Source organism: Mesorhizobium sp. Root552 (assembly GCF_001427285.1).
Taxonomy (GTDB): domain Bacteria; phylum Pseudomonadota; class Alphaproteobacteria; order Rhizobiales; family Rhizobiaceae; genus Mesorhizobium.
The window spans coordinates 26,759-141,136 of sequence record NZ_LMFV01000061.1 but is presented as its reverse complement, the minus strand read 5'-3'; the positions used below and the strand labels follow the sequence as shown (position 1 = coordinate 141,136).

The window sequence follows — 114,378 nt, the reverse complement described above, 5'->3', positions numbered from 1 at the left end:
AGCGGTTGTTGAAGGACGGATGGCACGGCGTCGTCTATCCGTCCTTCATGTCGCCGGGCGGCACCTGCGTTGCGCTATGGCGCTGGAACGGCAAGGACGGCCCGCGCCTCGATGTCATCGATCCCGATCACAGGCTGCCGAAGTCGCCCGCTTCGTGGGTCTAGGAGCACGCAACCGATTATTTGTGAAAACAATCGGTTGGCTCTATCCGGTGAATCGGTTTCGCACGCCGTTTCCGGTCAGACCTGCGTGCCGCCGACCGTCATCTGGTTCATGCGCAGGTGCGGCTGTCCGACGCCGACGGGCACGCCCTGGCCTGCCTTGCCGCACATGCCGATGCCTGTGTCGAGCTTCATGTCGTTGCCGACCATCGTCACACGGTGCATGGCGTCCGGCCCGTTGCCGATCAGCATGGCGCCCTTGATCGGCTGGGTCACCTTGCCGTCCTCGATCAGGTAGGCCTCGGTGCAGCCGAACACGAACTTGCCGGAGGTGATGTCGACCTGGCCGCCGCCGAAGGAGACGGCGTAGACGCCCTTCTTCACCGAGGCGATGATCTCGTCTGGCTCCATGTCGCCGGCGGTCATGTAGGTGTTGGTCATGCGCGGCATCGGCTGGTGCGCATAGCTTTCGCGCCGCCCGTTGCCGGTGGCGGCCATGCCCATCAGGCGGGCGTTGAGCCGGTCCTGCATGTAGCCGACCAGCTTGCCGTCCTCGATCAGAACGTTGCGGGCCGAAGGCGTGCCTTCATCGTCCACGGTGAGCGAGCCGCGCCGCTCGGCAATGGTACCGTCATCGACCACGGTTACGCCCTTGGCCGCGACCTGCTGGCCCATCAGCCCGGCGAAGGCGGAGGTCTTCTTGCGGTTGAAGTCGCCTTCCAGTCCGTGGCCGACCGCTTCGTGCAGCATGACGCCCGGCCAGCCGCTGGACAAAACAATGTCGAAGGTGCCGGCAGGGGCGGGGATGGCCTCAAGGTTTACCAGCGCCTGTCGCAACGCTTCCCCGGCAGCCTGCTTCCAGCTGTCCTCGATCAGGAACTCGCCGAAGCCCTTGCGGCCGCCCATACCGAAGGAACCGCTTTCCTGGCGGTCGCCATCGCCGACAACGACGGCGACGTTGATCCTGACCAGCGGGCGGATGTCGCGCACCGTCTGGCCGTCGCCGCGCAGGATTTCGACATGCTGCCAGGACGATGCCAGCGAGGCGGTGACCTGGCGCACACGCGGGTCTTGCGCGCGCAGCCATGCGTCGATTTCCTGCAGAAGCTTGGACTTGGCTTCGAACGACGGCGAGGGGATCGGGTTCTCGTCGCTGTAGAGATGGCGGTTGGTGCGCTGGGGGGCCGCAGCCAGCGTTCCCGAATAGCCGCCCTTCACCGCCGAGACGGCATCCGAGGCGCGCAAGAGCGCCGTCTCGGACAATTCGCTGGAATGGGCATAGCCGGTCGCTTCGCCGGCCACGGCGCGCAGCCCAAAACCCTGATCGGTGTTGAAGTTCGCCGTTTTCAGCCGGCCATTGTCGAACATCAGGGCTTCGCTCTCGCTGTATTCGAGATAAAGCTCGCCGTCGTCGGCACCTTGCAGCGTGTCGGCGACGATCTTCTTGATGCGGTCGTCGGAAATATCGAACTGGCTGATGAGGCTGGTCATGACGCGGCTACCTTCGAGGCAAATCTTTGCACCCGATGTAGGCGCGCAAGGGCCGCTCGGCAATCACCTTGCATAAAACGACGGTCAGGGCAGGGCGGCGAAGCCGTCTGCAAAACCCTTGAGATCGACTGGAATGCCGATGCCTTCTTCCGGCGTCTGGAAGATGATGAAGGTGGCCGCGGTGCCCGTTTTCAGCGTGTCGAGCAACGATTTTTCGAGGATGACCTCGGCATAGCAGCCGTCCTGGAAACAGCGCACGAAATAGGCGCGGCCGATATCCTTGCCGTCTACGTTGAGACCGAGGCCGTTCGGGAGCAGGACGCCTAGCGGCGCCAGGACGCGCAGGATTTCCGCCTTGTTGTCGGCGGTGCGCAAGACGACGACCGACAGCCCCATTTCGGGGCGATCCTCGGCGACGACGTTCTGCATCATCACGCATTGTTCGGCGCTGGCACCCGCAGGCGTGTCGCAGATGATCGACCACGCACCGTGGGTGGACTTAACGCTGCCGCTCGGCTGTGCGGCAAGGCTTGAGCCGGCGCACAACAAGGCGGCGAGAAAAATGACCTTTGCCAAGGTTCTCGAAACCCAAGAGTTCATGACGGCTCCACTACGAATCACGGCACTTTAAGCTGCGCCGAAGCCAAGGAAAAGGACGCCAGCGCGTTCAATTGCTTTTGACTGCGGCGATAATGGGGTTTTTCAAGTGAAATTTGCCTGCCGACCCGCCGCTCAGGCCCGCGGGCTTCATTTTGCCATGGTGGTTCCTGCCCGCGACCCGATCCGGTTGCGCGCAAAAATGCCGCATGATTGGCGGACCTCCTTCCTTGCGGTAGAACAAAGAGTATGGTTTGAACCAGCAACGGAGTGTCCGGGATTCCCGTCCCGGCGCGCATTGGATATTCTCGCAGCCGCGCTGCGAGGCAGGGGAGATGATAAGGGCGATGAGAAAGATCGTTGCAGGGGGCTTGAGCGCTTTCGCTACTTTGCTTGCCGGGGCATCCGCCCAGGCGGCGCAGCCGGCGGAATGGGAAATGCGGTTCCAGCCTGCCGCGACCGACATCATGCACCAGATAACGTGGTTCGAGGAATACACGCTCTGGTTCATTATCCCGATCACTCTGCTGGTCCTGTTCCTTCTGGCCTATTGCATCGTGAAGTTCCGCGCGAGCGTGAACCCGAACCCTTCGCGCACCAGCCACAACACGCTGATCGAGGTGATCTGGACCGTCGGCCCGGTCCTGATCCTGCTGTTCATCGCCGTTCCTTCGTTCCAGCTGCTTACCAACCAGTATACCCCGCCTGAAGAAGCGAAGCTGACGATCAAGGCTACCGCCAACCAGTGGAACTGGGACTACGAGTACCAGACCGAAGATCCGCTTTCGTTCAACTCGGCCATTCTGGCCGACGCGGACCGGGCTGGTCTCGGCAAGGAAGACAGGGTCGTCTACCCGCGCCTGCTCGCTGTCGACAACGAGATGGTGGTGCCTGCCAACACGATGGTCCGCGTTCTCGTAACCGCCGCAGATGTCATCCATGCATTCGCGATGCCGTCTTTCGGCATCAAGACCGACGCCGTTCCCGGCCGCATCAACGAGGTTTGGTTCAAGGTCGAGAAGGAAGGCTTCTACTACGGCCAGTGCTCCGAACTGTGCGGCAAGGACCATGCCTTCATGCCGATCGCCATTCGCGTCGTGTCCGAGGACCAGTACAACACCTGGCTCGCGGCCGCGAAGAGCGACCTGCCCGGCGCGAACAAGGCGTTGACCGCCGAAATCACTGCCGAGCGGAACGTGGCGGCAGCCGGAAACTAATTCGTCACAGGCCTAAGGCTTACAAACCCAGGGATTCAAGGCAACGGAACCGAACATGGCACACGCTGCAGCACATGACGATCATCATCACACGCCTCGCGGTTGGGTTCGCTGGGTCTACTCCACCAACCACAAGGACATCGGCACGCTCTACCTGATCTTCGCGATCATCGCGGGCATCATCGGCGGCTTCATGTCCGTGATGATGCGCTGGGAACTTGCTGAGCCCGGAATCCAGATATTCCACGGCCTTGCCTCGATGGTGTACGGCGTCGATGGCGATGCTGCCCTTGATGCCGGCAAGCACATGTTCAACGTGTTCACCACCATGCATGCGCTGATCATGATCTTCTTCATGGTCATGCCCGCGCTTATCGGCGGTTTCGCCAACTGGATGGTGCCGATCATGATCGGCGCGCCGGACATGGCTTTCCCGCGCATGAACAACATCTCGTTCTGGCTGCTCCCGCCGGCTCTCTTCCTGCTCCTGACCTCGTTCTTCGTGCCGAGTGCGCCAGGCGCCTACGGCATCGGCGGCGGCTGGACGATGTATCCGCCGTTCTCGACAACGGGCCAGCCTGGCCCGGCCATGGATCTGGCGATCCTTTCGCTCCACATCGCGGGCGCTTCGTCCATCCTCGGCGCGATCAACTTCATCACCACCATCTTCAACATGCGCGCTCCCGGCATGACGCTGCACAAGATGCCGCTGTTTGCCTGGTCTGTGCTGATCACCGCCTTCCTGCTCCTGCTGTCGCTCCCGGTTCTGGCCGGCGGCATCACGATGCTTCTCACCGACCGCAATTTCGGCACCACGTTCTTCACGCCGGACGGCGGTGGCGACCCGATCCTGTTCCAGCACCTGTTCTGGTTCTTCGGCCATCCGGAAGTCTACATCCTGATCCTGCCGGGTTTCGGCATTGTCAGCCACATCGTGTCGACCTTCTCGCGCAAGCCGGTGTTCGGTTATCTCGGCATGGCTTACGCCATGGTTGCGATCGGCGCCGTCGGCTTCGTCGTGTGGGCGCACCACATGTTCACCTCGGGCATTTCGCTTGATGCGCAGCGCTACTTCACCTTCGCCACCATGGTCATCGCGGTGCCGACCGGCGTGAAGATCTTCTCGTGGATTGCCACGATGTGGGGTGGCTCGATCTCGATGCGCACGCCGATGCTGTGGGCCATCGGGTTCATCTTCCTGTTCACCATCGGTGGTGTCACCGGCGTGCAGCTTGCCAATGCGGGCCTCGACCGTTCGATGCACGACACCTACTACGTGGTTGCGCACTTCCACTACGTGCTGTCGCTGGGCGCGGTGTTCGCGATCTTCGCGGCTTGGTACTACTGGTTCCCGAAGATGACCGGCTACATGTATTCGCCGTTCATTGCGCGCGCCCATTTCTGGATCACCTTCATCGGCGTCAACATCATCTTCTTCCCGCAGCACTTCCTTGGCCTGTCGGGCATGCCGCGCCGCTATATCGACTATCCGGATGCGTTTGCCGGCTGGAACATGGTTTCTTCCTACGGTTCCTACCTCTCGGCATTCGGCGTGCTGGTCTTCCTCGTGGGTGTGTTCGAGGCGTTCTCCAAGAAGCGGATCGCCGGCGCCAATCCGTGGGGCGAAGGTGCGACGACGCTGGAGTGGCAACTGCCTTCGCCGCCGCCCTACCACCAGTGGGAACAGCTTCCCCGCATCAAGTAAGGCGGGTTATCGAGATCGAAATCGCCGGCGGTCGCCGGCGGTTTTGGCCAAACGGAATGATTGGACTTTTGAGTACGAATGGCCCTGGTTGAAGAAACACATATGGAGGAGACGGCCTTCCGCATGTCGGAAGCGACGGCCGGCGACTTCTTTGCACTCTTGAAGCCGAGGGTCATGTCCCTGGTGGTGTTCACCGCCTTCGTGGGCCTTGCTTCGGCGCCTGTGGCGATCAATCCGTTCATCGCCATGATCGCTATTCTTGCCATAGCCATCGGTGCGGGCGCCTCGGGTGCGCTCAACATGTGGTATGACGCCGATATCGATGCCGTCATGACCCGCACCGCCACCCGGCCGGTGCCGTCGGGCAGGGTCACGCCCGGCGAGGCGCTGAGTTTCGGCCTTGTCCTGTCGGCGCTCTCCGTGATGACGCTCGGCGTGCTGGTCAACTGGCTCTCCGCATCGCTGCTGGCCTTCACCATTTTCTTCTACGCCGTCATCTACACGATGTGGCTGAAGCGCTGGACCCCGCAGAACATCGTCATCGGCGGCGCGGCCGGCGCTTTCCCGCCCATGATCGGCTGGGCTGCTGCGACGGGTTCGATCAGTCTCGAAAGCGTGATCCTGTTCCTGATCATCTTCCTGTGGACGCCGCCGCACTTCTGGGCGCTCGCCCTGTTCAAATCCGACGACTACCAGCGCGCCGGCGTCCCGATGATGCCGAACGTCGCTGGCGAGGCATCGACACGCCGGCAGATATTCGCTTATGCGCTGGTGCTGGCGCCGATAGGCGTGTTGCCCTGGGGCCTTGGCTATACGACTGCAGTCTACGGTATCGTCGCGTTGCTGCTCGGAGCAGGCTTCGTCTGGTATTCCTGGAAGGTGCTGCGCATGGGTGACGCCGACCGCACAATGAAGCCAGCCAAGGCGTTGTTCGGTTATTCGCTTCTCTATCTGTTCGCGATCTTTGCCGTCTATCTCGGTGATCGTCTCGTTGAACACGCCTTGAACCTTGGCGGAGTGTGACGGCGATGGGTGAGATCGAGTACGTAGCCCTTACCGAACGCCAGAAGAAGGCCCGGCGCAACCGTTCCATTGCGATCGGACTGGCACTGGCCGCGCTTGTCGTTATTTTCTACGTTGCGACCATTGCGAAGTTTGGTCCCGCCATCCTCAACCGGCCAATGTGAGGAAGCGATGAGCGTCGAACCGAACATGGACAGGGCAAAACAAAACAACAATCGCGTTGTCGCTGCTGTTTGCGTTGCATTTTTTGGCGGCATGGTCGGAATGGCCTATGCGGCTGTGCCGCTCTATTCGCTGTTCTGTCAGGTAACGGGTTACGGCGGCACCACGCAGCGCACGACGCAGTATGCCGACCGGATTCTGGACCGGGACATCACCATCCGTTTCGACGCCAACACGGCCGGCATCCCGTGGAAGTTCGAGCCTGTGGCGCGGTCCGTCACGATCAAGATCGGTGAGACGACGCAGGCGCACTACACCGCGACAAATCTGTCGGACAAGCCGGTGACCGGCCGTGCGACGTTCAACGTGACGCCAGATCTTGCCGGAGCCTATTTCAACAAGGTTGAATGCTTCTGCTTCACCGATACGACGCTGAAGCCCGGCGAGACGCTGGATATGCCGGTGGTCTTCTATGTCGATCCCGACATTGTCGATTTGCCGGAAATGAAGGATGTAAAGACGATCACGCTGTCTTATACGATGTTCCCCACTGAGGGAGACAAGCCGGTGGCCTCGGCACCGGTCGAGGACGACGGCAAGACAGTTTCGAATACCGAAGGGAAACTCGGGGGCTGACATGGCAGACGCGCACGCTAAACCGCAACACGACTACCACATCATCGATCCCAGTCCGTGGCCGTTCATCGGTTCGGTCGGCGCGCTGGTGATGGCGATTGGTGGCGTGGGCTGGATGCAGTACCTCAAGGGTAACGAGTTCCACCTGTTCGGTGTGAACATGGCGACCCCGTGGATATTCTTCATAGGCCTGCTGATCGTTCTCTACACGATGTTCTCCTGGTGGTCGGATACCATCAAGGAAGCACATGAGGGCCACCACACGCGCGTGGTGTCGCTGCACCTGCGCTACGGCATGATCATGTTCATCGCCTCCGAGGTGATGTTCTTCGTTGCGTGGTTCTGGGCTTTCTTCGACGCCAGCCTGTTCCCCAACGAGGTGCACCAGTATGCCCGCACCGAGTTCACCGGTGGCGTGTGGCCGCCGAAGGGCATCGAAGTCCTCGACCCCTTCCACCTGCCGCTCTACAACACCATCATCCTGCTGCTTTCCGGCACGACGGTGACCTGGGCGCACCATGCGCTGATCCATGGCGACCGCAAGGGCCTCATCAACGGCCTCGCCCTGACAGTCGGTCTCGGCGTCCTGTTCAGCTTCGTGCAGGCATACGAGTACATGCACGCTCCGTTTGCGTTCAAGGAATCCATCTACGGCGCGACCTTCTTCATGGCCACCGGCTTCCATGGTTTCCACGTCCTGATCGGCACGATCTTCCTGATCGTCTGCCTGATCCGCGCGGTCCGTGGCGACTTCACGCCCAAGCAGCATTTCGGTTTCGAAGCCGCCGCCTGGTACTGGCACTTCGTTGACGTGGTCTGGCTGTTCCTATTTGCCTCGATCTATGTCTGGGCATCTTCGGGAGCGACTATCGCAGCCGGCCACTGATCCGGATTTCGATTGTAAAATGAGGCGGCTGCGGCAACGTGGCCGCCTTATCTTTTGGGCCTGCTTGCTGGTAGAATGGCATCCATGAATGAGGACAAGGCCATCTGGCCGCCCGTCGATCCGATCCAGGCCGGTCTTGCCGGCAGGTGCCCGCGCTGCGGTGAAGGGCGGCTGTTTTCCGGCTTTCTTTCGGTGGGCACGGGTTGCGGCAATTGCGGACTGGACTATTCATATGCGGACGCTGGCGACGGTCCCGCGGTGTTCGTCATTCTCATCATCGGTTTTGTTGTGGTCGGATTGGCGCTGTGGGTGGAAGTATCCTACAGTCCGCCACTGTGGCTGCACTTCAGTCTCTGGGTGCCGCTGCTTATTGTCCTGTGCCTGACTGCCCTCAGATTGATCAAGGGCGTGCTCCTGACGCTGCAATACCGCAACAAGGCTGCTGAAGGCAGGCTGGACAAAAGCCAATGACAAGTCAGCCAGTATCGGTTGGCGCACCTTCGCGCCGCCGCACCATTGCCGCGCTCGTGCTGGGCTTGGCCGGCATCGCCATCCTTCTTGCGCTGGGAACCTGGCAGGTGCAGCGCCTGCACTGGAAGGAAGCCATTCTTCAGACCATCGACCAGCGGATGCACGCCCCGGCGCAGCCCCTGGCGGATGTCGAGAGGAAGTTCGCCGCGGATGGCGACGTTGACTATGTCCCGGTCACGGTGACCGGAACCTTCCTGCATGAGGCTGAACGCCACTTCTTCACCACTTGGCAGGGCCAATCGGGCTTCGATGTCTTTACGCCCCTGAAGCTGGGCGATGGCCGTTTTGTTTTCATCAATCGCGGTTTCGTTCCTTACGACATGAAAGACCCGGCCAAGCGTCCCGAGGGCCAGATGGCGGGCGCTGTGACCGTGACCGGTCTTGCCCGGAACCCGCTTGCGGCGAAGCCGTCGGGAATGTTGCCGGACAACGATCCGGCGAAGAATATCTTCTATTGGAAAGACCGCGACGCCATGGCTGCGAGCGCCGGCCTTCCGGCAGACTATCAACTGGTGCCGATCTTCATCGATGCCGATGCGACACCCAACCCCGGCCATCTGCCGATGGGCGGCGTCACTCTCATCGACCTGCCCAACAACCATCTGCAATATGCCATCACCTGGTATGGCCTCGCGGCAGCGCTTGCTGGCGTCCTGCTCTTTTCGCTGCGACGGCCGAAACAGGTGGAGTGAAACCCACCGACCTTGACAGGGCAGGCATGCACGCCCCATGTCGGGCCTCACACATGATGTGGAATTCATGCAGCACACGAGACTGGCCGAGACCGACGTGACCGAGACCAAGCCACTGTTGACGATAAGGCTTTGCCAGCCGCGCGGGTTTTGCGCTGGCGTCGATCGGGCGATTCAGATCGTGGTGCTTGCCCTGAAGAAATACGGCGCGCCCGTCTATGTGCGCCACGAGATCGTGCACAACCGCTACGTGGTCGAAGGGCTTCAGAACCTCGGCGCGGTCTTCATCGAAGAGCTTTCCGAAATCCCCGACGAGCATCATCATTGCCCTGTGGTGTTCTCCGCCCATGGTGTGCCGAAGTCTGTTCCGGCCGATGCGGTGGCGCGAAACCTGTTTTATCTCGACGCCACCTGTCCTCTGGTTTCGAAGGTCCACAAGCAGGCCATGCGCCACCAGCGCCTCGGCCGCCATGTGCTTTTGATCGGCCATGCCGGACATCCGGAAGTGATCGGCACGATGGGCCAGTTGCCGGACGGGGCGGTTACCCTGGTCGAAACGGCGGACGACGCGCGAAGTTTCGAGCCGGCTGATCCCGACGCGCTTGGTTTCGTCACGCAGACCACGTTGTCGGTCGAGGACACGGCTCATGTTATCGAGGCGTTGCAGGAGCGTTTTCCCGCTTTGCAGGCGCCTGCGGCGGAATCGATCTGCTACGCCACCACGAACCGGCAGGAGGCGGTGAAAGAGACGGCTTCGGGTGCCGATCTTTATCTTGTGGTTGGTGCTCCCAATTCGTCCAACTCGCGTCGCCTGGTCGAGGTCGCGGAACGGGCCGGCGCGCGCATGTCGCTTCTGGTCCAGCGCGCGACGGATATTCCGTGGCAAGAGATCGAAGGCATTTCTACGATCGGGCTTTCAGCCGGTGCTTCGGCTCCGGAGATCATCGTCGATGAGATTATCGATGCGTTTCGCGCGCGTTTCGAGGTATCCGTCGAACTCGCGGTAACGGCAACGGAGACGGAGGATTTCCCGGTGATGCGCGTTCTGCGCGATGTCGAATTGACCAAGGCCGACATGGCTTTCGTCAACGGGACACGCTAGCCGATGGCGGTCTATACCGACATTTCCGAAGTCGAACTGACGGCGTTCATCGCCAAATACGACATCGGCGAATTGCTGTCTTACAAGGGTATTGCCGAGGGCGTCGAGAACTCGAACTTCCTGCTGCACGCCACCAGCGCGGCATACATCCTGACGCTCTATGAGAAGCGTGTGAACCGGGACGACCTGCCGTTCTTCCTTGGGCTGATGCAGCATCTTTCCGACAAGGGCATTCGCTGCCCATTGCCGGTCAAGCGCAGCGACGGCGAAATCATCGGGGAACTGGCCGAGCGCCCGGCGGCTATCGTGACCTTCCTTGAAGGCATGTGGATGCGTCGGCCAAACGTCGAGCACTGCCGCGAGGTGGGAGCCGCCCTTGCCGCGATGCATCTGGCCGGCCGGGATTTCCCACTCCGGCGCAAGAACGGTCTTACCATCGACGGCTGGCGGCCCTTGTGGGAAAAGGCGCGCGACCGCGCCGATGAAGTCGAACCCGGCCTGGCCACGGAAGTCGAGGCCGATCTCGCCGAATTCGAGACCAACTGGCCGTCCAGCCTGCCGGTCGGCGTCATCCATGCCGATCTTTTCCCGGATAACGTCTTCTTTCTCGGCAAGCGGCTATCGGGGTTGATCGATTTCTATTTCGCCTGCACCGACCTGTTGGCGTATGACGTCGCCGTCTGCCTCAACGCGTGGTGTTTTGAAAAGGACAATTCCTTCAATCTCACCAAGGGCATGGCTTTGCTCGGAGGATATACGGCTGTTCGGCCATTGTCGCAGGAAGAGGCCGCAGCACTGCCGATGCTGGCTCGAGGTTCAGCGCTGCGTTTCATGCTGACAAGGTTGTACGACTGGCTGAACACGCCGGAAGGCAGCCTCGTGGTGAAGAAGGACCCGTTGGAATATCTGCGCCGCATGCGGTTCCATCGCCATGTCGCTTCGGCGGCCGAATACGGGCTGAGGGCGTCGTGAAGAACGTCGAGATTTTCACTGATGGAGCATGCTCCGGAAATCCGGGACCTGGCGGATGGGGTGCGATCCTGCGCTTCAACGGCGCTACCCGTGAACTGTCGGGTGGCGAGCAACTGACCACCAACAACCGCATGGAATTGATGGCGGCGATCTCGGCGTTGAATGCGTTGAAGGAGCCTTGCACCGTCGATCTTCATACGGATTCCAGCTACGTCAAGGATGGCATTTCAAGCTGGATAGAAGGCTGGAAGCGGCGGGGCTGGAAGACAGCCGATAACAAGCCGGTCAAGAATGTCGAACTTTGGCAGGCGCTGGATGAAGCCCGCAGGCGCCACAAGGTCACTTGGCACTGGGTGAAGGGCCACGCCGGCCACCCGGAGAACGAACGCGCGGACGAACTCGCCCGGGCCGGCATGGCGCCCTTCAAGAAGGGGCCGATGAAACCTGCGGCCACGCCGACACCGAGCGGCAAGGCAACCGCTTCGACGTCCAGGAAACCGAAACGCTCGTCACAGAGCTATTGATCTGACCGCAGCAAAACGGGTCCAATTCTTCAGAGCTGTTCGAGAATCCGGGCTGCGCCCGATTCCACCGCCTGACCGGGCGTTCCCTCGAGGTTGATCGTCGTGACCCGTTCGTCATCGACGATCATCGAAAACCGCTTCGAGCGCAGACCCATGCCGCCGCCAGACATGTCGGCATCGAGGCCGAGTGACTTTATGAACTGGGCATTTCCGTCGGCAAGATAAAGGATCTTGCCTTCGCCGCCAGTGAAGCGGGCCCACGCACCCATGACATGATGGTCGTTGACTGCAACAACGGCGATTGTGTCCGCGCCGCGCGCGAGGATGGCATCGTGGTTCTCGAGATAACCGGGAAGATGGTTGTTGCTGCAAGTTGGCGTGAACGCGCCGGGGACGCCGAAAAGCACGACTTTCTTGCCGGCGAAGATGTCCGCTGTCGTCAGGCTTTTTGCGCCGTCCTCAGTCATAGTCTTGAAGGTTGCTTCGGGCAGCTTGTCGCCAACGGAAATCGTCATTGCAGTCCTCGCTTGTCAGGAAATTCAGAGGGGGGCGGTTCGGCGCCTTAGAAATTGAGTGTTCTAATCCAGATATGAAACGCTGTAGCCCGTTGGTTACAGGGCAGCAATCGTCAAATCTATCATGGGTAGGGCAGCACGCCGGAGACCGAAGCGCCGTCATCCGTCAGCGTGTAGAACAGTCCTTCGCCTACCGGGGCTTCAGACGGCCTGTCGAGGATCGTCACGGAAAACACCGTCTTGCCGGATTTCACGCTTTTGACCGGCGTACCGAACATGTAGCCCTGTTCGCCAGCAACGAAGAAGTCTGTTTCTTTACCGTCGCCCGGAGTTTTGGCCTCGACAACCAATGTTTCCCGATCACCCGGCAACACATCGATGCCGAAATCGGCCTGAGCCGGCGCCGGCAGCGCAGCTTGCGCCGCCATGACGACTGCGGCGTCCGCCTGACTATCGGGGTCGGTGTCCGGATCGACGGTAAATTTGGCCTGAACTGGAATGCAGATCGTTTCGCAGATGCCAAGCAGAACATCGGCCTCGATCTTCACCGGTTCACTGGGAGAGGAAACTTTGAATACGACGGGCAAGGTGACGGGGTAGTCGTAGCCTGCCCACTTGCTGTAGCCGTCGTCGTGGCGTTGTGGAGCAGGATAGGCCAGTACGGCCGTCGAGATATTACTGCTGCGCCCGACGCCGATCTGCGGAGGGACACCGCTGTCGCCGGGGTCGCGCCAATAGGTTTTCCAACCTGGCTTGAGCGCGATCTCCAGTGCGCCTTGCAGCTTGCCTTGTGCATCCGGCTTGCCGGTTGTGACAAGACGCACCTTGCCGCCCTCGCTGTCGTGCCAGTCGGATGAAGAGGCGGTTGCAGGCGAGGCGGCAACCCCAAGGGCAAAGATGGCGGACGCCAGTAGGACAAAGCTTCGCATGGCCGTTGAATTGAGCATTGCGGGACGTTGAGGCAACCGATTTTCGCACGTGAGGCGTATCATTTTTGCGTTACCCAGCGCACGCGGAGGCGGTCCAAATAGTTCTCGCGCAATGTCGGCGCACCTTTCACAGGGGAGGGAAACGCGCTACCCTTGCGTCATGGATTTGTTGCGCAACAAAGGCAAGCCCGCAGGCGGCGGCTTTCTCGATGACCAGTTCCTCATTGCCATGCCCGGCATGAAGGACAACCGTTTCGCGCGGTCGGTCATCTATGTGTGTGCGCACAGCGATGAAGGCGCAATGGGGCTGATTATCAACCAGACCCAGCAGATGCTTTTTCCGGACCTTCTCGTCCAGCTTGGCATCATGGACGAGCAGGAGGCCATCCGTTTGCCGCCGCCCGCCCGCGACTTCATTGTCCGCAATGGCGGGCCGGTCGATCGTAGCCGTGGGTTTGTGCTGCATTCCGGCGACTACCGCGTCGAATCTTCCCTGAATGTGTCCGACGAGGTTTGCCTGACGGCCACTGTGGACATCCTTCGGGCCATTTCGACCGGACGAGGGCCGCGGCGTGCCCTGATGGCGCTCGGCTATTCGGGCTGGGGTGCTGGTCAGTTGGAAAGCGAAATCGCCCAGAATGGCTGGTTGACCTGCCCGGCGACGCCCGAACTACTGTTCGATCCCGATATCGAGAGCAAATACGACCGTATCCTTGCTGCGATAGGCATCGACATCGCGCATTTGAGCTCGGCCGCCGGCCACGCCTGAGTCGCTATCTTTCAGCGTCAGGATTTGCAGGGCGCCTTAAGCCCGCTCGAGCGGGTACTGTTCCTTCAGCATCTTCAAAACCTGGTCGCCCGCGACAGGTGCGCCGAACATGAAGCTCTGGACGTATTCGCAGCCGATCTGGCGCAGCTCCAGCGCATCGCTTTGATCGGAAATGCCTTCCGCCACCACTGACAGGCCCAGTTCATGCGCCATGTTGACCATCGATTTGATGAGCATGGCGCGCTTCGGCGTCGTGTCGTCTACGAAACTCTTGTCGATCTTGATGGTGTCGAAGGGGAAGCGCGTGAGATAGGAGAGCGACGAATAGCCGGTGCCGAAATCGTCCAGCGACAAGCCGATGCCAAGACGCTTCAGCTTGTTGAGGATGTGGGCGGCCTGTTCGGGATTGTCCATCACCAGCGATTCGGTGAGCTCAAGTCGGAAGCAGCGAGCCTTGAGGTTGGCTCGGGCAATGACCGAGCGCACGTCGCTGACCAGATCGCGGCGGATCAACTGGCGGCTGGACAGGTTGACCGAAACCGACAGCGGCGCATCGCTGATCTGCTTTTGCCATGATGCGAGGTCTTCGGCTGCACGCTGCATGGCAAACAGGCCAAGCTGGACGATCAGGCCGCAATTTTCGGCGACCGGAATGAAGTCGCCCGGCGGGATCATGCCGCGCCTTGGGTGGTCCCAGCGCAATAGTGCCTCGAAACCGGCAATGCTGTTGTCTTCCAATCGCACGATGGGCTGGTAGGCAAGGGTAAATTCACGCCGTTCGATGGCACGCCTGAGATCGGACTCGAATTGCAGCTTGTCGGTGCCGACTGTGCGGAAGGCGGGCCGGAACGGCTCGATCCGGTCGCCGCCGAAGCGTTTTGCCTGATGAAGCGCAAGCTCGGCGTCCTTGACCATGTCTTCCGCAGCGGTTTGCTCGGAAGTCCAGGTGATGAGGCCCATCGAGGCAGTGAGCACGATTTCGCGCTTGGCGAAGGTGATAGGGGCGCTGATGGCCTGCTTGATCGCTTCGGCCACCGCTGCGATGCGCGCCGGGTCCTGTTCCGACAACAGCATGAGGGCGAATTGGTCACCGGCGAAGCGCGATAGCGAATCCTTCGGCTTGAGCAGGCGATGCAAGCGCCGTGCGATGGTAAGCAGGATGGTGTCGCCGGCCGAAATGCCAAGCCCGTCATTGACCTGCTTGAAGCGGTCGATATCGATGACAAACACCGTTGGCCGGACCTTTTCCTCGGTTCGCGCGATCGAGATCACCGCTTCCAGCCGGTTCATGAACAATTCGCGATTGGGCAAGCCTGTAAGGTTGTCGTGCACGGCATCGTGCAGCAGGCGCTCCTCGGCCTTCTTCTGCTCGGTCACATCGACCATGGTGCCGACGCAGCGGATCACTTCGCCGTCGGATCCGATAACGGGGCGGGCGCGCAGCGCAAACCAGTGGTAGTGGCCGTCGGCACCGCGCAGGCGGAAGCTTTGGGAGACGCGGCCGCGGCGGTGCTCAAGCACGATATCCAACGTGGTGCGGAACGTGTCGCGGTCGTCCGCGTGCAGGACAGGCAGCCAGTTGCGGGCAGGGCCGCCAAGGCTATTGGGCGCGAGCCCAAGCTGCAGGCTGACATCGGGGCGGGTGACGACGCGGTCGCGCAGCACGTCCCAGTCCCACACGATGTCGCCCGAACCGATGACCGCCAGCGCCTGCCGCTCGATGTCGGAGAAAAGCCCCTGATGCAGCGCGCCGCCGGCGAACGCATGCTGCATGACGGTGAAGCCGATGAGCAGGATGATGAGGATCAGGCCGCCGCCCAGTGCCGGTTGCACGATATCGTTGTCGAGCAGGCCATTGACCGCCATCCATGAGCCGGTCAGCCATAGCAGAACCATGACCCAGCTTGGCACCAGCATGATGGCGCGGTCGTAGCCGCGTATGCCGAGCATGATGATGAGGCCGATGCCTGTCAGTGCCGTTGCTGCGAAGGACAGCCGCGCAATGCCGGCTGCCACCGCGGGATCGATGATGGCGATGCCGGCGATAAGCGCCAGACCCAGCACCCATACCAACGCGCCGTAGCTGAAATGGCCGTGCCAGCGGTTGAGATTGAGATAGGCGAACAGGAACACAACAAAGGTCGCGGCGAGCCCGACCTCCGTGCCTGCTCGCCATAGTTGCTCGTTGCCGGGCGACATCTCGATGATCTTGCTGAGGAAACCGAAATCAACGCAGATATAGGCAAGCACTGCCCAGGAAAGGGCCGCCGTTGCCGGAAACATCGAGGTTCCTTTGACCACGAACAGGATGGTCAGGAACAGCGCCAGAAGGCCGGCGATACCGATGACGATGCCGCGATAGAGCGTGTAGGAATTGACGGAATCCTTGTAAGCCTCCGGCTCCCACAGATAGACCTGCGGCAGTTTCGGCGAGGCGAGATCGGCGACGAAGGTGACAACCGCACCAGGGTTCAGCGTGACCCGGAACACGTCGGCGTCGGGGCTCACCTGCCGGTCGAGGGCAAAGCCCTCGCTGGGCGTAATGGCGGCAATACGCGTCGAGCCGAGATCGGGCCAGAACAGGCCGGAATTGACGAGCCGGAAATGCGGCGCGACGATGAGGCGGTCGATCTGCTGGTCGGTGGTATTGGCCAGCGCGAACACCGCCCAATCGCCGGTGGAGCGCTTGTCATTGCTCTCAACTTCGATGCGACGCACGATGCCGTCGGGACCGGGAGCGGTCGAAACCTGGAAATTTTCACCCTGGTTGCGATAAATCTCAACCGCGCCGGAAAGGTCCAGGGCCACGTCGTCGCGCGCGATCTTGATCGGCTCGATCGCATATGACGAGCTGACCGAGCAAATGGTGACCAGAGCTGCAAGAATGAAGGCGAGCAGCGACCTGATTCGCGGAAATGTCGTCAAAAATCAGTCCTTTGTTCGCGCACCCGAATGATCGTCCACGATCCGGGCGTATAGATAATGGTCCTGCCAGGAACCATTGATCCTGAGATAGGATCGTAACAGTCCTTCGCGCTGGAATCCGGCTTTTTCAAGCACGCGGATCGAGCGGGCGTTGTCGGGAATACAGGCCGCTTCAACCCGGTGCAACTTTAGCGTATCGAAAGCGAACCGCACCAGCACATTTACCGAATCCGTCATCAGGCCGCGCCCGGCATAACGCTCGCCCATCCAGTAGCCGAGATGGGCGCTTTGGCAGACGCCATGACGAATATTGCCCAGTGTAATGCCGCCGGCCAGCTTGCCGCTGGTCTTTTCCACAATGAACAGAGCGATGGCCATGCCCTGGGCATAATCCTCGCGGTAGCGGCCGATCCTGTGACGCCACGCGGTGCGGTCCAACTCGTCCGGCGTCCAGCGCGGTTCCCAGCGCTCGAGAAAGGCGCGGCTTTCTCCGCGCAATGCAGCCCATTCCCGATAGTCGCTAGCCAGTGGAAAGCGCAGGATTACTTTCTCGCCTTTCAGCGCCGGCAGGTCGCGGCGGAAGAAAGGAAGCGCGAACACAATGGGCTATACGGCAACACGCCGTGCTGGAGCGCCGGCGTTGGGAAGCACGTCGAGGATCGCCTCGTAGGGCGCAAGCGTTCCAACTGGGCCGACTGCGGTCAGCGTCGGCTTGGTGGAAAATAGCCGTGCCGACAGATCGGTAAGCCTGCCGACAGTCAGCGCCGCAAGGCGCTCCATCAGCTCTTCCTTCGGAATGGGCCTGCCGAACAGCAGAAGCTGGCGCGCAATCTGCGAAGCGCGGCTTGCCGGGCTTTCCGCCGACATGATGAGGCCGGCCCGATACTGTGCCCGCGCACGGTCCAGTTCTTCCTGGAAGATTTCTTCTCCGGCCTTCTGCAATTCGTTGGCGATGACCGGCACCAGTTCGCCGATATTGCTTTGGCCGGTCGCGGCATGCACGCCGAAAATGCCGGTGTCGGAAAAACCCCAGTGGAAGGCATAGACGGAATAGCACAAGCCGCGCTTCTCACGCACTTCCTGGAACAGTCGCGACGACATGCCTCCGCCCAGGATCATCGACAGCACCTGCGAGGCGTAGAAGTCGCGCACATGATAGGCGCGGCCTTCGAAGCCCAGCACGATCTGCGCGTCCATAAGGTCGCGGTCTTCGCGAAAGTCGCCGCCCACATATTGCGCATATTGCGGCGTGACGCTTTCCGCATGCGGGCGGAACCCGCCGAGCTTGTCTTCGACCTGGCGCACGAAATCGTCGTGCTTGATGTCTCCAGCGGCGACCACGACCATGCGGTCAGCGCCATACTGGCGTTCCATGAAGTCGTGCAATTGCCTGGATGTAAAGGATTGCACCGTTTCCGGCGTGCCGAGGATGGAGCGGCCGAGGGTCTGGTGACGGAAAGCCGTTTCGGTGAAGCGGTCGAAGACGATATCGTCCGGGGTGTCGTGGGCAGCGCCTATTTCCTGCAGGATGACGTGCTGCTCGCGTGAAAGCTCATCCGGATCGAAAGTGGAATCCTGCAGGATGTCAGAAAGTATATCCACCGCCAGCGGAACATCGTCCGAAAGCACTCTTGCATAGAAGGAGGTGGTTTCGACGCTGGTCGCCGCGTTGATCTCGCCGCCGACATTCTCGATGTCGGAAGCGATCTGGAAGGCGCTTCGCTTGCTGGTGCCCTTGAACGCCATGTGTTCAAGCAGGTGAGCCATTCCATGCTCGTCGTCGCGTTCGTTGCGGGCCCCGGATTTGACCCAGGCGCCTAAAGCGACGGATTCGATGCTTGGAAGGGTTTCGGTGGCGACTGTCAGGCCGTTCGACAGACGGCTTACCTCAACACCCATATAACGAAAACTCCCTAGACCACCGCCCTAGCGTGGCGGCTTATGTAATCTTCCAACATTTTCTTGTCGGAGGGAAGCACTGTGTATTTCTCTTCCGAAGTCGTCAATCCGGCAAGCCAGGACGGCAATTGGGGCGAGACGCCGCACGCGGCTTCGACAGCGGCCGGAAACTTGGCCGGATGAGCTGTTCCCAGAACAATCGTTGGCGCGTTGCCGTCCTTGCTGTTTGCCGCCACACGCACGGCCGTCGCCGTATGTGGATCAAGCAGATAGTTGCTGGTCTCAAGCGTCCAGCGGATGGTTTCGGCCGTCTGTGTCATGGTGGCGCGGCCGGCATCGAAATCGGCACGGATGCCGGCGAGTTGACCTGCCTCGATGGTGAAAGCGCCGGATTGCCTGAGGCTCGCCATGTAGCCTCTGACGGCCGAGGCGTTGCGTCCGGATGCTTCGAACAGCAGCCGCTCGAAATTGGACGATACCTGGATATCCATCGACGGCGAGGTCGTGGCGACGACGCCCTGCATGCGGTACTCGCCCGTTGCAAGCGTACGCGCCAGAATGTCGTTGTCGTTGGTGGCGATCTGGAGCCGCTCGATCGGCAGGCCCATTTTCTTGGCGGCGTAGCCGGCGAAGATATCGCCGAAATTGCCGGTGGGAACCGTGAAGGAAACGGGACGATCCGGCGCGCCGAGCGACAGCGCCGAGGAGAAGAAATAGACGATCTGCGCCATGATCCGCGCCCAGTTGATCGAGTTGACCCCGGACAGCGAGACCCGGTCGCGGAAACCGTGATCGTTGAAAAGGTCCTTCACCAGACCCTGGCAGTCGTCGAAATTGCCTTCAATGGCGAGCGCGTGGACGTTGGCGGCCTTGGATGTCGTCATCTGCCGCTGTTGAACCGGCGAGACGCGGCCATTGGGAAACAGGATGAAGATGTCGGTGCGGTCGCGCCCGGCAAAGGCGTCGATTGCCGCTCCACCTGTGTCGCCCGATGTGGCGCCGACGATGGTTGCGCGTTGGCCGCGTTCGGCAAGGACATGGTCCATCAAGCGGGCAAGCAGTTGCATCGCCACGTCCTTGAAGGCGAGCGTCGGGCCGTGGAACAGTTCCAGCACGAAGGTGTTTGGCGCGATCTGTACCAGTGGGCAGACGGCCTGATGCCGGAAGGTAGCATAGGCTTCGCGCACCAGACGCTCGAATACCGGCTGGGCGACTTCACCGCCAAGGAAAGGCGTCAGAACACGGATTGCAAGCTCGGGATAGGAGAGCCCGCGCATGGCGCGGATATCCGCAGGCGAGAACTGCGGCCAATCTGCCGGAACGTAAAGACCGCCGTCGCGGGCGAGACCCGCCAGGACCGCATCCGAAAAGCCGAGTTGAGGTGCTTCTCCGCGGGTGCTCACATAATGCATCATTCGGACTTCCGTTGTTTCGGTCGTGTGGATTTGTTGCTTTCGTCAGTCGCATTTTCGCCGCCGGGTTGCTATAGGACACCAGCGTTACGAGAGGGAAGTGCAGTTCATGGCAGTTAGTGTGTCGGGTCGTCGCTTTTTTACCGGGTTGGCGTTGTTTGGCTTTATGTTTGCCGTCGCCGGATGCCAATCAGGCGGCAGCGGGCTGTTTGGCATGGGCGACAAGCAAGTTCCGGCACAACCGGACCCTCAGGCTGAAGCCAAGGTGCTGGCCAGCGAACTGAGGTCCTATTGCCCGAATGTGACCCTTCGCGAAGGCACTGCCTTTTTCAACAACTACGCCAGTGGCGGCCAGGACGATCAGTCCAAGCTGATCTATCAGGCGGCGATCGACAATGTGACCCGTGACTGCACCTCCAACAATGGCATGTTGACCATGAATGTCGCGGCGGCTGGCCGCGTTGTGCCGGGACCGCTCGCAAAGGCAGGAACCGTCACGATGCCGATCCGCGTTGCTGTAACATTGGGCGATCAGGTCCTCTATTCCCAGCTTCACCAGTATAAGGTGCAGGTTGCCGATACCTCGACGGCAACCCAGTTTGTCTTCAACGATCCCAACGTCAGCGTGCCTGCCCCCTCGGCGAAGAATTACCAGGTGTTCGTTGGCTATGACGAGGGCCCGCCAAAGGCTGCTGCCAAGCCGGCCAGGGTGGCGAAGAAGGTGGTGAAGAAACCGACACCTGCTGCTGCTGCTGCTGCTGCTCAGCAACCCCCCGCTTCGCAAACCTCGATATCGGATATCCCGCGCTAGGCCGCGCTGTCGCCGGTGTAACGGCGCGTTTCGCGCCGTGCGCCGGCATCCGCCAATCGGACGGGGAGCGGGGTTAAGCGTCTTCCGACCATTCAGACAGGGCAGCAAGCACGCTTTTCAGTTCGCTCCAGCGGCGAATGACGGTTTCCGCTCCGGCTTCGGTCAAGGCGTCGGCGTGGCCCGGATAGCTGTGCGAGGCGCCGGTGAAGCCGATGACGCGCATTCCGGCAGCGCGAGCGCCGGCAACCCCGTGCACGGAATCCTCAATGACGAAAGTGCGGGTCGGATCGGCGCCGAGCGCTGTGGCCGCGTGGAGGAAAACGTCCGGCGCAGGCTTGGTCTTGCCGCCCGGCGTATCCAACGCGGAAAAGATGCGACCTTCAAATAGCGGCAACAGCCGTGTCTTGTTCAGCATGAACTCAATGCGATCGGCGCGCGAATTGGAGCAGATGCAGCGTTTGGCCGTTACTTGAGCGACCGCTTCGTGCACGCCTTCGATGGCGCGGACGTCCTGGCGCAGACGGCGGTCGACCAGTTCTTCAGCCTTGTCGATCAGCGAAGCTTGCAAGGGAATGCCGGCCCGTTGCTCGATGCTGAGCAGGATGTCCTTGAAGGTCAGCCCGGCGTAGGTTTCCGAAAGTTCCTCGGCGGATATCTCGAAACCCGCCTCAGTCAGCAATTCGGCTTCGACACGCGCGGCGAGGATTTCGGAATCGACGAGCACGCCGTCACAATCAAAAATAACGAGGTCGGGCTGGTTCATATCGATCCGGCAAAGCTTGGGAAGGGGAGGCCCGGTAGTGCCCGAGCGGGGCGGGGCATACACCAAAGGGCGGCCATTCGCAAATCACGCACCCACTTCACCGAATATTTACGCTGATCGGTAACCATAACAGCGGGTAAACAGTAACGTGTCTTGGGTGTCAAAATGTCAGCAGTCCGTCGTCTCGACGAACTTTCGCATGCTCCTCAAAAATCCGAGTGGCTGGATACGATACTCAAGGGCGACTGCGTGGCGGCGCTTGACCGGCTGCCTGAAAAATCGATCGACGTCATCTTCGCCGATCCGCCCTACAACCTCCAGCTCGATGGCGATCTCCATCGTCCCGACCAGTCCAAGGTCGATGCAGTGGACGACGACTGGGACCAGTTCGACAGCTTCGAGGCATACGATGCGTTCACCCGGGCCTGGCTGCTTGCGGCGCGGCGCGTGTTGAAGCCGAGCGGGACCATCTGGGTCATCGGCTCATATCACAACATCTTTCGGGTCGGCGCCAAGATGCAGGACCTCGGCTTCTGGATTTTGAACGACGTCGTCTGGCGTAAGACCAACCCGATGCCGAATTTCCGTGGTCGCCGGTTCCAGAACGCGCACGAGACCATGATCTGGGCTTCACGCGACCAGAAGGCGAAGGGCTACACCTTCAACTACGAAGCGATGAAGGCCGCCAATGACGATGTGCAGATGCGGTCGGACTGGCTGTTCCCGATCTGCACCGGCAACGAACGCCTGAAAAACGACAACGGCGACAAGCTGCATCCGACGCAGAAGCCGGAAGCGCTTTTGGCCCGCATCATGATGGCGTCAACCAAGCCGGGTGACGTGGTGCTCGACCCGTTCTTCGGCTCGGGCACGACGGGAGCAGTCGCCAAGCGCCTCGGCCGCCATTTCGTCGGTATCGAGCGTGAGCAGGCTTACATCGATGCCGCCAATGAACGCATCGCGTCGGTAAAGCCGTTGGAAAGCGCTGACCTGACCGTGCTTTCGGGCAAGCGGGCCGAGCCGCGCGTTGCCTTTGTCAGCCTGCTCGACACCGGCCTGATGACGCCAGGAGCGACGCTCTATGACGCCAAGCGCCGCTTTGCGGCCAAGGTGCGCGCCGACGGTACGCTTGCGATCGGCGACAATGCCGGTTCGATCCACAAGGTCGGTGCACAGGTGCAGGGCCTGGATGCCTGCAACGGCTGGACCTTCTGGCACTATGAGCGCGCCGGCGGTCTCACGCCAATCGACGAGTTGCGCCGCATCGCCCGGCTCGGCATGGAGCGGGCAGGGGCGTAAATCGGAGCGAGCCAGATTGATTCAGCGGATGAAGCCGCTGAATCAGATTCCGAACTTTTGCAGCGAACAGATTCAATTCAAAGCGCAATATTCATTCGGTTGAGATCGGCCTCCAGCATTGCCGCGTCTGTGAACAGCACCGCCTGCCAGCCGGCGGCTTTGGCGCCGTCGACGTTCTTCTGGCTGTCGTCGATGAACAGTGCATGCGCCGGCTCGATGCCGAAGCTTGCTACGTGATGGTCGTAGATGCCGCGCTCCGGCTTGATCATGCCGATCTCGCCCGACACGGTAACGCCGCGCGGTCTTTCAAGAAACGGGAACCGGCCGCGCGCTTCTGAAAACGTGTCTGCCGCCCAGTTGGTCAAAAGCGTCACGTCATGGCCGGCATCAAGTAGCCGGTCGAGCAGGACGACGCTGTCGTCATACGCGTAGGGCACCATCTCGTGCCAGTGACGGCGGAAGTTGCGGATGTTTTCGGCATGGTCCGGATGTTCGGCGATCAAAAGCGCCTCGGCATCCTCCCACTTTCGCCCGCGATCCTGCTCGATGTTCCATGCGCTGGTGCAGACATTGTCGAAGAACCATTGCCGCTCGGCGGGGTCGGGAATGAGCCGGCTGAATGGAATGTCGGGATCGTAGTGGACAAGCACCTTGCCGATGTCGAAAACGATGTGGCGGATTTCCATTCTGTCAATGTCTCCCGCTTGTGGGCCTCTGCTTTCGGGTCGCGCCGGGAATGGCCGCCTCGATGGCCTTTTTCATGACGGTCGGCAGCGCCTCGCCGGAAATTTCCGCCGGCCGCGACCAGAAACAACCGCTCGGCGTATCGCCATCGGCTTCGGCCCGATAGACGTCAAGTTCCAGCGCGAAATGGGTGAAGACGTGCGATATGCTGCCCGCGCGCTGCCAGGCGGCGGTAAATGGCGCGGCCTGTGGCGACGTCTCCCCGTCAACCCGCGCTGTCCATCCGGTAGTGGGTACTTCGCTCATGCCGCCGAGCAGGCCTTTCTCCGGCCGCTTGCGCAACAGGATCGCCCCGTCTTTCCTGACCGCAACGAAGGCTGCGCCCCTGCGCATGGGTTTGGCCGGCTTGGCCATGCGAACGGGGTAATATTCAGGATCTCCGGCGCGGATGGCGCTGCAATTCTCGCGTAGCGGGCAAAGCATGCATTTCGGCTTGCGCGGTGTGCAGATGGTTGCGCCGAGGTCCATCATAGCCTGCGCGAAATCGCCGGGGCGCTCAGCCGGCACCATGCGCTCTACATGCGACCGGATTTCGCCTTTGGCCTGCGGCAGTGGCGTTGCGATGGAGAACAGGCGGGTGACAACGCGCTCGACATTGCCGTCAACGACGGCGGCGGGACGATTGAAGGCGATGGCGGCAATGGCTGCTGCGGTATAGGGGCCGACGCCGGGCAGGGCTCGCAAACCCTCCTCGCTGTCCGGGAATTGGCCGCCATGGCTGGCGATCAAGGTGGCGCAAGCCTTGAGATTGCGGGCTCGTGAATAATAGCCGAGCCCGGCCCAGGCTTTCATGACATCGTCGGTATCCGACGCAGCCAGAGCGGAAATCGTCGGCCATTTGGCGGTGAAGGCGGCGAAGTAGGATTTGACGGCTTCGACGGTGGTTTGTTGAAGCATCACCTCTGAAAGCCAGATGCGATAGGGATCGGGTTTTTTGCCGCTTGCAAGGTCGCCCGGCGCCACGCGCCACGGCAATTCGCGGTGGTGGGCGTCGTACCAGGCGAGCAGTCGGGCGGACAGGTCGTCGCCATTCTCTGACGCAGGCTTGCGGCTTGGGTTATGCGGTGCCATTTATCGAGCGTTGGCTTCCGTGCTGAACGTCTTTGAAAATCGTCGCTGGAGAACGCACATGGCAGGGAAACGGCCTTCGGGCAATCCCGTACCGGTCAGCGACCTGGCAACCGATATCCTCGATCCGGTGCTGCGCAAGCGCGCGGGCATTTCCATCGGTCTTGTCCAGTCCTGGGAAGAAATCGTGGGGGCGAGGTTGGCCGCCACCTCGCGGCCGGAAAAGATCCAGTGGCCGCGCCGCATGCACGAGGACGATCCGTTCGAGCCGGCGACGCTAGTCATCGCATGCGAAGGCATGGCCGCGCTCCATCTGCAGCACCAGACCGGTGAAATCATCGGCAAGGCCAACGCCTTCCTGGGTTTCATGGCAATTGGTCGCATCAAAATCGTCCAGAAACCGTTGACTTCCACAAAGCGGCGCGAGATGCCGACGCTGCGACCCCTGTCGGACCCCGAGAAAAGCCGGTTGGCCAAGACCGTCGAGCGTATTGAGGATGACGGACTTCGCGCTTCTCTTGAGAAGCTTGGCGCGACGGTTTTGGGCCGCAAGAAGTGAATGCTCGCGTTTTCGTGATCGAAGGTGGGGGATTTGTCGATTGGATTGGGGATGGCAATGCCTTAATTCGCGCCAACTCTCGCTTTTCCGTGCCTTTGCGTTGCAAAATCCAACCAAAATCAGGTGATTCGTATGATCCGTGCCTTGTCTCGCAGAACCGTACTAACCTCGCTGGCCGCCGTGCCGGCAGCCGTGCTGCTTTCAGCTTGCAGCGATTCCGGCGAGGAGGCCAAGGCGACGGACGCCAAGCCGGCCGCTTCGACTGATGCAATGGCGCCTTCCGCACCTGCCGCGCCCGCAACCGCTGCACCGGCATCGTCGGGCGATGTGGATATGGCCGAACTGCTGAAGCCTGGGGCGCTGCCCGAAAAGGCCCTTGGCAAGGAAGATGCCAAGGTTACCATCGTCGAATACGCTTCGATGACCTGCCCGCATTGTGCGCATTTTGCCGAGACCACTTTTCCGGAACTGAAGACGAAGTACATCGACAGCGGCAAGGTCCGCTTCATTTTCCGGGAGTTCCCGTTCGATCCGCGCGCCGAGGCCGGCTTCATGCTGGCGCGCTGCGCAGGCGACAATTATTTCCCGATGATCGAAGTGCTGTTCAAGCAGCAGCAGACCTGGGCTGCGGCGGAAAACGTCAAGGACGCGATGTTCCAGCTTTCCAAGCTTGCTGGTTTTACACAGGAGAGCTTCAACGCCTGCTTGACGGACCAAGCCCTTCTTGAACAAGTGAGAGCCGTCCAGAAGCGGGGTGCAGACGAATTCAAGGTCGACTCGACACCGACCTTCTTTATCAACGGGAAAACCTACAAAGGCGCGCTGTCGATTGAGGAAATGTCGGCAATCATCGACCCTCTTGTCTAAGGTTTCGGCAACGCCGGAGCGGCTCCGCTTCGGCGTTCGTTCCGGCATGAGGCGCGCATGAAGTTTTCGCGCCTGCGTCTTCTTGGCTTCAAGTCTTTCGTCGAGCCCGGTGAATTCGTCATCGAGCGGGGCCTGACCGGCATTGTTGGGCCGAATGGCTGCGGCAAGTCGAACCTTGTCGAGGCGCTGCGCTGGGTAATGGGCGAAAGCTCATACAAGAACATGCGCGCTTCCGGCATGGACGATGTGATTTTTTCGGGCTCGAACACACGTCCGGCCCGCAACACCGCAGAAGTCACGCTGTTCCTCGACAATGCCGACCGTACCGCGCCCGCCGCCTTCAACGATGCCGACGAGTTGCAGGTGTCGCGCCGCATCGAGCGCGAAGCGGGATCGGTCTATCGCATCAACGGCAAGGAGGCGCGCGCCAAGGACGTGCAACTCCTGTTCGCCGACCAGTCGACGGGCGCGCGCTCGCCCTCGATGGTCGGGCAGGGTCGTATCGGCGAACTGATCCAGGCCAAGCCACAGGCCCGCCGTGCGCTTCTTGAGGAGGCAGCCGGCATTTCCGGCCTTCACACCCGCCGCCACGAGGCGGAGTTGCGGCTCAAGGCAGCCGAACAGAACCTTGAACGGCTGGATGACGTAGTCGGCGAGCTTGAAGGCCAGATCGAAAACCTCAAGCGGCAAGCGCGCCAGGCGTCCCGGTTCAAGAACCTTTCGGCGGATATTCGCAAGGCCGAGGCTACACTGCTGCATCTTCGCTGGACCGTTGCCAAGATACAGGAAGGCGAGGCGCGCTCTGCGCTTGCCGTTGCGACCTCTCTGGTTGGCGAGCGAGCCGCCACGCAGATGAATGCCGCCAAGGATCAGGCTGTCGGCGCGCACAAGCTTCCGGAACTGCGCGAGGCGGAGGCCGCCGCCGCCGCAGTGTTCCAGCGGCTTTCCATCGCCAAGTCGCAGATCGAGGAAGAAGCGGGGCGCATTCGCTCGCGCCAGTCCGAGCTTGACCGCAGGCTGGAACAGCTCGATGCAGACATCGTGCGTGAGGAGCGCATGGTGCGCGACAATGCCGATGTCCTGGAACGTCTGACGGAAGAAGAAGCCGGGCTGAATTCGGAAAACGCTAATGCCGCCGAGCGTGAAGCGGTGACGCGGTCGGCATTCGAACAGGCTGCGGCTACGCTCGCTGCGAGCGAGGCCAATCTTGCGGCATTGACCGCAGAGCGTGCGGATGCCGCGGCATCGCGCAACCAGGTCGAACGGACTCTGCGCGAAACTGGCGAGCGCCGAGACCGCTTTGCCCGCCAGCTTGCAGAGATGGATCGCGAGCTGTCCGAGATCGGTGCCCGCATCTCCGGTTTGGCAGATCCGGCGGAAAAACGGGAACTGGTGGAGCAGGCGGCTGGCTTGCTCGAAGAGGCTGAGGCTGCGGTCGAGGCCGCCGAACAGGCGGTGACGGAGGCCCGGGAAGCTGAAGGTCGGGCGCGCGGCCCGTTGCAGGATGCCAAGGCGGAACTGGCACGCATCGAGACCGAAGCGCGCACCTTGGCAAAGATACTCAATGCGGCGAGCGGCGACCTGTTTCCGGCGGTGCTTGAGCAACTGAATGTCGAGCGCGGCTTCGAGACGGCGCTGGGTGCTGCCCTTGGCGAGGACCTGGACGTGCCCTTGGAGCGCAGCGCGCCGGTGCATTGGGGCGGGAGCGAACCGCAAGCCGGTGATCCTGCGCTTCCCACAGGCGTGCGAAGTCTTGCAAGCGTGGTGCGCGCGCCGCAGCAGTTGGCGCGCAGGTTGGCGCAGGTCGGTATCGTCGAAGCGGCTGATGGTGCCCGGCTGCAGTCATTGCTCGCCCCCGGCCAGCGTCTTGTCAGTCGCGAGGGAGCGCTGTGGCGCTGGGACGGCCTGACCGCCAGCGCGGACGCTCCGACTGCTGCGGCATTGCGCCTTGCACAGAAGAACCGGCTCGCCGAACTGGACGCCGAGGCAGTGGCCGCTACTCGTATCGTGCGGGCGGCGGAAGAGACGCTTGCCCGGGCGGAGGCGGCAATCCGCCAGAGCACAGAGTCCGAGCGTTCGACAAGGCAGGCCTTGCGCGAAGCCCAGCAGGGGCTGGACGGCGCGAAGACCGCGCTCGCTACGGCCGAAAAGGCGGCAGGCGAACTCTCCAGTCGGCGCGAGGCGCTCGCAGATGCGCGCTCACGCGTCATGGAGGAGCACGAAGCTGCTGCTGCTTTGCTCGCAGAATCGGAAGCTCTGCTGCGTGACGCGCCTGACCTGGGCGATCTCCAATTGCGGCTGGAGCAGGCCGCATCGCATGTCTCGGGTGACAGGGCAGCACTTGCCGACGCCCGCGCTGTGCACGACGGACTTAGCCGCGAAGCCGAGGCCCGCACCCGTCGGCTACAGGCCATTGAAGGCGAGCGCCGCAACTGGTTGATGCGGGCAGAAAATGCATCCGCTCAGATCGCGGCTCTCGGTGAACGCAAGGCCGAGGCGATGGAGGAGCGCGAGAAACTGGCCGATGCTCCAGACGAGCTTGACGCGCGCCGCCGGTCTTTGCTCACCCAATTGTCCGAAGCCGAGGCGCTGCGGATGGCGGCGAGCGACCGCTTGCAGGATGCGGAGAACAAGCAGGCCGAACTCGACAAGGCAGCGACCGCTGCGATCCAGGGGTTGGCCGAAGCGCGCGAGGCCCGCGCCCGCGCCGAGGAGCGCCTGACGGCTGCCGACGACCGCCGGCAAGAGGTCGAGGCGCGTATCCAGGAGGCGCTGAACACACCGCCGCATCTGGTCATCAAGCACACCGGCCTGGAAGCCGACAGTCCGATGCCGGATATGGGTGAAATCGAGCGAACGCTGGAGCGGCTCAAGATCGAGCGCGAACGGCTGGGCGCTGTCAATCTTCGCGCCGAAGAAGAGCAGAAGGAACTGTCCGAGCGCCTCGAAGCAATTGTATCCGAACGCGAAGACATCATCGAAGCGATCCGCAAACTGAGGCAGGCCATCCAGAGCCTGAACCGCGAGGGCCGCGAGCGCCTGCTTGCCGCTTTCGAGCTCGTCAACGGCCATTTCCAGAGGCTGTTTTCGCATCTCTTCGGCGGTGGCACCGCCGAATTGCAACTGATCGAATCCGAAGATCCGCTTGAGGCGGGTCTGGAAATCCTCGCCCGACCGCCGGGCAAGAAGCCGCAGACTATGACGCTGCTTTCGGGTGGCGAGCAGGCGTTGACGGCGATGTCGCTGATCTTTGCGGTGTTCCTGACCAATCCGGCGCCGATCTGCGTGCTCGATGAAGTCGATGCACCGCTCGACGATCACAATGTCGAACGCTTCTGCAACCTGATGGATGAGATGTCCGCGTCTACTGAAACGCGCTTTGTGGTCATCACCCACAACCCCATCACCATGGCGCGCATGGACCGCCTGTTTGGCGTGACCATGGCCGAGCAAGGCGTCAGCCAGCTTGTTTCGGTCGACCTGCAAGCTGCCGAGGCAATGCGCGAGGCAAGCTGACCTTCCTAGCGGAGCGATGTTACGATGGGCCGCCCTGCCACTCTGTTGCCGCAAAAATGATCGATGCATCAGGTCGAGAGGGGATTGATTCCCGCAATTTGGCGACGGCGATCAGCCATCGGTCATGTCGATGCTGAAGATTGAATTCTAACCTAATGGCATTTCCCGGTTCGTTTCTCGCAGAACGGGAACCCGTCGCGAATAGTCTTTATTGATGCGAGCGCGTTGCAGCGATAGAAGTGCAACGAAGGAGTTCGGGAATCAGATGGTGCTAGGTGACGCCCTCAACGGGACCCGGCTCTGGCGGCTCGGTGGCTCACTGCTTGACGTACTATCGGCTGCAGCGGCGCTCTTCCTGGCTTACTTCACGGTCTTCGGCAGCAGGCTTTTCTACACGGTGCCTGAGCTTGAAGAGAAGACCTTTGCGTTCTCCGGGATTTTCCTGCTGTTTTTCTGGCTGTTCTCAATGCAGCGGGGCTCGTGGCGCTATGTCTCGATCCCCGACATCTTCACGATCCTCAAGGTAAGCCTGGCATCGGTCGCAGCTTATACGGTAGCCGCGTTCCTCACGTCGCGCGGGATGAATGTACCCCGCTCGGTGCCCGTGCTTACCTTCGTCTATCTGGTCATAGGACTGTCCTTGACGCGCCTCAGCTATCGCCTGGCGATGGAGCACTCCCTGTTTTCGCTACGCGGTTCGGAGGCATCGCCGCTAGTGAACGTCCACGACGTTCTGTTGTACGGCCTGACCGACAACGCGGAAAGTTTTATCCGGGCGAACCGGCGCGGAGCCGCGAGCGAGTTCAACATTGTCGGTATCGTTGACGACAAGGTGCTCAACCAAGCGCGCACCGTGCAGGGCGTGAAAGTGCTTGGCGATTTCACCCAGTTCGAAGCGATCGTGATGCGCCTGAAGAAAAAGGGGATCGTGGTTTCGGAGCTGATCGACACCGAAATGCAGCCCGACCGTCAGCATCTCGCCGAGGTGGTGGAAAAATGCGGGCGTATGCGCATCAAGGCCTCCCGCATTCCCGACTTCAGGGGAACCTCCCTTCTGACCAGCCAATCGATTCTCCAGCCTAAAACCATCGATCTCGGCGATCTCCTTGGCCGCCCCGAAATCACCGCCGATCTTGAGGGCGTGGCGCGCATGGTCAGCGGCAGGATTGTCCTTGTTACTGGCGCTGGCGGTTCGATCGGCTCGGAGCTATGCCGCCAGATAGCGGAATATCGTCCGGATATGCTGATCCTGACCGATAGTTCCGAATTCCATCTCTACAAGCTGGATATGGAAATTCGCGAGAACTATCCGAAGCTGAATGTGGTGACTGCTTTGGTGAACGTCCGCGACCGCGGCCGGGTTGCGAACGTCTTTGCGCGCTTCCATCCCAAGCTGGTCTTTCACGCGGCCGCGTTGAAGCATGTTCCAATGGTCGAAAACAACGCGGTCGAGGGCATCAAGACCAATCTGCTCGGCACGCGCAACGTGGCCGATGCAGCCGTGCGTCATGGCGTTGAGCATTTCGTCATGATCTCGACCGACAAGGCGGTGAACCCGACCAATGTGATGGGCGCAACCAAGCGCGCGGCCGAGGCCTATTGTCAGGCCCTGGACGTCACGTCGCAGTCAACCCTGTTCACGACCGTACGGTTTGGCAACGTCCTTGGCTCGAATGGCTCTGTCGTGCCACGCTTCCAGAAGCAGATCATGGCTGGTGGCCCGGTCACGGTAACTCACCCCGAGATCGTACGGTTTTTCATGACGATCCCGGAAGCCGTCTGCCTGGTGCTCAACGCCTCTGCCGCACATATCGGCAGCAGGCGAGGGGATATCATGGTTCTGGACATGGGAAAGCCGGTGAAGATCATCGATCTGGCAGAACGAATGATCCAGTTGGCCGGTTTCCGGCCGCACTCCGATATCGAGATCGTCTTTACCGGTCTTCGCCCGGGCGAAAAGCTCTACGAAGAGCTTTTCGACCCCTCGGAGGTCAACCAGAAAGACCCGGATGTACCCTATTTCGTGGCCTCGCCGCGTGTCATCGACAAGGATGTCCTGCATAAGACGCTGGCAATGCTGGAAGGCGTAATTGCCAACGAGGACCAGGTCCGCGCTGTCGAGCTGCTCAACCATATCGTGCCGGAATATACGCCTGTCGGTCCGGCAATCGCGTCTGCCAGTGTCGGTATCGAAATAGAAGGCAAGGGGGCCAAGAAGCCTCCGTCCCACCGCAAGCCTGTCGCATGAGGGAGTTCAGGCGACCGGCTTAAACAAACAACCTGCTGACTGTGAACAGCTTCTGTGCGGACAGGGCTAACACCGTTTACCGTTCGGCCCGCGCCACCTATCCGCATCATCCAAAAAGGAGCTGTACCCCATGAGGGTTCTTGTTACCGGCAACGCTGGCTTCATCGGTTTCCATGTCGCACGAAGACTCATCGAGCGAGGAGACGATGTTGTCGGCTTTGATGTGGTCAACGACTACTACGACCCAAAACTGAAGGAATCGCGCCTCGCGCTTCTGGAAGAGGCAGCCGGAAATCAGGGCGGCAGCTACGGTTTCGTTCGTGCCAATCTTGCCGACCGCGCAGCGGTCGAGAAGTGCTTTGCCGACAACAAATTCGATCGGGTTATCAATCTGGCCGCGCAGGCCGGCGTTCGCTACAGCCTGGAAAATCCGCATTCCTATGTTGAGAGCAACATCATTGCCTTCACCAACATTCTAGAGGCCTGCCGGCATACCGGCGTTGGGCACCTTACATATGCGTCGACGTCGAGCGTCTATGGTGCGAATACGAAGATGCCATTCAACGAGCACGGCGTTGCAGATCATCCGTTGCAGTTTTATGCGGCGACCAAGCGCGCCAACGAGTTGATGGCGCACAGCTACTCGAACCTGTTCAACCTGCCGACGACCGGATTGCGCTTCTTCACCGTCTACGGACCGTGGGGCCGACCGGATATGGCGCTGTTCCTGTTCACGAAAGCCATCCTGGAAGGCAAGCCGATCTCTGTTTTCAACAATGGCAATCACACGCGCGATTTCACCTATGTCGACGACATTGCAGAAGGCGTCATTCGGGCCAGCGATGCTGTGGCCCAGCCGAACCCCGACTGGGATGGCGACAATCCTGACCCGGCAACAAGCCGGGCACCGTTTCGCATCTACAACATAGGCAACAACAACCCCGTCCGGCTGAGCGAATACATCTCCGCACTGGAGGAGGCGCTGGGCCGCAAGGCAGAGAGGAAACTTCTGCCATTGCAGCCCGGCGACGTGCCTGACACCTTCGCAGATGTCAGCGATCTCGTCTCGCAACTGGGCTACAAGCCATCAACGCCGGTAGCCGTGGGAGTTCGCCGTTTTGTCGATTGGTATCTCGACTTCTATGGCAAGCCTCAGGCCTGACGAACCACCAAGCTTATGACGGCCACGTCATTGGCGGCAGTTCTGCAATAAGAGCATCCGGATCGTGCGTGATCCTTCCCTCTGCCGCCTTCTGCACGGAAAGCCAAACGTTGTCGCGCCAAGCGATGAAGGCCATTGCCTCGGCCCGCCATTTCGGTATGGCGGAGCCGGAATATGAGGCGAGGGTCGAACTGTCCTGGTAGCCGTGCCATCGGGCTTCCTTGTCCAGATGATCCTGAACGGCATAATGCAGGCGCGCAGTTGCTTCCTTACGTGCCTGCTCGGTTTTCATATCTGCGGTCACCATCCGCGACCAGTCGATCTGAGCCATGGATCACGCCTCCATCATGTCTTGCGGAAGTTTCAGTTCGCCGTCGGGCGGGTTGTCGAGGGGCGCCGGAAAAGCGGTCGCTTCGCTCGGGTTTGAGCCATGCGGCAAAAGCAAGGTGAGATGGAGTGCGCCGTCAACGCGCTGCACGTTGCCTACCATCCACGAATTGCCGATTGCGAAGGCCGGCAGGGAGGCTCCTTCGGGTAAAGCCGAAAGGTCGATCCTGTCGCCATTGATGACGAGAACCTCACCGCTCTTGATTACTGAGAGCGTTTCGTCGCACCGTACTGGACACAAGGAAATTTGCATTAGAACCACCTCCCGAATGCAACCGCGTGGAGCCGAAGCCCAAGGGACGGGGCTGATGTTGTTGATGCAAAGGACAGTTTCGCCTGGGTGGCGGTGACAGGATTATCGCCGTTGTAAGTGATGAAGACGCGTCGGGAGTCAAAAGTCGCCCTGCTCACACCGGAACTCATGGTGGGAATTGCGACAAACGCGGCGGGAAAGGTCCACACATATTGACCGGCTTCGTCGTTGGAAAAAAGCGCGCCGGAGGCGGTGGCCATAGTCGGGTTGATGGAGCCGGCTTGACTGCAGATCTGCGTCCCGTCAGCCCACCTTATATATGCGCCATTGGAATTTAAGCCGCTCTCGATCAGCGCGCCTGTCGGTAGGCCGGCGGCCTGCGAAACAGCACCAACGATCGGTTGCATAACCGCCGAACTGGATCCCGAAAAGCGTACGAACGCACCGCTCGCGCCCGTCAGGCTGCTCAGTGCTGCAAACGCAGGCGTCTGTGGGAACGACGCCTTGCCGCTGGTGCGGTCGATACGAAGCGCCTCTTTCCAGTTCGCGCCGTCCGGCGAGACCTTGATAGCAAGATCGTCGTCGCCAGCCAGACCGACTTCTGCACGGCCTGACCAGCCAGATTGCATGAGCAGCGATAGAACTCCCGACGGTTCTTCCTTGTTCATCGTATAGCGCAGATTGCCGTCGCCTCCTTCGCCTGCATATCGCGCCGACCACAGCGCCTTGTTGAGTTTGGCTGCGAAGGGATTGGCCTCGTCGGCGGTCGTGCCGATTCCGATCAATTCCAGATCCTGCAACGCTGGCAATGCTTCACCGAGTTGATGCCATTGACCGTCGCCGCGGTAGACGAACCTTTCCTCGTCCTCGACCCAGGCGATCCAGCCTGTTCCGGGCAGAATACGGCGCCATCCACCATCAATACGTGCGGCGATTGCGCCATCCCAACCTTGCCAGTCACCCGTTGCGCCGTCCGCCACGATGTAGCGCTCGCCGTCCTGTTCTGCCCCAGAGGGTTCGGTCAGGTCGCGGTCGTAAACCGAAAGCTGGACTACAGCGTCGAGCGTCAATAACGCTTCATTGTGGGTGACATGCTTCTGGGCTTGAGAAGGCATGATGTATGGCAGGTCGAGGTTGGTTGTTTTCTCCATTGGCCGATGCACTCCGTTCCGATTAACGGAATTATGATTTCGGTTGCGGATGTGTGGATAAAGCCGCGGCAAAGCCGTAGTTTGTGGATTATTTCGATCAACCCAGAGCGGATGCCTGTTCCCGAAACTCCTGCCGTCAGCTCGGCTTCTATAGATACTTCCAGATAGAGCAGGGCGGTTCATCCAATGATGTTGTCGCCACTGCCATGCGATACTGGCTAGCTGGCTACTCGCAAATCGACGGGACTCGTACGAAAAGGGGACTTGCGATACCTGCCTCTCCTCGGGCAAGCGTCGAACTGGATGGAGTATACAGTGTTAGTTGAAAAAACCCCTTTGGATGGATTGCTGGTGCTGACGCCGCGGCGGTTTGCCGATGAACGCGGCTTCTTCAGCGAGAGCTGGAACCGGCGGGCTTTGCGTGAACATGGGGTAGAACTGCCCGAATTCGTTCAGGACAACCATTCCTTGTCCAATCGCGCGGGTACGCTGCGCGGGCTTCACTTTCAGTCCCCTCCGCACGCGCAAGGCAAGTTGGTGCGCTGCGGACGCGGCAGCCTGTTCGACGTGGCCGTAGACATCAGGCGAGGCAGCAGCACCTTCGGACATTGGTTCGGCGCGGAGCTGAGCTTCGACAATGGCCGGCAGCTATGGATCCCAGCGGGGTTCCTTCATGGTTTTGTCACGCGCGAGGACAATACCGAAGTCGTCTACAAGTGCACGGATCACTATGCGCCGGAATGTGATGGTACGGTGCTTTGGAACAGCGCGGCTATCGATTGGGGACTATCAAGCCCGCCGGTGCTGTCGCAAAAGGATATGGCAGCTCAACCTCTATCCGCGTTTGAGAGCCCGTTTGAAGTGGGGAAAAGCCAATGAAGCTTCTGGTGACGGGCGGAGCGGGGTTTATCGGTTCTGCGGTGGTGAGGCTCGCGATCGCCCGCGGCCATGATGTGGTCAATCTGGATGCTCTCACCTATGCCGCATGCCTCGACAACGTGGCCAGTGTTGCCGGCAATCCAGCTTACTCCTTCGAGCATGCCGACATTCGTAACAGGCCGGCGCTGGATCGCATTTTCACTGCCCACAAGCCGGATGCGGTTTTGCACCTCGCGGCGGAAAGCCATGTTGACCGCTCGATTGACGGGCCAATCACCTTTATCGAGACCAACGTTACCGGCACCTGCACCTTGCTGGAAGCCGCAAGGGGCTATTGGCACGAGGCGGGGCGGCCGGAAAGCTTCCGTTTCCACCATGTATCGACCGACGAAGTCTATGGCAGCCTCGGCGCCGACGGCGAGTTTACGGAAGACACGCCCTATTCGCCGAACTCGCCTTACTCTGCATCTAAGGCAGCAAGCGACCACTTGGTTCGAGCCTGGGGAGAGACCTACGGCCTTCCGGTGCTATTGACCAACTGCTCGAACAACTACGGTCCCTACCACTTCCCGGAAAAGCTTATACCGGTCGTTATCCTGAACGCGCTGGCGGGAAAGTCGATCCCGGTCTACGGCAAGGGCGAGAACGTGCGGGACTGGCTTTATGTCGAGGATCACGCAGATGCATTGCTGACGGTCCTGTCGAAAGGTTTGCCGGGTCGCAGCTACAATATCGGCGGCGAGAACGAGGCGCGAAACATCGATATTGTGACCGCCATATGTGCCCTGCTTGACGCGAAGCGTCCAAAGGCTGTGCCTTATGCCAACCAGATCACCTTCGTCACCGACAGGCCCGGACATGATGCACGCTACGCTATCGATCCGCAGCGCATTCGTTCCGAGCTTGGCTGGCGCCCTTCGGTGACGCTCGAGGAAGGGCTTGCGCGAACCGTGGATTGGTATCTGGACAATGAGCCATGGTGGCGTGCGCTCCAGAACCGGTCTGGCGTTGGCGCGCGGCTGGGATTGCGCGCGTGAAGTTGCTGGTATTCGGCCGCAGCGGCCAGGTCGCACAGGAACTGCGGCGCCAGCGTCCCGATGGTTGGGAAATGGTGTGCCTCGGGCGTAGCGAGGCTGACCTCGGCGATCCGGGCGGCTGTGCGGCAATGATAGGCCAAAGTGGCGCCGATGCAGTCATCAACGCTGCTGCCTTCACCGCAGTGGATCGCGCCGAAGCCGAGGAAGATTTGGCGCGGACTATCAACGCAGATGCGCCGGCGGCGATGGCGCGTGCGGCGGCCGAAAAGCAGATACCGTTCCTGCATATCTCGACCGACTACGTGTTCGACGGAAGCGGCTCCGAGCCACGCAAGCCGGGTGAGAAGACGAACCCGCTCAACGCGTATGGGCGCACCAAACTGGCAGGCGAAAACGGCGTTGTCGCAGCCGGCGGCTCATCTGCGATCCTGCGGACCTCATGGGTATTTTCCGCTCATGGCGGCAATTTCGTGAAGACGATGCTGCGTCTTGGCGCACAGCGTGATGCCCTTGATGTAGTCGCCGACCAGATTGGAGGGCCGACGCCTGCTGCAGATATTGCCGCGACGCTTTTGACAATGGCGCAAGCTATGGCACTGGGATTCGGGAAGAACGGCACGTTTCATTTCGCGGGCTCGCCCGATGTCTCCTGGGCCGACTTTGCACGCGAGATTTTCCGGCAGTCAAAGCTGCATTGCCAAGTGCGCGACATTCCGACCTCGGCCTATCCGACACCTGCGCACAGGCCTGCCAACTCAAGACTGGACTGTACTTCTTTGAAAGAAACTTTCGGGATAGAACGACCGGACTGGCGCGCCGGGCTTGCCCATGTGTTGCGGGAAGTGGAGAAAGCTGCATGAGCTTCAAGGGTATCGTTTTGGCGGGTGGTACAGGCTCAAGGCTATGGCCGCTGACAATCGGCGTCTCGAAACAGCTTTTGCCCATCTACGACAAGCCGTTGATCTATTACCCGTTGTCGGTGCTGATGCTGGCGGGTATTCGCGATGTCCTCATCATCACCACGCCGGAAGACGGCCCGGCGTTCCGCCGCCTGCTCGGGGATGGCAGCCAGTTCGGCGCTCGCATCGAATATGCCGTGCAACCACGGCCCGAGGGGTTGGCGCAGGCGTTTGTTATCGGCGCGGAATTTCTCGCTGGCGATCCTGCTTGCCTGGTTCTGGGCGACAACGTGTTCTACGGACATGGCCTGACGGAAAAGCTGCGTGCCGCCTCGCTTCGCCCGCAAGGCGCCACGATCTTCGGTTACCAAGTCAAGGATCCTGCCCGCTTCGGTGTGGTGGAGTTCGACGCGGAGGGAAAAGTGCTCTCCGTGGAGGAAAAGCCGAAGCTGCCGAAAAGCCGCTACGCCATAACCGGGCTTTATTTCTTTGACAAGGATGTGGTCGATATCGCCCGCGATGTGCGCCCCTCTGCTAGAGGCGAACTGGAGATCACCAGCGTGATAGAAGCCTATCTTGAACGTGGCGACCTTCAGGTGGAACTACTTGGTCGTGGCTTTGCGTGGCTGGACAGCGGTACACATGAAAGCATGCTCGAGGCCGGGCATTTCGTGCAGACAATCGAGATGCGGCAGGGCCACAAGATTGCCTGCCTGGAAGAAATCGGCTTTGCCAATGGCTGGCTGAGCGTGGAACAGCTTACCGAACGTGCGCGTATGATGGAGAAGAACGAGTACGGGCAATATTTGCTTGGAATCGTTGCTCAGGATATGCCGGGGCATGAGTGAAGCCTCTTGTTTTGGCGATGAAGCCGGAAACGCCGAGCGCAACATATCTGGCTGCCCGCACGAGGATATGAAAGCGGCCTGCGCGCATCATCGCGTGATCTTGGAAATTGCGGCGCGGTGAAAGATTTCCGTCGTTTTCTTGCAAGACCCTTCTTACGCAATGTCGTGACCATGGCGGGCGGAGCGGCCGGCGCGCAGGCGATCACAATGGTGTTCGCCCCTATTGTTACCCGCCTTTATGGGCCCGAGGCATTTGGGGTGCAGGGGATGTTCCTTTCACTCGTCTCAATTCTCGCTACTGTTGCAGCACTTGCCTACCCTATAGCGATTGTCCTGCCATCCAACGCATCCGAGGCGCGTGCGTTGATGCGGCTATCGATGCTCGTCAGTGTGCTGATCGCAACCGGCTTGACGTTTGTTCTAATGGGACTCTCCGGGCCGATCGTCGAAGTCCTGCATTATCAGGCTATAGAGCCCTTTCTTTTCGTCCTGCCATTGGTCGTGGTGCTGTCAGCGTGGTTGCAGGTTACGGAACAATGGTTGATCCGGCAGGAGCGCTTTTCTGCTCTGGCATGCGTTTCGATCATTCAGTCCCTGGTGGTTAACGTAGCGCGGGCTGGGTTGGGCTTGGTAAGCGCCACCGCGTCCATGCTCGTCGCGGTTACGACCCTAGGCTTTGCGCTGAACGTGGGAATGAATACTGCTGCAGGACGCAAGGTTGATTCGAGCGACCGCCAAGGTCCAGTCGAAAAAGTTTCACTGGCGCGAATGGCGGTCGAGCATCGCGATTTCCCATTTTATCGCGCGCCTGAGATGTTGCTGGGAGCTGTATCGGCAAGCCTGCCGATCCTAGTCCTTGCAGGTGCCTTCGGGCCGGCAACGGCTGGTTTCTACGCGCTCGCCAGGTCAGTTCTATACCTACCTGTCTCTTTGGTAGGTAACAGCGTCGCACAAGTATTCTATCCGCGCTTCAATCGGCAAATGCAGGCTGGAGCCCCGTTGTTGCCTTTGTTTCTACAAGCGATTGGAGCTCTTGCACTTATCGGCTTGCCGATCTTCACCGCAATGGCAGTTCTGGGACCTTGGGCGTTCTCTTTGGCATTCGGCGGTGAATGGGTGCAGGCTGGCCACTATGCACGATGGTTAAGCTTGTGGCTTTTCTTCATGCTCGTGAACAGGCCATGTATCGGGGTGACGTCCGTGCTTGGCATGCAACGGTCGTTTCTCGTTCAGGGCGTACTGGCGCTCGCTCTTCGCTTCGCCGGGCTATGGATTGGTTGGCGTATTTTCGCCAACGATTTATGGGCAGTTGCGCTGTTCAGTGCCGGTGGAGTAATCGCCGCCGTGCTGCTGGTCGGTTTGGTCGCGTACAGGATTTCCCGGATGGAAAACTCCAGGGCAGGAGCGTAATCCGTAGTTATGGACGTCAAACATAAGAAACGTGTCGCCATCTTTGTGCCCTCACTTCGAGGTGGCGGTGCAGAGCGGGTCATGGTGACGCTTGCCAACGGCTTTGCCGAGCGTGGATTGGCCGTAGATCTGGTTCTGGCTAGGGCCGAAGGACCATATCTCGATGATGTTGGCGCAGGCGTGCGGATCGTTGATCTTAAGTCTCCACGTGTCCTGTTCAGCCTCCCCAGGCTGGTAGGATATCTACGTCGGGAAAAGCCCGAAGCAATGCTCTCGGCGTTAAGTCACGCAAACCTGATCGCTATTGTGGCGCGCTGCATTGCCAGAGTACCGATGCGGCTGGTCGTGAGTGAACGTGGCGTGCCATTATCGGCGGAGGCTAGCTCGGGGAAAAACAAGTTCGTCAATAAAGGTATGAAGGCGCTCTACTCGCACGCAGATAATATTATTGCCGTATCGAACGATGTAAAAAGAATATTAGTAGAAAACTTCAATATAGATGAAATAAAAATAGAAGTTATAAATAATCCTATAAATATATCTGCAATAAGAGAGATGTCAGAATACAGACCTAAGCATTCTTTTTTATCGAGAGAACTCAAAAAAATAGTTGCAGTAGGTAGATTGGAAGAGATCAAAGGTTACGATATATTACTTAGAGCGATTGGGATAATCGGAAAGGAATCAGGGTATCGACTCCTGATATTGGGGGAAGGTTCACAAAAAGCGAGTTTGCAGGACTTAGCCAAATCGCTTGATATCCACGATGTTGTCGATTTCATTGGTTTTCAGAAAAATCCTTTTGGTTGGATGTCTGCTTCGGATGTCTATGTCCTTTCGTCGCGGTCCGACGCGATGCCGAATGCCATGCTTCAAGCGTTGGCCTGCGGTATGCGAGTAGTAAGTACGGATTGCCCTGGTGGGCCCGCCGAAATACTGGACGACGGCCGTTGGGGGCGTCTGGTGCCGGTTAATGATGCAGCAGCACTGGCGAAGGCAATACAAGAAGCTAGAAACGATCCAAACCCACCGAATGTTAAAGTTAGGGCTGCGGACTTCGATGTGGACACTATCACCAAGTCGTACCTCGTTTCGATGGGCGTTGTGTTATGACAATAACCATCGCTATTTTATCACTATTATACATAATATCAATGAGAAGAAGGTTCGATTTCTATTCTATATCAATAATATCAAGTGTCATATATTTTCTTCCATCAATGTTCGGTTACGTATGGTATAGGGTGCCGAATTCCGGAAATAGATATGACGACGTATTTGTTGCGATCGAATATGAAGTAAAATTTGCCCATTTTATTGTACTTTCATTTCTATTAATATCTATGATTTTATATGATAAAATCAGAAGTAGTAATTATGACAAATTTCAACTTAAGGAAAAGAGATATTCAATATTTGTTTTCATTTTAGTTTCTATATTTATTTATTCAAATTTTTTAATAAATAATTTTGACGCTGCGATGGGAGGGGAAAAGTCGAATTTCAGTAGGTGGTATTCTTTGGTTGCAATTTCAATACCGTTTTGTATGACTCTATGTATCGCTACAAGGCGGTATTTATATTTGTTACTATTTTCAACAATTGTAGCTTTTGAGATGTATATAGGAAATCGAGAAGCGATTGTTTTTTCGGCGATATCTATTCTGACGGTAATGTTATGGACAAGGGGGAAGAATAGGCTATTCTGGTATTATCGATATATAATGTTTGGATTTTTCCTAGCAGCTTCCGCATTGTTATACAAAAACGTATCCGCCGCTATTCGTAGTGGGGATTGGGAATTGGCCGTAAGCCGCTTAGGTAGTTGGGAATATTATGGTGAAACACTATCGAAATCGGAGCCGTTTGTGACTCAATCCATATTGCATTATGCAATAACCTTGGATTGGAGCTACGATGGTTCGTTCGTAAAGCCGCTCGTTGCAAGCCTTGTCCCATTGGGTGACATTGTTGTCGGTAACGTCGAGACCATATCCGGATATATAAACGGCTCTCTATTTGAAGATGTTGGATACGGTGTTGCTTCCAATGTGTGGGCAGAAGCGTATATATACGGCGGATGGCCTATGTTTTTTGTGTATGCGATGGTATATTCAAGCATACCAGCATTGTTAAACAGATTGATGGAAAAGTCAAAATACTATCACCAGTCAGTATTCTTGTCAATTTTGGGAGCGATACTGCTATTTTATATTCACAGAAGTGGTCTTGATAATGCTGTAAATATGGCTAAACGGTTATTCCTATTTTATTTCTTATGCACATTTTTATCTCTGTTGATCGACGCCTTGGCGGCGTCACTGAAGGGTTCAGTGCAATATGATCGTTTGCCACCTCATAACCGGATTGGCTGACGGTGGCGCTGAAGCGGTCCTGTACCGGTTGTGCACCTATCCGCAGCCGGAACACCGTCACATCGTCTTTGCGCTTGGACCGGAGGACAAGTATGCGCCAATGCTTCGAGAGGCTGGCGTCGAGACACATTGTTTAGGGCTGGCGCGAGGCCGCCTTACGCCGGGTGCTATCGTTCGGTTGTATAGGTTGCTGCGCCGGTACAAACCGGATGTCGTTCAAACCTGGATGTATCACACCAATCTCGTGGGCGGTTTGGCGGCAAGGTTGGCCGGATGTAGCAACGTGGTTTGGGGACTGCACCACACTACTCTTGTCCCTGGCACCAACGGGAAAAGTACACGAATCGTGAACCGGCTATGCGCTTGGCTTTCTGTGAGCATACCCTCCCATATCGTTGCTTGTGCTGATAGCGCGCGCCGGGTTCATGAAGGGTACGGCTATGAAGCATCGAAATTTGTAGTGGTGCCCAATGGCTACGAAACCGGGAAGTTTTTGCCGGATGCCAATGCCGGCGCTGTCGTCCTTCAGGAACTCGGAATCGATCAGGATGCACCAGTCATCGGTCTCGTTGGACGGTGGCACCCGGACAAGGATCATCCGACCCTTCTTGCCGCCTTTGCGCGCGTCGTGGAGCGCTTTTCTGGCGCACGCCTTGTTCTTGCTGGAACAGGCTGCACACCGGACAATTCCGCGCTTGTTGCCTTAATAAGGGATCATGGGCTTGAGGGCGCTGCTCATCTGCTCGGGCGACGTAACGATATTCCTGCGGTCATGAATGCGCTCGACATTCATGTGCTCTCTTCCAGAAGCGAGGCATTTCCCAATGTGGTTGCCGAGGCGATGGCCTGCGGCACTCCCTGCGTTGTCACAGACGTCGGCGACGCCTCGCTGATCGTGGGCGATACCGGTTGGGTAGTACCGCCGCGCAATCCCGAGCAACTCGCCGGAGCGATCGTGGAGGCACTGCGCGAGCGGTCTGATGTCGAAAAATGGAAAGCCCGCAGCCATGCGGCGAGGCAGAGGATATTGAGCGAGTTTTCGCTGGAAAAAATGGTCGAGCGTTACCACCGGGTATGGGCATTGAGGTCCGCTTGATCCGGTTGATAACCCGGTTGCCGTGAAGGCCTATTCTGGCAGTAATCCCATCCGCCTTAGCATCGGGTCATAGACAAATCGGGAATCATATTTTTCACAGGCGATCCTGCGACTGGCTGCACCCATTTCTTCGACAAGGCGCGGTCGGTCTATGAAGCGTTGCATGGCCTCTGCAAGCGGCTCCACCGTCCGAGGCGGCACGAGAAACCCGTTAGTTCCTTCCATGACCGGTTCGCGGCATCCGGGTGCATCGGTGCTGACAATGGGGCGCCCTGTTGCCATGGCCTCCAGAACGCTCCGCGGCGTTCCCTCCCTGTAGGACGGCAGCACATAGACCGAGCAAGCCGCAAGAGCGGGTCTGACATCGTCCAGCCAAGGAGTATGGGTTATCCAATTCCAGCTCCTGACTTCGTCAATCGGAACTGCGGTCGGATTGGTGTCTGCCGGGCCGACCAGTGCGAACTCCACCTGCGGGTGTCGGGATTTGACGATTCGTGCCGCCTGGGCAAACTCCCTGAGCCCCTTGTCGGCAAGAAGCCGCGACACCATCAGGAATCGTGGCCTGCCGCCGGACGTTTCGGGCAAAGGCATTTCGGCGAATTGCTCGATATCGATGCCGGAACCCGCCAGGATATCGACCCGGGTGGAGCGGCCAAGTGCACCAAGCTTGCGGAGATCGCTGATGTCGTCAGGATTCTGGAAATAGACGGTATCAGCAAATTTGAAAGCCGTGCGATAGAGGCCAACCGCAACGCCGCGGACAAGTCGTGCGCGCCTTGACGGCACGTTGTCGATAAAAACGGACCCGAGCCCGGTCACCATCGGCATGATGCGCCCAACGCCCGCCAACCGCGCGCCGAATGTCCCGAATACAACCGGCTTGATCGTGTAGGGAATAAATACGTTTGCGCGCTCCTGGCGAACCAGGGCCCTGACCCTCCGGACATATTTCAGCTCATCAAGCGGGTTCATTACCGCATGGCGGTCCACGGGAACGTCGTGAACGGGAACGCCCGCATCCGCCAGCAGCTCCAGATGCTCCTGCGAGAATTGGGCCATCGGTGCTCCGACTGCAACGTGGCCGCCGAGTGCCCGGATTTTTCGGATCAGCGGCATACGCAGAGTAACGATGGAATGGGCGAAGCTGCCGAGCACGAATACGCGGCATTGGCGTTGACCGCCGCTCGGTGGCTGAATGGAATCTATCATGGGACCAGCAGTTACGAGGCCTTCGGTTAACATTTGTGATGGAAGCGAAGAAAGGGTTTTCGTTGCGCCGGGGGTGGAATGGGCTAGAAAACGGTCACATTTTCGGCGACTGGAGCTTTGACTGTGGGAATTTTGGACGACATTCGTATCGGCGTCATTGGATTGGGGTATGTGGGCCTGCCTCTGGCTGTACTACTTGCCAAGCGCTTTCCGGTCACAGGCTTCGACATAAGCAGCAAGCGTATCGCCGAGTTGCGTGGCGCGCACGACCGCACCCTGGAGGTTACTGAAAGCGAGTTGCGCAGTACGAAGATTGCCTTCACTGATTCTCTTGAGGACCTGCGGGCCTGCAATTTCTACATTGTCACGGTTCCCACTCCCATAGATGCCGCCAAGCGACCCGATCTGCGCTTGCTGAAGGCGGCCTGCGCCACGGTCGGCAAGGTGATTTCGGCCGGTGACACGGTTGTATTCGAATCGACTGTCTATCCCGGCGTAACGGAGGAGGAATGCGTTCCTGTCATCGAACACGTGTCGGGATTGCGGTTCAATACCGACTTCTTCGCCGGATATAGCCCTGAACGCGTAAACCCTGGCGACAAGCTCCACACCATCGACAAGATCGTCAAGGTAACGTCCGGCTCCACGCAAGACGCCGCCGACAAGATCAATGCCGTCTATGCTGCAGTCGTCACCGCCGGCACTTACCGGGCGCCCTCTATCCGTGTTGCCGAGGCTGCCAAGGTCATCGAGAATACACAGCGGGACGTGAACATCGCGCTCGTCAACGAACTGGCAACATTGTTCCAGAAGCTGGGCATCGACACCATGAGCGTTCTGGAAGCGGCCGGTACGAAATGGAATTTCCTTCCGTTCCGCCCCGGCCTTGTCGGCGGCCACTGCATTGGTGTCGATCCATACTATCTTACCCACAAGGCGCAGGAGGTCGGCCATCATCCCGAGATCATCATGGCTGGACGCCGCATCAACGACCTGATGGGTGAATTGGTCGCGGCAAGGTTCGTAAGGTCCCTTATTTCGAAAGGTATCGATGCCTCGCGCGCCCGCGTCCTGGTGTTGGGAATAACCTTCAAGGAAAATTGCCCCGATACGCGCAACACAAAGGTGGTCGATGTCGTCCGTGAACTGGCGGATTACGGGATGGACGTTTCCATCCATGATCCATGGGCGGACGGGGAAGAGGTCGAGAAGGAATATGGCCTGCGCCTAAGCGAGAAGCCCACTGCTCGAAGTTATGACGGCGTGATCGTAGCTGTCTCGCATGACGAATTCCGCAAACTCGGTGCCGACGGCATTCGCGATTATGTCAAGCCGAACGGTGTGCTTTTCGATGTAAAGGGAATGCTGTCGATAACGGACAGCGACTTGCGACTGTAGCGAAATCACTTCGCATCCGCCGAACTTGAAGCGGTTACTGGCGCTCTGCGACCCTGTCGCCTCGGCCTCCGCCCTTCGCGGTTGCCAGGACTATTTTCAGATCCAGCAACAGCGACTGCAGAGCCATGTAGCGGGCGTCCCAACGGGCTAACCTTTGTGGGTCGCTCATGTCGATGTCGTTGACTTGTGCGAGCCCGGAAATACCGGGCTTTAAAGACAATACGCCCCTTTGGTGGCGCGCCTTCACGAGTTCAGTCTGGACGGGCAAGCAGGGGCGTGGACCGACGAGGCTTATCTCATTGCGCAAGATGTTCCAGATTTGGGGAAGCTCATCCAGTTTAGCCTTACGTAAGGTGTGGCCGAGTGATGTCACCGCAGTAGCCGATACTTGATTGGTTGCTGCCTGCACCGTCCCGACATACATCGTGCGAAACTTGTAACATGTGAAAATCGCACCGTTACGGCCGACCCGTTTCTGGGCGAAGATTCCTGGGCCTGGTGACTGAAGGCGTATCAGCACCCAGATCAGCACAAGCCCCCACCAGAAAAAGACAATGACGGCCAACGCGAAACTTACATCGATGATTCGGCGGATACCCCGATAGACGAGGTTGCCGTTCTGGCCATCCGAGAGGATGAGTTCGTCTTTATCCTCAATGAACTGGTCCTTCAGAAGGTAGTTTGCCAATCGCGACACGTGCACCACGGGTTTCATGGCTGCAAGGGTCTCGAACGCCATACCTGCCAAAGGTTTTGGAAGCTTGTTGAGAATGGATAGTTTTCCGCTCCAGCTATCTCCATAAATCGCGGGCAGAAAGACGGTAGTTGTTCTGATGCCCTTTACGTCAGCAAGACGCGACAAGGCTTCGCGCTTGCTCATCGCATAAGGAGAACGATCGCGCGGGTTCAGCGCGTGAATCGATGAAACGTTTACAAAGCGGGAGACGCCCGCTCTTTGCGCCGTGTAGGCCACCTCAAGGAATTGCCGAACATTAACGTCATGGAATGTTTCAGAAGGGACGTCCTGGTTGTTGTTGACTACGGCGAGATGAACCAACAGATCGAAACCAGCAGCTTTTTGTTCGAGCTCGTCGTACCCGCAGGCTGCAAGGTGAGGAAAATATTGAGAAATCCGTTTTGAATCTCTGCCGACCAGAAGGAGCTCTGTACCTGCTGTGTCGAGAAGAGGAACCAGGCTCCTGCCGACAAACCCCGTTGCGCCCGTAATGGCGATCTTCATCCAACTATTTCCTCAAGCACGTCTTGCCGGCAACAAACCGTCGGTCGGTCAGGTGCAGGACCTAATACATAACTTCGATAGCAGAACGGGAGAACGAAGTGATCTTCCGTCAGCCTAGCTTCGATTTTGGCGGAACAGCACAATCAACGACCCTAGCAGCAATCCAAGAAACAGCGAACCGGCCGCGAAGATGCTCATCATTGGCGAAACCTTCTCAGCGCTGGCGCCTATGACGCTATAGTCGGCAAGTGGGGCCGTTGCCGGATCGCTCAGGGGCGACTCGTCCAGAAGTTGGGTCAGGCGCTCGCTATTGGTGTCGTTTTGCAACAGGTAAATCTGACGCTCAAGGTCACGGAGCTCGGTGATAAACGGGTCATCGTCACCGCGTTTGTTAAGTAGGCTGATCTGTTCCTCCAGAGCAGTGCTGCCTTGGAGATACATCGGCTGGTCGCCAGCTATCACCTGAGTGGATGTGCCGGGCGATGTCTGGCCGGGCACACTCAAGGACTGAATTGTGACCGGATCCTTGATACCAAGCGTTTCCGCGATTTTCGCCTGTTCGCCAAAAACTGCAATCTGATCCTTGCGGGCTTTTTCCTGCTGGTTCCTCCGGGCTTCGATCTCAACGCGCAGTTTAGTGATGGCATCCGTGCGTATTTTTGTGCCGGCGGCAATCTTGCTGATCGTGGCCGCTCGAATTTTCTTCGCCACCTCCAGCCTTGCGTTTTCAAGGCTCCATGCAACGAACCGGTTGAGCGCCTCCCTGTCGCTCCCCCGCGCACGCATCTCGAAGCTGGGCTTTCTGTCCGTTGGCGGCGTAAACTTCACGCTGCGCGCGAAGGCGAGGGCTGAGGCATCGGTTGTATCTTTTTGACCTTCGCCTCTCGCCACGCCGCTTTCCTGCGCTGCGCGAATAAGATGCCCGGGTGATTGCAGGTAGGTCGTGAATTCCTGAAAAAGGTTGTCGCGGGTATAGGGGAATGCCGAACTGAGGGACGGCTCTTCTTCCCCTTCCGTGGCTTGCGACGAGGGCAGGGCGCTCCTGGCCATCAGATCGATATATCCGGCATAGTCGCTTTGCGTGATCGGATAGATCACCGTTTCGGACTGGTAGACATTCGGAGAGGCATAGTACGCCGCAATCCCGATCAAGGCCGCAAGGCACGTGGTTGCGACTATTGTAAGTTTGCCCTGCCAAAGCCTTGAAAATACGTCACGTAGGTCGATTTCGTTGCCTACTGCGTTATCCAAACCTGCCCTCCCATGAAATCATGCGATATTTGAGTGCGCGCCCACGAAAGCGATGCGCCGAATCCCAACTTCAACTCTGGCGTAACCTAATGCGGCTCGCCGTACTCATGAGGCGTGTCCACAACAAGGCATGCACATTCAAGGATGGTTTCGTCTGGCAAGTTTGTGTGTTCAGTCGGAAGCTGCGCCACAGGAAACCGGATATCGAGACGTTGCTGAAAAAGACTATCCGCTTCGGCTGCCGATTACCACAACAGGACAACAAAGCACCTTGGCCAGCACTCCTGTGAAGAAGGTGCGATCAAATTTGCCGTCAGGGAAATGAAAATTGGCTGGCCGGAGGAGATGAAACCGGGAACTTGTATGTGATTGTTTCTGCGTTGTGATTCAACAAGACATGGCGCGATGGGCGCGCCGTGGGAGGAGCGAACATGCCGCGCGGGGCTGTCAGACCTTGACCTCCTTTTTCAGGTCGAGAACGGTTTTTTGTGACCTTGCCAACGCTGAGCTTCGTCAGCTCCCGTAGTCTGCACTGGTAGGGATTTTCAAATAAGCTACGAAGCTCGCCATTGAAGTTCCTCCCGCCTCGGGGCTCCCAGTGAATTAGTCTCATTTGACGAGCGATCCGGGCCGGCGCTTGGTCGGCCCGGTACGCGTTTGGTGCAACCATGCTGCCTTGCACTATCTCAAAGGAGCGAGCCGTTTTCTACGCTCATGAACGCGGTTCAGTTCGTCGTGCCGTTTCTGGAACTCCACGGGCCATGTCGATTTGATGTAGGACAGCGCGGCGATGATTTCCTCATCGCTCAACACCCCGTCGAAGGCAGGCATCCTTGTTCGATAGTCCTTCAGGTTGGCGGCTCTCGCCAACCCTAGCTTTGTGATGTCAAAGAGCAACCGGTCCGGATGATGCCATGTATGGCCGTTGCGGTCATGCGGTGGCGCTGGCAGGAATCCTTCCTCGTCGCGGGTCTGCCAGTCGGGTTGTCCCTCCAGGTTTTGGCCGTGGCAGGAAGCGCATTGTTGTGCGTAGATTGCTTTGCCCTTGGCGGTGACCTGTGCGTTGTCCGCATTGAGAAGGCCTGCGGAATCTCGGAACAGGAACACATATCCCCCATAGGCAGCGACGCCCGTGGCCAGCGCCACCAAAATAAAACCCAAGGTCATTCTCTTCATCGACATGCCCCGTCTGCATTCAGTCCCTCCATTGATGCGTCTATCGTCCGTTGCTTCATGGTTTCGACCTATTCCGCGGCAAACCTCAGTTCGGAAGCAGCCTCAGCCTCCGATGCCACTGCACGAATGTGCTTCGGCAGTTGCCAGCCCTTGACCAGTCCGTAGACGGCCGGGATCACGATCAGGGTCAGGATCGTCGACGATATCATGCCGCCGATCATTGGCACGGCGATGCGCTGCATGACCTCGGACCCGGCGCCCGTGCTCCACAGGATTGGCAGCAGGCCTGCCATGATGGCGACAACGGTCATCATCTTCGGCCGTACCCGCTCCACCGCGCCGACCATGATAGCCGCATGGAGGTCGTCCCGCGTCAGGTTGCGTTTTCCCGCTACTTTTTCCCTGACCTCCGACCACGCCTGGTCGAGATAGATCAGCATGATGACCCCGGTTTCGGCGGCCACGCCCGCGAGCGCAATGAAGCCGACGGCGACGGCCACCGACATGTTGAAGCCCAGCCACCACATCAGCCAGATGCCTCCGACCAGCGCAAAGGGCAGCGACAGCATGACGATCATGGTTTCGGTGAGCGCGCGGAAGTTGAGGTAGAGCAGCAGGAAGATCAGCGCGAGCGTCAACGGCACGACGATCTTCAGCCGCGCCTCGGCCCGTTGGAGATATTCGAACTGCCCGCTCCAGGCGACCGAATAGCCGGGCGGAAGCTTCACTTCGCTGGCAACGGCGGCTTGAGCGGCAGCCACATAGCCGCCGAGATCGCGGCCGGCTATGTCGACGTAGATATAGACCGCGAGCTGGCCGTTTTCGGTACGGATAGAAGTCGCGCCGCGCGCCAGTTCGACCTTGGCCACTTCGCCGAGCGGCACGAAGCCGCCGCCGGGCAGGGCGACCTGCACGTCGCGGGCGATCGCATCCGGATCGCTGCGCAGCGCGCGCGGGTACCGGATCGCCACGCCGTAGCGTTCGCGGCCCTCTACCGTGGAGGTGATGACCTCGGCCCCGAGCGCCATGGATATCACGTCCTGAACGTTGCCGATCGAAAGGCCGTAGCGTCCGAGCGCGACGCGGTCGGGAACAATGTCGAGATAGTAGCCGCCGATCACCCGCTCGGCATAGGCGCTGGAGGTTCCCGGCACCGTTCGCAGCACGGCCTCGATCTGACGCGCCACCTTCTCCATTTCGGCCAGGTCGGTGCCGTAGACCTTGACCCCGACGGGTGTGCGAATGCCCGTCGACAGCATGTCGATACGGGCACGGATCGGCATCGTCCAGGCATTGGAAACGCCGGGAAATTGCAACGCGGCATCCATCTCGGCCTTGAGGCTGTCGACGGTGACACCCGGCCGCCATTCGGATTTCGGCTTCAACGTTATGATGGTCTCGAACATTTCCGTCGGCGCCGGATCGGTTGCGGTCTGCGCCCGGCCCGCCTTGCCGAAGACGGATTTGACTTCCGGAAACGACTTGATGATCCGGTCCTGCATCTGCATCAGTTCGGCGGCCTTGGTGACCGAGATACCCGGCAATGTCGTCGGCATGTACATCAGCGTTCCCTCGTCGAGGTTCGGCATGAATTCGCTGCCGAGCTGGCGCGCCGGCCAGACGGTGACGACGAGGGCGGCAAGCGCAAGCAGGATGGTGACTGTTTTTGCCCGCAGCACCCCGGTGATCATGGGACGGTAGAGGCCAATCAGCAGCCTGTTGATCGGATTCTTGTGCTCCGGAATGATGCGGCCGCGCACGAACACCACCATCAGCGCCGGCACCAGCGTGACCGACAGCAGTGCTGCCGCCGCCATGGCGAAGGTCTTGGTGAAGGCGAGCGGCCCGAACAGGCGGCCTTCCTGGCTTTCGAGCGTAAAGATCGGCAGGAACGAGGCGGTGATGATGAGCAGGCTGAAGAACAGGGCAGGCCCCACTTCCGCCGCCGCGTCGATCAGCACCTGGACGCGGGGCTTGTCGGCCGGCGCGCGCTCGAGGTGCTTGTGCGCGTTCTCGATCATGACGATTGCCGCATCGATCATCGCCCCGATGGCTATGGCAATGCCGCCGAGGCTCATGATGTTCGAGCCGAGCCCGAGCACCTTCATGGCGCCGAAGGCCATCAGTATGCCGACTGGCAGCATGATGATGGCGACCAGCGCGCTGCGGACATGAAGCAGGAACAGAATGGTGACGAGCGCAACGACGATGCTTTCCTCGACAAGCGTCGACTTCAATGTCTCGATGGCCGCTTCGATGAGCTTGGAGCGGTCGTAGACCGGAACGATCGTGGTGCCCTCAGGCAGGCCGGTTGCGATGCTCGCCAGAGCCTTCTTGGCATTGTCGATCACCGTCAGCGCGTTCGCGCCGACGCGTTGAAGGACGATGCCGCTGGCAACCTCTCCCTCGCCGTTCAGTTCGGCTATGCCGCGGCGCTCGTCGGGGACGATCTCGACCTTGGCGACGTCGCCAAGCCTGAGCGGCACGCCGGCCTCCGTCTTGAGGACGATGCCCTCAATGTCGGCCACGCTTTTCAGGTAGCCGCGGCCGCGCACCATGAACTCGAACTCGGAAATCTCGACCGTGCGGCCGCCGGTGTCCATGTTGCTGGCGCGGACTGCTTCTCCGATCTGCGGGAGTGTGACGCCCTGGGCGCGCACCCGCGCCGGATCGACGACGATCGAATATTGCTTGACGAAGCCGCCAACGCTGGCGACTTCCGAAACGCCCTCGGCCTTCGAGGCGGCAAAGCGTATCACCCAGTCCTGTAATGAGCGCAGTTCCGCGAGCGACAACTCCTTGGCGACGACGGCGTATTGATAGACCCAGCCGACGCCCGTTGCATCCGGTCCGAGTGTCGGTGTCACTCCCGCGGGCAGCCGGCTGGCGGCCGCGTTCAGATATTCGAGCACGCGGCTGCGCGCCCAGTAAGGGTCGGTGCCGTCTTCGAAGATGACGTAAACGAAGGAGACGCCGAAAAAGGAGAAACCCCTCACCACTTTCGATCTTGGAACGGTCAGCATCGAGGTCGTCAGCGGATAAGTGACCTGGTCCTCCACCACCTGCGGGGCCTGACCCGGATAATCCGTAAAAACGATGACCTGCACGTCCGAAAGGTCGGGAATGGCATCGAGCGGCAATGTCCTGACCGCATAGGTTCCCGCCGCGGCTGCCAGCGCAGTCGCGAAAAAGACCAGCACAAGGTTGCGCGCCGACCACGCGATGAGCTTGGCGATCATGGCTGCTCCTCCGCAGGAGCAAAGGCGCTCAAGGCGGCCTTAAGGTTGCTTTCGGCGTCGATCAGGAAGTTCGCCGAGACAACGACCCGCTCGCCCTCGCTCACGCCTTCGATGATCTCGGTCGCCTGTTCGCCGCGCGTTCCGACCTTGACGTCGCGAGGCTCGAAGCGGCCGTCGCCCTTGTCCACGATCACCACCTGGCGCTCGCCGGTGTCGATCACGGCGCTCTCCGGCACGGCCACGACCGGCGCCGCCCCGCCCGTCTCGATCTCGACCTCGGCATACATGTTGGCAAGCAGGAGGCCGTTCGGATTGGGCAATTCGATGCGGACGCGCGCGGTCCGCGTCTGCCCCTGGATTTCGGGATAGATCAGGCTGACCTTGCCCTTGAACTCCTGGCCAGGAAGGCTCCTGACCCGAACGGTCGCGCTGTCGCCGGGGCGAACGGTATTCAATTCGTATTCGGGAACGTCCGCCGTGACCCACACGGTCGAGATGTCGGCAATCCGGAACAAGGTCTGTCCGGCCTCGGCCATCATCCCGTCGACTGCCACCCGTTCCAGCACCACCCCGTCGCGCGGAGCGGTCAGTGTGACGGAGAGCGGCACCTTCTTCGTACTTTCGATTTCGGCGATGGCATCGGCAGGCACGTCGAGATTTTCGAGGCGCTGCAGACTGCCGGCGGCAGCGCCTGTGCCCTTGCCGCTCTTGAGGTCGGCGGCGTAGAGCGCGCCGGCCGCGGCGATCTCCTTTGCATAGAAACGCACCAGCGGTTGGCCCTTCTCGATCCGCTCTCCCGTCGTGACGTTGGCCACCTCCTCGACGAAGGCTTCAGTACGGGTCGCGACGACGCTGACCCTGCGCTCGTCCAGCGTCACGGTTCCCGGAACACGGACCGCGCGCACGACTGCACTCCTCGTCACTTGCGCGGTTTTCACCCCTGTCCTCTGCAGCTTCCCGGCCGAGACCTTGACGGTCGACCCGTCTTCGGCCTCGCCTTCGTAGACAGGCAGGTAGTCCATCCCCATCGAATCCTTCTTGGGGACCGGAGAGGTGTCCGGCAGGCCCATCGGATTGCGGTAGTAAAGGATCTTCCGGCCGACCTCTTGCGCTGCTCCGCCGCCCGCTTCCTCGTCCTGCATCGGGCGATCTTCGAAGGAGACGTCCTCGCTCGCCAGGACCGCCACGAAATCGCTGCCGTCCTCGGCGCGTTTTGGCACTGTCGAATAGAGCGGACTGCCATCCGGATGGCGGTAGTAGATGACTGGTCCGGAGGGCGCCCGGCCCGCGTCACCCACAATCGGTTCCGCCTTGAGCGTGCCTGCGAGGTTCGTGTGGATCGCTTGCACGACGGCGGTGCCGGACAGGCCATGCTGCCCGGCCCAGTATCCGCCCGCCCCAGCCCCCGCCGCCGCTACGGCGAGGGTCAGGAAGGAGCCGAGCCTGCTCATTGCACGGCCTTGAGGATCAGGCGGCTCTCGACCGTGCCGGTCTCACCCTGGACCTTGGCCGCGATCGAGAAGCGCCAGTCTCCGGACATGACGAAATCGGTCTTGAAGCGGTAGATGCCGGGCTGCTCTGACGGCAGCGCCTCGACCGGCGTGGTCATCGTCTCCATCCCCCCGGGAGCCATGTCCATACGGGTGGTGAAGATGACGGCGTTCTCTACCGGGGCGCCTGTCCTCTTGTCGACGAGCCTGACGGCGACGACGGCGTCGGCGCCTCCCTTGACCTCGTTTTCCACGAGCTGAAATTCGTAATCCTGCGGCTGGGCCATGGCGGCCTGGAGGGACACGACGAGAGATGCGAGCGCCAGCGTCGTGGCGCGAAGTGCGAGTTTCGATTTCATGATTTGAAGTTTCCAACTGTCATTGATCCGCGCTTGCGCACGGCATTGCGCATGGCGAAAGCCATGCGGTTCCCTCCGCGCAGCGTTCGGCCGCACGGATTCAGGCGCTGGCAGCGCCTATGACAGTCAGGATTTGGGCGGTCTTGGCGGAGGCTCCCCGACAAGGGAGGCGAGAGCCGCTTCGCTGCCGTGGCGGAATTCGTCCCGCAGCGACGCATAGATCTGGAACGATTGGGTTTCCGGGATCGAGAGGCTAACGAGGCCCGATGCGCACAAAACCGTCAGCGGACAGTCCTTGATGCAATCCGGAACGACCTGCCGTTGATCGGGGCAGTCCATGCCGCCGGCCATGACCATCGCCTCCGCGGCCATGGCAGGCATCGTTTCCGAAGCCGCCAAAGGCCCGACCACCAGCCCAAAAAGGGCCAGCGCCAGAAGCAGGCGGCTCATGAACGACCAAGGTTTCATCGGCAGGCAACATGTCACAGCGTGACTGGAATGGGAAGCAGCTCATGACAACGTGATCTGCGCGCGATCGCCGCATATGATGCGGACTAGCCATGCGCTGGCTCGTCTTCTTCGCGCGATGCGTTCCTGCAGGAAATGCATGTGCGCCGTTCTCGAACACCTTGTGATGGGTGGCGGGACGGCTCCGGCCGCAGTGCCCAGTTTTGTTCGCGGTTGGCTGGGGCGCCAGGATTCGAACCTGGGAATGTCGGTACCAAAAACCGATGCCTTACCGCTTGGCGACGCCCCAAAAGCCGACGCTGATAGTCGAACAGAGCGGCCTTATAGGCAGTGCCGCTGAAAAGCACAATCCGGCGCTGCCATCTATGTCGCTGCTTTTTCGGGGCGTGGAAACTGCTTAATCGCCCCACACCGCAAGTTCGTTGCCGGCAGGATCAGTGAAATGAAAGCGTCGGCCACCCGGAAATGAGAAGATCGGCTTTACGATGCGTCCGCCTGCATTCTCCACGCCAGCCAGCGATTCTTCCAAGTTTTCACTATAGAGCACAGGTAAAGGCTTTGCCGATCCTTCTGTGGCGTCTGTGTGGAAGCCGCCATCGAGCCCTTCGCTGAAGGCCGAATAGGCTGGTCCGTAGTCGGTGAACGACCATGAGAATGCCGCGCTGTAGAATGCCTTCACGCTGTCCAACGTGCCGCCGGTGGCGGGCATTTCAAGATAGTCGAGTTTCCCGTTTTGTCGCATGGCAACCTCCTTTTGTTCCTATTATGTTCTATTTCTTGTAAGGTCGAAGGACAAGCGCAAGATCAGACAGTTTTCCGGGTCACATTAATGGGAAACGATTCGGAACCGCCAAGGTGGTTGCTATCTTATTGTTTGCACATTGAAATTCGTGAGATGGCGCACATTCCAGCCTTCAGTCCGCCTTTAATCGATTGTAGCTCTTCTGTGCCGAAGCGAACGCTTGCGTTTCGGGCTCCGGCACCTTATCGCTCCCGCAGCCAGCCCCGACCGGGGTCTTGTCAATCTCCGTAAGTTTGGGGACCAGGAATGACGAAGTGGGTGTACACCTTTGGTGACGGAGCGGCTGAAGGCCGCGCTGGCGACAAGGCATTGCTCGGCGGCAAGGGTGCCAATCTCGCCGAGATGTGCAGCCTCGGCCTGCCGGTGCCGCCCGGGTTCACCATCACCACCGAACTTTGCAACTGGTACTACGCCAACGGGCGCTCCTACCCGCAAGCGCTGGAAGCCGAGATCAACAGCGCGCTCGACCATATCAGCCGCATCACGGGCCGCCGTTTCGGCGATCCCGCCAAGCTTCTGCTGGTATCCGTGCGCTCCGGCGCGCGTGCCTCCATGCCGGGCATGATGGACACGGTGCTCAATCTTGGCCTCAACGACGAAACGGTCGAAGCTTTGGCCGCCGATGCCGGCGATGCGCGCTTTGCCTATGACAGCTATCGCCGCTTCATCCAGATGTATTCGAATGTAGTGCTGGATCTCGATCACGAGATGTTCGAGGAAATCCTCGAAGATCGCAAGGCGAGCCTCGGCCATGATCTCGACACCGAATTGACTGCGGCCGAATGGCAGGACGTCATCGCGCTCTACAAGGCCAAGGTCGAGGAAGAGTTGGAAAGGCCGTTCCCGCAGGACCCGCGCGAGCAGTTGTGGGGCGCCATCGGCGCGGTGTTCTCGAGTTGGATGAATGCCCGCGCCATCACCTACCGCCGGCTGCATGATATCCCCGAGAATTGGGGTACCGCGGTCAACGTTCAGGCCATGGTGTTCGGCAACATGGGCGATACCTCCGCCACTGGCGTTGCCTTCACACGCAACCCTTCCACTGGCGAAAAGGCTCTTTACGGCGAGTTTCTGGTCAATGCGCAGGGTGAAGACGTCGTTGCCGGCATTCGCACCCCGCAAAACATCACGGAGAGGGCGCGTATTGCCGCTGGCTCCGACAAGCCATCGCTTGAGAAGCTGATGCCGGAGGCGTTCGATGCCTTCGTTGAAATTTCGCGGCGACTCGAAAATCACTACCGTGACATGCAGGACCTCGAATTCACCATCGAGCGCGGCAAGCTGTGGATGCTTCAAACGCGGTCCGGCAAGCGCACCGCCAAGGCAGCGCTCAAGGTCGCCGTCGACATGGCCAATGAAGGGCTGATCACCCAAGCCGAGGCGGTCGGACGCATCGATCCGGCTTCGCTTGACCAGTTGTTGCATCCGACCATTGACCCCAAGGCCGAACGCGATGTGATCGGCATCGGTTTGCCCGCTTCGCCGGGCGCGGCCACGGGCGAAATCGTGTTCACCTCCGACGAAGCCGAAGAGATGAAGTCGGTAGGCCGCAAGGTCATTCTGGTTCGCGTCGAAACCAGCCCCGAGGACATCCACGGCATGCATGCCGCGCAAGGCATCCTGACGACGCGTGGCGGCATGACCAGCCATGCGGCAGTCGTCGCCCGCGGCATGGGCAAGCCCTGTGTTTCCGGTGTCGGCTCGCTGCGGGTCGACCACAAGAACGGCACCTTGATCGCCATGGGCAAGACTTTCCGCAAGGGCGATATCATCACCATCGATGGCGGCTCTGGCCAGGTTCTCAAGGGTGCGGTGCCGATGCTTCAGCCGGAGCTTTCGGGCGACTTCGCATCCATCATGGAGTGGGCCGACAAGACGCGCCGCATGAAGGTGCGTACCAACGCGGAGACGCCGGCGGACGCCCGCATGGCGCGTTCCTTTGGTGCCGAAGGCATCGGGCTCTGCCGTACCGAGCACATGTTCTTCGATGGCGACCGTATCGTTGCCATGCGCGAAATGATCTTGGCAGATACCGAAAAGGGGCGCCGCGCTGCGCTGGCAAAGCTGTTGCCCATGCAGCGTTCGGACTTCCTCGAATTGTTCGAGATCATGGCTGGCCTGCCGGTCACGATCCGGTTGCTGGACCCGCCGCTGCACGAATTCCTCCCCAAGACCGAGGAAGAAATTGCCGAGGTTGCCGACGCCATGCAGGTTGCGGCAGACAAGCTGCGCCAGCGCACGGAAGCCCTGCACGAATTCAACCCCATGCTGGGTCATCGTGGCTGCCGCTTGGCCGTGTCTTACCCCGAAATCGCCGAAATGCAGGCGAGAGCCATTTTCGAGGCTGCAGTGGAAGCGGGCCGAAAGGCGGGCAAGCTGGTCGTTCCGGAAGTCATGGTGCCGTTGGTCGGCCTCAAGAAGGAGCTCGACTACGTCAAGGCCCGCATCGATGCGGTGGCTCAAAGCGTAATGGAGGAAACGGGCGTCAAGTTCGAGTATCTGATCGGAACCATGATCGAGTTGCCGCGAGCGGCGATCCGCGCTCATGTCATTGCCGAAACGGCGGAGTTCTTCTCCTTCGGCACCAATGACCTGACGCAGACCACCTTCGGCATTTCACGCGACGACGCGGCATCGTTCCTGGAAGTTTACCGCCAGAAGGGCATCATCGATCAGGACCCGTTCGTATCGATCGACGTCGAAGGCGTTGGCGAACTTGTCGAACTGGCAGCCGAAAAGGGCCGAAAGACTCGGCCAGACATCAAACTTGGCATCTGCGGGGAGCATGGTGGCGACCCGGCGTCGATCCATTTCTGCGAGACGGTTGGCCTGGACTATGTGTCCTGCTCGCCGTTCCGCGTTCCGATTGCCAAGCTGGCGGCAGCTCAGGCAGCAGTGCTCAAGCCGTAAGGTCGCGTCGGATAGCGCCTAGCCGATCTCAGGCTTGATCGAGCCTTCGCCGGCTGCGGGCCAGATCGGCGGTCCACCACCTGTTGAGGGCCGCAGCGCAGCGAAAGGCCGTCTGCCCGTCCCATAAGGGAATGCGCGTCCTGCGGGGTTCGGCGTTGCTCGCAAGATGGTTCAGGCAAACGTCAAGGCGGCTGCGTACGTCATAGAGGTTGACCAGGTAGTTCGTTCCGTCACGAATGGTAACGGGGCGCTCGGTGGTATCGCGAAACGTAAAGCAGGGAATGCCCAGCCAGGTCGTTTCTTCCTGAATGCCGCCGGAATCCGTCAGGACCAGTGCCGAGGCCGCGACCAGATTGACGAATTCAGCGTAGCGCAACGCCGGAACGAGGCAAATGTTCTTGTTCTCCCGAAGGACGGCGTCGAACTTCCAGCGCTCCAGTTGCTTGAGCGTCCGGGGGTGAGCCGGAAAGAGTACGGCGATGCGCTGCGCCAGCCAAAGCAGGAGTTCGCAAATCGCTTCCATCGACTTCTTCGAGTCGACATTGGAAGGTCGATGAAATGTCGCAACTGCGAATGAGCGTGCGGTGAGTTTGTATTGCGAAAGCAGTGTTGCCTGGAGGTCGGGTTTGACGGTCGAGGACAGCGAATCGATCATGATGTTGCCGACGAATTCGACTTTCTCAGGCGGCTTGCCTTCACCGAAGATGAGGTTGTTCATCGCCTCCTCGGACGGCGAAAGCATGAGATCCGAGATCGAGTCGATAACGACACGGTTGATCTCTTCCGGCATCAACATGTCACCGCTGCGAAGCCCTGCTTCAAGATGAACGACTGGAATGCCAAGCCGCTTGGCAGCAAGGGTGGTCGCCATCGAGGCATCGACATCCCCGGAAACCACGACCATGTCGGGATGTTCCTGCATGCACAGGCCTTCGTATCTTGCCATGATCTCGCCGATGCGCGGACCATAGCCTGAGGCGTCCAAATCGAGCGGCACTATGTCCAAAACGCCCAGATCCTCAAATATCTCTGTCGTCATGCTGGGCGAGTTGTGCTGTTGGATAAAAATCAGCCGCACCGTACACCAATCCTGTTGGGACAAGACTTTGTGAAGCGGTGCGATCTTGATGATGTTGGGGCGCGTGCCGGCAACGAGGTGGATGATGCAGGGTCGTCTTGTCATGACTGGTGTCGAATCCGGCTGATTGCCGACCTTCTAACACCAGACCGGAAAAACGCGTAATGCGCTCTTAGTTCCAGGATCCTACGCAGTCGACCAGATGCTTGCCCTGCAGCTTGGAGCGGTCGACGTTCTTGAACGGCATGTGAGCGACAAGCAACGCGACCACATCGCTCTCGGTTACCGCATCTTCAAGCTGCTGCAGCTTGATGTTGGAGTGGCCGACCAGAGCGTTCGGAAGTTCGGTGACATGAGGTTCCACAACGGTAACGTCGTAGCCCTTGTGCCCCAGCATCTCCACGATCTCAACCGCAGGGCTCTCGCGCAGGTCGTCCACGTCGGCCTTGTAGGAGAGGCCAAGGCAGCAAACCTTCTTGCTTCCCGTTTCGCTCAGCGCAGTCTCTATCCGGTCGACAACCGAGTGAGGTCGCCCGTCATTGACGTTGCGGGCTGCCCGCATCACCTGCGTCAGTTCCGGATACTGGGTGATCAGGAACCACGGATCGACGGCAATGCAATGGCCGCCGACGCCGGGTCCGGGGTTGAGTATCTTCACGCGCGGATGCCTGTTGGCGAGCGCAATCGTTTGCCACGCATCAAGACCGAGATGGTCGCAGACATTGGCGACTTCATTGGCGAACGCGATGTTGACGTCGCGATAGGCGTTTTCGATGAGCTTGACCAGTTCGGCTGCCGCCGCCGAGGTTTCGAAAATCTGGCCGCGTACGAAGGTGCTATAGAGTTCCTTGGCTCGGCTTGCGCATTCGGGCGTGATGCCGCCGACAATGCGGTCGTTTTGCACCAGCTCATAGACCATCCGTCCGGGGAGGATACGCTCCGGGCAATAGGCCATGGATATCTTGAGGCCGTGTGCCTTGCCATTTGCCGAAACCAGATCGGGCCGTTCCTTGCCAATGACCTCCGCCATCCTCTGCGTGGTGCCGACGGGGCTTGTGGATTCCAGGATCACGAGATCGCCAGCCTTCAGAACCCTGCAGATCGAGCGCATCGCCTGCTCGACATAGGTGATGTCGGGTTGCTTGTCGGGTTGGATCGGTGTCGGAACGGCGACGATGAACGCATCCGCTGGCTGCGGTTCGGTAAAGGCTTTGAGGCGTCCGCTTCTGACAGTCGAGTGGACAAGACCGTCCAGATCCGGCTCGCTGAAATGAGCATGTGCGGCATTGATGGCGGTTACCGCTTTCTGGCTCGTATCGACGCCGAGAACCTGAATGCCACGGCTGGCTATGGTCGCGGCAGTCGGCAGCCCTATGTAGCCTAGCCCGATGACCGAAACCGCTTCGAATGGGCTAGGCATTGGCGATGGTCTCCAATATCCGGTGTGCGGCGCGGCCATCACCGTAGGGATTGGTGGCGGAGCTTGCGCGCTTGTATTCCTCTGGAATGTCGATCAAACGCCGCGCTTCGGCGACGATCCGGCAGGGGTCTGTCCCGACAAGGCGCGCGGCGCCCGCCGCGATCGCCTCGGGGCGTTCTGTCACGTCTCGGGTTACCAGGACAGGCTTGCCGAGAGCCGGGGCCTCTTCCTGTATGCCGCCGGAATCGGTGACGATGATATGGGAGCGGCCCATGAGGTAGACAAACGGCAGATATTCCTGCGGATCGATCAGGAATACGTCGCTGACGCCGGCCAATGTTGCCTTTGCGGCGCGCTGGACATTCTCGTTGAGGTGAACCGGGTAGACGACCTGGATATCGCCCTTAGAGGCGAGGCTCACCAGAGCTTCGCACATGCGGCGCAGGCCGTCTCCGAAGTTCTCGCGGCGGTGGCCGGTGACCAGAACGAGCTTCTTGTTGGGATTCAGGAAGGAGAACTTGTTGCGGAACGCCTCCTCGGCGATCGGATCTGACCTGATGAGTTCGGAAGCCATCAACAGGGCATCGATGACGGTATTGCCCGTCACGACAATGCGTTCGTCCGGGATAGCTTCCTCGATCAGCGCGTTGCGCGCGCCTTCTGTCGGTGCGAACAGCCACCGGGCCGACACGTCGATGACGCAGCGGTTCATTTCTTCAGGCCACGGCCGCCATACGTCTCGCGTGCGCAGGCCCGCTTCCACGTGGCCTACAGGAATCCGCTGGTAGAAGGCAGCCAGAGAGGCTGCCATCGCGGTGGTAGTGTCTCCATGCACCAGCACGAAATCCGGTTTGGTGTCGGCCAGGACCTTGCCGAGGCCTTCCAGCACGTTCACCGTTACATCCGTCAGCGTTTGCCCTGGCTGCATGATGTTGAGGTCGATATCGGGAACGATGTTGAATGCCTGCAAAACCTGATCGAGCATCGACCGGTGCTGGCCCGTCACGCAAACGATAGTCTCAAAACGCCCATCGGCTCGAAACGCCTTGATGACGGGAGCCATCTTTATGGCTTCCGGGCGCGTGCCAAATACAATCATCGCCTTCATGCGCAAGCCCCAAGCCAAACCCAACGGGCCGGTTGCCGGACATTTCGCCGAATGGGAATGCTCGCGGAGTGGTTGTTTAAGCCGTCGCGAACCTGCCCTCGGTCCTCAACCCGTGCGGATCAGCGTCGCCTTGTTGCCAGTGCCGCCTCGCAGAGCTGTTTCCCGATTTAGCTCCCTGTCCTCATGATCTAACTGATACCCTACGAGGAGCCCGGAAATCTCTACTCTCAATGGCCTAACAAAGCCGGGTACGACCTAGCCCATAAGGCGAAGTGCGTACCCGCCATTCCGACGTCGGGAGGTGCCGGAACGGGTGTCGATCTGCACATGCTGCCGATGCGCATTGATGCCATCCGCCAACTGGGCAGCTTTTGAAAAGAAAACGCCCGGCACGTGCGTACCGGGCGTCAGCATTGGTCTTCTGTATTGCGCCGGTTAAACCGGCGCGGATTTGGTTATTTACGGCGCGGCAGCAGCGACCAAATGGCCGGCACGAGGCTGGCCGCCAACGCAACCTTGATAAGGTCGGGCAGGATGAACGGGACGACGCCGAACTGCCAGGCCTTTTCGGCGCCGATGATCGTCGCAAGCCACGCAAAGCCCATCGCCATCATGACGGCTTCTGCGACCAGCAGCGCGCCGAACAGCTTGAACGGATTGCGGTCGAAGCCACGATCGGCAGCCCAGCCGGCGATGGTAGCCATGACCACGAAGCCAGCCAGATAGCCGCCGGTGGTGCCGAGCATGTAAGCGATGCCAATGCCCTTTTCAGGCGTGCTCTGGAAGACGGGGAATCCCATCGCACCTTCCAGCATGTAGAGAAGCAGCGTGGCGACGGCGAGCCGCATGCCGAAAGCTGCGGCGATCAGGAAGATCGCCAGCGTCTGCAGCGACATGTCGACGGGGCCAAGCACGACCTTGGTCTTGGCCGAGAGGGTCAGCAACAGAGTTCCGGCAATGGCGAGGAACAACTGGGTGACCAGTCTCGCAGCGCCCTTTTCGGGCAGAGCCAGTGAAACAAGCGGACGCATCGTCGTTGCAATTGCCATGTTCTTCCTCAATCCGTTTGGCCAGAGCGCAAATGCGCTTCGGGTTTCCCCTATATTGGCTTCCGTGATATGCGGCAAACGATTTTGCCCGACTTTGCCTGAGTAAATAGGCTATGCCACTCAAATTCGACACGAGTTTTCAACCGGAATACGGTGAAGCAGTTGACGTAGCGTCAGACGTGCAGCGCATCACCGCACCTAACCCTTCGCCTTTCACCTTTCATGGCACCAATAGCTACCTGATTGGCCGCGATACGCTGGCCGTGATCGATCCCGGCCCGGACGACGATTCACATTTACGAACACTGCTTGCCACCATCGCCGGCCGGCCGGTCAGCCACATCTTTGTCAGCCACACCCATCGCGACCATTCCCCGCTCGCCGCCCGCCTGAGGGCCGAAACGGGCGCCGTGGTCGTGGCCGAAGGGCCGCACCGCCCGGCTCGACCTTTGGGGATAGGCGAGACAAATCCGCTCGACGCCAGTGCCGACACGGAATTCAAGCCGGATCTGACAATGTCGGATGGCGCGGTGATCGACGGAGATGGCTGGTCGATCCGGGGTGTTTTTACACCAGGGCATACCGCCAATCATCTGGCTTTTGCGCTGGAAGGCCGCCGTATCCTTTTTTCGGCCGATCACGTCATGGCTTGGGCCACTACCATTGTTGCACCGCCTGACGGGGCGATGGCCGACTATATGGCGTCCCTCGACCTGTTGCTCGAACGTGACGACCGTCTTTTTCTGCCCGGTCATGGCGGGCAAATTGGTGCGCCGCATGCTTTCATGCGTGGCCTGAAAGCGCATCGGAAAATGCGCGAGCGCGCTATCCTGGAACGGGTCAGGAAGGGTGATCGTACCATCAGGACCATGGTCGAGGCGATCTACCGGGAAACCGATCCGCGCCTCCACGGAGCGGCAGGGCTCTCAGTCTTGGCCCATCTCGAAGATCTGGTAGCGCGCGGTGTCGTCCTGACTGAGGGTGCCCCGTCGATAGACGGTGTCTATTTCCCGGCGACCTGATCGCTACTCGGTCGAGGTGGTGCCGATCTGGCCGACCACTTCCTGATCCAGTTCCGACAGGAATTTCACGATGCGGGCGGCATTATCGCCAAGGTCGTGGCGGCCGTAGCGCGAGGCGGAGCGCATATCGACATAGCTCGTTTCGCCTTCGCTGGTCACCCGGATTGCCACATCGACAGGCAGTTCGAGGACGAAGCTCTTTGCAATCGCGTTGACGACCGCATCGCTGGCATCGGTGTCGGATGAAGGCAACGACCCTTCAACCTGCCAACCCTGGCGAGCGAACACGGCTTCGACCGAATCGACAGTTTCCTTGAATGGAAGCTCATAGCGCCGGCCGGTCACAAGAGGATACGCCTGCGCCTGCAAGCGCCTTTCGCCGGGTGTGGTCGGTGTCGGCGTCTCGCTTGCACTATCCTTGGCAACTGCGAGCGAAGGTGGATCTTCGAGATCCGTGGAAATGTCCTTTAGCGGCGGGTAGATCGTCGCCCAATAGGCAGCAACTGCAAATGGAGCCAGGACGACAAGTGCGAGGAACGCACCCGCCATCAGGTCATGGCCGCCCCGGTCGCCAAAGTTCCACAATCTTGAAAAAGCGAAGCCCGCAAACAGCAAGGCAAACGCCGCGAGAAGTGCAACGAGCGCCAAAACCCACAGGAACGCGGGCGTTTCCACAAGGCTTAAATGGTGTCCAACCCAGGCTGTCAACAAAAGGACGAGGGAAAACGCACCCGTACGGCGTGACCAGCCCGCGGCTTTCGACGTCTGCCTGTCAGGATATTCGCTCATTGCCTGCCAAAGACCGTTTCGCACTTTCCGGCCAGATGCTTAGCGTATGATCCGGCAAAGTTGAATGCCGGGCCACAAGAAGTTACCGGATATGTTGGCCGCTGGTCAGTCTGCCGGCAAACGATAATCCTTGAACTGTTCGCGAAGTGCCGTCTTTTGAATCTTTCCGGTCGCCGTGTGCGGAATTTCGCTGACGAAGGCAACATCGTCAGGCATCCACCATTTCGCAACCTTGCCGTCCATGAAACCGAGTATTTCGCTCTTGCTGGGTTCCTTGCCGGCTTTGGGGACAACGACAAGCAATGGCCGTTCATCCCATTTCGGATGGCTTATGCCGATAACGGCAGCTTCTGCGATATCTGGATGGCCAACGGCGAGGTTTTCAAGGTCGATGGTCGAAATCCACTCGCCTCCGGACTTGATGACATCCTTGGCCCGGTCGGTGATCTGCATGTAGCCATTGGGGTCGATGAAGGCTACGTCACCGGTGTCGAACCAGCCGTCCTCATCGAACTGTTCCACGCCCGCGCCTCCATAATAGGCTCGTGCCACGGCCGGACCGCGCACTTTCAGCCGGCCAAAGGTTTTTCCGTCCCATGCGTGTGCGTTGTCGTGGTCGTCAGTTACCTTCATTTCCACCCCGAACGGCGCGAAACCTTGTGTCTTCTGGATTGCCAGGCGTTCCTCGCCTTCCAGGTTCTGGGTTTCAGGCTTCATCGTGCACAGCGTTCCAAGGGGCGACATTTCCGTCATGCCCCACGCATGCACCACCTCGACATCATAATTGTCCTGGAATTTCTGGGTGATGACGCGCGGGCAGGCCGACCCGCCGATTACCACCTTGTTGAGAAATGGTAGTTTCTTGCCGGTCTCTTCAAGATATTGCAGCAGCATCAGCCATACCGTCGGCACGGCGGCACTGAACGTCACTTTCTCGGTGTCGAGAAGTTCATATATCGATGCGCCATCCATCTTCCCGCCGGGCATGACGAGCTTGGCGCCGATCATCGGCGCACTTTGGCCGAGCCCCCACGCATTGGCGTGGAACATGGGAACGACAGGCAAGATGACGTCGCGGGAGGATATTCCCATCGCATCCGGCATCGCCGCCATCATGGCGTGCAGCACATTCGAGCGGTGGCTATAGAGGACGCCTTTTGGGCCGCCGGTGGTACCCGAAGTGTAGCACATGCCAGCTGCAGTATGCTCGTCGAACTCTTTCCACTGGAAGTTGCCATCTGCTTCGGCCAGCCAGTCTTCGTAACAAACAGCGTTGGCGAGGCGGGTTTCGGGCATGTGCGTACGGTCGGTGAGAATGATGATCCTGGTCAATGACTTGACCTGCCCGGCGATCTTTTCCAGCAACGGCAGGAAGGTCAGGTCGACAAAGATCGCCTTGTCCTCGGCGTGGTTCATTATCCAGGCCAGTTGCTCCGGGAAGAGGCGAGGGTTCAGCGTATGGTAGATCGCGCCGATACCCATGATGCCGTACCATGCTTCAAGGTGGCGGGCACCGTTCCAGGCAAGCGTCGCGATCCGGTCTCCCAACCGGAAACCGTCGCGCTCGAGTCGTTGCGCCAGTTTAAGCGACCGCGTTCGGATGTCGGTATAAGTGGTGCGAACGATGGGGCCTTCGATCGAGCGCGTGACGATTTCCCGCTTGCCGTGTTGGGTCGAGGCCGCCTCCAGTATTTTATGGCAAAGCAGTGGCCATTCCTGCATCAATCCGAGCATGATGTTCCTCCCTGAACACATTGTGGAACGAACCGCAAAATTGTCGAGTCGCCAAGCGGCCAATGCTCCCGGTTAGGCCGAATTGGCTAGAATGCGCGCCATAATGCAGCCATTGTCGGCGTAAATCTTTCGTGAGGCGGGGCTGCTCAGCGAAATGCACGAGGTTTGCATGGACGCGCAGCTTGATGAGAAGGCATTGGAGAAGAGCTTGGCTGACAGCCTTGGCGACCTCGTGCCCGAAGAGCGAACCGTTTCCGAGGACGAGTTCGTTGAGATTGTCGGCCAAGCTCTAGAGTTGGTCGGCGGCGAAATGCTGTTCAAGATGTGCATCGACGTAGATGGCCGTAACGAATTCGTCGCTGCCGCGGCAGTCGGCAGCGACGCCAAGCGTCAGTTCCTGCTCCTTACGCTGCCTGTCAACGGTGGTGTGCTGAAGGTTGAGACGGCATCGAAGAGCACAAATCCGGTCGCCGGCATCGCCCCCGCTTATGCCGGATTGATGGACGTTTTCCAGGCCGCAGCCTGACCGGCAATATTTGCAAATGACCCGGCCGCCGCTCAGGAAGCAGACGGTTTTGCGTTGGTCTTTGTTGGATCCAACCCGGGACCCGCCGGTATGGATGCTGCGATCAAGATGGCGCAGAAGACAAAGAAGGCATCCATGATGTCATGCTTGAACATGATCTGCGTCATGCCGGAGGCGGCATAGGAGGTCGAGACGATGAGCGCCAGAAACAGCCGTGTCCGGTAGTTGCTGTCACGCGGCGCGCGCCAGGCAATAAAGACCGGCACACAAAGGACCGCAATCAACGCGGTCAAGGTCAAGATTCCCCCGTCGATAGCAAAAGACAGAAAGCCGTTGTGGGCGTGGGTAAAACCACGGATCGGCAGGTCATCCTTGGACAGTTCCGGCACAAGGGACGCCATCCTGTTTTGGATGCCGTGACCCCAGAAAGGCGAATCAAGGAAAGCATCCCGCCCTGCTTCCCACAGTCTAAGCCGCTCGCCGATCCCCTTTGTGGTTTGCTTACCCATCAGAATGCCGTGGAATTCGCGAACTGTTTGGTCCCAGCGTCGGTCAAGTATCCGTTCCACACTGTAGAATGCGATCGTTGCTGCCGTAAGTATCGCGAGGCTTATGGGGCGAATGAGAATGGAGCGCCAACGCGCAGATTCGAACATCAAAAGCAGGACAAAGACGGGGAGTATCGCAATCGCAACGCCGCGAGTAAGCGACATCACAAGGGCGACCGTGCCGCCAACGACCGCCGCGATTGCCATGATCTGTCGAGCCCTGGAGGTGGATGCGATATTGAGCCCGCCTATGCCCATCAAACAAAGTGACATGATGGAGAAGACCGCAGGGTTGCCTGCGCCACCCTCTGAACGAAGGCCTAACATTCCTGATTGTACGAGCGCCACAAAGGCGGCGATCACGGCGCCAACGGCAGCGCCAACGAGATAGGGCGAAAGGAGATCGATACCCTTGCTTGACCTCAATCGCGGGATGACAACCCACGGCGCAAGGAATGCAAGAAGCCAGATTATCGAATGCGGGATTTCGGATCGGTTCGGCGCGATGAGTGCTGTAAGCAAGATTAGCGCTGCAAAAACGGTAAACGTAGAGGCAAGAATCCGGTCGGAGCGGATCATCCGGAACTCGAACCGCCGCAGCGCAAGGGAAGCCACGGCCCAGACGAAGAACGAGTACAGCATGACGGAAATCACGCTTCCGCCGACTGCTGGAAGTGCTCCCATCAGAAAAATCGAAATGACGTTGTTTCGATCGATGCCATTCTTTGGCAACGCCATACCAAGCGTTCTCGATCCGCCGAGGAGACCTGCGTTCACGTTGAGACTTTGCAATGATTCGCCAGTTCGAACGATGGTCTATTCAAAATATGGTCGGATTAGGCGTTGAACCCATGAATGACGAGCAGGAAGGCTCCCGCCATGTCGTCAACCTTTCACAAGGGACCTGTAAATCCTTGTAGCAGCCCGTTTAGGGGCGCTGTCGCACGAGCGCAACAAGGAAGCTGCCACGTGTGTTCAATTTATGTAAACGTTCCTTTCGCCGGCAAGGAAATACATTGAAAGTAACGATATTCGGAACCGGCTATGTTGGTCTTGTGCAGGCCGCAGTTCTGGCTGAAACCGGCTACGATGTTGTTTGCGTCGACATAGATTCGGCCAAGATCGACGCCTTGCAACGCGGCGAGATCACATTATTCGAGCCCGGGTTGGAGAAGCTCGTTCGCGAAAACAGCGAAGCGGGGAATCTTCGCTTCACCACCAGCCCTGAAATGGGCGTGCGTGGCCGCGATATGCAGATTATCGCCGTTGGAACGCCATCCGGCGAGGATGGTTCGGCTGATCTCCGCCATGTGCTTGCCGCAGCCGATTCGATCGCCGCGCATATGGAGGAGCGCAAGCTCATCGTGGTCAAATCGACGGTACCTGTCGGCACTGGTGACAAGGTCAGCAGCCAGATCGCAATGTGCCTGAAGGAAAGGGGCCGCCAGGACATTGGGTTCGATGTCGCCTCTAATCCCGAGTTTCTGAAGGAGGGGTCGGCGGTTGACGACTGCATGCGGCCGGACCGGATCATCATTGGGGTTTCGAGCGCCGAGGCCGAACAGGCTCTGAGGGAGCTTTACGCTCCATTCAATCGCAACCACGAGAAGATTATCGTGATGGACGTCCGCAGCGCCGAGTTAACCAAATATGCGGCCAACTGCATGCTCGCCACGCGGATCAGCTTCATGAACGAAATCGCCAGCCTGGCTGAAATGCTGGGCGCCGATATCGAGCGCGTCCGCCACGGCATCGGCTCGGATCCGCGTATCGGCTATCATTTCATCTATCCAGGTCTGGGCTACGGCGGCTCCTGCTTTCCCAAGGACATCCGCGCGTTGATCCGGACATCGGAGGAAATCCGCTTCGACGCGTCGGTCCTGAAGGCTGTTGAGGCGCGCAACAACCGGCAGAAAATTGTCCTCGTCGACAAGATCCTGCACCACTTCGGCGGCGATATTTCCGGCCGCAGCTTTGCCTTGTGGGGAGTGGCATTCAAGCCGAACACCGACGATATGCGCGAGGCTCCGGCCAAGGCGACGCTCGAGGCGCTTTGGGCGGCAGGCGCCAGGGTTCAGGTCCATGATCCCAAGGCGCTGAATGAGTGCCGCCGCATCTACGGCGAACGCAATGATCTTGTGTTGTGCGAGACAAAGGAAATGGCCCTTCAGGGTGCCGATGCACTTATCGTTGCGACGGAATGGAAGAGCTTTCGCGTGCCGGATTTCGACGTCATGAAATCGGCGCTAAAACAACCTGTTATCTTCGACGGGCGCAACGTCTACGATCCGGCGATCGCGACCCGGCACGGCTTCGAGCTTTACAGCGTCGGGCGTAGTGCCCGCAGGCCACATGTTGGATAGCTGGTCCCTTCCGGTTATCGACCGTCATATGGTTTGAGCTGCCTGGGCCGTCTCTCAAGTTTTTTTGCCCGAATTGCCATATATGTAGAAAAATCATTTCCGCTTGCAGGCGGAATGAGCGGGACCGACGTTGGCTGTTGGATAGGACGCGGATAGAAGACAGCCCAGACAACCCCAAGGATGCTGCGAATGCTGGTTGGCCACGTGGCCGGCGGGCAAGAGGCTACATTCGGGAAAGGAACGAGCACAGCCATGAACCTCGCGCTTACCCACCTGCAACGGCTGGAAGCAGAGGCTATCCATATTTTCCGCGAGGTTGCGGCAAATTTTTCCAAGCCAGTGATGCTCTATTCGGTCGGCAAGGATTCGTCGGTCCTGATGCATCTCGCCATCAAGGCGTTCTATCCCGCCAAGCCGCCGTTCCCTTTCCTGCATGTCGATACGACCTGGAAGTTTCGCGAGATGATCGCCTTTCGCGATGAGATGGCGGCAAAGCTCGGTTTTGATCTCCTTGTCCATATCAACCAGGAAGGCGTGCGCGATGGCATCAACCCGTTCGATCACGGCTCCAACACCCATACCCACATCATGAAGACGGTGGGGCTGAGGCAAGCGCTCGACAAGTACGGCTTCGACGCGGCATTCGGCGGTGCGCGTCGCGACGAGGAAAAGTCACGGGCCAAGGAGCGCATCTTTTCCTTCCGAAACGCCCAGCACGCCTGGGACCCGAAGAACCAGCGGCCGGAGATGTGGAACATCTTCAACACCCGTATTTCCGCCGGTGAATCGATCCGTGTGTTTCCGCTGTCGAACTGGACCGAGCTCGATATCTGGCAGTACATTCTGCAGGAAGGCATCCCCATCGTTCCGCTCTACTTCGCCAGGAAGCGGCCGGTGGTCGAGCGTGACGGCATGTTGATCCTCAAGGACGACGACCGCATGAAGCTGCGTCCCGATGAGCGCATCGAGGACAAGATGGTGAGGTTCCGCACGCTTGGCTGCTACCCGCTGACCGGTGCGATTGAGTCCGACGCCGAGACGTTGGAAGCAATTGTCGGCGAAATGCTGACGGCCCGCACCTCGGAACGGCAGGGACGCCTCATCGACCGCGACGAATCCGGGTCGATGGAAAAGAAAAAGCGCGAGGGATATTTCTAAGCCATGCGCCATGTCTCCGCCGACAATCTGAAAGCATCCGACGATATTCGCGGCTACCTTGCGTCGCAGGAGAAGAAGTCGCTGTTGCGCTTCCTGACCTGCGGCTCGGTGGACGACGGCAAGTCGACACTGATCGGTCGCCTGCTTTCCGATACCAAGCAGATCTTCGAAGACCAGCTCGCAGCGCTCGAGCGCGATTCGCGCAAGCACGGCACCACCGGCGACGACGTCGATTTCGCGCTTCTTGTCGATGGCCTCGAGGCCGAACGCGAGCAGGGCATCACCATCGACGTTGCCTATCGCTTCTTTGCCACGCCGAAACGCAAGTTCATCGTTGCCGACACGCCGGGCCATGAGCAGTACACGCGCAACATGGCAACCGGTGCCTCGACTGCCGATCTCGCCATCGTTCTCATCGATGCGCGCCAGGGGGTGTTGCGCCAAACCCGGCGTCACTCGGTCATCGCCTCGCTGCTTGGCATCCGCCACATCGTCCTGGCCGTCAACAAGATCGATCTGGTCGATTTCGACAAGGCGGTTTTCGACAGGATCGTCGCGGACTACGCGCAATTTTCGAAAACGCTCGGCTTCCGCTCCGTCGCGGCCATTCCGATGTCTGCCCGTTACGGCGACAATGTCAGCAAGCGCTCGCAAAACATGGAGTGGTATGATGGGCCGACGCTGATCGAACACCTCGAAACCGTCGCGGTCGACGATGCGGCCACCGAACTGCCTTTCCGCTTTCCGGTCCAGTATGTGAACCGGCCCAATCTCGATTTTCGCGGTTTTGCCGGCACCATCGCGTCGGGGTCGGTCGCCAAAGGCGACGAGGTTGTGGTCGCCAAGTCGGGCACTTCGGTCAACGTCAAGCGCATCGTCGCGCATGGCGGCGATCTGGAGCGCGCGATTGCCGGGCAAGCGGTGACGCTGGTCCTCGACGAGGAGGTCGAAGTCTCGCGCGGCAATCTGCTGGTTGCCCCGTCCGCGCGTCCGCAAGTGGCGGATCAGTTCGCCGCCAATATCGTCTGGTTCGATGAACAGGCCCTGTTGCCGGGGCGTTCCTACATTTTGCGCACCGAGACGGATCAGGCGAGCGCAACCGTCACCGACCTCAAATATCGGGTCAATATCAACGATTTCGCGCAAGAGGCAGCGAAGTCCCTTGGCCTCAACGAAGTCGGCGTCGTCAACATTTCGACCCGCTCGCCGATTGCCTTCGATCCGTTCGCCGAGAACCGTTCGACCGGCGCTTTCATCCTGATCGACCGCATCACCAACGCCACTGTCGGCGCCGGCATGATCCAGCATTCGCTGCGCCGCGCCGACAACATCCACTGGCAGTCGCTTGATGTCGACAAGCGCGCCCGCTCGGCAATCAAGGGCCAGCGTCCCGCCGTGTTCTGGTTTACCGGCCTCTCCGGTTCGGGCAAGTCGACGATTGCCAACCTGCTTGACAAGAAGTTCCACGCCACCGGCCGCCACACCTACATCCTCGACGGCGACAATGTCCGTCATGGCTTGAACCGCGACCTTGGCTTTACCGACGCCGACCGCGTCGAAAATATCCGGCGCGTGGCGGAAGTTGCCAAGCTGATGGCGGACGCGGGCCTGATCGTCATCGTCTCGTTTATTTCGCCGTTCAAGGCCGAGCGGCGTCTGGCGCGGGAACTGATGTCCGGCGAATTCGTCGAGGTGTTCGTGGACACGCCGTTCGAGGAGTGCGCCAGGCGTGACCCGAAAGGGCTCTACGCGCGAGCGCTGAAAGGTGAGATCAAGAACTTCACTGGTGTGGACTCGCCTTACGAATCGCCCGAGAACCCGGAGATACACCTGAAAACCCTTGGTCGGACGGCCGAGGAAATGGTGGAGATGGTGGAACGGTGGCTGATTGAGCGCGACATTGCACAGGACCAGTACGACAGCGGCGCCGGAATCTGACGACAGAGCCATACTTGCGCTTTTCGAGCGCCTGGCGCTGGACGCCGGGCGCGAAGTCATGCGCGTCTATCAGGCCGGATGCGATGTCGACAGCAAGGCCGACAGCACGCCCGTAACCGAAGCCGACCGCGCCAGCGAAAAGATCATTCTGGCGGGATTGCGGGCTGCCTTTCCCGAGATCCCTTGCGTGGCCGAGGAAGAGGCTGCCGCAGGCATCTTGCCCGATCGTCTGGGGCAGGCGTTTTTCCTCGTCGATCCGCTCGACGGAACCAAGGAGTTCGTCAAGCGCCGCACCGATTTCACGGTCAACATCGCGCTGATCCGCAACCGTGTGCCTGAGATCGGCGTCGTGTTCGCGCCTTGCACGGGGCGCTTCTTCTGCGGACGGCCGAACCATGCCGAGGCGCTTTGGGTCAGCGAGGATTTTGTGGTCGTTGCCCGCCAGCCGATTTTTGCGCGTGAGCCCACCCTGCCTTTGGCGGTTGTCGCCAGCAGGTCGCACAACACGCCTGAAACAGAAGCCTATATCCGCAGTCTGGGTGCAGCCGAGATCGTATCGGTTGGCTCGTCCCTGAAGTTCTGCCTGGTTGCCGCCGCCGAGGCCGACGTCTATCCGCGTTTCGGGCGCACCATGGAATGGGACACCGCAGCAGGGGATGCCGTGTTGCGGGCGGCAGGCGGCATGACGCGCAAGCTCGATGGTTCGCCATTGACCTACGGCAAGCGCAATCAGGACCATGACGAGGATTTCGCCAATCCCCATTTCATCGCCAGCGGAGCCACGAAGGTTTCGTAAAGTCGGGGATCGCCAGCGCAGCCACTATGACCGGAATGGGGCTCCCTTCGGCTTCGTCATCCTCGGGCAAGCCTGAGCGTAGCGAAAGGCGCGACCCGATGATCCATGCCGTGAGGGTCACGTTGTAAGGAGCGGCTCAGGATGAGGAGCATTCTTTTGCGCCTTTTGCGCACTGCCGTTTGGTCACGGCATGGATCCTAGGGTCTCCGCAACGGCCTTCGGCCTGCTCCGCCCTAGGATGACGAAGAGATGGTTGTGTTTATTCATCGCCACGCCCGCTTTCGCGTCTGGGACTCTTTGCCCCGCCCTTAAGCTCCTCGCTACGCTCGTCGTTGGCGGGGACCCCGAGGAATGGCCAGACGGCTGGCCAAGGTTCGTGCTTTATGGTTGCCACGCCCGGATTCTCATCCGTCTGGCCATTGTCAAAGAACTGACCTTTGCCNATGATCCCTCAGCGAGAGGAGAAGCGCTCGGCCCGGACAGTATCGCCTTCGCTTCGCTCGTCGCTGGCGAGGACGCTTCCTTGCCCCACCCTTAAGCTCCTTGCTTCGCTCGTCGCTGGCGGGGACCCCGAGGAATGGCCAGACGGCTGGCCAAGGTTCGTGCTTTATGGTTGCCACGCCCGGATTCTCATCCGTCTGGCCATTGTCAAAGAACTGACCTTTGCCGTTGAAGCGCAGGTCGGGAAGACGGGCGGCCGTTCGGTCGCTCGTTTAGGTAAAGTATGCGGCCTCGCGGCCGCCCGTCCGGTGTCTGTCATCCAGTCGACCGGTCCCAAGATCGTCCGATGGGCTCACCCTGTCGCGACGATCAGACGAAATGCGTCTCCTGCCGCCACGGGTKCTCTTTCCTTGTCATGGAAAGCCCGCCGCAGGACGCCGGCCTGTCGGATGCCCTCGGGTCCAYTGGGCCGAACCAATGGGGGGAGGTCACCGCCGCCCTAACCGTTGCCCGGTGCGCRGCCGGTTCCCGCAAGAGCGATGGGCAGAGTATGGGGGAGGTGGCAGAGGGTAGGGATAAGTAGGGTGAGGGTTTCCGCCGGGAGGCGTGATTTGTCCACATTCAATCAGAAACCTCACAAGAACCACACCCCCCTCTGGCCTGCCGGCCATCTCCCCCTCAGGTGGGAGATCACCCGATTGCGACGTGATATCCCGCACTGAAGTCACAGAGTTGGCTGTAACCTGGAAGCTGCCGATCTCCCCACCTGAGGGGGAGATGGCCGGCAGGCCAGAGGGGGGTGCCTGGCGATGAATTCCGGGATGACGAAGCGGAGCGCGCATTCGGACCGAAGCTTATCCCGCAAGGGGCGAAGGTAAGGCTTGCACAACGGCTTTTGCCAATCTCCAACGTTGGTCATTTGCAGAAGCCATTTATGCCAGCGTCCCCTTCGCCCCTTGTGGGAGAAGGTGTCGAGGTGAAGCCGAGACGGATGAGGGGTGCTGGCGAAAGCTCTGAGATGGCGGTGCACTGCCGCACCGTCACGAAATGAACCCCATACATTTCTTCCTCGCTCCGCTCGAAAGCGAATTCCGCGATGACGAAGCGGAGAGGATGCGTTCCAGCTTGCTACGCGCCGGTAACGACTCAATGACCGGGGAAGCCGATGAGGGTTCGCACCGGAACGTCGAGGGCTTCCAGCTTGCGGCGGCCACCGAGATCCGGCAGGTCTATGATGAAGCAGGCAGCAACGATGTCCGCACCGATCTGCCTCAAAAGCTTGACCGCCGCTTCCGCCGTACCGCCGGTGGCGATGAGGTCATCGATCAGGATAACCTTCTCGCCCGGAGCAACGCCGTCCTTGTGCATCTCCATTTCGTCCAGCCCGTATTCCAGGCTGTAGGCGACACGCACCGTTTCGTGCGGCAGCTTGCCCTTCTTGCGGATAGGCACGAAGCCGGCTGACAACTGATGCGCGACCGCGCCGCCGAGGATGAAGCCTCGCGCCTCGATGCCGGCGATCTTATCCACCTTGCCGCCGACAAACGGGTGCACCAGCGCGTCGATAGCACGGCGAAATGCCCGCGCGTTGCCGAGCAGCGTGGTGATGTCGCGAAACAGGATGCCCGGCTTGGGGTAGTCGGGAATTGTGCGGATCGCGGCGAGCAGGGTTTCTTCGACAGAAGGGTTCATCGGGGCTATCCAATTGCCGTCCAATGGATCGTGATGGCTTTTCTTTGAGCCGTCACCACGTTCCATTTTCTTCTTGAAAACATGGTCTTTTCCGAAAACCGGAATCCACCTTTCAGGACCATGCTTTATTGCTGGCTGCCAGCCAAAAAGAAAGGGCGCCAATCGGCGCCCTTCCCATTATTCTCATGTCTTTGGTTTCAGTGCGGGACGTTCGCCCACACCTTGCGCTTGGTGAGATACATCAAGCCGGCAAAGAGCAGCAGGAAGACGACGACGCGGAAGCCGGTCTTCTTGCGATCCTCAAGATGCGGCTCGGCAGCCCACATCAGGAAAGCCGAGACGTCGCGCGCATACTGGTCCACCGTCTGCGGCGCACCGTCGTCGTAAGTCACCTGGTCGTCGGACAGGGGCTTGGCCATCGCCAGCGACTTGCCACCGATGAAATACGGGTTGTAGTGGGTGCCTTCCGCGATTTCCATGCCTGCCGGCGGCTGCTCGTCATAGCCGGTCAACAGCGAATGGATGTAGTCGGGCCCGTTTTCGGCATACTGGGTGAAGATGTCGAAGACGAAGGTCGGGAAGCCGCGCTCGACGCCCCGCGCCTTGGCGATCAGCGAGAAGTCGGGCGGAGCGGCACCACCATTGGAAGCCGCAGCCGCCTGCTCGTTCGGGAACGGCGACGGGAAGTGATCCGACGGCAGGCCCGGACGCTCGAACATCTCGCCGTCATCATTGGGGCCGTCCTGGACAGTGTACTCGGCGGCAAGCGTCTTTACCTGGGCCTCGGAATAACCGAGGTCCTCAAGCGTGCGGAACGCCACCAGGCTCATGGAGTGGCAGGCCGAGCAGACTTCCTTGTAGACCTTCAGGCCGCGCTGGAGCTGGCCCTTGTCGTAGGTGCCGAAAGGACCGGAAAAGCTCCAGTCTGTCTGCTTTGGCTTGTGGATGGGAAAATGCGTCGGTTCAGCGGCGTTGTGCCCTGCTTCCTCGGCGATAGCGGCGGTACCGGCCATCATGAAGCCCAGCACTGCCAGCGAAGCGAGAATCTTTTTCATGCTCTTATCCCCTAAGATTCCCTGCCTCAGCCCCTGGTTTCCGGAGACGCCGTGGCGCCTGCCGGATGCCCGCCGCCGGCACCCTTGTTCTTCTCCAGCACCGCCTCGGTGATCGAGTTCGGCAAGCGGCGCGGCGTCTCGATCAGGCCAAGCAGCGGCATGATGACGAGGAAGAAGGCGAAGTAGTAGAGCGTGGCGATCTGCGCCATGACCACATAGGAGCCTTCCGCCGGACGCGAGCCGAGCCAGCCGAGGAAGATGGCGTTGGCGGCGAAAATCCAGAAGAACAGCTTGTACCACGGACGGTAGACCGCCGAGCGGACCTTGGAGGTGTCGAGCCACGGCACCACGAACAGCACCGCGATGGCGCCGAACATGGCCAGCACGCCGCCGAGCTTGGAATTGATCGGCCCGATGTTGAAGGTGATGGCGCGCAGGATGGCGTAGAACGGCAGGAAGTACCATTCCGGAACGATGTGCGCCGGCGTCTTCAGCGGGTTGGCAACGGTGTAGTTGTCCGGGTGGCCGAGATAGTTCGGCATGTAGAAGACGAAATAGGCGAACACCAGCAGGAACACGATCATGCCGAGCGCGTCCTTGATGGTCGCGTAGGGCGTGAAAGCGACCGTGTCGGTCTTCGACTTGACCTCGATGCCGGTCGGGTTGTTCTGGCCGGTGACGTGCAGCGCCCAGACGTGCAGCACCACGACGCCGGCAATCATGAACGGCAGCAGGTAATGCAGTGCGAAGAAGCGGTTGAGCGTCGGGTTGTCGACCGCGAAGCCGCCAAGCAGCAGTTCCTGGATCCAGGTGCCGACCAGCGGGATGGCGGTGAAGAAGCCGGTGATGACGGTGGCGCCCCAGAAGCTCATCTGGCCCCACGGCAGCACGTAGCCCATGAAGCCGGTCGCCATCATCAACAGATAGATGATGCAGCCGAGGATCCAGAGCAGTTCGCGCGGCGCCTTGTAGGAACCGTAGTAGAGGCCGCGGAAGATGTGGACATAGACCGCGATGAAGAAGAACGACGCACCGTTGGAGTGCAGGTAGCGCAGCAGCCAGCCGGAATTGACGTCGCGCATGATCTTTTCGACCGACCCGAAGGCCAGGTGCGTGTCGGCGGCATAGTGCATCGCCAGAACGATGCCGGTTAGGATCTGCGCCACCAGCATGATCGACAGGATGCCGCCGAAGGTCCACGCATAGTTGAGGTTGCGCGGCACCGGATAGGCGATGAAGCTGTCATAGACCAGCCTGGGCAGCGGCATGCGGGCGTCGAACCAGCGGCCAAGCCCGGTTTTCGGCGTATAGGTGGAGTGTCCCTCGCTCATCGAAATATCCCCCTGCCTCAACCGATGCGGATCTTGGTATCAGAAACGAATTCGAACACAGGCACCGCCATGTTTTCCGGCGCCGGGCCTTTGCGGACACGGCCGGCGGTGTCGTAGTGCGAACCGTGGCACGGGCAGAACCAGCCGCCGAAATCGCCCTGCTGGCCAAGCGGGATGCAGCCGAGATGGGTGCAGACGCCGACCATGACCAGCCAGTTTTCCTTGCCCTCGCCCGCGGTGCGGTCGAGATCGTTGGCCGGTGCGTCGGAAGCGAGGTTGGCGTTGCGCGCCAGCGGATCCTTGAGTTCGTCGAGCTTGACGGCCTTGGCCGCCTCGATCTCGTCAGCCGTGCGGTTGCGGATGAACACCGGCTTGCCGCGCCACTTGGCGGTCAAGGACATGCCGGGCGTCAGGGAAGAGACATCGACCTCGACGGTCGAAAGCGCCAGCGTCGAGGCATCCGGCCGCATCTGGTCGATGAACGGCCAGGCGACGGCGCCTGCGCCGACAACGCCGGCCATGCCGGTGGCGATGTAAAGAAAATCTCGACGGTTTGGATCTTCGATATCGGTTGCGCTCACGGGTGCCTGATCCTTTCGCCTCTTCCGTGCCGAAGGTCGAGCTTTCTGTCCCCGCTCAAAACGCCAGCCATTCGCGCATGGCAAAAGGCTAGCGGGACTCCTCCGGCATTTGGATTTCGGTTTATGCGTGAAGCCACCGCTTGTCCAGTGCGCAACAGGCGGGACGGCAGATTGTCGCGGCCCGTCCGGAATGCCGGAATTCAGCCACTTAGAGACCATTGCGGAGCTGTGGTCATAAAGGTCGGATGCAGGCCTCGGTGCGGAAAATGCGGTCGGCGGCAGGAGCGGAATCAGGCGATTTCGGTCGAACGGGAAACAGGGCGTCGCCGGCTGGGGCGGCATAGGCCATATGGTTTAAGCATCAGCAGAGGTTTCAGCATGGTTTGCCCTGGCGCTGCACGGTGCAGCAATCACAAGGTGGAATGAGCCAAAACAGGCTTCTTAGATATAGTTAAGCCATACTATCTAGCGAACTACCACCTATGAGCGACCTACGAATCCTGACCCGCATGGTACCCTTCGGTCTTATCGCTTGGATGGGAGAAAAGTACATGAAGGCAACACGGACTTTGCCGATCGCAATAGCATTTGTAGTTCTGACCAGCATGCCCGCATTTGCCCTTTCGGGCTGGTTTCCCGGCCATGGCGGGAACAATGGCGGTGGTAACAACGGCGGCGGCAACAACGGCGGCGGAACGGTTTCGCACTCCGCGCCTGGCCCTGTGATTGGTCTCGGACTGCCGGCAGTGGTCGCTCTTGGCGGCTACCTGTGGGTAAGGAACCGCAATCGCAAGTCGAAAGACGGGCAATAGGCCTTAAGCAAGCGGCTTGCGCCGCGCGGGCAGCGAACCTGGGCGGGATCCTGCCTGGCTGACAAAGCGCGAGACGTGTGCGTGACTACTTTCGACGTGAGCAGAACTGAAATCGTGAATGAGGACGGCCGCGTCAGCGCGGCCGTTCAATGCCGACTGCTGTACCTCGGCGTTACCGTTGTCGGCTTCGCCAACGGCATCAGCGAGAAGGCGGCAACCGAAATCCAGAACAACGGCATCGCGGCCGCCCTTTTCAACACGCTTGGCGTAAGCATCGTCATCTGGGCCGCAGGCGCAATCGCGGCCTTGTTGCTTTTGCGCGCCGACCAGCGTGCGGCAGGGCGCATGGATATCGCCGTCGCCGTCATCGCCTGCGCGACCTTCCTGGTTCCCGCGCCCTTCATGAGCTGGCTGGGCATCGCCCTGGCCGGTTTCTATCTTTACGTCACATCCGCGAAATCTCCGTCGCTGCGCCGGGCAGGCACGGTGCTGCTGGCGCTGACGGTGCCGATGTTGTGGGCGCGCATCCTGTTTGCCGCCGCCGGCACGCGGATACTTGAGATCGACGCCAAGCTGGTGAGCTGGATCGTCGGCACTGAGGCAAGCGGCAACACCATTCCGCTTGCCGATGGGTCTGGCGTCATCTTCCTCGAGCCTGCCTGTTCCTCGCTCACCAATGTGTCGCTGGCGATGCTGTGCGGCGTGCTTTTCGTCAGCGCGCAGGGCATGAAATGGTCGAAACGGGCCATAGCGGCGACGTTGCTCGCCTGCGCCGCGACGGTGTTCATCAATGTCTTCCGCATCGCGCTGATCGGCGTGATGCCGCAATATTATTCGACCATACACGGCCCGACCGGCGCTGCCGTCGCCGGCTGGCTCACCATTCTGGCGATCGTCTTCATCTTCACGAAAGGGATCAGGCGCGATGCCAAGGCTGTCGCTTAGCCTCGCCTTTGCCCTGCTTCTGGCAGTGAGCCTCGGCCTCAAGGTCCAGCTTGGCTCGGCCACCAGTTTCACGGCCCAGTACCCCGAAGGCGAGGACATCGCGGCACTGATGGCAAAGCATTCGTTCGCCGTGAGCTTCCCCGAACCCGACACCGACCCGCAATGGTTCACCGGCGTGCGCGACGGCTGCGTGATGCAGATCGCCAACGTGTCGCCGCAAGGCTGGCATCGCGCGGCGGTGGAATGGAAGGCGGGCGAAAATCCCGTCGTCTATTCCGCAGGGACTGCGCTGCACGACCAGCAACCGATAGCCGGGCCGCTGATGCGCCACTACCTGCGCCGCTTCGAACGCTATGCCGGGATCGATTCGCCGCCGCTGAAAGTGCGCGCCATCATCCGCGCCGGCGACTGCCCCGACAGCTTCATCGCGCCGTCGGAACTGGCCGGACTTTCCGACTGACGGCAGCGCTTTACTTCGCGCCGAGCCGGGCGAGAACAACCCTGGGTATACCGTACTGACGAACTACGTCGTCGTGCCGGCGAAAACCGCACAGCTCGCGCTGGATGAACCAAGCATAGACCGCGTCGGATGCAGCCTTGACGAGCAGATCGCGCTCGGCCTCCGTGCCCTGATGATCGCGCAACCTGGCAAGGCACGCTTCGGCTCGCGCGCCGGTGCGGCCAAGCCCTGCGGCTTTCTCGGCAAGAATTTCATGGCCGAGCAGGTCGAGCCCGGTTTCGCCCGCACCGGTTTTCCACAAGAAATTAGGGGGACGAAGGGACATAGATCGCCCTGAATTATTGATCGAAAGTGGTACGCGGCAGTCTACTCCGCCGGGCGCGTCTCCGCGAGCGGACTCTCCTCATTGAACAGGAAGCCGCCGGACTGGCGCTTCCATAGCCGCGCGTAAAGGCCGTCGAGAGCGACTAGCTCGTCATGCGTGCCTTCCTCCACGACACGCCCATCGTCCAGCACAACCAGTCGATCAAGCGCGGCGATGGTGGAGAGGCGGTGGGCGATGGCAATCACCGTCTTGCCTTCCATCAGCCTGTGCAGGTTTTCCTGGATCGCCGCCTCGATGTCGGAATCGAGCGCCGAGGTCGCCTCGTCGAGGATGAGGATCGGCGCATCCTTCAGGAACACGCGCGAGATCGCGACACGCTGGCGCTGGCCGCCGGAGAGCTTGACGCCGCGCTCGCCGACGAAAGCCTCGTAGCCGGCGCGGCCCTTGTTGTCGCGCAGCCCGAGGATGAAATCATGCGCTTCCGCACGCTTGGCGGCGGCAATCACCTCGGCATCTGTCGCCTCTTCCATGCCGAGCTTGATGTTGTCGCGCAGCGAACGATGGAACAGCGCCGTTTCCTGGCTGACGACGCCGATATTGGCGCGCAGCGAGTTCTGGGTGACTTTCGAGATGTCCTGGCCGTCGATCAGGATTGCCCCGCTCTCAAGATCGTAGAGGCGCAGCATGAGATTGGCGAGCGTCGTCTTGCCAGCGCCCGAGGGGCCGACCAGACCGACCTTTTCGCCCGGCCGCACGGTGAGGCTGATGTGGTCGAGAACGCCGTAGCCCTTGCCGTAGTGGAACTCGACGTTCTGTATTTCGATGCGCCCTCCCCCGACGACAAGTTCCTTTGCGTCCGGCGCATCGACAAGGCCGAGCGGCTGCGAGATCAGCTCCTTGGAATTTTCCAGCACGCCGAGGTTTCGCAGGATGCCGTTGAGCTGCATCATCAAGCGGCCAAGCAGCATGTTGAGGCGCAGCACCAGCGACAGCGTAAAGGCGACCGCGCCGACGGTGATGAGGTTTTCCACCCACAGATAAACGGCAAAACAGGCGATCGCCGTGATCATGATACCTGACAGCGCAGTCAGCGCCACCCTGACCCCGGTGAGGCGGCGGGTGAATGGACGCAGTTGGTCGAGATAGATGTCGAAGCCGTTGCGGATGTAGCTGTCGTCGCCATCGGCCGCGAAAAGTTTCAGCGTCTGGACGTTCGAGTAGGAATCGACAATGCGGCCGTTGATCATCGACCCAGCCTCCGCCGTCGCTTCCGCATGCTTGCGGATGGAAGGCAGGTAAAGCTTGGCGAGCCACGAAAAGGCGATGATCCATACCAGCACCAGCGCCGCCAGCCGCCAGTCGAGCGCCGCCACCAAAGCGAGCGTCGTGACCGTATAGACGATCATGAACCAGACCACCTCGATGAAGCTTTCCATCAGGTCGCCGGTGGCTTGCCCCGCTTGCCAGACCTTGGTTGCGATGCGGCCGGCAAAATCGTTCTGGAAAAAGGAATAGGACTGGCGCGAGACGTGCCGGTGCGCCTGCCAGCGGACCAGGTTGAAGAAGCCCGGCACGATGGTCTGCTCGCCGACGAGGACAGACAGGGCCACCACGATGGTGCGGATAACCAGCACGACGGCGATCATGAACGAAATTTCCCAGCCGGCGATATCCCAAAGTGCTGCCCAACTGCGTTCAGCCGGGAGTTGATCGAGAATATCGACCAGGCGGCCGACGAAATAGAAAAGCCCGGCCTCGACCAGCGGCGCGATGCCGCCAATGATCAGCATGGCAAAAAAAGCCAGCTTCGCCTGGCCGACATAGTGCCACAGAAAACCGCCGGCGGTGGCCGGCGGCTTCAGGTTTTCGGGTTCCTTGAAGGGATAGACCCAATTTTCGAACCAGCGATAGACGGGATCGAGCAGGCCCATTACGTGCGAACGCCTGCAGGTGCGCGTTCCCCTCCCCCTTGCGGGGAGGGGTCAGGGGTGGGGGTATCTTCCATCAAACCCAGCACGCGCAGTATTTCCTCGATGCATCCGGCAAGATTTTCACCAACATCGCCGGTCGTGAAGCGGACAACGCAATAGCCGCGATTCGCCAGCCAGCTATCTCGCAGTTTATCCCGCCTAAACCCTTCGTCCGTGAAATGCCATTCACCGTCAACTTCGATGACCAGTTTTCGTTCGTGAATGGCGAAGTCGGCAACATAGTGTCCGATCGGAGCCTGCCTTCGAACGTGCAAACCGTAGAGTCGACGGAATTCACGCAATTCGGACCAGAGCCGCTTCTCGCCGTCGGTCGTGGCACGGCGCAACTTGCGCGCCCTCTGAACGATCGCCGCGCTATTGGCTGTCGGCATGCACACCCCCACCCCTGACCCCTCCCCGCAAGGGGGAGGGGAAAGCTCACTACTCCGCCGCCTGCTCCTCCAATTCGCCGGCCGGCTCGGCAGGGCCTTCGTCGAGCAGGAAGCCACCGGACTGGCGTTGCCACAGTTGCGCGTAAAGGCCGCCCTTGGCGATGAGGGATTCGTGCGAGCCTTCCTCGATGACGCGACCCTTGTCCATCACCACCAGCCGGTCCATGGCCGCGATGGTGGACAGCCGGTGCGCGATGGCGATGACGGTCTTGCCCTGCATCAGCTTGTAGAGGTTTTCCTGGATGGCGGCCTCCACTTCCGAATCGAGCGCTGACGTCGCCTCGTCGAGAATGAGGATCGGAGCATCCTTCAGCATGACGCGGGCAATGGCGATACGCTGCCGTTGCCCACCGGACAGCTTGACGCCGCGCTCGCCGACATGGGCATCGAAGCCCTTGCGACCCTTGTGGTCGGCAAGCCCCCCGATGAAGTCCATCACCGCCGCGCGCCGCGCCGCCTCGACCATCATCTCCTCGGTCGCGTCGGGTCGGCCGTAGAGGATGTTGTCGCGCACCGAGCGGTGCAGCAGCGAGGTATCCTGCGTGACCATGCCGATCTGGGCGCGCAAGCTGTCCTGCTTGACCGAGGCAATCTCCTGTCCGTCGATGAGGATGCGGCCTTTTTCCAGGTCGTAGAAGCGCAGCAACAGGTTAACCAGCGTCGATTTGCCGGCGCCTGAACGCCCGACGATACCGACCTTTTCACCCGGATGCATGGTCAGCGACAGGTCTTCGATGACGCCTTTCTGCTTGCCATAGTGGAAGCCGACGCCCTCGAAGCGGATCTCGCCCTTGTCGACGACGATCTCTTTCGCCCCCCCGGTTTGTCTTCCACAAGGCGGGGTAGCGAGATCGAGCCGATGCCGTCCTGCACCGTGCCGATGTTTTCAAACAGCGCCGACATTTCCCACATGATCCACTGCGACATGCCCCAAAGGCGCAGGACAAGGCCGATGACGACGGCCACGGCACCGATGGACACCGCCTCGTTCAGCCACAGCCAGATCGACAGCGCCGAGACTGAGAACAAAAGCAGCGAGTTGATCAGGTAGAGCAGCCCGTAGAGGCTGGTTACGAGGCGCATGGAGCGGTAGACCGTGTCCATGAAGATCGCCATGCTGTCGCGCGCATAGACCGCCTCGCGGCGTGCATGCGAGAACAGCTTGACCGTCTGGATGTTGGCGTAGGAATCGACGATGCGCCCGGTCATGACCGAGCGCGCGTCGGCCTGCTCCTCCGACACCTTGCCAAGGCGCGGGATGAAGTAGCGCAGCAGAAATGCGTAGGCGACCAGCCAGACAACCAGCGGCGCCGCAAGGCGCCAGTCGGACGAGCCGACGATGAACACCATGCCGAGGAAGTAGACCACGACGTAGTTCAGGACGTCGATCACCTTGACCACGCATTCGCGCACGGCAAGCGCCGTCTGCATCAGCTTGGTGGCGATGCGGCCGGCAAACTCGTCCTGGTAGAAGGTCATCGACTGCTTGAGCAGGTAGCGGTGCACATCCCAGCGGATGCGCATCGGATAGTTGCCCATCAAGGTCTGGTCATGCACCAGCGACTGCAACAACGCCATCGCCGGCAACAGCACGACCACGACGAACGCCATGGCCGCCAGCTTCCAGCCTTCCGTCTGCAGGAAGGTTTCGCGGTTCTGCGCCGACAGCCAGTCGACGATGCGGCCAAGGAAGCCGAACATCCAGACTTCAGCCAGCGCGATCGACGTGATCAGGGCGCCGGTAATGGCGATGTAGGGCCATGCGCCCCGCGTGTAGTGCAGGCAAAACGCGATCAGGGTCTTGGGCGGCTCGACCGGCTCCGCAGCCGGAAACGGATCGAGTCTTTGTTCAAACCAGCGAAACATAGGTTCGGCACTTTCTTTTGTCGTGTGCAGTTTCTGCGCCAGGTTTACGCAGCCAGTGGACGCACGGTCCCGCTTTCACGGGGCGCGGATGGGTCTGCCGAAGCACCTTTCCGGTTGCGCGCAATATAGGATGGCGAATGCATGTCTCCGACAGGCCCATCAGGAGATTCCTGACAGGCCACGTCAGCAGAACGATGCCCGCCGCCCGAGCGGAACAGGCCAAACAGGCGGCGCACCAGCGAAGGCCGGCTGTAATCCGGCACCGCGCGGGAGAAATCGACATCCGGCAGCATGCCGCGATGCGGCCGGCGCCGGGTCTCGGCGTGGACGGCGGAAGAATAGGTTTCGCCGACAAGGAGTGCCCAGGTCGCCAGCTTGCGCTCGTGCAAGCTGCGGGAACCGGGGACTTTGCATGGATCGAACATCGGTCCGTCCTCCAGGAAAAAAGTCGAATTGAAATCACGGCCGCGACGGCTGGCAGGGCTGTTGCCGAACGCGGATCGACTGGAATGCAGAGCAGACTCAGGCGGGGCCGGGAGCCCCTTGGACGCATTGGAAAACATGGCTGGTTACCTTCGAAAGCCGTGAAAGCGTTTCGGCGGGAATCAGCGCGAGCGTTTTGAAAGTGTCAGTGAAGCGTCGAACCGAGTGCCGCCGTCAGGCAGTAAGCCCACGGATGGGGCGGTGAATGTCTACGGACATCATGAATTCCATATCCCGCCTCCGTCAGTTCGAGTTGACAATGGCGGGCATATACACGCAATCGCAGAAAATCACCACCCGAAAGTCCAGCCAGTGCCAAAAGCGCGCTCTGGCTGTGGCCGATCTGCCACGCAGGAACAGCACCTCGAAATGCAAGACGATCTGCGCATCGCCCTCTACCAGCCGGATATCGCCGGCAATACCGGCACAATCCTGCGCCTCGCCGCGTGCCTTGGGCTTGGCGTCGACATCATCGAACCGGCGGGCTTCGACCTGTCGGACCGGGCGCTGAAGCGGGCTGGGATGGACTATATCGAAATGGCGGCGCTCACCCGCCATGTCGACTGGGCGGCCTTCGAGGAGAAGCGGAATGCCGACGGGCGCCGGCTGGTGCTTCTGTCGACCAGGGCTGCGACCGTCTACACGCGCTTCATCTTCGAGAAGGGCGACACGCTTCTTTTCGGGCGTGAATCGGCCGGCGTTCCCGACCATGTTCACGAGAGCGCCGATGCCCGCCTGCTGATCCCGATGAAAAACGGTGCCCGCAGCCTCAACGTCGCGGTCTCGGCGGCGATGGTCGCCGGCGAAGCGATCCGGCAGATCGGGTAGCGGCAAGGCGCTGCCGACCGGTCTTGCAGAGGCGAATTCCTGACGGATGCACATAGCCTTCTCCCGTTATTTGCGGATCGGAGGCCTTCTTGCTACAACCTCAACATAAGTTTAGGTCAAGCGGGAATTTTCGATGGCGCGCGAATGGACCGTCGGCGAGGTCGCGGCACGTAGCGGGGTCGCCGTTTCGGCCTTGCACTTCTACGAGCGGAGCGGGTTGATCCGAAGCTACCGCACCGCCGGCAACCAGCGCCGCTACGGTTCGGACGTGCTGCGCCGCGTGGCGGTGATCAAGGTGGCGCAGGACGTCGGCATCTCGCTGGCCGACATCCGCGCTGCGCTCGATTCGTTGCCGGAAGGACGCACGCCGACACGCGACGATTGGGGGCGGCTTTCTGCCGGCTGGCGCGACGACCTCGACAAGCGCATCGCCCAACTGAAGAAGCTGCGCGATGGCCTGACCGACTGCATCGGCTGCGGCTGCATGTCGATCGACCGCTGCCCGCTGCGCAACAAGGAAGATCGGCTCGGTCACGACGGGCCAGGACCGCGACGGCTGGTGGTGCCCTGAATGAAGGAACTAATCGGCGGCAGGCAGGCGGCGTATGGTGAACTCGATGACGTCGTTCGGGCGCTCGAACCAGCTTTCTATCTCGGTCCAGTAAGCCTGTTTCGGCCAGCGCTCGAACCATTCCTGCGCCTTGAGTCGGGCTTCCGAGCGCGACAGCACGAAGGTCTCGCGCAAAAAACCGTCCCGCGGGCGGCCTGCGCGGCTTGCGCGGCTCTTTTCGAGCCGTTTTTTCAAGCCATCCAGCGGCGGTCGTGCCGGAGTGCGCAAAAAAGCCTCCTTGACGCTTTCTGCGCAGAGATTAGGGATCGCCACGGAAAAAGACGAGTCATTTGTCGGGCCAAGCGGTCCACAATCGGAGACGCCAGTGCAGCGACCTGACATTCCGGCCGGATTGCCCGCCGACATCGAAGCCAAGAAGGAAATCGCCCGGGCCTGGTTCGAGGAGTTGCGCGACCGCATCTGCGCCGGCTTCGAACAACTCGAAGACGAGATGTCCGGCCCTCAATCGGGCTGGGAAGCCGGGCGCTTCGAACGGACGCCGTGGCTGCGCGACGAAGGCAAGGGCGGCAGCGGCACCATGTCGATGATGAAGGGCCGCCTGTTCGAGAAGGTCGGCGTCCATACCTCAACCGTCTATGGCGAGTTCTCGCCTGAATTCCGCAAGCAGATGCCGGGCGCCGACGAAGACCCGCGCTTCTGGGCAAGCGGCATTTCGCTGATCGCCCATCCGTGGAATCCCAATGTCCCGGCGGTGCACATGAACACGCGCATGGTCGTGACCTCGCACCAATGGTTCGGCGGCGGCGCCGATCTGACGCCGGTTCTGGATCGTCGCCGCACGCAGACCGACCCCGATACAGTCGCCTTCCACCGCGCCATGCAGTTTGCCTGCGACAAGAATGCCGGCATTGCCGACTACGACCGGCTGAAGGCCTGGTGCGACGAGTATTTCTTCCTGCCGCACAGGAACGAAGCCCGCGGCATTGGCGGCATCTTCTTCGACTGGCTGCATTCGGAGGAGGAAAAAGGCGGCTGGAACGCCGATTTCTCCTTCGTGCAGGATGTCGGCCGGGCCTTCCTCGTCGTCTACCAGCACCTTGTGCGCAAGAACTTCAACGACAACTGGACCGACGCCGACCGCGACGAACAACTGGTTCGCCGGGGCCGCTACGCCGAGTTCAACCTGCTCTACGATCGCGGCACGATCTTCGGTCTCAAGACCGGCGGCAACGTCGCCTCGATCCTGTCTTCCCTGCCGCCGGAAGTGAAATGGCTGTAAAATCTGCGTGAGTGCGATGTGAGCCGCAATCGTGTCCAGATCATCGAATCTGGGCGATGATTGTGGCTTTCGCGGCCATTTGGAATATCTTTTTCGTCTAATACACTGCTGAAAAATCAGCGATATTTCTTATGCCGGACCGGGAAACGCCGGCGGCTCACCACCCTCGAACCGCGACCCGACGTATCTGGACGGTCTATTGTCTGCCGGGCGACGTTGCAAGAAACGCGCCCGCCATTCCAGGAGAGCCTGCCATGCGCAAGCTTGTTGTTTCGGCTGCTGTAGCCACCTTCCTCGCCACCGGTTCAATGGCCTTCGCTGCCGTTCACCACACCACCGGCAACATCAAAACGTTCGACGCCGCGGCCAAGAGCCTGGTCCTTCAGGACGGTACGACCTTCCAGCTTGCGAAGACCTTCAAGGATCCTGGCCTGAAGGTCGGCGAGAAGGTAACCGTCTCGTGGGATATGAGTGGCAAGAACAAGGTTGCTGAATCGGCGATGGCCGCGAAGTAACCGTCCAACCGGCGGCAGCGACGGGGTCAGGCCATAAAGGCTTGGCCCCGACGTTTTTGCTGGATCGCCGTTTATCTGGACCAGTACAAACCCGAATTTTCAACCGATGCGCGCAACAAAACCCGATCAGCCGTGTTATGCTTTCGTCTCATTCAAAACGAGGAGAGGAGAAACCCATGAAAGAGTTCCATTGCGGGTCGCTCGTCCCCGGCTGCGAATGGCACACGCGTGCCGAAGAGGAAGCCGAAGTGATGCGCCGGGCCGTCGAACACATGCGTGAAACCCATGGCGAGACCGTGATTCGCGAAACCATGGTCGAGGCCATTCGCTCCCGCATCGAGAAAACCCGCGACGCAGCCTGAGAATTCAGGTGAAGGCGGCCTGCGAATAGCGTTTTCCTGCGCTCCCGGTGCTCATGTACCAAATGTACACTCCGCTCCGGTTCTCTCGGCTCGTCCGGACCTGAATTCCGCGTTCCTAATCCGGCTTCAGTTCCCTGGCGGCGCGCTTAAGCAGCGCGTCGCGCTCAAGGATAAAGCCCGACTCGATCCAGTCTTTCTCAAGCCGCTTCAACAACGCACCAAGCTTCGGACCGGGTGCAGCGCCAAGCGCAGTGATATCGGCGCCCTTGATCGGGAAAACGGGCTTCTGCCATTTCCCGGTAAAACCGAGCAGGCGTGAGAAGCCGCCTGCTTGCAGCAGCGCCGAAGTGTCTTCGACGGCGCGTGCCCGCGCGGTTGCCAGCGAAAGCCGCAGCCGATCCGCAAAGACCTGCGGATCGCCGAGATAGAGCAGCTTGGCAAGCGTGCCTTCGGTGGTCGCTGGGTCGAGCGCCGGCCTCAGCGCCCAGCGTTCCATCCGGTTGGTTTCTGCGATCGAGAATTTCAGCCTTTCGGCAAGCGCCTTCATGCGGGCGGCATCGGGCGGCACCATGGCCTGCAATCTCAGGATCGGGTCCGGCGCCCAGCCGAAATCGGCCTCGGCCCGAACCAGCGCATGAATGGCGTCGATGCCCCATTTCTCGCTTTCGGGCAGCACGCGCGACAGAACGCCGGCCTGCCGCATCCACAACAGCGCCCGCGACGGATCTGGCGCTGCCAGGAGCTTTTTCAGTTCCGCCCATACGCGCTCGGCCGACAGCCGGTCGAGTCCTTCCTTCAGCCGTGCGCAGGCCTTGAGGCCATCGGCATCGGGACGACCGTCGCCATACCAGGCAAAGAAGCGGAAGAAGCGCAGGATGCGCAAATAGTCTTCGCGGATGCGCGCTTCGGCATCGCCGATGAAGCGCAGGCGGCGTGCGGCGATGTCGGCAAGCCCGCCGACCAGATCGACGACAGTGCCGTCGGCTTCCGCATAGAGCGCGTTGATGGTGAAGTCGCGCCGCTCGGCATCCGCCTTCCAGTCACGCCCGAATGAAACCCTGGCGTGACGGCCATCGGTCTCGATATCGGCGCGCAGCGTCGTCACCTCGAACGGCCTTCCGCCAGCGACTACCGTGACGGTGCCGTGTTCGATGCCGGTCGGGACAGCCTTGAAGCCGGCTCTTTCGGCCCGCCGAACCGTTTCCTCCGGCAAGGTGGTGGCGGCGATATCGACATCGGCGACGCTCTGGCCAAGCAACGCATTGCGCACCGCACCGCCGGCAACGCGCGCAGTCTCGCCACCTTCGGCAAGCACGGCCAGCAGGCGCTGGAGATGCCTGTCCTCAAGCCAGTCGGCCCGCCCGGCTATCGTCACCGTCTCGCTCACGCATAAAGCCTTTCATAGAGCGTGCGGATAATGCCTGCCGTCACGCCCCAGATGCGTTGGCCGTCATAAGGCATTTCATAGAACATCCATTCGAGGTCGTTCCACATGCGGCTGCCTTTCTGGTGGTTGGCCGGGTCCATGAGGAAGCGCAACGGCACCTCGAAGGCCGCATCGACCTCGTCGGGATTGAGATGAAGGTGGAAGCCGGGCTTCACCACCGACAGAACCGGCGCGATGCGATAGCCGGTGCCTGACACATAGTCCGGCATGCGCCCGACAACATCGATATAGCCATTGTCGAGCCCGATCTCCTCGGCGGTTTCGCGCAGCGCCGTGAATTCGGGCGATGGATCGCTCGCATCGATGCGTCCGCCCGGAAACGCCACTTGCCCGGTGTGGCTGCGCAGCGTTTCGGCACGCTTGGTCAGGATCACGGTGGCTTCCGAGCCATGATCGACGACGGGAATGAGCACGGCAGCGCCACGCAACTTGTCACGATTCACCAAAAGGCGCGGATGGCCCGGATTGAAACGGTGGTCGCCATAGTCGGGCTGGTCGCCTTCCGGCGCGCTTTGCCGGGCTGCGCGCATGCGGAAAACCTCGGCGGAAAAAGGTGCAGGTTCAGCCATGACCGTCAGGCGCTCAACTTCTTCAAAGCATCGGCAGGCATGATCGGATAGACCTCGCCGCGCGAGCGTATGGCAAACATCGTTTGACCGTCGATCTCGATCTCTTCGCCATGTTCGACCAGTTCGTACATCACCGGGCGCGCCACCAGCGCTTCCAGCCGCCCGCGCACCAGCACATAGGGCTTCAGGCCGCCGGTTTCACTTTCATCGACAAAGCGCAGCGGATGGCCGGGCCCCGTCTCGACGACATCGCCGACATTGGTGCGGAAGGTCACCGCCTGTTCGGCGCCCTGCCCTGCCACATTGACCTCGACGGCAATGAACGGCGCATCGACGACACGGATGCCGACCCGCTCCACCGGCGTGACGAGATAGGTCTTGCCGTCCTCGTCCTTGCGCAACACGGTCGAAAACAGTTGCACCAGCGTCATGCGGCCGATCGGCGTTCCCATGTAGAACCATGTGCCGTCCTGCCTGATTTCCATGTCGAGGTCGCCGCAGAAGGCCGGATTCCAGCGCTCGACCGGCGGCAACCCCTTGCCGGCACGCGTTGCGCGCGAGATCAGCGCTTCCAGTCCGCGCGCGTCGGCTGCGCTTGCAAGGCTTGCTTCACGATGTTCGGAGGCGTCCGTCATGGTCACGAAATAGTCACTGTTGTTGCGCTTGTCAGCCTAGGCCTGTGAATTAGACTCTGTATGTGGTTTAGACTCCTATCGCTTGCCGCGCGAGATCGAATCGCAGCCGAATGAGGACGGCGCAGCCGTCTCCAGCATAAGGATCGAGGCACTATGAGCGTTATCGTCAAGGAAAGCCCGGTCAGCGAAAAGGACATGGTTGAACAGGCCGAAAAGGCGCTGGCCGACATTTCGCGGGTGCGCGACGGCATCGGACGGGTCATTTTCGGCCAGGAAAGCGTCGTGGAACGCACGCTGGTGGCCTTGCTTGCCGGCGGCCACGCGCTTCTGGTCGGCGTGCCGGGCCTTGCCAAGACCAAGCTTGTCGAAACGCTCGGCATCGTGCTTGGCCTCGACGCCCGCCGCATCCAGTTCACGCCGGACCTGATGCCGTCCGATATACTCGGTTCCGAAGTGATGGAGCAGGACGAGAGCGGCAAGCGCTCATTCCGCTTCATTTCAGGCCCGATCTTCGCCCAGTTGCTGATGGCCGACGAAATCAACCGCGCTTCGCCGCGCACCCAGTCGGCGCTTTTGCAATCGATGCAGGAATACCATGTCACCGTTGCCGGTGCGCGCCACGACCTGCCCTCGCCCTTTCATGTGCTGGCGACGCAGAACCCGCTCGAGCAGGAAGGCACCTATCCGCTGCCGGAAGCCCAGCTCGACCGCTTCCTGATGCAGATCGACATCCTCTACCCCGAACTCGAAGCTGAACGGCGCATTCTGCTGGAAACCACCGGCGTCGACGAGGCGAAGGCGGCGAACGTGCTCACCCCGGAGCGGCTTAGGGAGATCCAGACGCTGATCCGCCGCATGCCGGTGCCCGAAAGCGTGGTCGAAGCGATCCTCAAGCTGGTCCGCTCGGCCCGCCCCGGCCAGGGCGACGCCGAGGCCGACAAGACAATTGCTTGGGGGCCAGGTCCGCGCGCCAGCCAGGCGCTGACGCTGTGCGCCCGCGCAAGGGCGCTTTATGACGGACGCCTTGCGCCCTCCATTGACGACGTGCGCGCCCTGGCCGAGCCTGTGTTGCAGCACCGCATGGCGCTGACCTTTGCCGCGCGCGCCGAGGGTATGAGCGTGCGCGACGCCGTGGCTAGGCTTGTGAAGGCGGTCTAGGACCAAGCGACATTCAGGGTTTGGAGCGTGGTATGAGCAAAAATCGACCAGTTCGAGAAGCGGAGCCGAAGGCGGTGTTATCCAGCGTTGAGGCTTCGCGACGTGGAAATGGGCGATTTCGGCAATATCCCTCCGGGACGCACCACACCCGAAACCTGAGTGTCGGTTGGTCCTAATGGCAAGAATCGGCGAAGCCCAGGCACCGGAGCAAGCGCGCGAAGCGCTGGCACGCGGCCGCCAGCGGGCATCGCTGGTGCCTGATCTGCTGGTCGAGGCCCGCCGCATCGTCAACACCGTGATCGCCGGCTGGCACGGCCGCCGCAGGCGCGGCATCGGTGAAAACTTCTGGCAGTTCCGCCCTTACGTCGAAGGCGAAGCGGTCAACCGCATCGACTGGCGCCGTTCCGCCCGCGACGACCACACCTATATACGCGACCGCGAATGGGAGGCCGCGCACACCGTATGGCTTTGGGCCGACGCCTCGCCCTCGATGCTGTACAAATCCGCGACCGCCACCGTCTCCAAGGAGTCGCGCGCGCTGGTGCTGGCTCTCGCCATGGCCGAGCTTCTGTCGCGCAGCGGCGAGCGCATCGCATGGCCGGGCCTGACCGATCCGTTCACCGCGCGCAACGGTGCCGAGCGCATCGCCTCGCATCTTTCCCATGCCGCGAAACTGCCTTCTAAGCCCGACCTCTCCGGCATCCGCCGCTTTTCCGACATCGTGCTGGTCAGCGACTTCCTCGATCCGGTCGAGGAAACCTTCGAATGGCTGGACGTGCTTTCCCGCCACGGCGTGCGCGCGCATCTGGTCGAGGTCGCCGACCCGGCCGAAGAGACCTTCCCCTATGCCGGGCGCACCGAGTTCACCGATCCGGAAACCGGTGAGAAACTGACCGCCGGACGCGCCGAAATGCTGGCCGAGGACTACCGCCGCCTCTATCTGGCGCGGCGCGAAGAGCTGGTGAGCCGCTGCAAGCGCATGGGCTGGAGCTTCACCACCAACCACACCGACCGCCTCGCCTCCGAGGCGCTGGTGCGCCTGCACATGGCGATGGCTGCCGACGGCATGCCGTCAGGAAGGGCGGTGGCATGAGCTGGCTGCCGCTTTCCTTCGGCGCGCCCATGGTGCTGTGGGGGCTGCTCGCGCTGCCGGTGATCTGGTGGCTGCTGCGCTTCACCCCACCCAAGCCACAGACCGAGGTGTTCCCGCCGCTGAAGATACTGGCGCGCGTTTTGAAGCGCGAGGAAACGCCGCAGCAAAGCCCGTGGTGGCTGACCCTGCTGCGCCTCCTGATGGCGGCGCTGATCGTGATGGCGCTGGCCGAGCCGGTGTTCAATCCGCGCGAGAAGCTGCCGACCGATGGCGCGGCATTGGCGATGGTCATCGATAATGACTGGGCCGCAGCGCCCGACTGGGACAAGCGCGTCGCCACCGCCGAACGGCTGATCGCCGACGCCGGCACGACGGGCGTTCCGGTCGTGCTGGCCTTCACCGCCGAAAAGCCAAATGCCGAGATCGGCCCGTTCGATGCGGGTGCGGCACTCGACAGGTTGCGCGCAACCAAGCCTCGTCCGATCCCGACCGATCGTCCCGCGGTCTATGCCCGCGTCGCCGAAACGCTGGCCACTCTGCCCGGCGCAAGCGTTGCGGTGCTGGCAGATGGATTGGCCGCAACCGGCGACGAAGCCGCCTTCGACACATTGCTGTCGCAGAACGCCGCCAATGTCGTGTGGGCAGTGCCGGACCGCATCGCCCCGATCGGCCTCATTGGCGCCGAGAATGAAATGGACGGCTTCTCACTCACCGCCATCCGCGCCGCTGGCAATCCAGGTCCGGGACAAGTCATCGCCGGCGCGTTCGACGACAAGGGCCGCCGCATTGCCGATGCGACGCTGACCTTCGCGCCGGGCGAGACAACGGCCACCGGCACTATGAAAGTGCCGTTCGAACTGCGCAACGATTTCGCCGCGATTGCGCTCGACGGCGAGCGCCATGCGGGTGCGGTGCGCGTGCTGGACGACAGCTCGAAGCGCCGCCGGGTCGGCCTGTTGTCGCAAGCGGAAGCCGATCAGGCGCAACCGCTTCTGTCGCCGCTCTACTACATCCGCCGCGCGCTGTTGCCGTTTGCCGATCTAGTCGAGCCGCAGAGTGCCGACCTCGCCGACGCCATTCCGCAGCTTCTGGACCAGAAGCCGGCCATGATCGTGATGGCCGATGTCGGCACCATCCCCGAACAGGCGCACGTCAAACTGGTCGATTGGGTCGAAAAAGGCGGCACGCTGGTGCGCTTTGCCGGATCGCGGCTTGCCGCCGCCAGTGCCGGCGATGATCTGTTGCCGGTGAGATTGCGCACCGGCGAGCGTTCGCTGGGCGGTGCATTGTCGTGGACGACGCCGCAACCGGTGACGGAATTTCCGGCGACCGGTCCGTTCGCCGATCTTGCACCGCCAAGCGAGGTAACGGTGAGCCGGCAGGTGCTGGCCGAGCCTTCCGCCGACATCGTTGACCGCACCTGGGCAAATCTCGCCGACGGCACGCCGCTGGTGACCGGCATGAGGAAGGGCAAGGGCACGGTCGTGCTGTTCCACATCACGCCGGAAGCGACGTGGTCGAACCTGCCGATTTCAGGCAGCTTCGTGGAGATGCTGTCACGCATCGTGCAATTGTCGCGCAACCAGGGCAGCGTCGCCGCCGCGAATGATCAGCCTGCCTCGGCGCTCGCGCCCTACCGCATGATCGCTGCCGACGGCGCGCTGGTGCCGCCGCCTGCCGACGCACGCCCGCTCGCCCCGCACGCCGCCAGCGCCGTCACGCTGGAAAATCCGCCCGGCCTTTATGGCTCGGAAGCTGGCGTCGTGGCGCACAACCTGTTGAACGCCGACAGCACCTTCACGCCGCTTGAGCAGCCGCAGGTTTCGGCCCCGGTGACCAACATCCAGTATGCCTTCGATGAATCGCATCATCTCAAGGGTTCGCTGGTCGCTGCCGCACTGGCGCTGATGGTGCTGGATACGCTGGCCGTGTTCTGGATGGGCGGCCTGTTTTCGCGCCGGCCCAAGCTGCGCGGTCGCGCTGCCACCGCCGCCATTCTGCTCGTCGCGCTCGGCGCGCTGGCCTTGCCCCTCGACAAGGCGCGCGCCGACGACGCCAAGCCCGACGATGCAATCTCGATCGAGGCGATTTCGACCACGCGGCTCGCCTATGTGATTACCGGCGAACCGGGGGTGGACGCCGTCAGCCGCGCCGGTCTCGAAGGCCTGACCCGCTTCCTGATCGAAAAGACGGCACTTGAGCCGGGCGAACCGGCGGGCGTTGACATCGCCAAGGACGAGCTGTCTTTCTACCCGCTGATCTACTGGCCGATCGACCCGGCAGCGCCGATGCCGACGGAAGCCGCCATCGCGCGCGTCGATGCCTATATGCAGCAGGGCGGAACGGTGCTGTTCGACACCCGCGACCAGTTCGCCAACGGCATCGGCGCGGATTCGGCAAGTCCGGCGACGGAAAGGTTGCGCGACATACTGAGCGGCCTCAACGTGCCGCCGCTGGAGCCTGTGCCAAGCGACCATGTGCTGACCAAGGCCTTCTACATCCTCCCCGAGTTTCCCGGCCGCTTCAACGGCAGCCCGCTGTGGGTCGAGGCCTCGCTCGATGCCTCCAATGCCGAGAACCGCCCGGTCAGGACCGGCGACGGCGTTTCGCCGATCATGATCACCGCCAATGATTTCGCCGGCGCATGGGCCATCGATTCCAGCGGCAATCCGCTGTTGCCGACGGTGCCGTCCGACCCGATGCAGCGGATTTATGCGCTGCGCGGCGGCGTCAACATCATGATGTACATGCTGACCGGCAACTACAAATCCGACCAGGTGCACGTGCCGATCCTGCTCGAGCGGCTGGGGCAGTGATAATGCGGTTGCAGCGCTCCCACCGCTTGACACCCCCCTCTGGCCTGCCGGCCATCTCCCCCTCAAGGGGGGAGATCAATCACTTCACCGCACCCGCTATATCTCCAACTTTTGAGATTGGCCGTGCGGTCGCAGCCAATTCAATCTCCCCACTTGAGGGGGAGATGGCCGGCAGGCCAGAGGGGGGTGAATCCAGCAGTATCCTTTACGAAGGAGCCTGCGTATGAACTGGTCGCTGTCCTTCGAACCGCTCCTGTCATGGCCACTGCTGGCGGCGGTCGTCGCGCCGCTGGCGCTGCTCGCGCTCGTCGGCCTGTGGCTGCGCCAGCGCGGCGGGTGGTTCCGCGCCGCCGCATTGGTGGCGCTTGCCGCAGCCCTGCTCAACCCGGTGCTGCTGGACGAGGAGCGSGAGCCACTCCAAAGCGTGGTCGCCGTCGTGGTCGACCGCAGCCAGAGCCAGGATATCGGCGAGCGCAGCAAGCAGACAGATGAGGCATTGGCAGGTCTGAAGGAGAGGCTGGCCCGCTTCAAGCAGTTCGACGTGCGCGTGGTCGAGACCGGCAACGCGGGTGCTGCCGGCGACCGCACCGAAACGCGGCTTTTCTCGGCACTGGAAAGCGCGGTGCGCGACGTGCCGCCGTCGCGCATTGCCGGCGCGGTGATGATCACCGACGGCCAGGTGCATGACGCGCCGGGTGCCGCACCTGAATTCAACGCGCCGCTGCACGCTCTCATCACGGGCGAGGAAAACGAGAAGGACCGCCGCATCCGCTTCGAGAAAGCGCCGCGCTTCGGCCTTGTCGGCAAGCCGCTCGACATGACCTATCGCGTCATCAGCACTGACCGGCAATCCGGTCCGGTCGAGGTGCGTGTTTCGGTCAACGGCGAGCAGGTCTCGGTAGAGCGTGCCTTTGTTGGCCAGGAAATGCCGCTGCAGGTCACCATTCCCAACGCCGGACGCAACATCATCGAGCTTGCCATTCCCAAGGAAGACGGCGAGCTCACCGAAACCAACAACCGCGCCATCGCGCTGGTGGACGGCATCCGCGAGAACCTGCGCGTGCTTCTTGTGTCGGGCGAACCGCACGCCGGCGAGCGCACGTGGCGCAACCTGCTGAAATCGGACGCCTCGGTCGATCTCGTCCACTTCACCATCCTGCGCCCGCCGGAAAAGCAGGACGGCACCCCGATCAACGAACTGTCGCTGATCGCCTTCCCGACGCGCGAACTGTTCGTCGAAAAGATCAGCGAGTTCGATCTCATCATCTTCGACCGCTACCAGCACCGCGACGTGCTGCCGATCCTCTATTACGACTACATCTCCGAATATGTCGAAAACGGCGGCGCGTTGCTGATCGCCGCCGGTCCCGAATATGCCGGCGAAAGCACCATCGCCAACACGCCGCTGATGGCAGCCCTTCCGGCGATGCCGACCGGCCAGGTGATCGACAAGGCGTTTTATCCGCGCCTGACCGACCTCGGCCAGCGCCATCCGGTGACGCGTGGGCTGGACGGCTCCGGCAGCGAGCCGCCGCGTTGGGGTCGGTGGTTCCGCACCATCGGCATCGAGAACCCCGAAGGCGAAGTGGTGATGAAGGGCGCCGACGACCAGCCGTTGCTTCTGCTTGACCGCAAGGGCGAAGGCCGCGTCGGCATGCTTTTGTCCGATCAGGGCTGGCTGTGGGCGCGCGGCTATGAAGGCGGCGGACCGCATGTGCAGCTCTACCGGCGTCTCGCGCACTGGCTGATGAAGGAGCCGGAACTCGAGGAAGAGCGGCTGACTGCCGACGGGCGCGGCATGGTGCTTGAAATCCGCCGCCAGACCATGAGCGACGACCCGGGCACGGCGCAGGTCATCACGCCATCCGGCAAGACGCTCGCGGTGAAGCTGGAAAAATCGGAGCCCGGCGTGTTCCTCGGCAGCGTCGAGGTCAGCGACATCGGGCTCTATCAGGTCGGCAACGGCAACCTTTCCGCCCTTGCCCATGTCGGCCCGGTCAACGCACCGGAATTCGCCGATGTCGTCTCGACGCCCGACAAGTTGCGGCCGGCAACCGAAGCGTCGGGCGGCAGCGTTCGCCGGCTGGCCAGCGCATCGCTGACGGGCGGCATCGCGATACCGTCGGTGGTGCCGGTCAGAGGCGGCGGCGAAGCTACCGGCAACGACTGGATCGGCTTCAGGACGACCGACGACAGCGTGCTCAAAGCGGTCAGCCAGGTGCCCCTGTTCGGCGGCTTCCTCGGTCTTGGCCTGCTGCTGCTTGCACTCGGCTCAATGTGGTATCGGGAAGGAAGATAGGGCAGTAGGGCAGTAGGGCAGTAGGGCAGTAGGGAATTGCAACGGCCTGAATGCCAACTAGGCAAGCTCATGCAGCGAAGCTGCTCACATATTGCCCTACTGCCGTATTCCCTTACTGCCTTCGCTATCCCCTACTCTTCAGGCTCCGTCGTGAACGTCAGCGGATAGCCGGCCGCCTTGCCGGCATCCGTGGCGCGAGTGGCCTTGGTCTCGGCAACGTCCTTGGTGAACACCGCAACCACACACACGCCGCGCTGGTGCGCCGTGATCATCACACGCTGCGCCTGGTCCGCATTGAGGCGGAACTCCGCCTTCAGCACCCGCACCACGAATTCGCGCGGCGTGTAGTCGTCGTTGAGCAGGATAACCTTGTAGAGCTTCGGCCGTTCGGTCTTGGGCCGCGTCTCAACGCGCGGCCTGACGGTCGGCTCGATGGTCGGACTGGATGGTGCCATGATGCCTTACTTCATCATCACCGGCGGCCAGTTCAAGGGTCCGCGTCCACCGCTCTAAGAGCAACATACGTCCAAGCTGGTGGCGCGCACCGGGAAATCCGATTCGAAATCAGGCCCTTCAGGCGCTTTCCTGAATCAGTCCGGTAACCTCTGTTACTTCCGCAACACCGCGCTCAGCACGTCGCGTATGCCGATCGAGCCGACGAAACGCGACTGTTCGTCGAACAGGGCAACAGGTGCCGTCTGCGAACGGTGCATGGCAAGCATCACTGTCTTGAGCGGTGTGCCGGGCGTTGCCCAGAACACTTGCGAAACTTCTTCCGGCTGCTTGTCGACATCGGCGCAGGACACCCACACCGCCGGATTGCCGTTGCGCTCCGCCGCGACGACGAGGTCGTTCTTGTCGAGCTTGAAGCGCGTGGTGGCGCGGCGGTCGAGCCACACCCAGCCGCCCCTGTCCTTTTCGAGCTCGCTCTTGGCGCGCATGACGTTCCATGCCGTAAGCACCGAAAGCGGGTTCACATTGGCGATGAAGTCGCGCACATATTCGTTGGCGGGACGAAGCACGATGTCTTCGGGCGCGCCCGTCTGCACGATGCGGCCGCCCTCCATGATGGTGATGTTGGTGCCGATCTTGAGCGCCTCTTCGAGATCGTGCGACACGAAGATGATCGTCTTCTTGAGTTCCGCCTGAAGCTGCAGCAACTCGTCCTGCAGCTTGGTGCGGATCAAGGGGTCGAGCGCCGAGAACGGCTCGTCCATCAAGAGGATCGGCGCTTCAGTGGCAAAGGCGCGCGCCAGCCCGACGCGCTGCTGCATGCCGCCGGAAAGTTCATGGGCATATTTCTTCGACCACTGGTCGAGGCCGACAAGCTTCAATTGCCGGGCAACGCGCTCGCGCCGCTCGGCATCAGGCACGCCCGCAAGCTCCAGCCCGAAGCCGACATTTTCCTCCACCGTGCGCCACGGCAACAGGCCGAACTGCTGGAACACCATTGCCACCTGCTTCTGGCGCAGGCGCCGCAAGGTGGAGTCGTCGCAACTGACGACATCGACGGTGCGGTCGCCGTCCTTGACCATGACCTGCCCGCGCGAGACGATGTTGAGCCGGTTGACGGCCCGCAGAAGCGTTGACTTGCCCGAACCGGAAAGGCCCATGAGGACAGAAATCTCACCCTCGTGGACGGTAAGGTTCGCGCCGGCACAGCCGAGCACGTTGCCCGTCTTTTCGAGGATCTCGGCGCGGGTGGCCCCCTTGTCGACCATGGCCAGCGCATTGCGCGTATCCGACCCGAAGACGATATCGACGTTCCTGAAATCGACGGCGATGGTCATTTTGCGCCTCCCGTGCGGACGCGGCTCATGCGGTCGAGGATGATCGCGACGATGACGATGGCAAGGCCGGCTTCGAGGCCGAGCGGGATATTGACCGAGTTCAGCGCCCGCACCACCGGCTTGCCGAGGCCGTTGGCGCCGATCAGCGCGGCGATGACCACCATCGACAGGCACAGCATGATGCATTGGGTGAGCCCTGCCATGATCGTCGGCAGCGCCGCCGGCAGTTCCACCTTCCATAGCAGTTGCCGCCTGGTCGCGCCGAAGGCCTCGCCGGCCTCGATCATCGGCTTCGGCACCGAAGTGATGCCAAGATAGGTGAGACGAATGGGGGCCGGCGCTGCGAAGATCACGGTGACGATCAGGCCGGGCGCAATGCCAAGGCCGAACAGGATCAGAACCGGAATGAGATAGACGAAGGTCGGCATCGTCTGCATCAGGTCGAGGATCGGTTGCAGGAAGCGGTAGCCGCGCTCGTTATGCGCGGCCCAGATGCCGACCGGAACGCCGATGGCCATCGAAGCTGCGGCAGCGCCCACCACCAGCACCAGCGTCTCGACCGTATCCTTCCAGAGCCCCTGGTTGATGATGAAGGCTAGGCCGATGGCAACGGCGATGGCGAGTTTCCACGAACGTTGCAGCCACCACGCAAGCGCCGCGATCAAAAGCACGACGATGAAGGGCGGCACCCACAACAGGATGTTGATGAGGCCCTGCAGGACGAAGGTCACGCCATTGGCGATCGCGTCGAAGAACCACTCGAAATTCGTTGTCAGGAAAGTGAAGAACGACTTTCCCCACTGCCCGATCGGAATCTTGAAACTGGCGATCAATGCCGAGACCGGATCCATGCACCCCTCCTGTGCCTGTCACGAGAACGGCGGCCAAACGCACGTGGTTTGGCCGCCGTCGAAATCCGTCAGAGGATGAACCGGGATATCAAAGGCCCAGCGCCGACTTGACCGCGGCGGTGGCGTCGCCGCCATCGAAGGCCGTCACGCCGTTCAGCCACGGCGTGATCGCATCCGGATTGGCCTTGAGCCATGCGGTTGCGGCTGCCTTCGGCTCGGCGCTGTCGTTGAGGATCGAGCCCATGATCTCGTTTTCCATCTTGAGCGAGAAGACGAGGTTCTTCAGGAACACGCCCATGTTCGGGCATTCGGTGGTGTAGCCGGCGCGCACATTGGTGTGCACCGTGGCGCCGCCGAAGTTCGGGCCGAACACCTCGTCGCCGCCTTCAAGATACTTCATTTCGATGTTGGCGTTCATCGGATGCGGCTCCCAGCCCAGGAACACCACGTCCTCCTTGGAGGGCACAGCCTTCTGCACGGCGGCCAGCATGCCGGCCTCCGAGCTTTCCACCAGTTCGAAACCGGCGAGGTCGAACTTGTTGGCCGAGATCATGTCGAGGATCAGGCGGTTGCCGTCATTGCCGGCCTCGATGCCGTAGATCTTGTTGCCGAGCTTGTCCTTGAACTTGGCGATGTCCTGGAAGCTCTTCAGCCCGGCATCATAGGTGTAGCTCGGCACGGCGAGCGTATACTTCGCGCCTTCGAGGTTGGTGACGATGTCCTCGACCGACTTGTCATCGAGATACGGCTTGATGTCGGCTTCCATGGTCGGCATCCAGTTGCCGAGGAAGACGTCGATGTCCTTGTTCTTGAGCGAGGTGTAGGTCACCGGCACCGACAAGACCTGCACGTCCGGCGCATAGCCGAGCGCCTCCAGGATGACGGAAGTCGTGGCGGTCGTCGCCGTGATGTCGGTCCAGCCGACGTCGGCGAAGTGCACGGTCTTGCAGCTTTCGGGTTCGGCAGCGAATGCCCCCGTGCTGACGACCGCCGCCAAAGCAAAAGAAACGGCGAATGATTTCAAAGCCGGCATAAATTTTCTCCCATTGTGGCTGTTTGCGACGCTTGAGGCGCGCAATTTTGAATTTCTTGTTGAGCCAAACACCATTTTCGTTTGGTTTCAAGCACTAACACATGGCAAGCGGCGGCGCGGAATAGCCTTGGAGCGACATCGCAGCGTTTTCCGGTGGAAGCCAGCGCCGTGCCACTCCCTTCGCTGGCCGCTTGGGCTTAAAGAGTGCCGATGGCCAAGCTCTATTTCAACTACGCAACGATGAACGCGGGCAAGACGACGATGCTCTTGCAGGCAGCGTACAACTACCGCGAGAATGGCATGACCACCATGCTGTTCGTCGCCGGCCACTACCGCAAGGGCGATACAGGGCAGATTTCATCGCGCATCGGGCTTGAGGCCGAGGCCGAGATGTTTCGCGAAGGCGACGACCTGTTCGCCCGCATCGCCGCCCACCACGAGCACACCACTGTCCACTGCGTCTTCGTCGATGAAGCGCAGTTCCTCGACGAAGAGCAGGTCTGGCAACTGGCAAGGGTGGCCGACCGGCTGAAAATACCGGTGATGTGCTACGGCCTGCGCACCGATTTCCAGGGCAACCTGTTTTCCGGTTCGCGCGCGCTTCTGGCCTTGGCCGACGACCTGCGCGAAGTGCGCACCATCTGCCGCTGCGGCCGCAAGGCGACGATGGTGGTGCGCCTTGGGCCCGACGGCAAGGTCGCCAAGCAGGGCGAGCAGGTTGCCATCGGCAAGGACATCTATGTCTCGCTGTGCCGCCGCCATTGGGAGGAAGAAATGGGCCGCATCGCGCCCGACGACTTCATCGGCTTTGCCGGCTGACCGGATTCATTTTCCGAGAATTTTCACCTAACCTATTGGTTGGAAATTATATTCCGGTGCGGCGTGCAATTTGCCAGCTACGCGCCTATATAAGATTCTCTCGCTATGTTCGCGGCGCTCTCTCGTTGAGCCCGGATCATTTTCCACGCAAACACCAGAAGGAAGAAGGCAAATCATTGCAGGTTCTCGTTCGTGACAACAATGTCGAGCAGGCCCTCCGGGTCCTGAAAAAGAAATTGCAGCGCGAAGGCGTGTTCCGCGAAATGAAGGCGCGGCGCGCTTACGAAAAGCCGTCCGAACGCCGCGGCCGCGAAAAGGCCGAAGCTGTCCGCCGCACCCGCAAGGCCGCACGCAAGCTGGCCATCCGCGAAGGCCTCATCGCCGGCCCTGCCAAGAAGCCAAGGCCCGAGCGCAAGCCGGCCGGCCGTCCAGAATCGGCGGCATCGTAGGCAGCCTTACAACTCCGGAAACACCACGAGGCGAATTCATTTACCGCCTCGTGGTGTTTTTGCATTCAGCGCAGGCCTTCGCGCCTTCCCATACAGTTGAGCGCCACCTATATTCGCCGCTGCTCGCGAAACGCGAACCACGCCGAATCTGGAGGCCCCGATGGCGACGTTGCAGAATTTCGACGCTGAAATTGCCAAGACCAAGCAGGTCGTCGAGGACATGCGCTCGAAGATCGAGCAATCCGGCACGGTGCTTGAGACCTTGGCCGAAGCCGACAAGAAGATCGGCGATGCGAACTTCGACATCGAGAATGCCCGCATCCAGGACGTGCTCAACCAGCAGAAGGTGATGGAAGGCAACATCGCCGACCTCATCATCGGCCTCGAAGACGCCACCAACGTGTTTGGCGCCGAGTTCGAGAGCATGAAGAACTACACCGGCTGGGAAAAATTCATCGGCATCTTCTCCAAGCAGCGCCAGCAGCGCATGCGTTCCGACCGCGTGCGCAACATGTCGCTGGCCGGAAATCTGCAGGAACTGCTCACCAAGTCCGACACCATCGTCGGCATCCTGAAGGCGCAAAAGCAGGTGCTCGACACCCGCTACAAGACCTCCGAGACCAGCCTTGGCCAGGTGATCGAACGGCGCAAGTCGACCATCGAGACCCTCACCGCCACGCAAAAGCGCATCGAGGAACTGAACCCGCTGCTGCTCGACATCGAAAACAGGATTGCGGCCTCGACCAGCCAGACCGAGCGCACCAAGCTCGAAGGCGAGCGCTCCAAGCTGGCGACGGAATACAACGAGAAGCAGGCCAAGGAGCAGGAACTCCTCGCCGAGAGCCAGACGCTGGAACGCTACACCTCGATGTTCCAGACCTTCGTCGATTCGCTCAACAACCAGATCGCCGCGCAGGCGACGCTGATCAACAAGCTCACCATCGACACCGAACAGCGCATCGTCCTCTACAAGGCGCTGGAAGATTCGTTGAAGACAGCTGCCCAGCAGGACGTCGCCCACAAGATCAACACGCTTGGCTCGAAGGTCGACACCACCGCCGAGGAAACGATGGCCGGCATCGGTGCGGCCTCGCAAAAGCACATCGGCGACCTTCTCGAACTGCACGAGAAGAACATGGTGGCATCCGCCGACATCCAGCGCCGCAAGAAGCTGGCCGACGACGCCTTCGCCCGCCGCTTCGACGACGTGCTGAAGAAGCACAACGCCTCGAACTACGTGCAGTCGTAAGATTTGAGTACGGTCGTCTCCGTGCAGCCTATTACACCCCCCTCTGGCCTGCCGGCCATCTCCCCCTCAAGGGGGGAGATCAGCGGCTCGCGCCTCAGCATTCTTCGTTCCAAAATTGGCGGAAACGACGGATATCGCCAATCTCCCCCCTTGAGGGGGAGATGGCCGTCAGGCCAGAGGGGGGTGCCAAGGGATTTTAGCAAGGTCGCCTCATGAGCGCCGAAACCGACGCCGCCGAGCGCTACTTCTCCTCGATCGCCGCAGCGCTTGGCGGGCTCGAAGTGTTCATGCGCGACGACCGCTCGCCGCTCTACCGGCACGGTATCGTCGCCCGGATCGTCGCCGAATACTTAACGCGGCTGGAGAAGTCCTTTTCCTGCTGGCGCAACCGCCTCGGGTTCCAGGAAACGTTTCGCATCTCGCGCGCCGAAAGCGGCTATCCGGTGTTCCAGAACCTGCTCGAACTGGAAAACGACCGCCGCCAGGCAGACCAGCGGTTGGCCAACATTCCGGCACCCGACGAACTGCGCGCCGAAATGGCCGACTTCATCCTGCGCCGCAAGGAGTTTCCCAAGGCGCTGCAGAAGTCGATGGCCGAGCGGCTTTATCTGGAGGACGTGAAGAGCGAGGAGACGTTCGGCCCCTTCTCGCTCTCCGAAACGGTCAAGGTCTCGGTCAACCCGAAGTCCGGCCTGCCCTATTATCTCGTCCACTGGGCCGCGTTCGACGGCGCCGCCAACCTGCCGGTGGTCTATATGGTCACGGTGGAGGATTCGACCGAGGCCATGGTGCGCCAGCTTGTGATCAAGGACGGCAAGCTGAACGAGAAGGTGGATATCCCGCTGCCGGTGGAAGGCCTGCTCAATCCCGAACTGGCGCACAAGTTCGATGATTTCACCGAAAAGAACTCTGCCTATTCGCTGGCGCCGATGACCATTGCCGTCAATCTCGACCGCGACTTCGAGACACTGCACCCCAAGCAGTTGCGCCGCGTGGTGCTGGGGCCGTTCTATACGGCCGGCATCACCGAGAACAATTCGACCGTCAGCGAGGTTCTGGCCAAGGTGCGCAAGCCGGAAAACGCCTGGCTGCTCACATGGACCATCCAGGAAGTTTACTCCAAGGGCGAGAAGCCGGGCCGCAAGGGGCTGTTCTCCAGCGAAAAGACCACGCAGGAATTCTTCATCAACACCGACGACCTTGAAGCGACACGGCAGGGCGTATCGAGCTACGAGAACCACGCGCTGGTGCCGCACGAAGCCTATCAGGCGCTCTACGCCGCCGGCGAAGTGCAGAAGGTGTTTTCCGGCTACAAGGTCCACATTCTGTCCAACGGACAGGTGATTTCGGATGTGTGAGTGCGCGTGGGCGGCCCCTCACCCCTACCCTCTCCCCGCAAGCAGGGAGAGGGAGTCGCCGACGTCGAAGCCTCCATCTCCCCGTTTTTCACGGGGAGAGGGTAGGGGTGAGGGGCAGCGCGACAAGTCCAAGCAGCAGCGGAGCGCATGACATGGACACCGGCCTGACCACCATCCCGGAAGCCGATATCGAAAAGCATCGCGCAACCGCGCAGAGCTTCATCACCCGCATCGTGGTGCTGGAAGACCCGTCTAGCTCCTCCGGTACGGCACTGGCCGGCACCAACCGCCGCTTCGTTTCCACCGTCTCGACCGGCTCGGTGCGCCGCACCCGCGAAGTCGAGTTCACCAAGACGGTCGGCGCGGTCCATCCGGACGACCAGTTGCTTACCATCCCGCAGCACACGCTGCTCTACCGTGCCCGCCGCGGCATCGCGATTGCGCTGGCCGTCTCGGATGTGTTCGCACAGAACTCGGACCTCGAAAGCCTGCGGGCGGAAAACACCCGCGCGCCATTGCAGGGCGACCAGGCCAACAGCTTCAAGAAGCTGCTTTCTGCTTCCGCCTATGTCGCCGCCTTCAGTTTCGCAGCCTACCTCGCCCAGTTGATCGACGGCGACGGCGAAGCGCCGAACGACGTCGCCGAACCGGACTTCCTGTTCGACACGCCGCAGGACGCGGTGAAGTCCATCATCGCGGGCCTGGACAGCGCCATTGCCGGCTCGAAGGACGATGCCGACCTCACCACGCGCGCCAAGGCGTTCGCCCGCGTCGCCATCGACGGGCTGCTGCAGCGCAAGGGCCGCTTCGACGGCACGCTCGGCCCGTTCGAAAATACGCATATCCGCATCGACGCCGACGACTTCACGCTCGATGGCTTCGATGTTGCCCCAGGCAAGCGCTCCAAGCCTTTGGTCATGACCTTCAAGAAGCCGGAAGAGGTCGTCGGCAACCACATCGCCAAATACCAGTCGATGAAGCTGGCCAAGATGCTGATGGCCTATGACTTCGACCGCCAGATGAACCCGTTCGTTGAACTCGGCGGTTTCCTGTTCACCTTCATCGGCGACGGCGCGCCCGGCACCGGCAAGACAACGCTGATCCAGATGATCGCCGGCCTCGTCAACGGTTATTGCCAGGTCGCGGGCTATCCCTTCGTCTACGAGAATTTCGGCGTCGACCAGATCTCGTCCTACCAGGGCAAGTCGGGCCAGAACTGCCGCCAGTTCATCAACAATGTCTTGAACCCGCGCGCCATCGCGTTCGGCACCATCGACGACATCGACCAGGTGGCGGCGCGCCGTTCAGATGACCGTGCCTCGGCCGGCCAGCAGGAAATCACCGGCGTTTTGATGGACGCCTTTGCCGGCGCCTCGACTGTCGTGCGCGGCAATTGCTCGTTCGGCATGTTCTCCAACTATCCCGAGAACGTCGACGATGCGCTGCGCCAGCGCGCCGGCGCGCGCTGGCTGGTGGACGGGCCGCAGACGCGCAACGACTACATTGATATTTTCGTGCTTCTTGCTGGAAAGAATCACAAAATCCCGCTTGGCGAGCATGACCTTTATGCAGCGCAGGAAATCCAGCGCGCGGTAGCCGATGCCTATGAAGGCCACGACAAGCCGCAGGAAGACGGCCTGATGAAGGTCTATGAGCGCTTCATGAAGGAGAATGGCGAGCCGAAGACGCTGGCCGATGTCGGCGACTACTTGCACCGCATCAAGCAGGCCGAGCCGCGCTTTACCGGCCGCGCCATCAAGAACGTCACCGACGCCATCAAGATGCGCGCCATGGACATCGAGCTGCCGGACGACTGGTTCGCCACGCCCGACGCCTTCATGCGCAAGACCTACGATGAGAAGAAGGCGATGATCGAGGAACTGCGCGGTCCGTTCTCGATGGACATGGTGGTGCAGGAAATCAACCGCTACGCCGACTCCGAATTCCGTTACTCGGACAAGTCCGACGACTCCGCCGTCGAGAAGCTTTTGCGCGACGCCCGCCTGCGCGAACGCGCCGTGCGCGAGATGGAGGAGTTGAAGAAAAAGGGGCTGTGGAATGCGTAGTGCCACCTGCCCCGGATTCCGGAAGGCCTCGACCTGATGTCCTCCAAGTTCCCCCTTCTGCGCGACAATGCGCTGATCTACGGCCGCCTGCTGCCGGTCGAGGAGCCGCATCTGATCGAGCGCTACAACAAGGCGTTGAAGGCGTTCGGGTTGAAGGCGACGAAGCTGAAAAGCTTCGAGATCGACCGCACCGGCTTTTCCCCGCAAATTGCGGAAGAGTGCGAGGACTACGACTATCTCGATCCGAACGGCATCAACCGCCGCTTCATCATCCTCACTCCCGGCCAGCGCGACCTGCCGGTGGTGCACACGGCCTTCTCCAACACCTCACAACTGATGTTCGAGTTCATGTCGAAGAACCAGCGCGCCATCGATGCGCTGACCATCAAGGACGTGATCTACGGCGAGATCGAGGATTCGGTCTCCAAGGTCGAGGACATCGAGGACCTGTTGTCGATCAACCAGGTCGAGTTCCGCGTGCTATCGGCGGAGGACGTGCTAGGCAAGGCGGCTGAGCTTGGCAAGCTGGTCGACCGCTTGAAGCAGGAGCCGGATGCCTGGCGCGACGACAAGATGCTCGAACAGATGGTGGAACTGGCCAAGGTGTGCGGCGACATCCGCGAAAACACCCTTGTGCCGGACCAGGTGATTTTCCGCCACAACGCTTATTGGACCAGCCATTTCGGCGGGCTCTACGTGTTCGTCGATCCCGACGCGACCACCGTCATCGGCGATCCGGCGGCGCCCGGCTTCCGCCGCTCGCGGCCCTGGCAGGTCAGCTACCTGTCGATCCACGATGCCGACAAGGTGTTCCGCTTCCTGGCGGGCACGGGGCGCATCGAACTGCCGCGCGCCTCGTGGATCGAATCCTCCGGCTATCTGGAACACCGCGCCGAAATGGTGGTGCGCAGCCTGATCCGCGAGGCTGAGCCAAAGCGCAATCTCTCCGATACGGACAAGGTCTGGCTGCAGACCTGGATGCACAGCAACGCCGACATGATCAACCGCGACGGCAACTTCCCCTTCCTCAACGCGGCCAAGCGCGAGATCAGGCAGGTCGGGCAGTTGAGGCTGGAAGATGTCTTTCCCCAGCAGCGCTTTCTGGTGGTGCGCGCCAAGCCCGACCACCCCGATGCATGGCTGACCAACCGGCTGATCTCGGACTTCGTTCCATCGGATTTCGTCTCGCGCTATGTCTTCAACAAGCAGGGCTTCTACAAGGACTACGAGGGTTTCAGCCAACCCTGGCGCGAGCATGTTGTGGACATTCTCAAAACCACATACTTGAAGGACAAGGTGGCGTTTCGCACGCGCCTCTACGGTCTGACCGATTGAACCGATGCGAGGTGAAACGTCATGCTTGATCCGATCGTGAACTTCGTCACCAAGGTGTTCCAGCTCGTCGGCCGGGGCATCGGCTTCGTCATCGGCATCATCCTGTGGCCATTCATGTGGGCGGGCCGCTGGTACAATCAGCGCGGCTGGACGCTTAAGGCGATCGTGGGCGCAGCGCTGATCGTCATCATCGGCCTCTACGCCTATTTCTTCTACGTCACCCAGTGGTGGACGAACTTCAATCCCGACTACCCCAACGCCTTGGCGGCCGAGACAAGCAAGACGCTAGCCGGCGACCCGGTGGTGCCCAACGTGGCCAACAGTTCCGCCACCACCTCGCAGGCCAGCAGCGCAGCCACCACGACCGCGCAGGCGCCGCAAAGCTGCAAGCCTTCGGCCATCGCAGCCGTCTCCGCCGACCTGATCGACTTCAACGTCAACCAGAACGCCTGGATTTCGTCGATGGTCATCTCGAAGATCGGCCTGTTCGGCATCGAATGGCGGCGTACGCCCTTCTTCGACAACAAGGCAGCCTTCCAGCTCGGCATCAACCAGGTCATGCGCCGCACCACCACCGAACTGGTCGATACGCTGGGCCGCGTGCGGGGCACTTCGCAGATCGACCAGAACCTGCAGGACGCCCGCACCGCGCTCGCCTGGAACGAGGATGCCTGGTATGTCGGCTGGCGCGGCCCGACCCGCCCGACGCCCAGCGTCTACCGCGAGGCAATCGGCAAGCTGCGCGGCTTCAATTCCAGCCTTGAAAAATGCCAGGCGACCTTCGACGCCCGCGCCGACAATCTGATGCAGTTCCTCGACCGCATCGCCAGCGACATCGGCTCCACCTCCGATATCCTGCGCGCCCGCATCGAGGCGTCGGACGCCGGCTGGTTCGACCTGCGCGCCGACGACCGCTTCTGGTTCGCCTATGGCCAGCTTTATGCCTATTACGGCGTGCTGGTGGCGGCGCGCTCCGACTTCGCGGCCATCATCGCCGAACGTAACCTGACGGCACTTTGGACGCGCATGGAGCAGCAGTTGCGCAACTCGCTCGACGTGCAGCCGTGGATCATCTCCAACGGCAACGAGTCGAGCGCCTTCTTCCCCTCGCATCTTGCCACGATGGGCTTCAACCTGTTGCAGGTGCGGTCCAATATCGTGGAGTTGAGGTCGGTGCTGGATCGCTGATCCGGCACTTATGCCGTTGCGACATGCTGTCGTTTTCCGCGCATCCCGCGCCTGTTTTGGGATGGCGGCGAAAGTGCGGTCGCGCTTCTATGCGCGACCCCTCGACAACACCCTCAGCCGACGACATCTAAAACGGGAATTGAGCCATGGCGGAAGTAAAGAGCGACATCTCGATAGCGCGCGCAGCGAAGAAGAAGCCGATCCAGGAGATTGGCGCGAAGATCGGCATCCCGAGCGAGCATTTGCTGCCGTACGGGCATGACAAGGCCAAGGTCTCGGCCGACTTCATCAAGTCGGTGCAGAAGAACAAGGACGGCAAGCTGATCCTGGTTACGGCGATCAACCCGACGCCTGCGGGCGAAGGCAAGACGACGACGNGGGCATGACAAGGCCAAGGTCTCGGCCGACTTCATCAAGTCGGTGCAGAAGAACAAGGACGGCAAGCTGATCCTGGTTACGGCGATCAACCCGACGCCTGCGGGCGAAGGCAAGACGACGACGACGGTTGGCCTGGGCGACGGCTTGAACCGCATCGGCAAGAAGGCGGTGATCTGCATTCGCGAAGCCTCGCTTGGTCCGAACTTCGGCATGAAGGGTGGCGCTGCCGGTGGCGGCTATGCCCAGGTCGTGCCGATGGACGACATGAACCTGCACTTCACCGGCGACTTCCACGCCATCACGAGTGCGCACAACCTTCTGTCGGCTTTGCTCGACAACCACATCTACTGGGGCAACGAGCTCGGCATCGACACCCGCCGCGTGGTGTGGCGCCGCGTCATGGACATGAACGACCGGGCGCTGCGCGAGATCGTGGTGTCGCTGGGCGGCGTCGCCAACGGCTATCCGCGCGAGGCCGGCTTCGACATCACCGTNGTCATGGACATGAACGACCGGGCGCTGCGCGAGATCGTGGTGTCGCTGGGCGGCGTCGCCAACGGCTATCCGCGCGAGGCCGGCTTCGACATCACCGTCGCTTCGGAAGTGATGGCGATCCTGTGCCTTGCCAAGGACCTGAAGGACCTGGAAAAGCGGCTTGGCGACATCATCGTTGCCTACCGCCGCGACAAGAGCCCGGTGTTTGCGCGTGAACTGAAGGCSCAYCGCGCCATGGCGGTTCTKYTGAAGGACGCCATCCAGCCGAACCTGGTGCAGACGCTCGAGAACAACCCGGCCTTCGTGCATGGCGGCCCGTTCGCCAACATCGCGCATGGCTGCAACTCGGTGATGGCCACCACCACCGCCTTGAAGCTCGGCGACTATGTCGTGACCGAGGCCGGCTTCGGCGCTGATCTCGGCGCCGAGAAGTTCTTCGACATCAAGTGCCGCAAGGCTGGCTTGAAGCCTGCCGCCGCCGTCATCGTGGCCACTGTCCGCGCCATGAAGATGAATGGCGGGGTGAAGAAGGAGGACCTCGGGCCCGAGAATGTCGATGCGGTGAAGAAGGGTTGCCCCAACCTTGGCCGCCACATCGAGAACGTGCACCAGTTCGGCGTTCCGGTGGTGGTTGCGATCAACCACTTCTATTCCGACACCGAWGCCGAGATCGARGCGCTGAAGGCCTATGTCAAGGAGCAGGGTGCGGAAGCGATCCTGTGCAAGCACTGGGCGCATGGCTCGGCCGGCATCGAGGAGCTTGCGAAGAAGGTGGTCGAGATCGCCGAGGG

At 60.7% G+C, this 114,378-nt stretch carries 104 protein-coding genes, 1 tRNA gene and 3 pseudogenes (1 of these 108 running past the window's edge); 59 read left to right on the top strand and 49 right to left on the bottom strand.

What is annotated here, in order from left to right; genetic code table 11:
* Positions 1–164: the final stretch of an RES family NAD+ phosphorylase gene (locus ASD50_RS19860; protein WP_056245209.1), read on the top strand. The gene continues 349 nt to the left of window position 1, outside the view; 164 of the gene's 513 nt are visible here — the last part of the coding sequence; its start codon lies beyond the left edge, outside the window; it ends in the stop codon at positions 162–164.
* Between the two features lie 75 nt (positions 165–239).
* Here ASD50_RS19860 and tldD read toward each other — a convergent pair whose 3' ends face one another.
* The 3 genes from tldD to ASD50_RS23320 all read right to left on the bottom strand — a co-directional run bounded on the left by tldD (position 240) and on the right by ASD50_RS23320 (position 2,548).
* Positions 240–1,652, bottom strand: a complete 1,413-nt coding sequence (gene tldD, locus ASD50_RS19855) for a metalloprotease TldD (protein WP_056245206.1) — start codon at positions 1,650–1,652, stop codon at positions 240–242.
* Between the two features lie 84 nt (positions 1,653–1,736).
* Positions 1,737–2,252, bottom strand: coding sequence for an invasion associated locus B family protein (locus tag ASD50_RS19850; protein WP_056245204.1), 516 nt, complete (start codon positions 2,250–2,252; stop codon positions 1,737–1,739).
* 17 nt (positions 2,253–2,269) lie between these two features.
* On the bottom strand, positions 2,270–2,548 hold the full coding sequence (locus ASD50_RS23320; RefSeq protein ID WP_156465193.1) for a hypothetical protein: 279 nt from the start codon (positions 2,546–2,548) through the stop codon (positions 2,270–2,272).
* 48 nt (positions 2,549–2,596) lie between these two features.
* Between ASD50_RS23320 and coxB the strand changes: the two genes are divergently transcribed.
* The 11 genes from coxB to rnhA all read left to right on the top strand — a co-directional run bounded on the left by coxB (position 2,597) and on the right by rnhA (position 11,699).
* On the top strand, positions 2,597–3,466 hold the full coding sequence (coxB, locus tag ASD50_RS19845) for a cytochrome c oxidase subunit II (RefSeq protein ID WP_244484589.1): 870 nt from the start codon (positions 2,597–2,599) through the stop codon (positions 3,464–3,466).
* Positions 3,467–3,521: 55 nt separating this feature from the next.
* Positions 3,522–5,171: a cytochrome c oxidase subunit I gene (gene ctaD / locus ASD50_RS19840; protein ID WP_056245197.1), complete on the top strand. Its 1,650-nt coding sequence runs from the start codon at positions 3,522–3,524 to the stop codon at positions 5,169–5,171.
* A gap of 78 nt (positions 5,172–5,249) precedes the next feature.
* The gene (locus ASD50_RS19835; protein WP_056245193.1) at positions 5,250–6,194 is read left to right on the top strand and encodes a heme o synthase; all 945 of its coding nucleotides are present in this window, start codon (positions 5,250–5,252) and stop codon (positions 6,192–6,194) included.
* A 5-nt stretch (positions 6,195–6,199) separates the two neighbouring features.
* Positions 6,200–6,358 (top strand): hypothetical protein, encoded by a 159-nt coding sequence (locus ASD50_RS23315; protein ID WP_156465192.1) that lies wholly within the window; start codon positions 6,200–6,202, stop codon positions 6,356–6,358.
* 7 nt (positions 6,359–6,365) lie between these two features.
* On the top strand, positions 6,366–6,992 hold the full coding sequence (locus ASD50_RS19825; RefSeq protein WP_056245188.1) for a cytochrome c oxidase assembly protein: 627 nt from the start codon (positions 6,366–6,368) through the stop codon (positions 6,990–6,992).
* A gap of 1 nt (position 6,993) precedes the next feature.
* Positions 6,994–7,878: a cytochrome c oxidase subunit 3 gene (locus ASD50_RS19820; protein WP_056245185.1), complete on the top strand. Its 885-nt coding sequence runs from the start codon at positions 6,994–6,996 to the stop codon at positions 7,876–7,878.
* A gap of 84 nt (positions 7,879–7,962) precedes the next feature.
* A complete protein-coding gene (locus tag ASD50_RS19815; RefSeq protein WP_056245798.1) occupies positions 7,963–8,349 on the top strand; it encodes a DUF983 domain-containing protein in 387 nt (128 codons plus the stop codon).
* Entirely contained in the window at positions 8,346–9,101 is a 756-nt protein-coding gene (locus ASD50_RS19810) for an SURF1 family protein (RefSeq protein ID WP_056245182.1), read from the top strand. Before ASD50_RS19815 ends, ASD50_RS19810 begins: the two co-directional genes overlap by 4 nt.
* A 67-nt stretch (positions 9,102–9,168) precedes the next feature.
* On the top strand, positions 9,169–10,203 hold the full coding sequence (gene ispH, locus ASD50_RS19805; protein WP_056245793.1) for a 4-hydroxy-3-methylbut-2-enyl diphosphate reductase: 1,035 nt from the start codon (positions 9,169–9,171) through the stop codon (positions 10,201–10,203).
* A 3-nt stretch (positions 10,204–10,206) separates the two neighbouring features.
* Positions 10,207–11,175: a homoserine kinase gene (locus ASD50_RS19800; protein WP_056245178.1), complete on the top strand. Its 969-nt coding sequence runs from the start codon at positions 10,207–10,209 to the stop codon at positions 11,173–11,175.
* On the top strand, positions 11,172–11,699 hold the full coding sequence (gene rnhA, locus ASD50_RS19795; protein WP_082549760.1) for a ribonuclease HI: 528 nt from the start codon (positions 11,172–11,174) through the stop codon (positions 11,697–11,699). Before ASD50_RS19800 ends, rnhA begins: the two co-directional genes overlap by 4 nt.
* 29 nt (positions 11,700–11,728) lie before the next feature.
* Here the strand turns inward: rnhA and ASD50_RS19790 are convergent, their stop codons facing one another.
* Both ASD50_RS19790 and ASD50_RS19785 read right to left on the bottom strand, forming a co-directional pair.
* A complete protein-coding gene (locus ASD50_RS19790) occupies positions 11,729–12,214 on the bottom strand; it encodes a peroxiredoxin (RefSeq protein WP_056245167.1) in 486 nt (161 codons plus the stop codon).
* A 122-nt stretch (positions 12,215–12,336) separates the two neighbouring features.
* Positions 12,337–13,143 carry a protein-disulfide reductase DsbD domain-containing protein gene (locus ASD50_RS19785; protein WP_056245790.1) on the bottom strand — a complete coding sequence of 269 codons (807 nt, stop codon included), beginning with the start codon at positions 13,141–13,143 and terminating at the stop codon, positions 12,337–12,339.
* A 160-nt stretch (positions 13,144–13,303) separates the two neighbouring features.
* Here ASD50_RS19785 and ASD50_RS19780 point away from each other — a divergent pair, with 160 nt between their 5' ends.
* Positions 13,304–13,912, top strand: a complete 609-nt coding sequence (locus ASD50_RS19780) for a YqgE/AlgH family protein (protein ID WP_056245163.1) — start codon at positions 13,304–13,306, stop codon at positions 13,910–13,912.
* A 36-nt stretch (positions 13,913–13,948) separates the two neighbouring features.
* Here ASD50_RS19780 and ASD50_RS19775 read toward each other — a convergent pair whose 3' ends face one another.
* From ASD50_RS19775 to thrC, 4 genes are read right to left on the bottom strand one after another with little or no spacing between them, the layout of a single operon-like run.
* Positions 13,949–16,837: an EAL domain-containing protein gene (locus ASD50_RS19775; protein WP_056245161.1), complete on the bottom strand. Its 2,889-nt coding sequence runs from the start codon at positions 16,835–16,837 to the stop codon at positions 13,949–13,951.
* A 3-nt stretch (positions 16,838–16,840) separates the two neighbouring features.
* The gene (locus ASD50_RS19770; RefSeq protein WP_056245158.1) at positions 16,841–17,437 is read right to left on the bottom strand and encodes a GNAT family N-acetyltransferase; all 597 of its coding nucleotides are present in this window, start codon (positions 17,435–17,437) and stop codon (positions 16,841–16,843) included.
* A 6-nt stretch (positions 17,438–17,443) separates the two neighbouring features.
* Positions 17,444–18,736, bottom strand: a complete 1,293-nt coding sequence (locus ASD50_RS19765; RefSeq protein ID WP_056245155.1) for a M16 family metallopeptidase — start codon at positions 18,734–18,736, stop codon at positions 17,444–17,446.
* A 14-nt stretch (positions 18,737–18,750) separates the two neighbouring features.
* The gene (gene thrC / locus ASD50_RS19760) at positions 18,751–20,148 is read right to left on the bottom strand and encodes a threonine synthase (protein ID WP_056245787.1); all 1,398 of its coding nucleotides are present in this window, start codon (positions 20,146–20,148) and stop codon (positions 18,751–18,753) included.
* A gap of 214 nt (positions 20,149–20,362) precedes the next feature.
* On the opposite strand from thrC, the gene ASD50_RS19755 reads away from it, so the two are divergent.
* Positions 20,363–20,959 (top strand): hypothetical protein, encoded by a 597-nt coding sequence (locus ASD50_RS19755; protein WP_244484588.1) that lies wholly within the window; start codon positions 20,363–20,365, stop codon positions 20,957–20,959.
* Between the two features lie 73 nt (positions 20,960–21,032).
* On the opposite strand, the gene ASD50_RS19750 is transcribed toward ASD50_RS19755, so the two are convergent.
* Complete coding sequence (locus tag ASD50_RS19750; protein WP_056245151.1) at positions 21,033–21,722, bottom strand: HAD family hydrolase; 690 nt, start codon at positions 21,720–21,722, stop codon at positions 21,033–21,035.
* Positions 21,723–21,887: 165 nt separating this feature from the next.
* Between ASD50_RS19750 and ASD50_RS19745 the strand changes: the two genes are divergently transcribed.
* Positions 21,888–23,021, top strand: a complete 1,134-nt coding sequence (locus ASD50_RS19745) for a site-specific DNA-methyltransferase (protein WP_056245146.1) — start codon at positions 21,888–21,890, stop codon at positions 23,019–23,021.
* A 77-nt stretch (positions 23,022–23,098) separates the two neighbouring features.
* On the opposite strand, the gene ASD50_RS19740 is transcribed toward ASD50_RS19745, so the two are convergent.
* Both ASD50_RS19740 and mutY read right to left on the bottom strand, forming a co-directional pair.
* On the bottom strand, positions 23,099–23,707 hold the full coding sequence (locus tag ASD50_RS19740) for an HAD family hydrolase (protein ID WP_056245144.1): 609 nt from the start codon (positions 23,705–23,707) through the stop codon (positions 23,099–23,101).
* 4 nt (positions 23,708–23,711) lie between these two features.
* Entirely contained in the window at positions 23,712–24,836 is a 1,125-nt protein-coding gene (gene mutY / locus ASD50_RS19735) for an A/G-specific adenine glycosylase (RefSeq protein WP_056245139.1), read from the bottom strand.
* A 58-nt stretch (positions 24,837–24,894) separates the two neighbouring features.
* Here mutY and ASD50_RS19730 point away from each other — a divergent pair, with 58 nt between their 5' ends.
* The 5 genes from ASD50_RS19730 (at position 24,895) to ASD50_RS19710 (ending at position 33,185) form a co-directional block, all read left to right on the top strand.
* Positions 24,895–25,392: a DUF721 domain-containing protein gene (locus ASD50_RS19730; RefSeq protein WP_056245135.1), complete on the top strand. Its 498-nt coding sequence runs from the start codon at positions 24,895–24,897 to the stop codon at positions 25,390–25,392.
* 132 nt (positions 25,393–25,524) lie between these two features.
* Positions 25,525–26,259, top strand: a complete 735-nt coding sequence (locus ASD50_RS19725; protein WP_056245132.1) for a DsbA family protein — start codon at positions 25,525–25,527, stop codon at positions 26,257–26,259.
* 57 nt (positions 26,260–26,316) lie between these two features.
* A complete protein-coding gene (gene smc, locus ASD50_RS19720; RefSeq protein WP_056245129.1) occupies positions 26,317–29,775 on the top strand; it encodes a chromosome segregation protein SMC in 3,459 nt (1,152 codons plus the stop codon).
* A gap of 265 nt (positions 29,776–30,040) precedes the next feature.
* Positions 30,041–32,023, top strand: coding sequence for a polysaccharide biosynthesis protein (locus tag ASD50_RS19715; RefSeq protein WP_082549759.1), 1,983 nt, complete (start codon positions 30,041–30,043; stop codon positions 32,021–32,023).
* Positions 32,024–32,153: 130 nt separating this feature from the next.
* Positions 32,154–33,185 (top strand): NAD-dependent epimerase, encoded by a 1,032-nt coding sequence (locus tag ASD50_RS19710; RefSeq protein ID WP_056245124.1) that lies wholly within the window; start codon positions 32,154–32,156, stop codon positions 33,183–33,185.
* A gap of 13 nt (positions 33,186–33,198) precedes the next feature.
* Here the strand turns inward: ASD50_RS19710 and ASD50_RS19705 are convergent, their stop codons facing one another.
* Genes ASD50_RS19705 through ASD50_RS19695 form a run of 3 tightly spaced genes read right to left on the bottom strand, consistent with a single transcriptional unit; the run spans position 33,199 to position 34,976 of the window.
* Positions 33,199–33,516, bottom strand: a complete 318-nt coding sequence (locus tag ASD50_RS19705; protein WP_056245120.1) for a hypothetical protein — start codon at positions 33,514–33,516, stop codon at positions 33,199–33,201.
* A gap of 3 nt (positions 33,517–33,519) precedes the next feature.
* The gene (locus tag ASD50_RS19700) at positions 33,520–33,825 is read right to left on the bottom strand and encodes a hypothetical protein (RefSeq protein WP_056245116.1); all 306 of its coding nucleotides are present in this window, start codon (positions 33,823–33,825) and stop codon (positions 33,520–33,522) included.
* On the bottom strand, positions 33,825–34,976 hold the full coding sequence (locus tag ASD50_RS19695) for a DUF2793 domain-containing protein (RefSeq protein ID WP_056245112.1): 1,152 nt from the start codon (positions 34,974–34,976) through the stop codon (positions 33,825–33,827). Before ASD50_RS19695 ends, ASD50_RS19700 begins: the two co-directional genes overlap by 1 nt.
* Before the next feature lie 315 nt (positions 34,977–35,291).
* On the opposite strand from ASD50_RS19695, the gene rfbC reads away from it, so the two are divergent.
* The 9 genes from rfbC to ASD50_RS19660 all read left to right on the top strand — a co-directional run bounded on the left by rfbC (position 35,292) and on the right by ASD50_RS19660 (position 43,520).
* Entirely contained in the window at positions 35,292–35,855 is a 564-nt protein-coding gene (rfbC, locus tag ASD50_RS19690; RefSeq protein WP_056245784.1) for a dTDP-4-dehydrorhamnose 3,5-epimerase, read from the top strand.
* A complete protein-coding gene (gene rfbB / locus ASD50_RS19685; protein WP_056245109.1) occupies positions 35,852–36,892 on the top strand; it encodes a dTDP-glucose 4,6-dehydratase in 1,041 nt (346 codons plus the stop codon). Before rfbC ends, rfbB begins: the two co-directional genes overlap by 4 nt.
* Positions 36,889–37,752: a dTDP-4-dehydrorhamnose reductase gene (rfbD, locus tag ASD50_RS19680; protein ID WP_056245106.1), complete on the top strand. Its 864-nt coding sequence runs from the start codon at positions 36,889–36,891 to the stop codon at positions 37,750–37,752. Before rfbB ends, rfbD begins: the two co-directional genes overlap by 4 nt.
* A complete protein-coding gene (gene rfbA / locus ASD50_RS19675; RefSeq protein ID WP_056245103.1) occupies positions 37,749–38,639 on the top strand; it encodes a glucose-1-phosphate thymidylyltransferase RfbA in 891 nt (296 codons plus the stop codon). The genes rfbD and rfbA overlap by 4 nt, the downstream gene beginning before the upstream one ends.
* Positions 38,632–38,760 carry a hypothetical protein gene (locus tag ASD50_RS24150; RefSeq protein ID WP_274533340.1) on the top strand — a complete coding sequence of 43 codons (129 nt, stop codon included), beginning with the start codon at positions 38,632–38,634 and terminating at the stop codon, positions 38,758–38,760. The genes rfbA and ASD50_RS24150 overlap by 8 nt, the downstream gene beginning before the upstream one ends.
* A complete protein-coding gene (locus tag ASD50_RS19670; RefSeq protein ID WP_156465191.1) occupies positions 38,757–40,049 on the top strand; it encodes a lipopolysaccharide biosynthesis protein in 1,293 nt (430 codons plus the stop codon). The genes ASD50_RS24150 and ASD50_RS19670 overlap by 4 nt, the downstream gene beginning before the upstream one ends.
* Positions 40,050–40,058: 9 nt before the next feature.
* On the top strand, positions 40,059–41,162 hold the full coding sequence (locus ASD50_RS19665) for a glycosyltransferase (RefSeq protein WP_056245097.1): 1,104 nt from the start codon (positions 40,059–40,061) through the stop codon (positions 41,160–41,162).
* Positions 41,163–41,773: 611 nt separating this feature from the next.
* The gene (locus tag ASD50_RS23310) at positions 41,774–42,424 is read left to right on the top strand and encodes a hypothetical protein (protein ID WP_156465190.1); all 651 of its coding nucleotides are present in this window, start codon (positions 41,774–41,776) and stop codon (positions 42,422–42,424) included.
* Entirely contained in the window at positions 42,417–43,520 is a 1,104-nt protein-coding gene (locus ASD50_RS19660; RefSeq protein ID WP_200952439.1) for a glycosyltransferase family 4 protein, read from the top strand. Before ASD50_RS23310 ends, ASD50_RS19660 begins: the two co-directional genes overlap by 8 nt.
* Positions 43,521–43,550: 30 nt before the next feature.
* On the opposite strand, the gene ASD50_RS19655 is transcribed toward ASD50_RS19660, so the two are convergent.
* Positions 43,551–44,636 (bottom strand): glycosyltransferase family 4 protein, encoded by a 1,086-nt coding sequence (locus ASD50_RS19655; RefSeq protein WP_056245087.1) that lies wholly within the window; start codon positions 44,634–44,636, stop codon positions 43,551–43,553.
* Between the two features lie 210 nt (positions 44,637–44,846).
* On the opposite strand from ASD50_RS19655, the gene ASD50_RS19650 reads away from it, so the two are divergent.
* Positions 44,847–46,127, top strand: coding sequence for a nucleotide sugar dehydrogenase (locus tag ASD50_RS19650; protein WP_056245084.1), 1,281 nt, complete (start codon positions 44,847–44,849; stop codon positions 46,125–46,127).
* Between the two features lie 34 nt (positions 46,128–46,161).
* Here ASD50_RS19650 and ASD50_RS22810 read toward each other — a convergent pair whose 3' ends face one another.
* The 9 genes from ASD50_RS22810 to ASD50_RS19605 form a co-directional block, all read right to left on the bottom strand.
* Complete coding sequence (locus ASD50_RS22810; RefSeq protein ID WP_082549755.1) at positions 46,162–47,367, bottom strand: sugar transferase; 1,206 nt, start codon at positions 47,365–47,367, stop codon at positions 46,162–46,164.
* Positions 47,368–47,481: 114 nt separating this feature from the next.
* Positions 47,482–48,618, bottom strand: a complete 1,137-nt coding sequence (locus ASD50_RS19640; RefSeq protein WP_056245081.1) for a Wzz/FepE/Etk N-terminal domain-containing protein — start codon at positions 48,616–48,618, stop codon at positions 47,482–47,484.
* 681 nt (positions 48,619–49,299) lie between these two features.
* Complete coding sequence (locus ASD50_RS19635; protein ID WP_056245077.1) at positions 49,300–49,800, bottom strand: c-type cytochrome; 501 nt, start codon at positions 49,798–49,800, stop codon at positions 49,300–49,302.
* Between the two features lie 62 nt (positions 49,801–49,862).
* A complete protein-coding gene (locus ASD50_RS19630; RefSeq protein ID WP_056245074.1) occupies positions 49,863–53,033 on the bottom strand; it encodes an efflux RND transporter permease subunit in 3,171 nt (1,056 codons plus the stop codon).
* On the bottom strand, positions 53,030–54,484 hold the full coding sequence (locus ASD50_RS19625; protein WP_056245069.1) for an efflux RND transporter periplasmic adaptor subunit: 1,455 nt from the start codon (positions 54,482–54,484) through the stop codon (positions 53,030–53,032). Before ASD50_RS19625 ends, ASD50_RS19630 begins: the two co-directional genes overlap by 4 nt.
* On the bottom strand, positions 54,481–54,882 hold the full coding sequence (locus tag ASD50_RS19620) for a FixH family protein (protein ID WP_056245066.1): 402 nt from the start codon (positions 54,880–54,882) through the stop codon (positions 54,481–54,483). Before ASD50_RS19620 ends, ASD50_RS19625 begins: the two co-directional genes overlap by 4 nt.
* Before the next feature lie 126 nt (positions 54,883–55,008).
* Positions 55,009–55,332 (bottom strand): hypothetical protein, encoded by a 324-nt coding sequence (locus tag ASD50_RS19615; protein WP_156465189.1) that lies wholly within the window; start codon positions 55,330–55,332, stop codon positions 55,009–55,011.
* 232 nt (positions 55,333–55,564) lie between these two features.
* Positions 55,565–55,639 (bottom strand) — tRNA-Gln (locus ASD50_RS19610).
* Positions 55,640–55,747: 108 nt separating this feature from the next.
* Positions 55,748–56,092, bottom strand: coding sequence for a VOC family protein (locus tag ASD50_RS19605; protein WP_056245060.1), 345 nt, complete (start codon positions 56,090–56,092; stop codon positions 55,748–55,750).
* Between the two features lie 306 nt (positions 56,093–56,398).
* On the opposite strand from ASD50_RS19605, the gene ppdK reads away from it, so the two are divergent.
* Positions 56,399–59,062: a pyruvate, phosphate dikinase gene (ppdK, locus tag ASD50_RS19600; RefSeq protein WP_056245055.1), complete on the top strand. Its 2,664-nt coding sequence runs from the start codon at positions 56,399–56,401 to the stop codon at positions 59,060–59,062.
* A gap of 28 nt (positions 59,063–59,090) precedes the next feature.
* Here the strand turns inward: ppdK and wecB (ASD50_RS19595) are convergent, their stop codons facing one another.
* The 4 genes from wecB (ASD50_RS19595) to ASD50_RS19580 form a co-directional block, all read right to left on the bottom strand.
* Positions 59,091–60,245, bottom strand: a complete 1,155-nt coding sequence (wecB, locus tag ASD50_RS19595; RefSeq protein WP_056245052.1) for a non-hydrolyzing UDP-N-acetylglucosamine 2-epimerase — start codon at positions 60,243–60,245, stop codon at positions 59,091–59,093.
* Between the two features lie 67 nt (positions 60,246–60,312).
* A complete protein-coding gene (wecC, locus tag ASD50_RS19590) occupies positions 60,313–61,560 on the bottom strand; it encodes a UDP-N-acetyl-D-mannosamine dehydrogenase (RefSeq protein ID WP_056245048.1) in 1,248 nt (415 codons plus the stop codon).
* Positions 61,553–62,668 (bottom strand): non-hydrolyzing UDP-N-acetylglucosamine 2-epimerase, encoded by a 1,116-nt coding sequence (gene wecB / locus ASD50_RS19585; RefSeq protein ID WP_056245045.1) that lies wholly within the window; start codon positions 62,666–62,668, stop codon positions 61,553–61,555. Before wecB (ASD50_RS19585) ends, wecC begins: the two co-directional genes overlap by 8 nt.
* 455 nt (positions 62,669–63,123) lie before the next feature.
* A complete protein-coding gene (locus ASD50_RS19580; RefSeq protein ID WP_056245041.1) occupies positions 63,124–63,717 on the bottom strand; it encodes a biotin transporter BioY in 594 nt (197 codons plus the stop codon).
* Between the two features lie 113 nt (positions 63,718–63,830).
* On the opposite strand from ASD50_RS19580, the gene ASD50_RS19575 reads away from it, so the two are divergent.
* On the top strand, positions 63,831–64,739 hold the full coding sequence (locus ASD50_RS19575; protein ID WP_056245038.1) for an MBL fold metallo-hydrolase: 909 nt from the start codon (positions 63,831–63,833) through the stop codon (positions 64,737–64,739).
* A 3-nt stretch (positions 64,740–64,742) separates the two neighbouring features.
* Here the strand turns inward: ASD50_RS19575 and ASD50_RS19570 are convergent, their stop codons facing one another.
* Complete coding sequence (locus ASD50_RS19570; protein ID WP_056245035.1) at positions 64,743–65,528, bottom strand: DUF1499 domain-containing protein; 786 nt, start codon at positions 65,526–65,528, stop codon at positions 64,743–64,745.
* Between the two features lie 105 nt (positions 65,529–65,633).
* Positions 65,634–67,262, bottom strand: coding sequence for a long-chain-fatty-acid--CoA ligase (locus ASD50_RS19565; RefSeq protein WP_056245032.1), 1,629 nt, complete (start codon positions 67,260–67,262; stop codon positions 65,634–65,636).
* Between the two features lie 169 nt (positions 67,263–67,431).
* On the opposite strand from ASD50_RS19565, the gene ASD50_RS19560 reads away from it, so the two are divergent.
* Positions 67,432–67,788 (top strand): hypothetical protein, encoded by a 357-nt coding sequence (locus ASD50_RS19560; protein ID WP_056245029.1) that lies wholly within the window; start codon positions 67,432–67,434, stop codon positions 67,786–67,788.
* Between the two features lie 32 nt (positions 67,789–67,820).
* On the opposite strand, the gene ASD50_RS19555 is transcribed toward ASD50_RS19560, so the two are convergent.
* A complete protein-coding gene (locus ASD50_RS19555) occupies positions 67,821–69,113 on the bottom strand; it encodes an O-antigen ligase family protein (protein ID WP_156465188.1) in 1,293 nt (430 codons plus the stop codon).
* A gap of 239 nt (positions 69,114–69,352) precedes the next feature.
* On the opposite strand from ASD50_RS19555, the gene ASD50_RS19550 reads away from it, so the two are divergent.
* From ASD50_RS19550 to cysQ, 4 genes are all read left to right on the top strand, one after another.
* On the top strand, positions 69,353–70,699 hold the full coding sequence (locus ASD50_RS19550; RefSeq protein WP_056245022.1) for a UDP-glucose dehydrogenase family protein: 1,347 nt from the start codon (positions 69,353–69,355) through the stop codon (positions 70,697–70,699).
* 180 nt (positions 70,700–70,879) lie between these two features.
* The gene (gene cysD, locus ASD50_RS19545) at positions 70,880–71,857 is read left to right on the top strand and encodes a sulfate adenylyltransferase subunit CysD (RefSeq protein ID WP_413813909.1); all 978 of its coding nucleotides are present in this window, start codon (positions 70,880–70,882) and stop codon (positions 71,855–71,857) included.
* Positions 71,858–71,860: 3 nt separating this feature from the next.
* Positions 71,861–73,795, top strand: a complete 1,935-nt coding sequence (gene cysN, locus ASD50_RS19540; protein ID WP_056245015.1) for a sulfate adenylyltransferase subunit CysN — start codon at positions 71,861–71,863, stop codon at positions 73,793–73,795.
* Between the two features lie 10 nt (positions 73,796–73,805).
* On the top strand, positions 73,806–74,591 hold the full coding sequence (cysQ, locus tag ASD50_RS19535; RefSeq protein ID WP_056245776.1) for a 3'(2'),5'-bisphosphate nucleotidase CysQ: 786 nt from the start codon (positions 73,806–73,808) through the stop codon (positions 74,589–74,591).
* Positions 74,592–76,178: 1,587 nt separating this feature from the next.
* On the opposite strand, the gene ASD50_RS19525 is transcribed toward cysQ, so the two are convergent.
* The 4 genes from ASD50_RS19525 to petA all read right to left on the bottom strand — a co-directional run bounded on the left by ASD50_RS19525 (position 76,179) and on the right by petA (position 79,691).
* Positions 76,179–76,724 (bottom strand): adenine phosphoribosyltransferase, encoded by a 546-nt coding sequence (locus ASD50_RS19525; protein WP_056245772.1) that lies wholly within the window; start codon positions 76,722–76,724, stop codon positions 76,179–76,181.
* A gap of 197 nt (positions 76,725–76,921) precedes the next feature.
* Positions 76,922–77,779 carry a cytochrome c1 gene (locus ASD50_RS19520; RefSeq protein WP_056245009.1) on the bottom strand — a complete coding sequence of 286 codons (858 nt, stop codon included), beginning with the start codon at positions 77,777–77,779 and terminating at the stop codon, positions 76,922–76,924.
* A 26-nt stretch (positions 77,780–77,805) separates the two neighbouring features.
* Entirely contained in the window at positions 77,806–79,110 is a 1,305-nt protein-coding gene (locus ASD50_RS19515) for a cytochrome b (RefSeq protein WP_056245006.1), read from the bottom strand.
* A 17-nt stretch (positions 79,111–79,127) separates the two neighbouring features.
* Positions 79,128–79,691: a ubiquinol-cytochrome c reductase iron-sulfur subunit gene (gene petA, locus ASD50_RS19510; protein WP_056245002.1), complete on the bottom strand. Its 564-nt coding sequence runs from the start codon at positions 79,689–79,691 to the stop codon at positions 79,128–79,130.
* 551 nt (positions 79,692–80,242) lie between these two features.
* On the opposite strand from petA, the gene ASD50_RS19505 reads away from it, so the two are divergent.
* The 3 genes from ASD50_RS19505 (at position 80,243) to ASD50_RS19495 (ending at position 81,908) form a co-directional block, all read left to right on the top strand.
* The gene (locus ASD50_RS19505; protein ID WP_156465187.1) at positions 80,243–80,503 is read left to right on the top strand and encodes a hypothetical protein; all 261 of its coding nucleotides are present in this window, start codon (positions 80,243–80,245) and stop codon (positions 80,501–80,503) included.
* A gap of 81 nt (positions 80,504–80,584) precedes the next feature.
* Positions 80,585–81,448, top strand: coding sequence for an archaeosortase/exosortase family protein (locus ASD50_RS19500; RefSeq protein ID WP_162252040.1), 864 nt, complete (start codon positions 80,585–80,587; stop codon positions 81,446–81,448).
* Positions 81,429–81,908: a hypothetical protein gene (locus tag ASD50_RS19495; RefSeq protein WP_056244992.1), complete on the top strand. Its 480-nt coding sequence runs from the start codon at positions 81,429–81,431 to the stop codon at positions 81,906–81,908. The genes ASD50_RS19500 and ASD50_RS19495 overlap by 20 nt, the downstream gene beginning before the upstream one ends.
* A 10-nt stretch (positions 81,909–81,918) precedes the next feature.
* Here the strand turns inward: ASD50_RS19495 and ASD50_RS19490 are convergent, their stop codons facing one another.
* From ASD50_RS19490 to ASD50_RS23560, 5 genes and pseudogenes are all read right to left on the bottom strand, one after another.
* Positions 81,919–82,233: a DUF6665 family protein gene (locus ASD50_RS19490; RefSeq protein WP_056244986.1), complete on the bottom strand. Its 315-nt coding sequence runs from the start codon at positions 82,231–82,233 to the stop codon at positions 81,919–81,921.
* Positions 82,234–82,274: 41 nt separating this feature from the next.
* Positions 82,275–84,164, bottom strand: a complete 1,890-nt coding sequence (locus ASD50_RS19485; RefSeq protein ID WP_200952438.1) for an ABC transporter ATP-binding protein — start codon at positions 84,162–84,164, stop codon at positions 82,275–82,277.
* On the bottom strand, positions 84,164–84,595 hold the full coding sequence (locus ASD50_RS19480; protein WP_082549769.1) for an endonuclease domain-containing protein: 432 nt from the start codon (positions 84,593–84,595) through the stop codon (positions 84,164–84,166). The genes ASD50_RS19485 and ASD50_RS19480 overlap by 1 nt, the downstream gene beginning before the upstream one ends.
* A gap of 49 nt (positions 84,596–84,644) precedes the next feature.
* Positions 84,645–86,521 (bottom strand): annotated as a pseudogene (locus tag ASD50_RS19475) (ABC transporter ATP-binding protein).
* 44 nt (positions 86,522–86,565) lie between these two features.
* Positions 86,566–86,946, bottom strand: a complete 381-nt coding sequence (locus ASD50_RS23560) for a hypothetical protein (protein ID WP_244484586.1) — start codon at positions 86,944–86,946, stop codon at positions 86,566–86,568.
* A 427-nt stretch (positions 86,947–87,373) separates the two neighbouring features.
* Between ASD50_RS23560 and ASD50_RS19465 the strand changes: the two genes are divergently transcribed.
* Both ASD50_RS19465 and soxR read left to right on the top strand, forming a co-directional pair.
* The gene (locus ASD50_RS19465) at positions 87,374–87,832 is read left to right on the top strand and encodes a tRNA (cytidine(34)-2'-O)-methyltransferase (RefSeq protein WP_056244983.1); all 459 of its coding nucleotides are present in this window, start codon (positions 87,374–87,376) and stop codon (positions 87,830–87,832) included.
* A 133-nt stretch (positions 87,833–87,965) separates the two neighbouring features.
* Positions 87,966–88,403 (top strand): redox-sensitive transcriptional activator SoxR, encoded by a 438-nt coding sequence (gene soxR / locus ASD50_RS19460; protein ID WP_056244980.1) that lies wholly within the window; start codon positions 87,966–87,968, stop codon positions 88,401–88,403.
* A gap of 9 nt (positions 88,404–88,412) precedes the next feature.
* Here the strand turns inward: soxR and ASD50_RS19455 are convergent, their stop codons facing one another.
* Positions 88,413–88,670 (bottom strand): hypothetical protein, encoded by a 258-nt coding sequence (locus ASD50_RS19455; RefSeq protein ID WP_056245765.1) that lies wholly within the window; start codon positions 88,668–88,670, stop codon positions 88,413–88,415.
* 97 nt (positions 88,671–88,767) lie between these two features.
* On the opposite strand from ASD50_RS19455, the gene hemF reads away from it, so the two are divergent.
* From hemF to ASD50_RS19440, 3 genes are all read left to right on the top strand, one after another.
* Positions 88,768–89,682: an oxygen-dependent coproporphyrinogen oxidase gene (gene hemF, locus ASD50_RS19450; RefSeq protein ID WP_056244979.1), complete on the top strand. Its 915-nt coding sequence runs from the start codon at positions 88,768–88,770 to the stop codon at positions 89,680–89,682.
* A gap of 254 nt (positions 89,683–89,936) precedes the next feature.
* Positions 89,937–90,197: a DUF1344 domain-containing protein gene (locus tag ASD50_RS19445; protein ID WP_056244976.1), complete on the top strand. Its 261-nt coding sequence runs from the start codon at positions 89,937–89,939 to the stop codon at positions 90,195–90,197.
* Positions 90,198–90,373: 176 nt separating this feature from the next.
* The gene (locus tag ASD50_RS19440; RefSeq protein WP_056244972.1) at positions 90,374–90,559 is read left to right on the top strand and encodes a DUF1059 domain-containing protein; all 186 of its coding nucleotides are present in this window, start codon (positions 90,374–90,376) and stop codon (positions 90,557–90,559) included.
* 115 nt (positions 90,560–90,674) lie between these two features.
* Here the strand turns inward: ASD50_RS19440 and ASD50_RS19435 are convergent, their stop codons facing one another.
* From ASD50_RS19435 to ASD50_RS19425, 3 genes are read right to left on the bottom strand one after another with little or no spacing between them, the layout of a single operon-like run.
* Positions 90,675–91,946, bottom strand: a complete 1,272-nt coding sequence (locus ASD50_RS19435) for a CCA tRNA nucleotidyltransferase (RefSeq protein ID WP_056244969.1) — start codon at positions 91,944–91,946, stop codon at positions 90,675–90,677.
* Entirely contained in the window at positions 91,943–92,575 is a 633-nt protein-coding gene (locus ASD50_RS19430) for a CoA pyrophosphatase (RefSeq protein ID WP_056244965.1), read from the bottom strand. The genes ASD50_RS19435 and ASD50_RS19430 overlap by 4 nt, the downstream gene beginning before the upstream one ends.
* A gap of 5 nt (positions 92,576–92,580) precedes the next feature.
* On the bottom strand, positions 92,581–93,210 hold the full coding sequence (locus tag ASD50_RS19425) for a DUF1285 domain-containing protein (protein ID WP_056244962.1): 630 nt from the start codon (positions 93,208–93,210) through the stop codon (positions 92,581–92,583).
* 153 nt (positions 93,211–93,363) lie between these two features.
* On the opposite strand from ASD50_RS19425, the gene ASD50_RS19420 reads away from it, so the two are divergent.
* The 4 genes from ASD50_RS19420 (at position 93,364) to ASD50_RS19405 (ending at position 100,576) form a co-directional block, all read left to right on the top strand.
* On the top strand, positions 93,364–94,368 hold the full coding sequence (locus ASD50_RS19420) for an AAA family ATPase (protein WP_056244958.1): 1,005 nt from the start codon (positions 93,364–93,366) through the stop codon (positions 94,366–94,368).
* Between the two features lie 175 nt (positions 94,369–94,543).
* The gene (locus tag ASD50_RS19415; protein WP_056244953.1) at positions 94,544–95,461 is read left to right on the top strand and encodes a DUF58 domain-containing protein; all 918 of its coding nucleotides are present in this window, start codon (positions 94,544–94,546) and stop codon (positions 95,459–95,461) included.
* Entirely contained in the window at positions 95,458–98,277 is a 2,820-nt protein-coding gene (locus tag ASD50_RS19410) for a DUF4159 domain-containing protein (RefSeq protein WP_056244951.1), read from the top strand. The genes ASD50_RS19415 and ASD50_RS19410 overlap by 4 nt, the downstream gene beginning before the upstream one ends.
* A 223-nt stretch (positions 98,278–98,500) precedes the next feature.
* A complete protein-coding gene (locus ASD50_RS19405) occupies positions 98,501–100,576 on the top strand; it encodes a hypothetical protein (RefSeq protein ID WP_056244948.1) in 2,076 nt (691 codons plus the stop codon).
* Between the two features lie 131 nt (positions 100,577–100,707).
* Here ASD50_RS19405 and clpS read toward each other — a convergent pair whose 3' ends face one another.
* The 4 genes from clpS to ASD50_RS19385 form a co-directional block, all read right to left on the bottom strand.
* On the bottom strand, positions 100,708–101,031 hold the full coding sequence (gene clpS / locus ASD50_RS19400; protein WP_056244946.1) for an ATP-dependent Clp protease adapter ClpS: 324 nt from the start codon (positions 101,029–101,031) through the stop codon (positions 100,708–100,710).
* A gap of 153 nt (positions 101,032–101,184) precedes the next feature.
* A complete protein-coding gene (choV, locus tag ASD50_RS19395; RefSeq protein ID WP_056244944.1) occupies positions 101,185–102,366 on the bottom strand; it encodes a choline ABC transporter ATP-binding protein in 1,182 nt (393 codons plus the stop codon).
* Positions 102,363–103,217 carry a choline ABC transporter permease subunit gene (gene choW / locus ASD50_RS19390; protein ID WP_056244941.1) on the bottom strand — a complete coding sequence of 285 codons (855 nt, stop codon included), beginning with the start codon at positions 103,215–103,217 and terminating at the stop codon, positions 102,363–102,365. Before choW ends, choV begins: the two co-directional genes overlap by 4 nt.
* 88 nt (positions 103,218–103,305) lie before the next feature.
* Positions 103,306–104,250: a choline ABC transporter substrate-binding protein gene (locus tag ASD50_RS19385; RefSeq protein WP_056244938.1), complete on the bottom strand. Its 945-nt coding sequence runs from the start codon at positions 104,248–104,250 to the stop codon at positions 103,306–103,308.
* 210 nt (positions 104,251–104,460) lie between these two features.
* On the opposite strand from ASD50_RS19385, the gene ASD50_RS19380 reads away from it, so the two are divergent.
* The 10 genes and pseudogenes from ASD50_RS19380 to ASD50_RS24020 all read left to right on the top strand — a co-directional run.
* Positions 104,461–105,069 (top strand): thymidine kinase, encoded by a 609-nt coding sequence (locus ASD50_RS19380; RefSeq protein ID WP_056244933.1) that lies wholly within the window; start codon positions 104,461–104,463, stop codon positions 105,067–105,069.
* 176 nt (positions 105,070–105,245) lie between these two features.
* Positions 105,246–105,518, top strand: coding sequence for a 30S ribosomal protein S21 (rpsU, locus tag ASD50_RS19375; protein WP_056245762.1), 273 nt, complete (start codon positions 105,246–105,248; stop codon positions 105,516–105,518).
* Between the two features lie 160 nt (positions 105,519–105,678).
* Positions 105,679–106,767: a hypothetical protein gene (locus tag ASD50_RS19370; RefSeq protein WP_056244930.1), complete on the top strand. Its 1,089-nt coding sequence runs from the start codon at positions 105,679–105,681 to the stop codon at positions 106,765–106,767.
* A 212-nt stretch (positions 106,768–106,979) separates the two neighbouring features.
* Positions 106,980–108,125 (top strand): hypothetical protein, encoded by a 1,146-nt coding sequence (locus ASD50_RS19365; RefSeq protein ID WP_056244925.1) that lies wholly within the window; start codon positions 106,980–106,982, stop codon positions 108,123–108,125.
* Positions 108,126–108,277: 152 nt separating this feature from the next.
* Positions 108,278–110,191 carry an AAA family ATPase gene (locus ASD50_RS19360; protein ID WP_056244922.1) on the top strand — a complete coding sequence of 638 codons (1,914 nt, stop codon included), beginning with the start codon at positions 108,278–108,280 and terminating at the stop codon, positions 110,189–110,191.
* 36 nt (positions 110,192–110,227) lie between these two features.
* The gene (locus ASD50_RS19355; RefSeq protein WP_056244919.1) at positions 110,228–111,526 is read left to right on the top strand and encodes a DUF6638 family protein; all 1,299 of its coding nucleotides are present in this window, start codon (positions 110,228–110,230) and stop codon (positions 111,524–111,526) included.
* Positions 111,527–111,547: 21 nt separating this feature from the next.
* Complete coding sequence (locus ASD50_RS19350; protein ID WP_056244916.1) at positions 111,548–112,714, top strand: DUF2333 family protein; 1,167 nt, start codon at positions 111,548–111,550, stop codon at positions 112,712–112,714.
* A gap of 146 nt (positions 112,715–112,860) precedes the next feature.
* Positions 112,861–113,091: pseudogene (locus tag ASD50_RS19345) on the top strand (formate--tetrahydrofolate ligase); the annotation flags it as partial.
* A gap of 1 nt (position 113,092) precedes the next feature.
* A pseudogene (locus ASD50_RS24025) lies at positions 113,093–113,586 on the top strand (formate--tetrahydrofolate ligase); the annotation flags it as partial.
* 1 nt (position 113,587) lies between these two features.
* Positions 113,588–114,378 (top strand): formate--tetrahydrofolate ligase (locus ASD50_RS24020; protein WP_244484585.1); only part of this gene is annotated, 791 nt, incomplete at both ends.

Bases quoted from the DNA above. Each gene is read 5' to 3' on its own strand.
- tldD (WP_056245206.1), bottom strand. From the start codon at position 1,652: ATGACCAGCCTCATCAGCCAGTTCGATATTTCCGACGACCGCATCAAG.
- ASD50_RS19850 (WP_056245204.1), bottom strand. From the start codon at position 2,252: ATGAACTCTTGGGTTTCGAGAACCTTGGCAAAGGTCATTTTTCTCGCC.
- ASD50_RS23320 (WP_156465193.1), bottom strand. From the start codon at position 2,548: ATGCGCGCCGGGACGGGAATCCCGGACACTCCGTTGCTGGTTCAAACC.
- coxB (WP_244484589.1), top strand. From the start codon at position 2,597: ATGAGAAAGATCGTTGCAGGGGGCTTGAGCGCTTTCGCTACTTTGCTT.
- ctaD (WP_056245197.1), top strand. From the start codon at position 3,522: ATGGCACACGCTGCAGCACATGACGATCATCATCACACGCCTCGCGGT.
- ASD50_RS19835 (WP_056245193.1), top strand. From the start codon at position 5,250: ATGGCCCTGGTTGAAGAAACACATATGGAGGAGACGGCCTTCCGCATG.
- ASD50_RS23315 (WP_156465192.1), top strand. From the start codon at position 6,200: ATGGGTGAGATCGAGTACGTAGCCCTTACCGAACGCCAGAAGAAGGCC.
- ASD50_RS19825 (WP_056245188.1), top strand. From the start codon at position 6,366: ATGAGCGTCGAACCGAACATGGACAGGGCAAAACAAAACAACAATCGC.
- ASD50_RS19820 (WP_056245185.1), top strand. From the start codon at position 6,994: ATGGCAGACGCGCACGCTAAACCGCAACACGACTACCACATCATCGAT.
- ASD50_RS19815 (WP_056245798.1), top strand. From the start codon at position 7,963: ATGAATGAGGACAAGGCCATCTGGCCGCCCGTCGATCCGATCCAGGCC.
- ASD50_RS19810 (WP_056245182.1), top strand. From the start codon at position 8,346: ATGACAAGTCAGCCAGTATCGGTTGGCGCACCTTCGCGCCGCCGCACC.
- ispH (WP_056245793.1), top strand. From the start codon at position 9,169: ATGCAGCACACGAGACTGGCCGAGACCGACGTGACCGAGACCAAGCCA.
- ASD50_RS19800 (WP_056245178.1), top strand. From the start codon at position 10,207: ATGGCGGTCTATACCGACATTTCCGAAGTCGAACTGACGGCGTTCATC.
- ASD50_RS19790 (WP_056245167.1), bottom strand. From the start codon at position 12,214: ATGACGATTTCCGTTGGCGACAAGCTGCCCGAAGCAACCTTCAAGACT.
- ASD50_RS19785 (WP_056245790.1), bottom strand. From the start codon at position 13,143: ATGCGAAGCTTTGTCCTACTGGCGTCCGCCATCTTTGCCCTTGGGGTT.
- ASD50_RS19780 (WP_056245163.1), top strand. From the start codon at position 13,304: ATGGATTTGTTGCGCAACAAAGGCAAGCCCGCAGGCGGCGGCTTTCTC.
- ASD50_RS19765 (WP_056245155.1), bottom strand. From the start codon at position 18,736: ATGGGTGTTGAGGTAAGCCGTCTGTCGAACGGCCTGACAGTCGCCACC.
- thrC (WP_056245787.1), bottom strand. From the start codon at position 20,148: ATGCATTATGTGAGCACCCGCGGAGAAGCACCTCAACTCGGCTTTTCG.
- ASD50_RS19755 (WP_244484588.1), top strand. From the start codon at position 20,363: ATGGGCGACAAGCAAGTTCCGGCACAACCGGACCCTCAGGCTGAAGCC.
- ASD50_RS19750 (WP_056245151.1), bottom strand. From the start codon at position 21,722: ATGAACCAGCCCGACCTCGTTATTTTTGATTGTGACGGCGTGCTCGTC.
- ASD50_RS19745 (WP_056245146.1), top strand. From the start codon at position 21,888: ATGTCAGCAGTCCGTCGTCTCGACGAACTTTCGCATGCTCCTCAAAAA.
- ASD50_RS19740 (WP_056245144.1), bottom strand. From the start codon at position 23,707: ATGGAAATCCGCCACATCGTTTTCGACATCGGCAAGGTGCTTGTCCAC.
- mutY (WP_056245139.1), bottom strand. From the start codon at position 24,836: ATGGCACCGCATAACCCAAGCCGCAAGCCTGCGTCAGAGAATGGCGAC.
- ASD50_RS19730 (WP_056245135.1), top strand. From the start codon at position 24,895: ATGGCAGGGAAACGGCCTTCGGGCAATCCCGTACCGGTCAGCGACCTG.
- ASD50_RS19725 (WP_056245132.1), top strand. From the start codon at position 25,525: ATGATCCGTGCCTTGTCTCGCAGAACCGTACTAACCTCGCTGGCCGCC.
- smc (WP_056245129.1), top strand. From the start codon at position 26,317: ATGAAGTTTTCGCGCCTGCGTCTTCTTGGCTTCAAGTCTTTCGTCGAG.
- ASD50_RS19715 (WP_082549759.1), top strand. From the start codon at position 30,041: ATGGTGCTAGGTGACGCCCTCAACGGGACCCGGCTCTGGCGGCTCGGT.
- ASD50_RS19710 (WP_056245124.1), top strand. From the start codon at position 32,154: ATGAGGGTTCTTGTTACCGGCAACGCTGGCTTCATCGGTTTCCATGTC.
- ASD50_RS19705 (WP_056245120.1), bottom strand. From the start codon at position 33,516: ATGGCTCAGATCGACTGGTCGCGGATGGTGACCGCAGATATGAAAACC.
- ASD50_RS19700 (WP_056245116.1), bottom strand. From the start codon at position 33,825: ATGCAAATTTCCTTGTGTCCAGTACGGTGCGACGAAACGCTCTCAGTA.
- ASD50_RS19695 (WP_056245112.1), bottom strand. From the start codon at position 34,976: ATGGAGAAAACAACCAACCTCGACCTGCCATACATCATGCCTTCTCAA.
- rfbB (WP_056245109.1), top strand. From the start codon at position 35,852: ATGAAGCTTCTGGTGACGGGCGGAGCGGGGTTTATCGGTTCTGCGGTG.
- rfbA (WP_056245103.1), top strand. From the start codon at position 37,749: ATGAGCTTCAAGGGTATCGTTTTGGCGGGTGGTACAGGCTCAAGGCTA.
- ASD50_RS24150 (WP_274533340.1), top strand. From the start codon at position 38,632: ATGAGTGAAGCCTCTTGTTTTGGCGATGAAGCCGGAAACGCCGAGCGC.
- ASD50_RS19665 (WP_056245097.1), top strand. From the start codon at position 40,059: ATGGACGTCAAACATAAGAAACGTGTCGCCATCTTTGTGCCCTCACTT.
- ASD50_RS23310 (WP_156465190.1), top strand. From the start codon at position 41,774: ATGTTTGGATTTTTCCTAGCAGCTTCCGCATTGTTATACAAAAACGTA.
- ASD50_RS19655 (WP_056245087.1), bottom strand. From the start codon at position 44,636: ATGCCGCTGATCCGAAAAATCCGGGCACTCGGCGGCCACGTTGCAGTC.
- ASD50_RS22810 (WP_082549755.1), bottom strand. From the start codon at position 47,367: ATGAAGATCGCCATTACGGGCGCAACGGGGTTTGTCGGCAGGAGCCTG.
- ASD50_RS19635 (WP_056245077.1), bottom strand. From the start codon at position 49,800: ATGTCGATGAAGAGAATGACCTTGGGTTTTATTTTGGTGGCGCTGGCC.
- ASD50_RS19630 (WP_056245074.1), bottom strand. From the start codon at position 53,033: ATGATCGCCAAGCTCATCGCGTGGTCGGCGCGCAACCTTGTGCTGGTC.
- ASD50_RS19625 (WP_056245069.1), bottom strand. From the start codon at position 54,484: ATGAGCAGGCTCGGCTCCTTCCTGACCCTCGCCGTAGCGGCGGCGGGG.
- ASD50_RS19620 (WP_056245066.1), bottom strand. From the start codon at position 54,882: ATGAAATCGAAACTCGCACTTCGCGCCACGACGCTGGCGCTCGCATCT.
- ASD50_RS19615 (WP_156465189.1), bottom strand. From the start codon at position 55,332: ATGAGCCGCCTGCTTCTGGCGCTGGCCCTTTTTGGGCTGGTGGTCGGG.
- ASD50_RS19605 (WP_056245060.1), bottom strand. From the start codon at position 56,092: ATGCGACAAAACGGGAAACTCGACTATCTTGAAATGCCCGCCACCGGC.
- ppdK (WP_056245055.1), top strand. From the start codon at position 56,399: ATGACGAAGTGGGTGTACACCTTTGGTGACGGAGCGGCTGAAGGCCGC.
- wecB (WP_056245052.1), bottom strand. From the start codon at position 60,245: ATGACAAGACGACCCTGCATCATCCACCTCGTTGCCGGCACGCGCCCC.
- wecC (WP_056245048.1), bottom strand. From the start codon at position 61,560: ATGCCTAGCCCATTCGAAGCGGTTTCGGTCATCGGGCTAGGCTACATA.
- wecB (WP_056245045.1), bottom strand. From the start codon at position 62,668: ATGAAGGCGATGATTGTATTTGGCACGCGCCCGGAAGCCATAAAGATG.
- ASD50_RS19580 (WP_056245041.1), bottom strand. From the start codon at position 63,717: ATGGCAATTGCAACGACGATGCGTCCGCTTGTTTCACTGGCTCTGCCC.
- ASD50_RS19575 (WP_056245038.1), top strand. From the start codon at position 63,831: ATGCCACTCAAATTCGACACGAGTTTTCAACCGGAATACGGTGAAGCA.
- ASD50_RS19570 (WP_056245035.1), bottom strand. From the start codon at position 65,528: ATGAGCGAATATCCTGACAGGCAGACGTCGAAAGCCGCGGGCTGGTCA.
- ASD50_RS19565 (WP_056245032.1), bottom strand. From the start codon at position 67,262: ATGCTCGGATTGATGCAGGAATGGCCACTGCTTTGCCATAAAATACTG.
- ASD50_RS19560 (WP_056245029.1), top strand. From the start codon at position 67,432: ATGGACGCGCAGCTTGATGAGAAGGCATTGGAGAAGAGCTTGGCTGAC.
- cysD (WP_413813909.1), top strand. From the start codon at position 70,880: ATGCTGCGAATGCTGGTTGGCCACGTGGCCGGCGGGCAAGAGGCTACA.
- cysN (WP_056245015.1), top strand. From the start codon at position 71,861: ATGCGCCATGTCTCCGCCGACAATCTGAAAGCATCCGACGATATTCGC.
- ASD50_RS19525 (WP_056245772.1), bottom strand. From the start codon at position 76,724: ATGAACCCTTCTGTCGAAGAAACCCTGCTCGCCGCGATCCGCACAATT.
- ASD50_RS19520 (WP_056245009.1), bottom strand. From the start codon at position 77,779: ATGAAAAAGATTCTCGCTTCGCTGGCAGTGCTGGGCTTCATGATGGCC.
- ASD50_RS19515 (WP_056245006.1), bottom strand. From the start codon at position 79,110: ATGAGCGAGGGACACTCCACCTATACGCCGAAAACCGGGCTTGGCCGC.
- ASD50_RS19505 (WP_156465187.1), top strand. From the start codon at position 80,243: ATGAAGGCAACACGGACTTTGCCGATCGCAATAGCATTTGTAGTTCTG.
- ASD50_RS19495 (WP_056244992.1), top strand. From the start codon at position 81,429: ATGCCAAGGCTGTCGCTTAGCCTCGCCTTTGCCCTGCTTCTGGCAGTG.
- ASD50_RS19490 (WP_056244986.1), bottom strand. From the start codon at position 82,233: ATGTCCCTTCGTCCCCCTAATTTCTTGTGGAAAACCGGTGCGGGCGAA.
- ASD50_RS19485 (WP_200952438.1), bottom strand. From the start codon at position 84,164: ATGGGCCTGCTCGATCCCGTCTATCGCTGGTTCGAAAATTGGGTCTAT.
- ASD50_RS19480 (WP_082549769.1), bottom strand. From the start codon at position 84,595: ATGCCGACAGCCAATAGCGCGGCGATCGTTCAGAGGGCGCGCAAGTTG.
- ASD50_RS23560 (WP_244484586.1), bottom strand. From the start codon at position 86,946: ATGTTCGATCCATGCAAAGTCCCCGGTTCCCGCAGCTTGCACGAGCGC.
- ASD50_RS19465 (WP_056244983.1), top strand. From the start codon at position 87,374: ATGCAAGACGATCTGCGCATCGCCCTCTACCAGCCGGATATCGCCGGC.
- soxR (WP_056244980.1), top strand. From the start codon at position 87,966: ATGGCGCGCGAATGGACCGTCGGCGAGGTCGCGGCACGTAGCGGGGTC.
- ASD50_RS19445 (WP_056244976.1), top strand. From the start codon at position 89,937: ATGCGCAAGCTTGTTGTTTCGGCTGCTGTAGCCACCTTCCTCGCCACC.
- ASD50_RS19440 (WP_056244972.1), top strand. From the start codon at position 90,374: ATGAAAGAGTTCCATTGCGGGTCGCTCGTCCCCGGCTGCGAATGGCAC.
- ASD50_RS19430 (WP_056244965.1), bottom strand. From the start codon at position 92,575: ATGGCTGAACCTGCACCTTTTTCCGCCGAGGTTTTCCGCATGCGCGCA.
- ASD50_RS19425 (WP_056244962.1), bottom strand. From the start codon at position 93,210: ATGACGGACGCCTCCGAACATCGTGAAGCAAGCCTTGCAAGCGCAGCC.
- ASD50_RS19420 (WP_056244958.1), top strand. From the start codon at position 93,364: ATGAGCGTTATCGTCAAGGAAAGCCCGGTCAGCGAAAAGGACATGGTT.
- ASD50_RS19415 (WP_056244953.1), top strand. From the start codon at position 94,544: ATGGCAAGAATCGGCGAAGCCCAGGCACCGGAGCAAGCGCGCGAAGCG.
- ASD50_RS19410 (WP_056244951.1), top strand. From the start codon at position 95,458: ATGAGCTGGCTGCCGCTTTCCTTCGGCGCGCCCATGGTGCTGTGGGGG.
- clpS (WP_056244946.1), bottom strand. From the start codon at position 101,031: ATGGCACCATCCAGTCCGACCATCGAGCCGACCGTCAGGCCGCGCGTT.
- choV (WP_056244944.1), bottom strand. From the start codon at position 102,366: ATGACCATCGCCGTCGATTTCAGGAACGTCGATATCGTCTTCGGGTCG.
- choW (WP_056244941.1), bottom strand. From the start codon at position 103,217: ATGGATCCGGTCTCGGCATTGATCGCCAGTTTCAAGATTCCGATCGGG.
- ASD50_RS19385 (WP_056244938.1), bottom strand. From the start codon at position 104,250: ATGCCGGCTTTGAAATCATTCGCCGTTTCTTTTGCTTTGGCGGCGGTC.
- ASD50_RS19380 (WP_056244933.1), top strand. From the start codon at position 104,461: ATGGCCAAGCTCTATTTCAACTACGCAACGATGAACGCGGGCAAGACG.
- ASD50_RS19370 (WP_056244930.1), top strand. From the start codon at position 105,679: ATGGCGACGTTGCAGAATTTCGACGCTGAAATTGCCAAGACCAAGCAG.
- ASD50_RS19365 (WP_056244925.1), top strand. From the start codon at position 106,980: ATGAGCGCCGAAACCGACGCCGCCGAGCGCTACTTCTCCTCGATCGCC.
- ASD50_RS19360 (WP_056244922.1), top strand. From the start codon at position 108,278: ATGGACACCGGCCTGACCACCATCCCGGAAGCCGATATCGAAAAGCAT.
- ASD50_RS19355 (WP_056244919.1), top strand. From the start codon at position 110,228: ATGTCCTCCAAGTTCCCCCTTCTGCGCGACAATGCGCTGATCTACGGC.
- ASD50_RS19350 (WP_056244916.1), top strand. From the start codon at position 111,548: ATGCTTGATCCGATCGTGAACTTCGTCACCAAGGTGTTCCAGCTCGTC.